The 114,780-nt window shown below is 69.3% G+C and carries 105 protein-coding genes, 1 tRNA gene and 1 riboswitch (1 of these 107 cut by a window edge); of the genes, 46 read left to right on the top strand and 60 right to left on the bottom strand.

The genetic code is table 11. From position 1 onward, the window contains the following. Positions 1-49: 49 nt before the first annotated feature. The 4 genes from BOX37_RS04960 to BOX37_RS04945 all read right to left on the bottom strand — a co-directional run bounded on the left by BOX37_RS04960 (position 50) and on the right by BOX37_RS04945 (position 3,822). Positions 50-1,207, bottom strand: a complete 1,158-nt coding sequence (locus BOX37_RS04960) for an acyl-CoA dehydrogenase (protein ID WP_071926598.1) — start codon at positions 1,205-1,207, stop codon at positions 50-52. Between the two features lie 169 nt (positions 1,208-1,376). Then, positions 1,377-2,036, bottom strand: coding sequence for a TetR family transcriptional regulator (locus tag BOX37_RS04955; RefSeq protein ID WP_071926597.1), 660 nt, complete (start codon positions 2,034-2,036; stop codon positions 1,377-1,379). Positions 2,037-2,056: 20 nt separating this feature from the next. After that, a complete protein-coding gene (gene purE, locus BOX37_RS04950; RefSeq protein WP_276207234.1) occupies positions 2,057-2,563 on the bottom strand; it encodes a 5-(carboxyamino)imidazole ribonucleotide mutase in 507 nt (168 codons plus the stop codon). Between the two features lie 32 nt (positions 2,564-2,595). Then, positions 2,596-3,822: a 5-(carboxyamino)imidazole ribonucleotide synthase gene (locus tag BOX37_RS04945; protein ID WP_071926596.1), complete on the bottom strand. Its 1,227-nt coding sequence runs from the start codon at positions 3,820-3,822 to the stop codon at positions 2,596-2,598. Between the two features lie 39 nt (positions 3,823-3,861). Between BOX37_RS04945 and BOX37_RS04940 the strand changes: the two genes are divergently transcribed. Beyond that, positions 3,862-4,407 carry a GtrA family protein gene (locus BOX37_RS04940; protein ID WP_071926595.1) on the top strand — a complete coding sequence of 182 codons (546 nt, stop codon included), beginning with the start codon at positions 3,862-3,864 and terminating at the stop codon, positions 4,405-4,407. Between the two features lies 1 nt (position 4,408). On the opposite strand, the gene BOX37_RS04935 is transcribed toward BOX37_RS04940, so the two are convergent. From BOX37_RS04935 to BOX37_RS04925, 3 genes are read right to left on the bottom strand one after another with little or no spacing between them, the layout of a single operon-like run. Further along, positions 4,409-5,716, bottom strand: coding sequence for a sensor histidine kinase (locus BOX37_RS04935; RefSeq protein ID WP_071926594.1), 1,308 nt, complete (start codon positions 5,714-5,716; stop codon positions 4,409-4,411). Between the two features lie 6 nt (positions 5,717-5,722). Beyond that, on the bottom strand, positions 5,723-6,421 hold the full coding sequence (locus tag BOX37_RS04930) for a response regulator transcription factor (RefSeq protein WP_071926593.1): 699 nt from the start codon (positions 6,419-6,421) through the stop codon (positions 5,723-5,725). 41 nt (positions 6,422-6,462) lie between these two features. Then, positions 6,463-6,996 (bottom strand): PH domain-containing protein, encoded by a 534-nt coding sequence (locus BOX37_RS04925; protein WP_071926592.1) that lies wholly within the window; start codon positions 6,994-6,996, stop codon positions 6,463-6,465. A 127-nt stretch (positions 6,997-7,123) separates the two neighbouring features. Here BOX37_RS04925 and BOX37_RS04920 point away from each other — a divergent pair, with 127 nt between their 5' ends. Beyond that, entirely contained in the window at positions 7,124-8,092 is a 969-nt protein-coding gene (locus BOX37_RS04920) for an acyl-ACP desaturase (RefSeq protein ID WP_071931197.1), read from the top strand. A gap of 59 nt (positions 8,093-8,151) precedes the next feature. Here the strand turns inward: BOX37_RS04920 and BOX37_RS04915 are convergent, their stop codons facing one another. Continuing rightward, complete coding sequence (locus BOX37_RS04915; RefSeq protein WP_071926591.1) at positions 8,152-8,949, bottom strand: biotin--[acetyl-CoA-carboxylase] ligase; 798 nt, start codon at positions 8,947-8,949, stop codon at positions 8,152-8,154. A 124-nt stretch (positions 8,950-9,073) separates the two neighbouring features. On the opposite strand from BOX37_RS04915, the gene BOX37_RS04910 reads away from it, so the two are divergent. From BOX37_RS04910 to BOX37_RS04900, 3 genes are all read left to right on the top strand, one after another. Continuing rightward, positions 9,074-10,714, top strand: coding sequence for an acyl-CoA carboxylase subunit beta (locus tag BOX37_RS04910; RefSeq protein WP_071926590.1), 1,641 nt, complete (start codon positions 9,074-9,076; stop codon positions 10,712-10,714). A gap of 163 nt (positions 10,715-10,877) precedes the next feature. Further along, on the top strand, positions 10,878-11,207 hold the full coding sequence (locus BOX37_RS04905; protein WP_071926589.1) for an acyl-CoA carboxylase epsilon subunit: 330 nt from the start codon (positions 10,878-10,880) through the stop codon (positions 11,205-11,207). A gap of 5 nt (positions 11,208-11,212) precedes the next feature. Continuing rightward, positions 11,213-11,848, top strand: a complete 636-nt coding sequence (locus tag BOX37_RS04900; RefSeq protein ID WP_071926588.1) for a Maf family protein — start codon at positions 11,213-11,215, stop codon at positions 11,846-11,848. On the opposite strand, the gene BOX37_RS04895 is transcribed toward BOX37_RS04900, so the two are convergent. Further along, positions 11,774-12,532, bottom strand: a complete 759-nt coding sequence (locus BOX37_RS04895) for a helix-turn-helix transcriptional regulator (RefSeq protein ID WP_071926587.1) — start codon at positions 12,530-12,532, stop codon at positions 11,774-11,776. The genes BOX37_RS04900 and BOX37_RS04895 overlap by 75 nt on opposite strands. Before the next feature lie 152 nt (positions 12,533-12,684). Here BOX37_RS04895 and BOX37_RS04890 point away from each other — a divergent pair, with 152 nt between their 5' ends. From BOX37_RS04890 to BOX37_RS04875, 4 genes are all read left to right on the top strand, one after another. Further along, a complete protein-coding gene (locus BOX37_RS04890) occupies positions 12,685-13,581 on the top strand; it encodes a sulfurtransferase (protein ID WP_071931196.1) in 897 nt (298 codons plus the stop codon). Between the two features lie 190 nt (positions 13,582-13,771). Then, entirely contained in the window at positions 13,772-15,574 is a 1,803-nt protein-coding gene (locus BOX37_RS04885; protein WP_071926586.1) for an acetyl/propionyl/methylcrotonyl-CoA carboxylase subunit alpha, read from the top strand. A 269-nt stretch (positions 15,575-15,843) separates the two neighbouring features. Beyond that, positions 15,844-16,812: a patatin-like phospholipase family protein gene (locus BOX37_RS04880; RefSeq protein WP_084760644.1), complete on the top strand. Its 969-nt coding sequence runs from the start codon at positions 15,844-15,846 to the stop codon at positions 16,810-16,812. A gap of 91 nt (positions 16,813-16,903) precedes the next feature. Then, on the top strand, positions 16,904-17,248 hold the full coding sequence (locus tag BOX37_RS04875; RefSeq protein ID WP_071926584.1) for a hypothetical protein: 345 nt from the start codon (positions 16,904-16,906) through the stop codon (positions 17,246-17,248). 166 nt (positions 17,249-17,414) lie between these two features. On the opposite strand, the gene lat is transcribed toward BOX37_RS04875, so the two are convergent. Both lat and BOX37_RS04865 read right to left on the bottom strand, forming a co-directional pair. Further along, on the bottom strand, positions 17,415-18,755 hold the full coding sequence (lat, locus tag BOX37_RS04870) for an L-lysine 6-transaminase (RefSeq protein ID WP_071926583.1): 1,341 nt from the start codon (positions 18,753-18,755) through the stop codon (positions 17,415-17,417). 65 nt (positions 18,756-18,820) lie between these two features. After that, positions 18,821-19,273 (bottom strand): Lrp/AsnC family transcriptional regulator, encoded by a 453-nt coding sequence (locus tag BOX37_RS04865; RefSeq protein ID WP_071926582.1) that lies wholly within the window; start codon positions 19,271-19,273, stop codon positions 18,821-18,823. A 115-nt stretch (positions 19,274-19,388) separates the two neighbouring features. On the opposite strand from BOX37_RS04865, the gene amaB reads away from it, so the two are divergent. Next, positions 19,389-20,918 (top strand): L-piperidine-6-carboxylate dehydrogenase, encoded by a 1,530-nt coding sequence (gene amaB, locus BOX37_RS04860; protein ID WP_071926581.1) that lies wholly within the window; start codon positions 19,389-19,391, stop codon positions 20,916-20,918. Positions 20,919-20,970: 52 nt separating this feature from the next. Then, a tRNA-Met gene (locus BOX37_RS04855) sits at positions 20,971-21,044 on the top strand. 53 nt (positions 21,045-21,097) lie between these two features. Here BOX37_RS04855 and BOX37_RS04850 read toward each other — a convergent pair. After that, positions 21,098-21,646, bottom strand: a complete 549-nt coding sequence (locus tag BOX37_RS04850) for a histidine phosphatase family protein (RefSeq protein WP_071926580.1) — start codon at positions 21,644-21,646, stop codon at positions 21,098-21,100. A gap of 105 nt (positions 21,647-21,751) precedes the next feature. Between BOX37_RS04850 and BOX37_RS36040 the strand changes: the two genes are divergently transcribed. Together BOX37_RS36040 and BOX37_RS04840 are read left to right on the top strand one after the other, a co-directional pair. Next, positions 21,752-27,013 carry an Lhr family ATP-dependent helicase gene (locus tag BOX37_RS36040; protein WP_084759423.1) on the top strand — a complete coding sequence of 1,754 codons (5,262 nt, stop codon included), beginning with the start codon at positions 21,752-21,754 and terminating at the stop codon, positions 27,011-27,013. Between the two features lie 4 nt (positions 27,014-27,017). Further along, positions 27,018-27,797: an Fpg/Nei family DNA glycosylase gene (locus BOX37_RS04840; RefSeq protein ID WP_071926579.1), complete on the top strand. Its 780-nt coding sequence runs from the start codon at positions 27,018-27,020 to the stop codon at positions 27,795-27,797. A gap of 270 nt (positions 27,798-28,067) precedes the next feature. Here the strand turns inward: BOX37_RS04840 and glpD (BOX37_RS04835) are convergent, their stop codons facing one another. Further along, positions 28,068-29,858: a glycerol-3-phosphate dehydrogenase gene (gene glpD, locus BOX37_RS04835; RefSeq protein ID WP_240505210.1), complete on the bottom strand. Its 1,791-nt coding sequence runs from the start codon at positions 29,856-29,858 to the stop codon at positions 28,068-28,070. Positions 29,859-30,049: 191 nt separating this feature from the next. On the opposite strand from glpD (BOX37_RS04835), the gene glpK (BOX37_RS04830) reads away from it, so the two are divergent. Together glpK (BOX37_RS04830) and BOX37_RS04825 are read left to right on the top strand one after the other, a co-directional pair. Next, positions 30,050-31,546, top strand: coding sequence for a glycerol kinase GlpK (glpK, locus tag BOX37_RS04830; protein ID WP_071926578.1), 1,497 nt, complete (start codon positions 30,050-30,052; stop codon positions 31,544-31,546). Further along, entirely contained in the window at positions 31,546-32,175 is a 630-nt protein-coding gene (locus BOX37_RS04825; protein WP_071926577.1) for a TetR/AcrR family transcriptional regulator, read from the top strand. The genes glpK (BOX37_RS04830) and BOX37_RS04825 overlap by 1 nt, the downstream gene beginning before the upstream one ends. Positions 32,176-32,334: 159 nt before the next feature. On the opposite strand, the gene BOX37_RS04815 is transcribed toward BOX37_RS04825, so the two are convergent. From BOX37_RS04815 to BOX37_RS04795, 5 genes are all read right to left on the bottom strand, one after another. Beyond that, the gene (locus BOX37_RS04815) at positions 32,335-32,526 is read right to left on the bottom strand and encodes a hypothetical protein (RefSeq protein WP_071926575.1); all 192 of its coding nucleotides are present in this window, start codon (positions 32,524-32,526) and stop codon (positions 32,335-32,337) included. Between the two features lie 356 nt (positions 32,527-32,882). Beyond that, positions 32,883-34,058: an aminotransferase-like domain-containing protein gene (locus tag BOX37_RS04810; protein WP_071931194.1), complete on the bottom strand. Its 1,176-nt coding sequence runs from the start codon at positions 34,056-34,058 to the stop codon at positions 32,883-32,885. A 91-nt stretch (positions 34,059-34,149) separates the two neighbouring features. Further along, positions 34,150-35,544 carry a DUF8176 domain-containing protein gene (locus BOX37_RS04805; protein ID WP_156910264.1) on the bottom strand — a complete coding sequence of 465 codons (1,395 nt, stop codon included), beginning with the start codon at positions 35,542-35,544 and terminating at the stop codon, positions 34,150-34,152. A 70-nt stretch (positions 35,545-35,614) separates the two neighbouring features. After that, entirely contained in the window at positions 35,615-36,643 is a 1,029-nt protein-coding gene (locus BOX37_RS04800) for a hypothetical protein (RefSeq protein WP_240505209.1), read from the bottom strand. Positions 36,644-36,932: 289 nt separating this feature from the next. Continuing rightward, positions 36,933-38,333 carry an NAD(P)H-quinone dehydrogenase gene (locus BOX37_RS04795; RefSeq protein ID WP_071926573.1) on the bottom strand — a complete coding sequence of 467 codons (1,401 nt, stop codon included), beginning with the start codon at positions 38,331-38,333 and terminating at the stop codon, positions 36,933-36,935. 210 nt (positions 38,334-38,543) lie between these two features. On the opposite strand from BOX37_RS04795, the gene BOX37_RS04790 reads away from it, so the two are divergent. Then, on the top strand, positions 38,544-39,008 hold the full coding sequence (locus BOX37_RS04790; RefSeq protein ID WP_071926572.1) for a gamma-glutamylcyclotransferase family protein: 465 nt from the start codon (positions 38,544-38,546) through the stop codon (positions 39,006-39,008). 476 nt (positions 39,009-39,484) lie between these two features. Here the strand turns inward: BOX37_RS04790 and BOX37_RS04785 are convergent, their stop codons facing one another. From BOX37_RS04785 to BOX37_RS04775, 3 genes are all read right to left on the bottom strand, one after another. Continuing rightward, a complete protein-coding gene (locus BOX37_RS04785; protein ID WP_071931192.1) occupies positions 39,485-40,648 on the bottom strand; it encodes a M20 family metallopeptidase in 1,164 nt (387 codons plus the stop codon). A 125-nt stretch (positions 40,649-40,773) separates the two neighbouring features. Continuing rightward, positions 40,774-41,976, bottom strand: a complete 1,203-nt coding sequence (locus BOX37_RS04780; RefSeq protein ID WP_071926571.1) for a M20 family metallopeptidase — start codon at positions 41,974-41,976, stop codon at positions 40,774-40,776. A 48-nt stretch (positions 41,977-42,024) separates the two neighbouring features. Further along, positions 42,025-42,726 (bottom strand): enoyl-CoA hydratase-related protein, encoded by a 702-nt coding sequence (locus BOX37_RS04775; protein WP_071926570.1) that lies wholly within the window; start codon positions 42,724-42,726, stop codon positions 42,025-42,027. Positions 42,727-42,876: 150 nt separating this feature from the next. Here BOX37_RS04775 and BOX37_RS04770 point away from each other — a divergent pair, with 150 nt between their 5' ends. Continuing rightward, positions 42,877-43,656: a purine-nucleoside phosphorylase gene (locus BOX37_RS04770; RefSeq protein WP_071926569.1), complete on the top strand. Its 780-nt coding sequence runs from the start codon at positions 42,877-42,879 to the stop codon at positions 43,654-43,656. Next, positions 43,657-45,162, top strand: coding sequence for a phospho-sugar mutase (locus BOX37_RS04765; RefSeq protein WP_071926568.1), 1,506 nt, complete (start codon positions 43,657-43,659; stop codon positions 45,160-45,162). 61 nt (positions 45,163-45,223) lie between these two features. Here the strand turns inward: BOX37_RS04765 and upp are convergent, their stop codons facing one another. Next, positions 45,224-45,847 carry a uracil phosphoribosyltransferase gene (gene upp / locus BOX37_RS04760; protein ID WP_071926567.1) on the bottom strand — a complete coding sequence of 208 codons (624 nt, stop codon included), beginning with the start codon at positions 45,845-45,847 and terminating at the stop codon, positions 45,224-45,226. Between the two features lie 142 nt (positions 45,848-45,989). Between upp and BOX37_RS04755 the strand changes: the two genes are divergently transcribed. From BOX37_RS04755 to BOX37_RS04735, 5 genes are read left to right on the top strand one after another with little or no spacing between them, the layout of a single operon-like run. Then, on the top strand, positions 45,990-46,319 hold the full coding sequence (locus BOX37_RS04755) for a hypothetical protein (protein WP_071926566.1): 330 nt from the start codon (positions 45,990-45,992) through the stop codon (positions 46,317-46,319). Further along, positions 46,316-47,446 (top strand): C40 family peptidase, encoded by a 1,131-nt coding sequence (locus BOX37_RS04750; protein ID WP_071926565.1) that lies wholly within the window; start codon positions 46,316-46,318, stop codon positions 47,444-47,446. The genes BOX37_RS04755 and BOX37_RS04750 overlap by 4 nt, the downstream gene beginning before the upstream one ends. Beyond that, positions 47,443-47,796: a hypothetical protein gene (locus BOX37_RS04745; protein ID WP_071926564.1), complete on the top strand. Its 354-nt coding sequence runs from the start codon at positions 47,443-47,445 to the stop codon at positions 47,794-47,796. Before BOX37_RS04750 ends, BOX37_RS04745 begins: the two co-directional genes overlap by 4 nt. Next, positions 47,793-48,146, top strand: a complete 354-nt coding sequence (locus BOX37_RS04740) for a YbaB/EbfC family nucleoid-associated protein (RefSeq protein ID WP_167659894.1) — start codon at positions 47,793-47,795, stop codon at positions 48,144-48,146. Before BOX37_RS04745 ends, BOX37_RS04740 begins: the two co-directional genes overlap by 4 nt. A 20-nt stretch (positions 48,147-48,166) precedes the next feature. Beyond that, positions 48,167-49,408 (top strand): primosomal protein, encoded by a 1,242-nt coding sequence (locus BOX37_RS04735; protein ID WP_071926562.1) that lies wholly within the window; start codon positions 48,167-48,169, stop codon positions 49,406-49,408. A 54-nt stretch (positions 49,409-49,462) separates the two neighbouring features. Here BOX37_RS04735 and BOX37_RS04730 read toward each other — a convergent pair whose 3' ends face one another. The 3 genes from BOX37_RS04730 to BOX37_RS04720 all read right to left on the bottom strand — a co-directional run bounded on the left by BOX37_RS04730 (position 49,463) and on the right by BOX37_RS04720 (position 52,547). Further along, entirely contained in the window at positions 49,463-50,560 is a 1,098-nt protein-coding gene (locus BOX37_RS04730; protein ID WP_071926561.1) for an adenosine deaminase, read from the bottom strand. A gap of 171 nt (positions 50,561-50,731) precedes the next feature. Then, a complete protein-coding gene (locus BOX37_RS04725; protein ID WP_084759421.1) occupies positions 50,732-52,114 on the bottom strand; it encodes a thymidine phosphorylase in 1,383 nt (460 codons plus the stop codon). A gap of 19 nt (positions 52,115-52,133) precedes the next feature. After that, positions 52,134-52,547: a cytidine deaminase gene (locus tag BOX37_RS04720; RefSeq protein WP_071931190.1), complete on the bottom strand. Its 414-nt coding sequence runs from the start codon at positions 52,545-52,547 to the stop codon at positions 52,134-52,136. Positions 52,548-52,838: 291 nt separating this feature from the next. On the opposite strand from BOX37_RS04720, the gene sdhC reads away from it, so the two are divergent. From sdhC to BOX37_RS04700, 4 genes are read left to right on the top strand one after another with little or no spacing between them, the layout of a single operon-like run. Continuing rightward, positions 52,839-53,243: a succinate dehydrogenase, cytochrome b556 subunit gene (gene sdhC / locus BOX37_RS04715; RefSeq protein WP_071926560.1), complete on the top strand. Its 405-nt coding sequence runs from the start codon at positions 52,839-52,841 to the stop codon at positions 53,241-53,243. A gap of 2 nt (positions 53,244-53,245) precedes the next feature. Continuing rightward, a complete protein-coding gene (locus tag BOX37_RS04710; protein WP_071926559.1) occupies positions 53,246-53,680 on the top strand; it encodes a succinate dehydrogenase hydrophobic membrane anchor subunit in 435 nt (144 codons plus the stop codon). 16 nt (positions 53,681-53,696) lie between these two features. After that, the gene (gene sdhA, locus BOX37_RS04705) at positions 53,697-55,496 is read left to right on the top strand and encodes a succinate dehydrogenase flavoprotein subunit (RefSeq protein WP_071926558.1); all 1,800 of its coding nucleotides are present in this window, start codon (positions 53,697-53,699) and stop codon (positions 55,494-55,496) included. Then, entirely contained in the window at positions 55,496-56,266 is a 771-nt protein-coding gene (locus BOX37_RS04700) for a succinate dehydrogenase iron-sulfur subunit (protein ID WP_071926557.1), read from the top strand. The genes sdhA and BOX37_RS04700 overlap by 1 nt, the downstream gene beginning before the upstream one ends. A 61-nt stretch (positions 56,267-56,327) precedes the next feature. On the opposite strand, the gene BOX37_RS04695 is transcribed toward BOX37_RS04700, so the two are convergent. Continuing rightward, positions 56,328-56,789, bottom strand: a complete 462-nt coding sequence (locus BOX37_RS04695; RefSeq protein WP_071926556.1) for an exonuclease/endonuclease/phosphatase family protein — start codon at positions 56,787-56,789, stop codon at positions 56,328-56,330. A gap of 371 nt (positions 56,790-57,160) precedes the next feature. Beyond that, a complete protein-coding gene (locus tag BOX37_RS04690; protein WP_084759420.1) occupies positions 57,161-58,165 on the bottom strand; it encodes a fructosamine kinase family protein in 1,005 nt (334 codons plus the stop codon). 170 nt (positions 58,166-58,335) lie between these two features. Here BOX37_RS04690 and BOX37_RS04685 point away from each other — a divergent pair, with 170 nt between their 5' ends. Continuing rightward, positions 58,336-59,580 (top strand): cytochrome P450, encoded by a 1,245-nt coding sequence (locus tag BOX37_RS04685; RefSeq protein ID WP_071931189.1) that lies wholly within the window; start codon positions 58,336-58,338, stop codon positions 59,578-59,580. Positions 59,581-59,590: 10 nt separating this feature from the next. After that, positions 59,591-60,328, top strand: a complete 738-nt coding sequence (locus BOX37_RS04680) for a TetR/AcrR family transcriptional regulator (RefSeq protein WP_071926554.1) — start codon at positions 59,591-59,593, stop codon at positions 60,326-60,328. Positions 60,329-60,348: 20 nt separating this feature from the next. Here BOX37_RS04680 and BOX37_RS04675 read toward each other — a convergent pair whose 3' ends face one another. The 3 genes from BOX37_RS04675 to BOX37_RS04665 form a co-directional block, all read right to left on the bottom strand. Continuing rightward, complete coding sequence (locus BOX37_RS04675) at positions 60,349-61,116, bottom strand: hypothetical protein (protein WP_071926553.1); 768 nt, start codon at positions 61,114-61,116, stop codon at positions 60,349-60,351. Positions 61,117-61,209: 93 nt separating this feature from the next. Further along, positions 61,210-61,878, bottom strand: coding sequence for a JAB domain-containing protein (locus BOX37_RS04670; RefSeq protein ID WP_071926552.1), 669 nt, complete (start codon positions 61,876-61,878; stop codon positions 61,210-61,212). Between the two features lie 121 nt (positions 61,879-61,999). After that, complete coding sequence (locus BOX37_RS04665; protein ID WP_240505208.1) at positions 62,000-62,245, bottom strand: type II toxin-antitoxin system VapB family antitoxin; 246 nt, start codon at positions 62,243-62,245, stop codon at positions 62,000-62,002. A 258-nt stretch (positions 62,246-62,503) separates the two neighbouring features. Between BOX37_RS04665 and BOX37_RS04660 the strand changes: the two genes are divergently transcribed. From BOX37_RS04660 to BOX37_RS04650, 3 genes are all read left to right on the top strand, one after another. Next, complete coding sequence (locus BOX37_RS04660) at positions 62,504-63,400, top strand: phenylalanine 4-monooxygenase (RefSeq protein ID WP_071926551.1); 897 nt, start codon at positions 62,504-62,506, stop codon at positions 63,398-63,400. 144 nt (positions 63,401-63,544) lie between these two features. Beyond that, positions 63,545-64,222 (top strand): ester cyclase, encoded by a 678-nt coding sequence (locus BOX37_RS04655; protein ID WP_240505207.1) that lies wholly within the window; start codon positions 63,545-63,547, stop codon positions 64,220-64,222. A 243-nt stretch (positions 64,223-64,465) separates the two neighbouring features. Continuing rightward, positions 64,466-65,767, top strand: coding sequence for a D-alanyl-D-alanine carboxypeptidase family protein (locus tag BOX37_RS04650; RefSeq protein WP_071926549.1), 1,302 nt, complete (start codon positions 64,466-64,468; stop codon positions 65,765-65,767). 1 nt (position 65,768) lies between these two features. Here BOX37_RS04650 and yhjD read toward each other — a convergent pair whose 3' ends face one another. The 3 genes from yhjD to BOX37_RS04635 form a co-directional block, all read right to left on the bottom strand. Beyond that, positions 65,769-66,788 carry an inner membrane protein YhjD gene (yhjD, locus tag BOX37_RS04645; protein ID WP_071926548.1) on the bottom strand — a complete coding sequence of 340 codons (1,020 nt, stop codon included), beginning with the start codon at positions 66,786-66,788 and terminating at the stop codon, positions 65,769-65,771. A gap of 42 nt (positions 66,789-66,830) precedes the next feature. Next, positions 66,831-67,862 (bottom strand): tryptophan--tRNA ligase, encoded by a 1,032-nt coding sequence (trpS, locus tag BOX37_RS04640; RefSeq protein ID WP_071926547.1) that lies wholly within the window; start codon positions 67,860-67,862, stop codon positions 66,831-66,833. 97 nt (positions 67,863-67,959) lie between these two features. Then, positions 67,960-68,907, bottom strand: a complete 948-nt coding sequence (locus tag BOX37_RS04635; RefSeq protein WP_071926546.1) for an oxygenase MpaB family protein — start codon at positions 68,905-68,907, stop codon at positions 67,960-67,962. 99 nt (positions 68,908-69,006) lie between these two features. On the opposite strand from BOX37_RS04635, the gene BOX37_RS04630 reads away from it, so the two are divergent. After that, a complete protein-coding gene (locus tag BOX37_RS04630) occupies positions 69,007-69,648 on the top strand; it encodes a TetR/AcrR family transcriptional regulator (RefSeq protein WP_071926545.1) in 642 nt (213 codons plus the stop codon). A gap of 6 nt (positions 69,649-69,654) precedes the next feature. Here the strand turns inward: BOX37_RS04630 and BOX37_RS04625 are convergent, their stop codons facing one another. From BOX37_RS04625 to BOX37_RS04605, 5 genes are all read right to left on the bottom strand, one after another. Beyond that, positions 69,655-69,978, bottom strand: coding sequence for a hypothetical protein (locus tag BOX37_RS04625; protein ID WP_071926544.1), 324 nt, complete (start codon positions 69,976-69,978; stop codon positions 69,655-69,657). Between the two features lie 82 nt (positions 69,979-70,060). Beyond that, the gene (locus BOX37_RS04620) at positions 70,061-71,905 is read right to left on the bottom strand and encodes a vWA domain-containing protein (protein ID WP_084760641.1); all 1,845 of its coding nucleotides are present in this window, start codon (positions 71,903-71,905) and stop codon (positions 70,061-70,063) included. Positions 71,906-72,025: 120 nt separating this feature from the next. Further along, positions 72,026-72,505 (bottom strand): barstar family protein, encoded by a 480-nt coding sequence (locus BOX37_RS04615; RefSeq protein ID WP_071926543.1) that lies wholly within the window; start codon positions 72,503-72,505, stop codon positions 72,026-72,028. Next, positions 72,505-72,999, bottom strand: coding sequence for a guanyl-specific ribonuclease (locus BOX37_RS04610; protein ID WP_071926542.1), 495 nt, complete (start codon positions 72,997-72,999; stop codon positions 72,505-72,507). Before BOX37_RS04610 ends, BOX37_RS04615 begins: the two co-directional genes overlap by 1 nt. After that, entirely contained in the window at positions 72,996-73,775 is a 780-nt protein-coding gene (locus tag BOX37_RS04605) for an exodeoxyribonuclease III (protein WP_071926541.1), read from the bottom strand. The genes BOX37_RS04610 and BOX37_RS04605 overlap by 4 nt, the downstream gene beginning before the upstream one ends. Before the next feature lie 68 nt (positions 73,776-73,843). Between BOX37_RS04605 and BOX37_RS04600 the strand changes: the two genes are divergently transcribed. Continuing rightward, positions 73,844-74,698 carry an alpha/beta fold hydrolase gene (locus BOX37_RS04600; RefSeq protein ID WP_071931187.1) on the top strand — a complete coding sequence of 285 codons (855 nt, stop codon included), beginning with the start codon at positions 73,844-73,846 and terminating at the stop codon, positions 74,696-74,698. Positions 74,699-74,728: 30 nt separating this feature from the next. On the opposite strand, the gene BOX37_RS04595 is transcribed toward BOX37_RS04600, so the two are convergent. From BOX37_RS04595 to glpK (BOX37_RS04580), 4 genes are all read right to left on the bottom strand, one after another. Next, entirely contained in the window at positions 74,729-75,961 is a 1,233-nt protein-coding gene (locus BOX37_RS04595) for an acyl-CoA dehydrogenase family protein (protein WP_071926540.1), read from the bottom strand. 160 nt (positions 75,962-76,121) lie between these two features. Further along, entirely contained in the window at positions 76,122-76,871 is a 750-nt protein-coding gene (locus BOX37_RS04590) for an SDR family oxidoreductase (protein WP_071926539.1), read from the bottom strand. A 125-nt stretch (positions 76,872-76,996) separates the two neighbouring features. Continuing rightward, on the bottom strand, positions 76,997-78,676 hold the full coding sequence (gene glpD, locus BOX37_RS04585; RefSeq protein ID WP_071926538.1) for a glycerol-3-phosphate dehydrogenase: 1,680 nt from the start codon (positions 78,674-78,676) through the stop codon (positions 76,997-76,999). A gap of 31 nt (positions 78,677-78,707) precedes the next feature. Next, positions 78,708-80,222, bottom strand: a complete 1,515-nt coding sequence (gene glpK, locus BOX37_RS04580; protein ID WP_071926537.1) for a glycerol kinase GlpK — start codon at positions 80,220-80,222, stop codon at positions 78,708-78,710. A gap of 144 nt (positions 80,223-80,366) precedes the next feature. Between glpK (BOX37_RS04580) and BOX37_RS04575 the strand changes: the two genes are divergently transcribed. Continuing rightward, positions 80,367-81,119, top strand: a complete 753-nt coding sequence (locus BOX37_RS04575) for an IclR family transcriptional regulator (protein WP_071926536.1) — start codon at positions 80,367-80,369, stop codon at positions 81,117-81,119. 136 nt (positions 81,120-81,255) lie between these two features. After that, a complete protein-coding gene (glpK, locus tag BOX37_RS04570) occupies positions 81,256-82,770 on the top strand; it encodes a glycerol kinase GlpK (RefSeq protein WP_071926535.1) in 1,515 nt (504 codons plus the stop codon). An 84-nt stretch (positions 82,771-82,854) separates the two neighbouring features. On the opposite strand, the gene BOX37_RS04565 is transcribed toward glpK (BOX37_RS04570), so the two are convergent. The 3 genes from BOX37_RS04565 to BOX37_RS04555 form a co-directional block, all read right to left on the bottom strand. Next, entirely contained in the window at positions 82,855-83,109 is a 255-nt protein-coding gene (locus tag BOX37_RS04565; protein WP_071926534.1) for a hypothetical protein, read from the bottom strand. 42 nt (positions 83,110-83,151) lie between these two features. Next, a complete protein-coding gene (locus BOX37_RS04560; protein ID WP_071926533.1) occupies positions 83,152-84,300 on the bottom strand; it encodes an MFS transporter in 1,149 nt (382 codons plus the stop codon). Between the two features lie 250 nt (positions 84,301-84,550). Further along, on the bottom strand, positions 84,551-85,783 hold the full coding sequence (locus tag BOX37_RS04555) for an NADP-dependent isocitrate dehydrogenase (protein WP_071926532.1): 1,233 nt from the start codon (positions 85,781-85,783) through the stop codon (positions 84,551-84,553). Between the two features lie 282 nt (positions 85,784-86,065). Next, a riboswitch (SAM riboswitch) is annotated at positions 86,066-86,176 on the top strand. A gap of 83 nt (positions 86,177-86,259) precedes the next feature. Here BOX37_RS04555 and BOX37_RS04550 point away from each other — a divergent pair. Both BOX37_RS04550 and metX read left to right on the top strand, forming a co-directional pair. Next, positions 86,260-87,576: a bifunctional o-acetylhomoserine/o-acetylserine sulfhydrylase gene (locus tag BOX37_RS04550; RefSeq protein ID WP_071926531.1), complete on the top strand. Its 1,317-nt coding sequence runs from the start codon at positions 86,260-86,262 to the stop codon at positions 87,574-87,576. Then, positions 87,573-88,721, top strand: a complete 1,149-nt coding sequence (gene metX / locus BOX37_RS04545) for a homoserine O-acetyltransferase MetX (protein WP_084759419.1) — start codon at positions 87,573-87,575, stop codon at positions 88,719-88,721. Before BOX37_RS04550 ends, metX begins: the two co-directional genes overlap by 4 nt. Before the next feature lies 1 nt (position 88,722). Here metX and BOX37_RS04540 read toward each other — a convergent pair whose 3' ends face one another. Continuing rightward, positions 88,723-89,367 (bottom strand): TetR/AcrR family transcriptional regulator, encoded by a 645-nt coding sequence (locus tag BOX37_RS04540; RefSeq protein ID WP_071926530.1) that lies wholly within the window; start codon positions 89,365-89,367, stop codon positions 88,723-88,725. Between the two features lie 140 nt (positions 89,368-89,507). On the opposite strand from BOX37_RS04540, the gene BOX37_RS04535 reads away from it, so the two are divergent. Next, complete coding sequence (locus BOX37_RS04535) at positions 89,508-90,464, top strand: oxygenase MpaB family protein (RefSeq protein ID WP_071926529.1); 957 nt, start codon at positions 89,508-89,510, stop codon at positions 90,462-90,464. Between the two features lie 66 nt (positions 90,465-90,530). On the opposite strand, the gene BOX37_RS04530 is transcribed toward BOX37_RS04535, so the two are convergent. After that, on the bottom strand, positions 90,531-90,857 hold the full coding sequence (locus BOX37_RS04530) for a DUF3017 domain-containing protein (RefSeq protein WP_476703561.1): 327 nt from the start codon (positions 90,855-90,857) through the stop codon (positions 90,531-90,533). A 64-nt stretch (positions 90,858-90,921) separates the two neighbouring features. Here BOX37_RS04530 and BOX37_RS04525 point away from each other — a divergent pair, with 64 nt between their 5' ends. Further along, complete coding sequence (locus BOX37_RS04525) at positions 90,922-91,386, top strand: tRNA (cytidine(34)-2'-O)-methyltransferase (protein WP_071926528.1); 465 nt, start codon at positions 90,922-90,924, stop codon at positions 91,384-91,386. A gap of 56 nt (positions 91,387-91,442) precedes the next feature. On the opposite strand, the gene BOX37_RS04520 is transcribed toward BOX37_RS04525, so the two are convergent. The 4 genes from BOX37_RS04520 to BOX37_RS04505 all read right to left on the bottom strand — a co-directional run bounded on the left by BOX37_RS04520 (position 91,443) and on the right by BOX37_RS04505 (position 96,904). Then, positions 91,443-91,664, bottom strand: a complete 222-nt coding sequence (locus BOX37_RS04520; RefSeq protein WP_071926527.1) for a DUF167 domain-containing protein — start codon at positions 91,662-91,664, stop codon at positions 91,443-91,445. Then, positions 91,630-92,619 carry a DUF4349 domain-containing protein gene (locus BOX37_RS04515; protein ID WP_084760639.1) on the bottom strand — a complete coding sequence of 330 codons (990 nt, stop codon included), beginning with the start codon at positions 92,617-92,619 and terminating at the stop codon, positions 91,630-91,632. The genes BOX37_RS04520 and BOX37_RS04515 overlap by 35 nt, the downstream gene beginning before the upstream one ends. 152 nt (positions 92,620-92,771) lie before the next feature. Further along, on the bottom strand, positions 92,772-96,392 hold the full coding sequence (locus BOX37_RS04510; RefSeq protein ID WP_071926526.1) for an error-prone DNA polymerase: 3,621 nt from the start codon (positions 96,390-96,392) through the stop codon (positions 92,772-92,774). Positions 96,393-96,448: 56 nt separating this feature from the next. Further along, a complete protein-coding gene (locus tag BOX37_RS04505; protein WP_071926525.1) occupies positions 96,449-96,904 on the bottom strand; it encodes a hypothetical protein in 456 nt (151 codons plus the stop codon). A 132-nt stretch (positions 96,905-97,036) separates the two neighbouring features. On the opposite strand from BOX37_RS04505, the gene BOX37_RS04500 reads away from it, so the two are divergent. Continuing rightward, positions 97,037-98,008 (top strand): SDR family NAD(P)-dependent oxidoreductase, encoded by a 972-nt coding sequence (locus tag BOX37_RS04500; protein ID WP_071926524.1) that lies wholly within the window; start codon positions 97,037-97,039, stop codon positions 98,006-98,008. A 179-nt stretch (positions 98,009-98,187) separates the two neighbouring features. On the opposite strand, the gene BOX37_RS04495 is transcribed toward BOX37_RS04500, so the two are convergent. The 3 genes from BOX37_RS04495 to BOX37_RS04485 form a co-directional block, all read right to left on the bottom strand. Beyond that, complete coding sequence (locus BOX37_RS04495) at positions 98,188-99,099, bottom strand: sucrase ferredoxin (protein ID WP_084760634.1); 912 nt, start codon at positions 99,097-99,099, stop codon at positions 98,188-98,190. A 127-nt stretch (positions 99,100-99,226) separates the two neighbouring features. Further along, positions 99,227-100,855: a DNA polymerase Y family protein gene (locus tag BOX37_RS04490; protein ID WP_084759418.1), complete on the bottom strand. Its 1,629-nt coding sequence runs from the start codon at positions 100,853-100,855 to the stop codon at positions 99,227-99,229. Positions 100,856-101,094: 239 nt separating this feature from the next. Further along, positions 101,095-101,835, bottom strand: coding sequence for a hypothetical protein (locus BOX37_RS04485; protein WP_071926522.1), 741 nt, complete (start codon positions 101,833-101,835; stop codon positions 101,095-101,097). Positions 101,836-102,047: 212 nt separating this feature from the next. Here BOX37_RS04485 and BOX37_RS04480 point away from each other — a divergent pair, with 212 nt between their 5' ends. Continuing rightward, positions 102,048-103,181 (top strand): serine/threonine-protein kinase, encoded by a 1,134-nt coding sequence (locus tag BOX37_RS04480; protein ID WP_071926521.1) that lies wholly within the window; start codon positions 102,048-102,050, stop codon positions 103,179-103,181. Between the two features lie 18 nt (positions 103,182-103,199). On the opposite strand, the gene BOX37_RS04475 is transcribed toward BOX37_RS04480, so the two are convergent. Both BOX37_RS04475 and BOX37_RS04470 read right to left on the bottom strand, forming a co-directional pair. Then, on the bottom strand, positions 103,200-103,841 hold the full coding sequence (locus BOX37_RS04475) for a response regulator (protein ID WP_420811580.1): 642 nt from the start codon (positions 103,839-103,841) through the stop codon (positions 103,200-103,202). A 107-nt stretch (positions 103,842-103,948) separates the two neighbouring features. Continuing rightward, positions 103,949-105,358, bottom strand: coding sequence for a PspC domain-containing protein (locus tag BOX37_RS04470; RefSeq protein WP_084760631.1), 1,410 nt, complete (start codon positions 105,356-105,358; stop codon positions 103,949-103,951). Positions 105,359-105,870: 512 nt separating this feature from the next. Here BOX37_RS04470 and BOX37_RS35720 point away from each other — a divergent pair. Next, a complete protein-coding gene (locus tag BOX37_RS35720; protein WP_276207233.1) occupies positions 105,871-107,649 on the top strand; it encodes a PspC domain-containing protein in 1,779 nt (592 codons plus the stop codon). After that, positions 107,642-107,854, top strand: a complete 213-nt coding sequence (locus BOX37_RS04460; RefSeq protein WP_071926518.1) for a hypothetical protein — start codon at positions 107,642-107,644, stop codon at positions 107,852-107,854. The genes BOX37_RS35720 and BOX37_RS04460 overlap by 8 nt, the downstream gene beginning before the upstream one ends. A gap of 359 nt (positions 107,855-108,213) precedes the next feature. Here the strand turns inward: BOX37_RS04460 and guaA are convergent, their stop codons facing one another. After that, on the bottom strand, positions 108,214-109,794 hold the full coding sequence (gene guaA, locus BOX37_RS04455; RefSeq protein ID WP_420811579.1) for a glutamine-hydrolyzing GMP synthase: 1,581 nt from the start codon (positions 109,792-109,794) through the stop codon (positions 108,214-108,216). A 127-nt stretch (positions 109,795-109,921) separates the two neighbouring features. Between guaA and BOX37_RS04450 the strand changes: the two genes are divergently transcribed. Then, positions 109,922-110,722 (top strand): alpha/beta fold hydrolase, encoded by an 801-nt coding sequence (locus BOX37_RS04450; protein WP_071931182.1) that lies wholly within the window; start codon positions 109,922-109,924, stop codon positions 110,720-110,722. Here BOX37_RS04450 and BOX37_RS04445 read toward each other — a convergent pair. Together BOX37_RS04445 and guaB are read right to left on the bottom strand one after the other, a co-directional pair. Further along, positions 110,719-111,945 (bottom strand): GuaB3 family IMP dehydrogenase-related protein, encoded by a 1,227-nt coding sequence (locus BOX37_RS04445; protein ID WP_071926516.1) that lies wholly within the window; start codon positions 111,943-111,945, stop codon positions 110,719-110,721. The two genes, BOX37_RS04450 and BOX37_RS04445, sit on opposite strands and share 4 nt — an antisense overlap. A 239-nt stretch (positions 111,946-112,184) precedes the next feature. Further along, positions 112,185-113,729, bottom strand: a complete 1,545-nt coding sequence (gene guaB / locus BOX37_RS04440; protein ID WP_276207232.1) for an IMP dehydrogenase — start codon at positions 113,727-113,729, stop codon at positions 112,185-112,187. A 218-nt stretch (positions 113,730-113,947) separates the two neighbouring features. Between guaB and BOX37_RS04435 the strand changes: the two genes are divergently transcribed. After that, positions 113,948-114,361: a DUF5319 domain-containing protein gene (locus tag BOX37_RS04435; protein WP_011207424.1), complete on the top strand. Its 414-nt coding sequence runs from the start codon at positions 113,948-113,950 to the stop codon at positions 114,359-114,361. Between the two features lie 142 nt (positions 114,362-114,503). Here the strand turns inward: BOX37_RS04435 and BOX37_RS04430 are convergent, their stop codons facing one another. After that, a protein-coding gene (locus BOX37_RS04430) for an anti-sigma-D factor RsdA (protein WP_084759417.1) crosses the window boundary here: on the bottom strand, positions 114,504-114,780 show its end. It continues 716 nt past the right edge of the window; only the last 277 of its 993 coding nucleotides appear in the window; the start codon falls outside the window, past its right edge; it ends in the stop codon at positions 114,504-114,506.

Raw genomic sequence — 114,780 nt, 5'->3', positions numbered from 1 at the left:
CCAAGGAAAACTGCCAGGGGCACAAGTGCTTTTCGCGTCAGCGAAGGACTCAGCGCAGGATCTGGCGGGCCATCACCAGTCGCTGGATCTGGTTGGTGCCCTCGTAGATCTGGGTGATCTTCGCGTCGCGCATCATGCGCTCGACCGGGAAGTCGGTGGTGTAGCCGGCGCCGCCGAAGAGCTGGACGGCGTTGGTGGTGACCTCCATGGCCACATCCGAGGCGAAGCACTTGGCGGCGGCGGAGATGAAGCCGAGGTTCTTCTCGCCGCGCTCGGCGCGGGCCGCGGAGGTGTAGACCATCAGGCGGGCGGCCTCGATCTTCATGGCCATGTCGGCCAGCATGAACTCGGTGTTCTGGAAGCTGGCGATGGTCTTGCCGAACTGCTTGCGATCCTTGGTGTAGGCGATCGCGGCGTCGAGTGCGCCCTGGGCCAGGCCCACGGCCTGCGCGCCGATGGTCGGGCGGGTGTGGTCGAGGGTCTGCAGCGCGGTCTTGAATCCGGTGCCCGGCTCGCCGACGATGCGGTCGCCGGGGATGCGGCAGTTCTCGAAGTACAACTCGGCGGTGGGCGAACCCTTGATGCCCAGCTTGTGTTCGAGCGGGCCGACCACAAAGCCCTCGTCGTCCTTGTGAACCAGGAAGGAGGAGATGCCGTTGGCACCCTTGTCGGCGTCGGTCACGGCCATCACGGTGTACCAGGAAGACTTGCCGCCGTTGGTGATCCAGCACTTGGAGCCGTTGAGGATCCAGTCGTCGCCGTCGGCCTTGGCACGGGTGCGCATCGCGGCGGCGTCGGATCCGGCCTCACGCTCGGACAGCGCGTAAGAGGCCATCTCGCCGTTGACGATGTCGGCCAGCACCTTGGTCTTGAGCTCCTCGGAGCCGTTGAGGATCAGGCCCATGGTGCCGAGCTTGTTGACCGCGGGGATCAGCGAGGAGGAACCGCAGACGCGGGCGACTTCCTCGATGACGATACAAGTCGCGACCGAGTCGGCGCCCTGACCGCCGTAGGCCTCCGGCACGTGCACGGCGTTGAAGCCCGCGGCGTTGAGCGCGGTCAGCGCCTCCTCGGGGAAGCGCGCGTTGCCGTCGACGTCCTTGGCGAAGGGAGCGATTTCCTTCTCGGCGAGGCCGCGGATGGCCCCACGCAGTTCGTCGTGGAAGTCCTCGAGCTTGAACAGGTCGAAATCGGGGTTTCCAGCCATCGGGGGCACTCTCCTGGTCGTGGTCGTGATCGCTGCGGTCTCACAGCGCGTCCTGCATCGGCACCCAGTGCCAATCCACCGAGGATTATACGCGCGGCACTCGGTAGCTACATGGGGATATACCGATGGCACTCAGTGTCACATATGGGCGCTGCGGCGCGCACGGCGCTCACAGGTTACCGAGCCGGGCGGAGAGGAGATCGGCCATCTCGCGCGGCGGCATGTCGCGCGGGAACACCGCGACCACCAGTTCGTCGGACTCGGCGCCGGCGCGCCTGCCGCGCGGAATCGCCGCCAGCTCGGCGCGCAGATCCGCCACCGTGGCCGCCGACTCCCCGCGCACCATCCGGCGCAGCAGATAGTTGTGCGTGGCGGTCACCGCGGCCGTGAACTGCACCCGCACCAGATCCGGCACCTCCGGCAGCCGCTCGCGCAGGAACTCGGTGAACAACCGCTCGTACCGGAACACCGTCACGATCTCGCGCTCGCGCAACGCGGGCACCCGCCGCACCACCTGATACCGCCGCGCGGCGATGTCGCGCCACTGGGTGAACCGCTCGAACACCCCGAGCACGGCCGCGCACACCGCGTCCCACGGATCCCCCTCGGCCCCCTCCAGAAACTCCTGGGCCGTCGCCAACTGGAACTCGTGATCGGCGAAGATCACGTCCTCCTTCGACCGGAACTGCCGAAAGAACGTCCGCCGCGAGACACCCGCCGCCGCCGCGATCTCGTCCACCGTCGTCGCCTCGTACCCCCGCTCGGCGAACAACCGCAACGCCTGATCCACCACCGTGAGCCGAAACTGCGCCGCATCATCGTGTGCCACAGCGACCACGGTAGTCAGCCTCAGCCCAGGAGCTTGGTGCGCAGGGCCTCGTCCTTGTCGAGCACCATTTGTTCGAGACCGGACTGGAAGTGCTCCATGCGGGTGCGCAGGAGGGGGTCGTGGGCGGCGAGGATGCGGACGGCGAGCAGGCCCGCGTTGCGGGCGCCGCCGATGGAGACGGTGGCGACGGGGACGCCGGCCGGCATCTGGACGATGGAGAGCAGGGAGTCCATGCCGTCGAGGTATTTCAGGGGGACGGGCACACCGATGACGGGCAGCGGGGTGGCGGAGGCGACCATGCCGGGGAGGTGGGCGGCGCCACCCGCGCCCGCGATGATGACCTTCAGGCCGCGGTCGGCGGCCTCGGTCGCGTAGTCGAGCATGCGCTGGGGGGTGCGATGAGCGGAGACGACGCCGACCTCGAAGCGGATGCCGAACTCGGCCAGGGCCTCGGCGGCGGCCTCCATCGTCGGCCAGTCGGAGTCGCTGCCCATGATCAGGCCGACCTGGGGACCGTTGCTAGTCACTGAAATTGTTCCTCTCGACAAAAAGGGGGTGGTTACGCGCCGCCGTGGGGGTCCCAGCCGTCGGTCCAGACCGCGTGCGACATCCAGTGCGCCGCCCGCTCGGCCTTCTCCCGGACCTGAGCGACATCGTTGCCCAGGATGTTGATGTGCCCGATCTTGCGGTCGGGGCGCTCGCCCTTGCCGTAGAGGTGAACCTTGGCCTCGGGCAGGCGGGCGTAGAGATGGTGCAGACGCTCGTCCATCGGCATCCCGGGGGCCTGCGCGGCGCCGAGGATGTTGGCCATCACCGTCACCGGCGCGAGGGGGGTGGTGTCGCCGAGCGGGTAGTCCAGCACCGCGCGCAGGTGCTGTTCGAACTGGCCGGTGCAGGCGCCGTCCATGCCCCAGTGCCCGGAGTTGTGCGGGCGCATGGCCAGCTCGTTGACCAGGATCTCGCCGTCGCGGGTTTCGAACAGCTCCACGGCCATCACCCCGACCACGCCGAGACCGGCGGCCAGCTCCAGCGCCATCGTCTCGGCCCGGGCGGCCAGGTCCTCGTCCAGATCGGGCGCGGGGGCGATCACCACGGCGCACTGACCGTTGCGCTGAACGGTCTCCACCACCGGCCAGGTCGCGGCCTGCCCGAACGGCGAGCGCGCGACCATCGCCGACAGCTCTCGCAACAAGTCGACCTTCGCCTCGGCCAGCAGCTGCACACCGTGCGCGAGCTGATCGGTGACCAGCCGGGAAGCCTCGTCCGCGTCGGCGGGCATCCACACCCCACGACCGTCGTAGCCGCCGCGCACCGCCTTGAGCACGAACGGCCAGCCGTGCTCGTCGCCGAAGGCGACCGCGTCGGCGGGCGCGGTGACCTCGACGAACGCGGGCACCGGCAGCCCCAGCCCGGACAGCTTCGTGCGCATGGCCAGCTTGTCCTGGGCGAAGATCAGCGCCTGCGGCGGCGGCGCCACATTGACGCCCTCGGCGACGAGCACCTCGAGGTGCTCGGTCGGCACGTGCTCGTGGTCGAAGGTCAGCGCGTGCGAGCCGAGGGCGGCCTTGCGCAGGGCGGACAGGTCGTCGTGGCTGCCGAACACGACATCGGGGGTCACCTGGGCGGCCGGGTCCTCGGGCCGCTCGGCGAGCACCCGCAGACGCTGGCCGAGGGCGACCGCGGCCTGGTGCGTCATGCGCGCGAGTTGGCCCCCACCGACCATGGTGACGGTGGGCATGGCAGACGAATCGAACGAACGTGCACTCACGTCGTGCAATGTTGTCATGTCGAATGCGAATCTTTGCTACCGGTACACTCAGAACTCGTGTCAATCGTCGACGACGTGGTCAGCGTCCTTCCTCCGCGCCTGCGCGATTCCGCGTACCGGCACAAAGAGCTGATCAAGTTCGCCATCGTCGGTGCCACGACGTTCGTGATCGACAGCGGCCTGTTCTACCTCCTGAAATGGACGATTCTGGCCGAGAAACCCGTCACCGCCAAGATCATTTCCGGTGTTGTCGCGGTGATCGCTTCCTACATTCTCAATCGCGAATGGTCGTTCAAGAACCGCGGCGGACGCGAGAAACATCACGAGGCGCTGCTGTTCTTCGGCGTGAGCGGGATCGGCGTCGCGCTGAGCAACATCCCGCTGTGGATCTCGAGCTATGTCTTCGACCTGCGCCAGCCGAACGTGAGCTTCCTCGTCGAGAACGTCGCCGACTTCGTCAGCGCGTTCGTGATCGGCAACGTGCTGCAGATGGTGTTCCGGTTCTGGGCGATGCGCCGCTGGGTGTTCCCCGACGAGATGAACCAGATCGTCGCCGAGTTCGAGGAACTGGTCGAGGAGGAGACCGAGCACCTCGGTCGCTGAGTCAGCGCGGCTCGGTGAGCGTCGCAGCGGGCGGCCGGTGCACGGTCGACCCGAGGAACACCGCGAACAGCGCGGGACGGCGCCGCTGCAGCTCCAAACGCCCGCCGTCGGCCTCGACCAGGGCGCGCGCCAGCGCGAGGCCGACACCGGTCGACCCGCCCGCGGAGAACCCGCGATCGAAGATGTGCGGCGCGAGCTCGTCGCGCACGCCCTCGCCCTCATCGGCCACCTCGACACAGATCAGCGGATGCCGCGAACTCATCGTCGGCACCGTCCGTACCGACACGATGCAGGTACCGCCCCCGTGCATGAGGGCGTTGTCGACCAGCACCGCGACGGCCTCGCGCAGGCGAGATCCGGTGATCGGCGCCTGCAGGGACTCGTCACCGATCAGGCGCAGTTCGCGGCCCGCCTCACGAAAGGGGTGGGTCCACTCGGCGACGACGCCGCGCAGCTCCGCCATCACCGGCACCGGGTCACGGTCGGCGGCATCGGAGTCGCGGGAGGCGCGCACGAGGTCGTCGATGGCGTCGGTGAGCCGGTCGACCTGCGCCATCGCCTCCTCGGCCTCGTGCACCACCTCCGGGTCGGCGTGGGTGGACAGCTCGTCCAGACGCAGCCGCACCGCGGTCAGCCTGCTGCGCAGCTGGTGGGAGACGTCCGCCACGAGCGCGTGCTCGCGCTGCAGGCGACCCGCGATCTCGACGGTCGCCGAGTCGAGCACATCGGAGACCCGGTCCAGTTCGGCGATGCCGTGCCTGCGCGGATCGGGGCGGAAATCACCCATCGCCAACCGGGCGGCGCGGGCCGCGACATCACGGAGCGGATCGGCGACCCGGCGCGCGGTCACCACCGCGACCGAGAACGCCGCACCCAGCGAGGCGAGTACGGCCAGCGCGACCGCGGCCACGGCCTGTTCCTGTCTGGCGTGCATCGGCGCGGCGGGCACCTCGAGCCGCAGCGAGCCCGAGGTCCCCATCGACAGCGATTCGACCAGTGGCTCGTCGAGATGCTCGACGCCGAGGTCGGTGCGCGCGGCATTGTCGGTCGGGGTCGGGTAGACGATCGTGAGCTTGCCGCCCTCGGGCACCAGCGCTCGGATGGCGCGCACGTCGAGGCCGTGGGGGACGGTGCCGTCGACGCTCTCCTGGGCGATCACCTCGGCGGCGACCTGCTCGAGGCGGGTCTGCAGATCGTTGCGGGTGATGTCCTCGACCCACAGCCAGGCGGTGTAGATCAGCGGCACGCCGAGCACCACCGTGGTGATGGTCAGCACGGTCAGGATCGAACGCAGGATGCGGCGCCGCACCGCCGGTCAGCCTCGACTCGAGGACGGTCCGTCGGTGTTCAACCGGAACCCGACCCCGCGCACGGTGACGATGCGACGCTCGGCCATCGGGCCCTCGTCACCGATCTTGCGACGCAACCAGGACATGTGCATGTCGAGGGTCTTGGAGCCGCGCAGGTCGGCGTCGCCCCACACCTCACGCAAGATGGTCTCGCGCGCGACCACCTGACCGGCCCGGTCGATGAGTACCTTGAGCAGCTCGTACTCCTTGTTGGCCAGGTTCACCTCGGTCCCGTTGACCAGCACCCGGCGTGCGGCCGGTTCGAGCCGGATACCGCCGACCTCCACCGCGTCGTCACCGATTCCGCTGCGCCGCAACAGCGCTCGCACCCGGGCCAGCAGTTCGGCGAGGCGGAACGGTTTGCCGACGTAGTCGTCGGCGCCCGCGTCGAGACCCACCACGAAGTCGACCTCGTCGGTGCGCGCGGTGAGCATCAGCACCGCCAGATCGGCGCCGCTGGCCCGCACCTGCCGACACACCTCCAGACCGTCCATGCCGGGCAGGCCCAGGTCGAGGATGAGCAGGTCGTGATCGCCTTCGAGCGCGCGGCGCAGCACCGCGGGGCCGAACCGTTCGACGGTGACGGTGTAACCCTCACGGCCCAGCGCACGCGACAAGGGTGCGGCGATCGCCTCGTCGTCTTCGGCCAGCAGTACTGCGGTCATCTGCACAGGTTAGGTCGTCGCGCCCGGCCGGGCCCGCCACCTCACCGATAGCCGCCGGTCCACGGCTGGTCACCGCGCCCGCGGTCGGCCTCGAAGACCTGGTGGTAGAGCAGCGAGTGCACCTGCTGCACCTGGGGGATGTCGTCGTATTCGAGCGGCTCCTCCGAGGACGAGCCGATGATCAGCGTGCCGGTACCCAGCATCCGGTCGACCACCCCGTGCCGGAACTGCACGCTGGAAATGCGGCTGAGCGGGATGTCGATCCCGGTGTGAGTGATCACGCCCTGGCGAACCAGCACGCGCCGCCCGGTAACGATGAAATGCGTCGACTTCCAGGCGATCACCGCCGCGATCACTCGCCAGCCGACCACACCGACCCAGACCAACCCGATGAGGAGCAGGAGCACCATGCGCACCTGATCTTCGGTGTTGCGCCAGGCCAGGCCACCGAGGAAACCGGCGATCGCGGTGGCGCCGATCAGCGTGACGATGGGCCAGAACAGCATCTTCCAATGCGGGTGGCGGTGCAGGATCAGCTGCTCGTCGGGCGCGAGGACATCCTCCGGGTAACCCATGACCGAACGATACCGCGCTGTGGCGCCGCATTTCTCGATGCCACGGCCGAGGCGATACTGTGGATTACACGCTAGCTGCCAGGTTTTGCCCATATCTGCTTGCTCGACACCGACAGTGGAGGCACGCGTGACCAAAGATCTGACTCAGCTCGAAATCCTCACGGCCCTCGAACCTGTGGCCGAACAGAATCTGAACCGGCACCTTTCCATCGCCAAGGACTGGAATCCGCACGACTACGTCCCCTGGGAGGAAGGCCGCAATTTCGCCGCCATGGGCGGAATCGATTGGGAGCCCGGACAATCCAGGCTCACCGAGGTCGCCAAGGCGGCGATGATCACCAATCTGCTCACCGAGGACAATCTGCCGTCCTATCACCGTGAGATCGCCGAGAACTTCTCCCAGGACGGCGCCTGGGGCACCTGGGTCGGTCGCTGGACCGCCGAGGAGAACCGGCACGGCATCGTGATCCGCGACTACCTCGTCGTCACCCGCGGGGTCGACCCGGTGGCCCTGGAAGAGGCGCGGATGGTCCACATGACCGCGGGCGCGCACGCACCGGCGAACTGGGGCGGGTTCCTGGTCAACGTCGCCTACGTGACCTTCCAGGAGCTCGCGACCCGGGTCAGTCACCGCAACACCGGGCGCGCGTGCGACGACGCCGTCGCCGACAAGATGCTGTCCCGCATCGCCACCGACGAGAACCTGCACATGATCTTCTACCGCAACCTGTGCGGTGCCGCGATCGACCTGGTCCCCGACCAGGCCATGCCCGCGATCACCAAGGTGCTCACCAACTTCCAGATGCCCGGCGCCGGGATGCCCAACTGGCGGCGCAACGGCGTGCTGATGGCCAAGCACGGCATCTACGACCTGCGCCAGCACCTCGACGAGGTGGTGCGCCCGGTCCTCAAGCAGTGGAACGTCTTCGAGCGCGACGACTTCGGCCCGCGCGCCGAGGCCGCGCGCGAGGAGCTCGCGCAGTTCATCGACAAGCTGGAGAAGGACGTGCTGCGGTTCGAGGAGCAACGCGACCGGCTGCTGGCCCGCGAACGCGTGGTCGCCGAACGCAACGGGGTCGGCGCGGCCGCGCGCTGATCTGTCGACCTGCCGCGGCCGGGCACGGCGGCCGCGGCAGGTGTGCGCGGGACCGCGGGTCAGTACTGCCCGCGCAGATGGGAGACGTCGCCCGCCGAGACCGCGGTGTCGCCGATGAGCAGCCGACCGGTGTCGTCGATCCCGGTCGCAACGCCGGTGACGACCTTGCCGCCCGGCAACTCCGCCCGCACGTCCAGCCCGATGGTGGCGCAGCGGTCGCGGTAGGCCGCCGCCAGTTCGTCACTCGCCCAGCCCGACCGCTCCCAGGCGGTGAAGCGGCGCGCGAACTCGGTGAGAATCGCGGCCGAGAGCGCGGTGCGATCGGTATCGGACGCACCGGCCACGGCCAGCGAAGTGGCATGCGGGACAGGGAGTTCCGCTTCGGCAAGGTCGACGTTCATGCCGATCCCGACGACCACTGCGGGCGCGATCCCGGTCGCGGCCACTTCGGCGAGAATGCCGGAGAGCTTGCGACCGTCGAGCAGAACATCGTTGGGCCACTTGAGCTCCGGGGCGAGCCCGGCCGTACCGCGCAACGCGTCGACGACCGCGACCCCGGTCAGCAGTGGCAACCAGCCCAGTGCCGCGGGGTCGATACCGGGCAGTCGCACCAGGATCGACAGCGAGATCTGCGCGCGCGGCGGACTCACCCACGCGCGGGCATGACGACCGCGTCCGCTCACCTGCTCCTCGGCCAGCAGTGCCTGCCGGTCGAGGACCGGGTCGACGGCCCGGGCAACCAGATCGGCATTGGTCGATCCGGTCGATTCGACGACGTCGATCCGGTCGTAGAACAACGGTGCCGGAGCGGCAAGGGAGCTGCGCAGACGCGGTACGTCGATCGGTGCCCTGTTCATTCCCGGCACGCTACCCGTCACCGACCGTGAACGATCATGACCACAACCACCTGCGGTTTCTCTACTGCCCGGTAAACCAGACTGCCGTAGTGCGACGACGTGTCACTCGTTACACTCGCAACCCATGACGAGTGTCCAGCAGCAGCCCGCCTCGGAATCGGCGGGCGCCCCCGATATCCACACCACCGCCGGGAAGCTGGCTGATCTGCGGAATCGGCTGGAAGAAGCGCAACACCCGATGGGTGAGGCCGCGGTCGACAAGGTGCACGCCAAGGGCAAGATGACCGCGCGTGAGCGCATCCTCGCTCTGGTCGACGAGGGCTCCTTCGTCGAGCTCGACGCCCTCGCCAAGCATCGCAGCGTGAATTTCGGCCTGGAGAACAACCGCCCGCTCGGTGACGGCGTCGTCACCGGCTACGGCACCATCGACGGCCGCGACGTGTGTCTGTTCTCCCAGGACGTCACCGTGTTCGGTGGTTCGCTGGGCGAGGTGTACGGCGAAAAGATCGTCAAGGTCATGGACCTGGCCATCAAGACCGGTCGTCCGCTGGTCGGCATCAACGAGGGCGCGGGCGCGCGCATCCAGGAGGGCGTGGTCTCCCTCGGCCTCTACGGCGAGATCTTCCACCGCAATGTGCAGGCCTCCGGCGTGATCCCGCAGATCTCGCTGATCATGGGCGCCGCGGCCGGTGGGCACGTGTACTCCCCCGCACTCACCGACTTCGTGGTGATGGTCGATCAGACCTCGCAGATGTTCGTCACCGGTCCGGACGTGATCAAGACCGTCACCGGCGAAGAGGTCACCATGGAGGACCTCGGCGGCGCGCACACCCACATGACCAAGTCCGGCGTGGCCCACTACGTGGCCTCCGGCGAGCAGGACGCCCTCGACTACGTCAAGGAACTGCTGGGCTACCTGCCCAGCAACAACCGCGCCGAGGCCCCGCGCCACGCGCCGAGCGACCCGATCGACGGCGCGATCGAGGACTCCCTCACCGACGAGGACATCGAGCTCGACACGATCATCCCGGACTCGCCGAACCAGCCCTACGACATGCACGAGGTCATCCGCCGGCTGCTCGACGACGACGAGTTCCTCGAGGTGCAGACCGAACGCGCGATGAACATCATCTGCGGCTTCGGCCGGGTCGACGGCCGCAGCGTCGGCATCGTCGCCAACCAGCCGACCCAGTTCGCCGGCTGCCTCGACATCGACGCCTCGGAGAAGGCCGCGCGCTTCGTGCGCACCTGCGACGCGTTCAACATCCCGATCATCACTCTGGTCGATGTGCCCGGCTTCCTGCCCGGCACCGGCCAGGAGTTCAACGGCATCATCCGCCGTGGCGCGAAGCTGCTCTATGCCTACGGCGAGGCCACTGTGGGCAAGATCACCATCATCACTCGCAAGGCCTACGGCGGCGCTTACGACGTGATGGGTTCCAAGCACATGGGCGCCGATGTGAACCTGGCGTGGCCGACCGCGCAGATCGCCGTGATGGGCGCTTCGGGCGCCGTCGGATTCGTCTATCGCAAGCAGCTCTCCGAGGCCGCCGCGAACGGCGCCGATGTCGACGCTCTGCGCCTCGAGCTGCAGAACGAGTACGAGGACACCCTCGTGAACCCCTACGTCGCCGCCGAGCGCGGTTACGTCGACGCGGTCATCCCGCCCTCGCACACCCGTGGCCAGATCGTGTCGGCGCTGCGACTGCTCGAACGCAAGATGGTGACGCTTCCGCCGAAGAAACACGGCAACATTCCGCTCTGAAAACGCGATATCCCGGATAGGCCGCGCACACTGGTTGCTTGGACGCAACTATTGATCGGCGCGTCCGGACCGGGAATGATCGCGGTTACCGCGCTGTGACATCGAAGCACCACGCTTCGGACCGGGGAAGATCTCCCGGACGAGGCAGGAAGGATCTGGCACTGTGACAACTGTGGCAGAAGAAGACGTGTTGACCGCCGCCGAGCTCGAGCTCGTCGTCGAACCACTCGTCGAAGAGGTCGAACTGTCGGTGAGCGCGGTGGCCGAGGAGCCGGTGGCACCCATCGGCGAGCCGTTGTTCCACGTCCTCAAGGGCGCACCCACCGATGAGGACATCGCTGCGCTGGCCGCCGTGCTGAGCGCGGCCGCTGCCGCGGCGCCCGCCGAGGGCACGCGCGGTCCGGTCGACGCCTGGGGCAAGCCGACGATGATGCACCGGGGCACCTCCCCGTTCTCGCCGTACGCGTACCCGCTGCTGTCGCACCTGCGCTGACGCGGGTGACGAGACTGGTACTGGCTTCGGCCTCCCCCGCCCGTCTCGGAGTTCTGCGCACGGCGGGCATCGATCCCGTCGTGCGCGTCTCCGGAGTGGACGAGGACGCGGTCGCGGCCGCGCTTGCCCCTGAGACCACCGCCGACGAGATCGTCGTCGCCCTGGCACGCGCCAAGGCGGTCGACGTCGCCGCGGTGATTCCCGAACTCGCCGCCGACTGTGTCGTCGTCGGCTGCGATTCGATGCTGCTCGTCGACGGGCAGCTGCAAGGCAAACCGCACACCCCCGAGGTCGCGCGCGAGCGCTGGGCAGGCATGGCCGGTCGCAGCGCGGATCTGCTCACCGGGCACTGTGTGCTGCGGCTGCGCGAGGGCGTGATCGTCGCCGAGTCGGCGCAGTGCAGCTCCACCACCGTGCATTTCGCGAAGCCGGGGCCCGACGAGCTCGACGCCTACATCGCCACCGGCGAACCGTTGCAGGTCGCGGGGGCGTTCACCCTCGATGGCCTCGGTGGCTGGTTCGTCGACCGGATCGATGGCGACCCGTCGAGCGTGATCGGCATCGGCCTACCGCTGCTGCGCAGGCTGCTCGAAGACGTCGGAGTCGGTGTCACACAGCTGTGGCGGGACGCGCGGGGCTGACGGCGCGATCACCCGCTGTTCCCCCGTCGTCGCCACGGATTCCTCCGCCGCCAAGGTCAGTTCCAGCCGAGCCGAACACAGCTCGGGCTCGACGAACGGGTGCAGGCGCACGTCGACGCGACCACGGGCCCCGTTGCGCTCGAGCACTTCCCGCATCAACCCCATGTGCACCCCGCACACCACCTCGGCGTGCGAGCGGGCCAGTTCCCGCAACGGGCAGGCGGTCAGGTTGATCTGCACGAGTTCGGGCGTCTCGCCGACCAGTTCCTTCTCCGGCGCGAACCCGAGTTCCGACATCAGCGACATGGTGATGTCGCGCGCGTCGGCCAGTGTCTCGACCGGCTGCGCGCCGATGTCCATCCTGGCGCCCCAGGCACGACCCGCCTCGACGGCGGCGGCGGAGCGGCTGATCGGGTCGGGGCCGAGCTGGTCGGCCAGCACCTGCGCGAGCTCCTGGTAGCCGACCGAACGCTGCACCGCGCGATAGCCGATGCGGGGGCGACCACGGCCGCGGGGCGGCTGCTGGAATTGGCGAACCAGCGATTCGCGGGTGAGGACATCGAGGTGGAATCGGACGGTGGTGACGTGCTGTCCGGTGATCCTGGCCAATTCCTGGGCATCGAGGGGCTCGGTGGCGCCACGTAGGATCGCGAGCAGTCGTCGTCGCGGCCAAGAATCGGACATAGCTCACCCCTCCTCTCCAGAGACTTTATCGGACGCACGTGCGCTTTATTCGTCCATTGTGTCGATTCGTGATGCGCCAACACACAAATACCATCGGCTGCGACCCAGACACCGCCGCACCCGCCCAACTCTCGCGTGAAGGACCACATACCGTGCCCGTTGCCCCGGATCCGCACCCCGCCTTCGGTTCCTACGCAGTCCCGCATCGATTGGTAACCACAGAATGGCTCTCCGCAAACATCGGCGTGCCGGGTTTGAAGATCATCGAGTCGAACGATGACATCCTGCTCTACGACATCGGCCATGTCCCCGGCGCGGTCAAGATCGACTGGCGTGGCGACCTGAGCGACCCGGTGACCCGGGACTACCTCGACGGCGCGCACTTCACCGAACTGATGCGCGCCAAAGGTATCCGTCGCGAGGACACCGTGGTGATCTACGGTGATCGCGGCAACGCCCAGGCCGCGCACACGGCCTGGATCTTCACCCTGTTCGGCCACGAGGACGTGCGCCTGCTCGACGGCGGCCGCGACGCCTGGATCTCCGAGGAACGCGACACCACCTTCGACCTGCCCTCTCCGACCCCGAGCGACTACCCCTCGGTCGAGCGCGACGACACGGTGGCGCGGGCGTTCCGCGAGCAGGTGCTCACCCGGCTCGGCGATCCGCTCGTCGACGTGCGCTCGGCCCAGGAGTACGCGGGCGACGACAAAGCCCTCGATCAGGACTACGCCACCCTGCGCGGTGGGCACGTGCCCACCGCGGTGAACATCCCCTGGACCCACGCCAACGCCGCCGACGGCCGTTTCCGGTCACGGGCCGAGCTGGACGCCGTCTACGGGGCACTGCCCGCCGAGGATCTCGTCGTCTACAGCCGGGTCGGCGAACGGTCCAGTCACACCTGGTTCGTCCTGACGTTTCTGCTCGGCCGCAGGTCGGTACGCAATTACGATGGATCCTGGATCGAATGGGGCAACTCGGTGCGGCTGCCGATCACACGCGGCACCGAACCGGGCAGCGCCACGGCCCCGCGCGGCCCGATCAATTGAAACGTGTTCACATCTCAGGGCGGCGCGTACTGTGACCTGCGACCTACTCGACAGTAGGGCTAGCCGAGTTCGAGCCGTGTTGGCACACTGCCTACACTCGCCCGAGATGAAAGTTGTCGATATCGGCACGGGGGCCTTCGACGGCGAACCGTTTCCGAAGCGACCATGAATATTGCACACAGGAGGCTCAGTGCCCAGCCATGCCAGCGCACGGATCACGAAGGTACTCGTAGCTAACCGCGGCGAGATCGCGGTCCGCGTGATCCGGGCTGCCAAGGACGCGGGGATCACCAGCGTCGCGGTGTACGCCGAGCCCGATGCCGACGCGCCCTTCGTGAAGCTCGCCGACGAGGCGTTCGCCCTCGGCGGTCAGACCTCGGCCGAGTCGTATCTCGTGTTCGACAAGATCCTCGACGCCGCCGCCAAGTCCGGCGCCGACGCCATCCACCCGGGTTACGGCTTCCTCTCCGAGAACGCCGACTTCGCCCAGGCGGTCATCGACGCCGGGCTGATCTGGATCGGTCCCTCGCCGCAGTCCATCCGCGACCTGGGCGACAAGGTCACCGCGCGCCACATCGCCGAGCGCGCCAACGCGCCGATGGCCGCCGGTACCAAGGACCCGGTCAAGAACGCCGACGAGGTCGTCGCGTTCGCCAAGGAGTACGGCGTCCCCGTCGCCATCAAGGCGGCCTTCGGTGGTGGTGGCCGCGGCATGAAGGTCGCCCACACCATCGAGGAGATCCCCGAGCTGTTCGAGTCGGCGACCCGTGAGGCCATCGCCGCCTTCGGTCGCGGCGAGTGCTTCGTGGAGCAGTACCTGGACAAGGCCCGCCACGTCGAGGCCCAGGTCATCGCCGACCAGCACGGCAACGTGGTCGTCGCCGGTACTCGTGACTGCTCGCTGCAGCGTCGCTTCCAGAAGCTGGTCGAAGAGGCGCCCGCGCCGTTCCTGTCCGATCAGGTGCGCGCCGCCATCCACGATTCCGCCAAGCGCATCTGCCGCGAGGCCGGCTACTACGGCGCCGGCACCGTGGAGTACCTGGTGCAGGGCGAGACCGTGTCCTTCCTCGAGGTGAACACCCGCCTGCAGGTGGAGCACCCGGTCACCGAGGAGACCGCGGGCATCGACCTGGTGCGTCAGCAGTTCGCCATCGCCAACGGCGAGGAACTGTCCATCAAGGAGGACCCCACCCCGCGTGGCCACTCCTTCGAGTTCCGGATCAACGGTGAGGACGCCGGTCGCGGCTTCCTGCCCGCCCCCGGCCCGGTCGCGGTCTACCGCGAGCCCACCGGCCCCGGCGTGCGCGTCGACTCCGGTGTCGTACAGGGCAGCGTCATCGGCGGCCAGTTCGACTCGATGCTGGCCAAGCTGATCGTCACCGGCGAGAACCGCGACCAGGCGCTGCAGCGTGCGCGCCGCGCGCTGGCCGAGTACGAGGTCGACGGCTTGGCCACGGTCATCCCGTTCCACCGCGCGATCGTCGAGGACCCGGCCTTCATCGGGGACGGCGAGAAGTTCGACGTCTACACCAAGTGGATCGAAACCGAGTGGAAGAACACCGTCGAGCCGTACACGGCCGGCGGCGTCGCCTCCGACGACGACGAGGAGGACCTGCCCCGGCAGAAGGTCGTCGTCGAGGTCGGTGGCCGTCGCGTCGAGGTGTCGCTGCCCGGTCAGTTCACCCTCGGTGGCGGTGCCGCCGGTTCGGCCGGCAACGGTGTGGTCCGCAAGAAGCCCAAGCCGCGCAAGCGGGGCGGCGCCGGTGCCGGAGCGGCCTCCGGCGACGCGGTCACCGCGCCGATGCAGGGCACCGTCGTGAAGGTGGCCGTGGAAGAGGGCCAGACCGTCGAGGCGGGTGACCTGATCGTGGTGCTGGAGGCCATGAAGATGGAGAACCCGGTCAACGCGCACAAGGCCGGTGTGGTCACCGGGCTGGCCGTCGAGGCTGGTGCCGCGATCACTCAGGGCACCGTGCTGGCGGAGATCAAGTAAGACGTACGCGGTTCAACGGGCGCCGGTCGAATCGACCGGCGCCCGTTGCCGTTCGGGTGATCGGCCAAGCGAATTCCCGCAGCGGGCGCCGGAGCTGTCGATCGACGCCGAGGGACAGCGACGTTGAGCAGCCGGTCAGGCCCTCCGGGCGCCCGGCCGTATCGGTGCCGTCGGCAGGCGGGAACAGCGTTCGCAGCGTGGGTTAACGGGCGGCGAAGATCACGCTCGGTCCGAGTGCGGTGCGCGAAGGCTGTCGTATCGTGGATCGGGTGACCAGTACAGCGCGCACCGAGCAGGATCCGCCCTCGTCGCCGGGCACGGTCTCGGTGGCCGAGGTCATCGAGGGTCGGCGCGTGGCGCGAGATCGCGTCGACGGCCATCGACTCGCGCTGGTGATCGAGGGCGGCGGCAGCCGTGGGGTCTACTCCAGCGGCATGGTGCAGGCGCTGGAGGAGCTCGGTCTGGCGAACGTCTTCGACGCGGTCTACGGGACCTCGGCGGGCGCGATCAACGGGGCCTGGCTACTGTGCGGGCGCGCGGCGACCGGGATGCGGTCCTGGACCGATCCGACGATCATGCGCCGGGTGGTCGACCCGGTCCGCATCCTGCGTGGGCGGCCGGTGTTCGATCTGAACTATCTCGTGCATCGGGTCTACGACGGCATCGAGCCGATGGACTTCCCGGCGATTCTGGCCAACCCCACCACCTTCCACCCGATCGCCACCGACATCCGCACCGGTCAATCGGTGGACCTTGGTCCGCACATCGTCGACAAACCCACCCTGATGACCGCCCTGCGCGCCTCCGCGGGGCTGCCCCTGCTCGCGGGTCCTCCGGTGTCGCTCGGTGGCGGCAGCTACTTCGACGGCGGCCTCACCGAGACCGTTCCCATCCGCACCGCCGTGCGCGCGGGCGCCACCCACGCCCTCGTCCTGCGCACCCGCCGCACCGACGAACTGCGCCCACCCGCACCCCTGATCCACCGTGTGGTCGGCGGCGGCTACATGCGCGCCATCGCCCCCGGCGCCTACCGCGCCTGGTCCCAGCGCCCCGGCCAGCAGGCCGTCGAAGACGCTTTCCTGGCCTCGCTGGGCGAGCAGGCCCTGCAGATCCACCCGCCGGCGCACGCCCCCGCCATCGACAGCGCCGCCCGCGACACCACCCTGCTCACCCAGGCACTGAACCTCGGGCGGGCCGCCGTCCACGCCCTCCTGGGCGATCGACCGCTCCCTGCCTGAACGACCACATCACTCGCCACCCCCACTCGCCACCCCCACTGGGCGCAGACCACGCCCAACTACCCGTGTGGCGTCCCACTATGCTCGCGCCGTGGAACCGATCGAGATCAACGCAGGATCCTGGTACCTGCGCGCACTGCGCGCCGACGAACGCATCGACGATCGCCCCGCGTTGGCCGATGGCGGCATCACCGATCCCGACTACGTCGCCACCCGCTCCGCGCAGTGGGCCGACGAATCGCACTTCTCCTGGGCGGTCTGTGTCCCGACCACGGCCGAGCTGGTCGCCGAGATCGGCGTGACGCCGGGCGCGGACGACACCGCGTCCGTCACCGGCTGGGCTCGTCCTGGTGCGGACGAGGCGCTGGCGGCCGGGCTCGCCTCGGTCCACCGGTTCGTCGCGGGCGCTCTCGGCTTGACCGTCGTCCCCGCCTGACCACCACCCCGCGCCCGCGAGCCCGCGGCCGCACCGTCGCCGGGTCGCTCGGCGGCTGGCGGTACCCGACGAGCTCGCGGCGCCGCGCAGCACGACCGGACCACCACGGCGAGAGCACCTCGTGGCCATCGCCGTGGTGGCGCAACTGCGCGGGTAGGCCGTTGTCCTACACCGGTTCGCGCATGAGCACCGCGTCCAACGCGTCCACCGCACGCACGAGTTCTTCCTCGGTGACGGTCAGCGGCGGCCGGAACCGGATACCCCGCTCCCCGGTCCCGAGCAACAGCACGTGCTGGCGTTCCCGCATCACCGTCACCACCCGGTCCCGCAGGTCCGGCGTGACCAGCGTGATCGCGCACATCAGCCCGCGACCGCGGACCTCGCTCACCGTGCCGGGATGCGCGGCGGCGAGCTGGCCGAGCTGATCGCGCAGGAACGCGCCCAGCGGCCCCGCCCGCTCGATCAGCCGATCCCGTTCCAGCACTTCCAGAATCCGCCGGGTCCGCACCATGTCGGTGAGATTGCCACCCCAGGTCGAGTTGAGCCGCGAGCTCACGTGGAAGACATTGTCGACCACCTCGTCGACGCGCCCACCGGCCATGATCCCGCAGACCTGGGTCTTCTTCCCGAAGGCGACCACATCGGGCGTCAACCCCAATTGCTGGTAGGCCCAGGTGGTTCCGGTCATGCCGACGCCGGTCTGCACCTCGTCGAGGACGAACAGCGCGTCGTTGTCGTGGCACAGCCGCTGCATGGCGCCGAGGAATTCCGGCCGCAGGTGCCGATCACCGCCTTCGCCCTGGATCGGTTCGGCGATGAAGCAGGCGATGTCGTGCGGATGGTCGGCGAAGGCTCGGGCCGCCTGGGCGATGGCGTGCGCTTCGAGGGCGGTGATGTCGGGGCCGGCGAAGGTGTGCGGGGTGTCGATGCGGGGCCAGTCGAATTTCGGGAAGCGAGCGGTCTTGATCGGATCGGTGTTGGTGAGCGACATCGTGTACCCGCTGCGGCCGTGGAAGGCGCCGGTGAGGTGCAGCACCTTGGTGCCCAGTTCCGGTGAGCGACCGCGCTCTTCGTTGTGCCTGCTCTTCCAGTCGAAGGCGACCTTGAGCGCGTTCTCGACCGCGAGCGCACCACCGTCGACGAAGAACAGGTGCGGTAACCGAGGATCGCCGAGGACGCGGGCGAAGGTGTCGACGAAGCGGGCCATCTCGACGGTGTAGATGTCGGAGTTGCTCGGCTTGTTCAGCGCGGCGGTGGCCAATTCGGCGAGGAAGCGTTTGTCACCGGCCAGCGCGGGATGGTTCATCCCGAGCGCGTTGGAGGCGAAGAAGCCGAACATGTCGAGATAGGCGGTGCCGTTGATCTCGTCGATGAGCGTGCGGCCATGGGACTTGTGCAGATCCAGCACAAGGTCGAAGCCGTCCGCGAGGATGTGCGAGGACAGGATTTCGTGGACCCGGTTGGCGGGGGTGACCGCCGCGCCGGGGCGCTCCAGTTCGATGGTCACGCCACCGAGGGTACGCAAATATTTACGGAACCTCTATGGATTCACGGATTAATTACGAAGAATCGTTACCTATCGTAGAATGTCTGCAGGATGATGGTGCTGCGCGTCCGCACGTTGGCGGTTGCCCTGATCTCCTGCAGCAGCTGTTCCAGGTGCCGGGGTGAGGCCACCCGCACCAGCAGGACGTAGCTCTCCTCGCCCGCGACCGAGTGGCAGGCCTCGATGCCGGGGATGTGCTGCAACAATGCGGGCGCGTCATCGGGCTGGGACGGGTCGAGAGGAGTGATCGCGACGAATGCCGACAGCAGGTGTCCGAGCGCTTCGGGATCCACGTGCGCCGCGTAGCCGCGGATCACCCCGCGCGCTTCGAGCCTGCGCACCCGCGACTGCACCGCCGAGACCGAGAGGCTGGCCTTCTCCGCCAGATTCGACAACGTGGCGCGACCATCGCTCATCAATTCCTTGATCAACAGGCGATCGATGTCGTCGAGCTGGGGCCGAGCCGGTGTATCCGCCATCAGCGAAGGCTAACCCAGCACGGGGGTCGCGCGGGCAAGACTTCTTTCTGTTCCCCCACCGAATTCGACCGAACTTTTCCGTGAGCCCTACCAACCAGCAGAAGGTGAACAGGCGATGACTCAGACCGTGACCGAGCACTTCTCCGAGCAGCTGTCGTTGCGCGCCAGGGCGTTGCTGCACGGCATGGGCGCCGAACTGCCCACGCCCGGCACCCTGCTCGCGCGCTCGCCCATCTCCGGCGGCATCCTGTTGCCGCTGACCATCGACACCCCGACGACCGTCGACGCCGCGATCGGCCGCGCGGCGGGCGCGTTTCCCGCCTGGCGCACGGTGCCCGCGCCGGTGCGGGCAGCCGTGGTGCGCAGACTGGCCGAGCTGCTGGTGGCCCATCAGGGCGCACTGGCCGAGCTGGTGACGCTGGAGGCGGGCAAGATCAGCGCCGAAGCGCTGGGCGAGGTGCAGGAGATGATCGACGTCTGCGAGTTCGCGATCGGCCTTTCGCGCCAGCTCTACGGCGCGACAATGCCTTCCGAGCGGCCCGGCCATCGGCTGATGGAGACCTGGCATCCGCTCGGGGTGGTCGGGGTGATCTCGGCGTTCAACTTCCCGGTCGCGGTGTGGGCGTGGAACACCGCGATCGCGCTGGTCTGCGGTGACACGGTGGTGTGGAAGCCCTCGGAGACCACCCCGCTGACCGCACTGGCCTGCCACACACTGCTGCGCCGCGCGGCGGTCGATGTCGGCGTGAATCCCGAAGTGCACCAGCTGGTTCAAGGCGACGCGACGGTCGGGCACGCCCTCGTCGACGATCCGCGCGTCGCCCTGCTCAGCGCGACCGGCTCGGTGCGGATGGGCGCGGCTGTCGCGCCCCGGGTGGCGGCGCGGTTCGGCCGGTGCCTGCTCGAACTGGGCGGCAACAACGCCGCGATCGTCGCGCCGAGCGCGGATCTGGACCTGGCGGTGCGTGGGATCGTCTTCGCGGCGGCGGGTACGGCCGGACAGCGCTGCACGAGTCTGCGCCGGTTGATCGTGCATCGGTCGATCGCCGATGAGGTGGTCGGGCGGATCGCCGCGGCCTACACCCAACTGCGCGTGGGCAATCCGCTCGAGGAGGGCGTGCTGGTCGGGCCGCTGATCGACGAGCGCGCCTACACCGCGATGCAGGAGGCGCTGGTGCGGGCCGGGCAGGAGGGCGGCGTGATCGTCTGCGGAGGTGAACGAGTCGACCTGATCGGGCCCGACGCCTACTACGCGCGGCCCGCGCTGGTCCGGATGCCCAAGCACACCGAGCTGGTGCGCGAGGAGACGTTCGCACCGATCCTCTACGTCCTGACCTACGACGATTTCGACACCGCCATAGCGCTCAACAACGATGTCCCCCAAGGTCTCTCGTCGTCGGTCTTCACCCTCGACCAGCGCGAAGCCGAGCGGTTCCTGTCCGCGGACGGCTCGGACTGCGGCATCGCCAATGTCAACATCGGCACCTCCGGCGCGGAGATCGGCGGGGCGTTCGGCGGCGAGAAGAACACCGGCGGCGGGCGGGAATCCGGGTCCGATTCCTGGAAGGCCTACATGCGCAGGGCCACCAACACGATCAATTACTCCACCGAGCTCCCCCTCGCCCAGGGGATCCATTTCGGCTGATCAGTGACCGATTTCGTCATCCACCCCGTGCCGTGTAGAGTGGTGTTTACGACGCGGGATGGAGCAGCTCGGTAGCTCGCTGGGCTCATAACCCAGAGGTCGCAGGTTCAAATCCTGTTCCCGCTACTACGGCGAAGGCCCCAGAGTTTCGACTCCGGGGCCTTCGCCGTTTTCCGTCGCTATCCGGCGCTCGTCCGCAACGTCCAGTGCCCTCGGTGATGCAGTCGGGTGATGCTCGCCGGGGCGATGTCGATGCGCCAGAACGACTTCGCCGGTGCGTCGAGCACGACCAGCACCGCCGCTCTGATCACGGCCGGATGCGTCACCGCGACCGTGTCGTGGCCGACCGAGGCGATCTCGGCCAGCCAGAACCGCACCCGGTCGACCAGGTCGGTCACCGATTCGCCGCCGTGCCCACGGAATTCGGGATCGGTGAGCCACGCGAACAGCTGATCCTGCGCCAGATCACCCATCTCGCCACCCCGCCACGCCCCCGCGTCGAGATCCCGCAACCGCGAGTCCGGCTCCCCCACCAACCCCAGCGCCTCCGCCGTCTCTCGCGCCCGCCGTTCCGGCCCGGTCCGCACCCGCGCCCCGGCCAGCGGCACACAGGCCCGCAGCGCCACCCGCCCGGACTCGTCCAGCGGTTCGTCAACAGGAAAACGCGCCTTACGTACCGCCTCGGTAAGGCCATGGCCGACGAGGTCGACTCTCAGCACCGTTTGCACGGGGACTCAGAGTAGCGCCGGTCACATTTTCCGCGACACCCACCACCGCCGGTGCAGGTCGGTGCGTCTGCGGGATTGTCGGTGGGGCGGTGCACACTGAGGAGCATGGATCGGTTCTCGCCCGCTACCGCGCAGTGGTTCGACGGTGCCTTCCCCGAGGCGACGGCGGCGCAGGTCGGGGCGTGGGAGGCGATCGCGGGCGGGGCGAACACGCTGGTGATCGCGCCGACGGGGTCGGGGAAGACCCTGTCGGCGTTTCTGTGGGCCATTGATCAGCTGGCGCAGCGGGGGCCTGCGGAGTCGGGGGAGGTACGGGGGACATCGGTGCTGTACGTGTCGCCGTTGAAAGCCTTGGCGGTGGATGTGGAGCGGAACCTGCGGGCGCCGCTGGTGGGGGTGACGCAGACGGCGAAGCGGTTGGGGCTCGAACCACCGGAGATCTCGGTGGGGGTGCGCTCGGGTGACACCCCGGCGGCGCAGCGACGGGCGATGCAGCGCACCCCACCCGATATTCTCATCACCACGCCCGAGTCGCTGTTCTTGCTGCTCACCTCGGCGGCCAGGGCGACGCTCGCGCAGGTGAACACCGTGATCGTGGACGAGGTGCACGCCATCGCGGGGACCAAGCGGGGCGCGCACCTGGCATTGTCGCTGGCCCGGCTGGATCAGCTCACCGAGCGGCCCGCGCAGCGGATCGGGCTGTCGGCAACGGTACGCCCGCCCGAGGCGGTCGGCCGGTTCCTGGTGGGGAACGCGCCGATCACGATCGTGCGACCACCCGCGCCGAAGACCTTCGACCTGTCGGTGCGGGTGCCGGTGGCCGATATGACCGACCCCGGCGATTCCGACCAGCCGGGTTCGATCTGGCCACATGTCGACGGGGCCATCGTCGACCTGGTGCTCGAGCATCGGTCCTCGATCGTGTTCGCGAACTCGCGACGGCTCGCCGAACGGCTGACCGCGCGGCTCAACGAGGCGTACGCGGTTCGGCTCGGCGAGCCGGTGGACACCGAGCACAGACCGCCCGCTCAGCTCGGACCGTCCACCGAGGTGATCCACGGCGCCGAACAGCTGCTGGCGCGGGCGCATCACGGGTCGGTCAGCAAGGAGCAGCGGGCGATCATCGAGGACGACCTCAAGACCGGGCGGCTGCGGTGCGTGGTGGCCACCAGCAGCCTCGAGCTGGGCATCGACATGGGCGCGGTCGACCTGGTGGTACAGGTGGAGGCGCCGCCGTCGGTGGCCAGTGGGTTGCAGCGGGTGGGCCGCGCCGGGCACCAGGTGGGTGAGATCTCGCGGGGGGTGCTGTTCCCCAAGCACCGCACCGATGTCATCCACTGCACCGTCGCCGCGCAACGCATGCTGAGCGGCCAGATCGAGCTGCTACAGATTCCGGCGCACCCACTCGACATCCTCGCCCAGCAGACCGTCGCCGCGTGCGCGCTGGAACCCCTCGACGTCGACGCCTGGTTCGACCTCGTCCGCTCGACCGGCAGCTACGCCAACCTCCCCCGCTCGGCCTACGAGTCGGTGCTCGACCTTCTGGCCGGGCGCTATCCGTCCGACGAGTTCGCCGAACTGCGCCCGCGCGTGGTGTGGGACCGCGACGCGGGCACCCTCACCGGCCGCCCCGGTGCCCAACGCCTCGCGGTCACCTCCGGCGGCGCCATCCCCGACCGCGGCATGTTCGCGGTGTTCATGGTGGGCGACAAGGGTTCGCGGGTGGGCGAACTCGACGAGGAGATGGTCTACGAATCCCGCGTCGGCGATGTGTTCGCCCTCGGGGCCACCAGCTGGCGCATCGAAGAGATCACCTTCGACCGCGTCCTGGTCACCCCCGCCTTCGGTCTGCCTGGCCGCCTCCCGTTCTGGCACGGCGACGGCCTCGGCCGCCCCGCCGAACTCGGCGGTGCCCTGGGCGAATTCGTCCGCACGGCCGGACAGGTGTCAGCCGATGACATGACCCGGATCGTGGCGGGCATGGGCTCCAACGGCACCACCACCGACGCGGACCCACCCGCCACCGGTACGAGTCCTGCTGGGACCGCCGCCGCGCTGGGGCCGGGCACGACTGCCCACGAGGTGAAGTCGGGTGCGACCGCCGCCCGGTTGGGCGGTGCGGTCGGCGCCTCTGTCGGTGCGAAGTCACGGGGCGGCGGTGCCGCGAAGGCGATGTCCGGGGAGCTGAGCAAGTCGGGTGTTCGGCTGGACCAGCTGGTGCGCACGGCCGGTCTGGATCAGAACGCGACCGCGAATCTGGTGGGGTTGCTGGAAGAGCAGCGCACGGCGACCGGGCAGTTGCCGACCGACCGGACGCTGGTGGTCGAGCGGTTCCGCGACGAGCTCGGCGACTGGCGACTGGTTCTGCACTCGCCGTATGGCACTCCGGTACACGCGCCGTGGGCGCTGGCGGTGGGGGCTCGGTTGCAGGAGCGGTTCGGGGTGGATGCCGCGCCCACCGCGTCCGATGACGGGATCGTGGTGCGGCTACCCGACACCACCGATGAACCGCCCGGCGCGGAACTGTTCGCCTTCGAGCCCGACGAGATCGATGACATCGTCACCGAGCAGGTGGGTGGTTCGGCGCTGTTCGCCTCGCGGTTCCGCGAGTGCGCGGCCCGCGCGCTGCTGCTGCCCCGCCGCGACCCCGGCAAGCGGGCTCCCCTGTGGCAGCAACGGCAGCGCTCGGCCCAATTGCTCGATGTGGCACGCAAGTTCCCGCAGTTCCCGATTCTGCTGGAGACGGTGCGCGAATGCCTGCGCGATGTGTACGACCTGCCCTCCCTGCGTGACCTGCTCACCAAGGTCGCCCGCCGCGAGGTGCGGATGATCGAGGTCGAGACCGCGAGCCCCTCCCCCTTCGCCAACGCCCTGCTGTTCTCCTACATCGGCCAGTTCCTCTACGACGGCGACAGCCCCCTCGCCGAACGCCGGGCCGCCGCACTGGCTCTGGACTCCAGTCTGCTCGCCGAGCTCCTCGGCCGCGTCGAACTCCGCGAGCTTCTCGACCCCGAGGTCATCGCCCTCATCGAACGCGAACTCCAGCGCCTCACCCCCGAGCGCCACGCCCGCGACGCCGAGGGTCTGGCCGACCTGCTCCGCCTGCTCGGCCCGCTGACCCCCGTCGAGGCAGCTACCCGCTGCGTACCGGGAGGTGCCGCAAGTACCGGGTCCGATCGTTTTCCTGGCGCGGCCGACAGTTCCGGTGCCGGCGTCTCGCGAAGCCCCAGCACGGCTGACGGCACACGTGAGGGCGCTGCTGCCGGATTCGAGGCGGCCGAGGAGGTCACCGGTGCCGCGGACACTCCATCGTCCAGCGGCGCGGCCAGTGCCGAGGAGATCCTCGCGCGCTCCGACGCGCCGACGTGGTTTGCCGAGTTGCGGGATTCGCGGCGGGCGTTGGAGGTGTCGTTCGCCGGGCGAACATGGTGGGTGGCGGTCGAGGATGCGGCGCGGTTACGGGATGCGCTCGGAGTGCCGCTGCCGATCGGGGTGCCCGCGGCGTTCATCGAACCGGTGCCTGATCCGCTCGGTGATCTCGTCGGCCGGTATGCCCGCACACACGCGCCGTTCACGACCGCCGAGGTGGCCGCCCGGTTCGGGCTCGGCACGGCCGTCGCGGTGACGGCGCTCCATCGCCTGCTGGCCGAGAAGCGGGTGGTGGAAGGCGAATTCACGCCCGGTGCGGCGGGCGCCGAGTGGTGCGACGCCCAGGTACTGCGTCGTCTGCGCCGCCGCTCGCTGGCCGCGGCCCGGCACGAGGTGGAACCGGTGTCCACCGCCGCGTTCGGCCGGTTCCTGCCCTCCTGGCAGCACGTGGGTTCGGGTGAGCTGCGCGGGGTCGACGGCGTCGCCACCGTGGTGGAACAGCTTGCGGGCGTGCCGATCCCGGCCTCGGCCTGGGAGTCGCTGATCCTGCCCACCCGGGTCCGCGACTACTCCCCCGCGATGCTCGACGAACTGATGGCGACCGGTGAGGTGATCTGGTCCGGCCACGGCGCCATCACCGCCCGCGACGGCTGGATCGCCCTGCACCTGGCCGACCAGGCCCCCTTCACTCTGCCCCCGCCCGACGACATCGACCCCACCGACACTCAACTGGGCCTGCTCGCAGCCCTCGGCGCCGATTTCGACCCCTGGCCCCCGACCACCGAACAGCACCCTCCGATCAACCTCGACGGACCAGACACCGGACCACCACCCACCGCCGCGAACGAGCACACCGAAGGCAGGTCGCGAAACTCCGCTCGCGTCCGACCAACCGACAGCACCACAAACTCCGGTCCGAACAACGCGATCCCGGACAGCACCGGGCCGGGCGGCACCGGTGTGCGCAGCGCGTCGACGGCGGCGACCCGAGCGGACCCCGGGGATGGCGATTCCGGCCGCGGCAGGCTCGTTCCGGAGCGCGGGCCGGACGATTCGCGGCGGCTCCCCACCACTGTGCGTGGCGGGGGCGCGTACTTCTTCCGCCAGCTCGCCGATGCCACCGGGCTGCTCGACGACAAGGCGGTGAGTGCGGCTCTGTGGCAACTGGTGTGGGCGGGCTACGTCTCCGGTGACACCTTCGCGCCGGTGCGCGCCCTGCTGTCGGGCACCGCGCGCAGCACCACCGCACACCGCACACCGCGCCGGGCACCTCGGGGGCGCGCGTACCTGCCCCGACCGTCGATGCCCACCAGGACGGGTCCACCGAATGTCACCGGACGCTGGTCGATCCTTCCAGAACGAGTGCAGGACAATACTGTTCGCGCGCACGCCACTGCCGACCAGCTCATCGAGCGGTACGGGATCCTGACGAGGGGCTCGGTCCAGAACGAAGGCGTGCCCGGCGGTTTCGCGTTGATGTACCGGGTCCTCACCGAATTCGAGGACCGGGGCCGGTGCAGGCGCGGCTACTTCGTCGACACGCTCGGCGGCGCTCAGTTCTCCACCACCGACACCGTCGACCGGTTGCGTTCCTTCGACACCGACCGGGACGGTTCGCGCGTGGGCGTCGCACTCGCCCTCGCCTCCTGCGATCCGGCCAACCCCTACGGCGCGGCACTGCCCTGGCCCAAGGGCGACGCCGAGGGCGGACATCGGCCGGGACGCAAAGCGGGTGCGCTGGTGGTCATGGTCGGTGGCGAGCTGGTGCTCTACCTCGAGCGCGGCGGCAAGACCCTGCTGAGCTTCACCGAGGACCCCGGGCTGCGCCGCCTCGCCGCCGACGCACTCGCCGGACTGGTGCGCGATCGCCGAGTCGACTCGCTGGTGATCGACAAGATCAACGGCGAAACCGTGCACGGCAACGCCTTCGTCGACTACCTGGTCGAAGCGGGCTTCGCGGTGACCCCGCGCGGCCTGCGGCTACGCAGGCAGGTGTAGCCGCATGCCCGAGGGCGACACCGTCTTCCGCACCGCCGAACGGCTACGCACAGCACTGGCCGGAAAGACCCTGACACGCAGCGACTTCCGAGTCCCCCGCTACGCCACCGTCGATCTGGTGGGTGATCTGATCACCGAGGTCGGCAGCTACGGCAAGCACCTGTTCATCCGCACCGACCAGGTGAGCATCCACACGCACCTGAAGATGGAGGGCCAGTGGCGGGTGTTCCACTGCGGCCAACGCTGGACCAAACCGCCGGTCACCGCGCGCCTGGTACTGGCCAACGACGAGGTCGAGGCGGTCGGCTTCGCCCTCGGCAAGGTCCAGGTGCTGCGGCTCGCCGAGGAGCACACCGTCATCGACCACCTCGGCCCCGACCTGCTCGGCCCGAACTGGGATGCCGCCGAGGCGCTGCGCCTGCTCACCGAGTACCCGCGCCGCCCGATCGGCCTCGCCCTGCTCGACCAGCGCAATCTCGCGGGCATCGGCAACATCTACCGCAGCGAGATCTGCTTCCTGCGCCGCGTCCACCCCGCGACTCCGGTCGGCGACATCGACGACCTGCCCGCGCTCGTCGACGAATCCCACCGCGTCCTCGGCAAGGCCGCACACGAGCCGCCGTGGCGACCGATGGTCTACGGTCGCACCCGCCGCCCGTGTCCACGCTGCGGAACCGCGATCGTCTCCCGGCTCCTCGGCGAGGACGACCCCGCCGATCGCATCACTCAACGCGAACGCGGCATCTACTTCTGCCCCCGCTGCCAACCACCCCCCACCCATTGACCGCTGCCCCTTGCCGCTGCCCTGCCGACCGCACGAGCCCGCCAGGCCGCGCGGGGCCGGACTCAGCACCCGCGGACCACGCTGTTGGACGATTGATCACCAGGCACTCAGGTAAGTAGCGGCCGAGAAGCGAACGCCACCAGAGCCTGGTGATCAACCGTCCAGGTCGTTACCCGGGCGACTCGAGGGGGCAACCGGGGACTCGTTGGCTTCCCCACCTCCACTACGTGGAAGGCACGCGGGCGCGCCCAGTACCTGGACCGGGGCGAGTCAGCGATCCTGGGGTACCGGCTCGAGCAGTTGCGGGCGCGGTTCCGGTGCGGCGGCTCGTAGCGCGTCGGCCGACTTGTCGTCGGGCTCGGCCTGCGATTCGATCTCCGCGCGCACTCGTGCCTGATACAGCGACACCTCGCGATCGATGTCCTCGGCGTCCCAACCGAGCACAGGCGCGACGAGATTGGCGACCTGCTCGGCGCAGTTGGCGCCGCGATCGGAGTATTCGATCGAGATGCGGGTGCGCCGGGCCAGGATGTCGTCGAGGTGCAGGGCCCCCTCGGCGGCGGCCGCGTACACCGCTTCGACTTGCAGATACGCCGGTGCGTCGGTGATCGGTCGCAGCAGTTCGGGTTTGCCCGCGGCCATGGCGAGCACCTCGTCGACGACGGAGCCGTAGCGGTCGAGGAGGTGGGTCATCCGATAGGGGTGCAAGCCGTAGTGTTCGGCCAGCTGCACGGTCTGGTTCACCAGGGCGAAGTAGCCGTCGGCGCCCAGCAGCGCGACCTTCTCGGTGATCGAGGGCGAGACGCGGGCCGGAATGTCCTGTGCGGCTTCGTCCATCGCGTCGGCGGCCATCACCCGGTAGGTGGTGTACTTGCCGCCCGCGATGCTCACCAGGCCCGGTGCGACCCTGGCGACCGCGTGTTCGCGCGAGAGCTTGGAGGTCTCGTCGCTCTCCCCGGCCAGCAGCGGACGCAGACCCGCGTAGACGCCGTCGATGTCGGCGTGGGTGAGCGGGGTGACCAGCACCTCGTTGACCCGGTCGAGCAGGTAGTCGATGTCGGCCTTGGTCGCGGCGGGATGGGCCAGGTCGAGATTCCAGTCGGTGTCGGTGGTGCCGATGATCCAGTGCGCGCCCCACGGGATGACGAACAGCACCGAGGTCGCGGTGCGCAGGATGATGGCCGCGTCGCTGACGATCCGGTCACGCGGCACCACGATGTGCACGCCCTTGGACGCGCGCACATGGAATCGGCCGCGTTGATTCGACAGGCCCTGGACCTCGTCGGTCCAGACCCCGGTCGCGTTGATCACCACATTCGCGCGGGCCTCGCCGGTGCGCCCATCCTCGGTGTCGCGCAGCTTCACCCCGACCACTCGGTCGGCTTCGCGCAGCAGCCCGACGACCTGGGTGGAGGTGCGGATGACCGCGCCGTAGTGCGCGGCGGTGCGGGCGACCGTCATCGTGTGGCGGGCGTCGTCGACGACGGTGTCGTAGTAGGTGACCCCGCCGATCAGCGAGTCCCTGCGCAGACCCGGGGCCAGCCGCATCGCGCCGTGGCGAGTCAGATGATGCTGTCCTGGAACGGATTTCGCGCCGCCCATGCTGTCATAGAGGGTGAGGCCCGCGGCGACATACGGACGCTCCCAGACGCGGTGGGTGAGTGGGTAGAGAAAGCGCAGCGGCTTGACCAGGTGCGGGGCCAGCGTCGACAGGGCCAGCTCACGTTCCTTCAACGCCTCCCGGACCAGCCCGAACTCGAGCTGTTCGAGGTAGCGCAGGCCACCGTGGAACATCTTCGACGACCGGCTCGACGTGCCGGAGGCCAGATCGCGGGCCTCGACCAGGGCGACCGAGAGGCCGCGCGTCGCCGCGTCCAGCGCGATCCCGGCGCCGACCACGCCGCCGCCGATGACCAGCACGTCGAACTGGTCCTTGCCGAGGCGTTCCCACGCGGTACGGCGATGCTCTGGCCCGAGCTGACCCGGGCCGAACCGGTCGCGTTTCCCGCCCGCGACCAACTCACCAGGGTTGAGGAAGGGAAACTCCGGTGTCTGCGACATGCTCGACTCCTCGCCGCCGACCGAGGTTCGGCCGGTCCCGGTCGACAGTGGGGCAACACCGGAGCACATCCCCGGCGCCGTCTACAGGCTAAACGTAGTGCGTGCTCCGCGCGCGGGACGTGCGCGGCGGGGCGGGCGCCCGAAATTCGACAGCGGCCCGGCGCGGAGCCGTCCTTGGGTAACCTGCATCAATGCGTCGCTATGTGGCCGCCATCGATCAGGGCACGACTTCGAGTCGGTGCATCGTCTTCGATCGGCAAGGTCGGATCGTCGGGACCGCGCAACGGGAGCATCGGCAGATCCTGCCCAAGCCGGGCTGGGTCGAGCACGATCCGCTGGAGGTGTGGCGCAACACCGAGTGGGCGCTCGGGGCGGCGCTCGGCACCAGCGGGTGCTCCGCCGGGGATCTGGCGGCGATCGGGATCACCAATCAGCGCGAGACCACCGTGGTCTGGGATCGGGCCACCGGGCAGCCGGTGCACAACGCCATCGTCTGGCAGGACACCCGCACCGATCAGCTGTGCGGCGAACTGGCCGGCGAGCAGGGTCCGCAGCGCTACGCCGATCGCACCGGGCTGCCGCTGTCGACCTATTTCGCGGGGCCGAAGCTGCGGTGGATCCTCGACAATGTCGACGGCGTCCGCGCGCGAGCCGAGGCAGGCGAGTTGTGTTTCGGCACCATGGACAGCTGGGTGCTGTGGAAGCTGACCGGTGAGCACCTCACCGACGTCACCAACGCCTCCCGCACCCTGCTGATGGATCTGCGTACCCTGCAATGGGATTCGCGGATCTGCGCCGAGTTCGACATCCCGATGTCACTGCTCCCGCAGATCCGCAGCTCCTCGGAGGTGTATGCCGAGATCACCCAGGGCCCGTTCGCGGGCGCGCCGGTGGCGGGCATCCTCGGTGACCAGCAGGCCGCCACCTTCGGCCAGGCCTGCCTGCTGCCCGGTGAGGCCAAGAACACCTACGGCACCGGCAATTTCATGCTCCTCAACACCGGGACGACTCCGGTGTTCAGCAAACACGGGCTGCTCACCACCGCCTGTTATCAGCTCGGCGAAGCACCGGCGGTCTACGCGCTGGAGGGCTCGATCGCCGTGACCGGCTCGCTGGTGCAGTGGCTGCGCGACAACCTCGGCATCATCGCCTCGGCCGAGGAGGTGGAGCCGCTGGCCCGCAGCGTCGACGACAGCGGCGGCGCGTACTTCGTGCCCGCCTTCTCCGGTCTGTTCGCCCCGCGGTGGCGTCCCGACGCGCGCGGTGTCATCGCCGGACTCACCCGCTTCGTCACCAAAGCCCACCTGGCCCGCGCCGCACTCGAGTCGACCGCCTTCCAGACCAGAGAGGTGGTCGACGCCATGCGCGCCGACGCCGCCGCCCAACAGCTGGACCTGGAACTGACCACCCTCAAGGTCGACGGCGGCATGACCGGCAACGACCTGCTCATGCAGTTCCAGTCCGACATCCTCGATGTTCCCGTCGTGCGTCCGGTGGTGCGCGAGACCACCGCACTCGGCGCGGCCTACGCCGCGGGCCTGGCCGTCGGCTACTGGTCGGGCACCGACGAGATCCGCGACAACTGGTCCGCCGATCACACCTGGACACCGTCGATGTCGGAAGCCGAACGCGAACAACGCTTCACCGAATGGAACAAGGCCGTCGAACGCACGTACAACTGGGCCTGATGGACGACCGGCCGCGTAAGTCACCCCGCCAGCAACGCTCCCGCGAGACCGTGGACACGCTGCTCGAGGCCGCCGCGCAGGTCTTCTCCCGCGAGGGTGTGTCCGCGACGACCAACCGCATCGCCGAACGCGCCGGGATGTCGATCGGCACGCTGTACCAGTACTTTCCGAACAAGACCGCCATGCTGCGGGCGCTGGCCGAACGGCATGTGATCGACGCCGGGCAACGGCTGGGTGAGGTGTTCGCCCGGTTGCGCGCCGACGAGCCGCCTTTCGACGAGAGCATGCACGCGATCCTGGCGGTGGTCGCCGATCTGCACCGCGATCGGCCCGCGCTGCACGCCCTGCTGCACCGGGTCGCGCTGCGGCTGCCCGAAGAGCTCGCGATGATGCAGGCGTTCGAGGACCATCTGGTCGGCGAGATCGAGTACCACCTGCGGCGCTGCGGTCGTGGCGGGTCGGACCCCCTCCTCATGGCCCGCACCGTGGTTCACGCGGTCGACGCACAGGTCCACCGCGTCCTCACCCGCCACTCCGTGCGCGCCGAGGAGTTGACGGCACTGGCCAAGGCCCTGATCCCGGCCGAGTCCGGACCAGTACCTCCCGCAGCGTCTCCGCGAGCTGAGTGACGCCGGGTTCCTCGAGTGGGAAATGCCCGCAGCCTTCGAGCAGCACGGCCCGGGTCGGCGCGCTCACGCGGTCGAGGAATCGCAGGCTCAGTTCCGGCGGTGCCTTCGGCGCCAACACCCATCGCGACGGCGAATGGCGCGCAGCAATCGAACGCGCGCTCAGTGACTTCCCAGATCGATGGTCACGATCTTGACGACAGGGTGCGCGTCACCCCGGCCGCCTTCCGTCGTGTCGTTGCGGTACTGGTAGTCAATACGTCCCGCACCACTGATCTCGTAGTGGATGGTGCGCGAATATCCTGCCCATTTGGGGCCGTGGTGCTTACCACGCAGCACAGTCGACGATCCCACATCGGGTGGTCTTCCTGGATTCGAAGACACATGCCCCCAGAACTGTTGGGCCGATGTCATTCCCACCCGGTCTGCCAACTCGTTCCACGTGTCGAGGTATTGCCGGTGCACCAGCACCCCGTACGCGTGTTCGTCGGCGGGCCGACCGCCCGATGAGCGAGCCGCGACAAAGGGCCGATAGGCACCGGGCGCGGGGTCAGGCGGCGCCGCTCGACTGCGGCGCATCCACCTCGACGAACTCCGATGCCGCTACCGCACCGATGTGCACCGCACGACGTGCCGAATCACGCATGACCGCGGCGGTGGTCACCCAGGCGTGCAGTGCTTCCCGCAGCGAGGCCGACGAGCGCTTGGCCTCAGCGGCTGATCGAGGCCAATCGAGTGATCGCTTCGGTCAGGGTGGCCTCGTCGGAGGTGGTGAAGCACAGGCGCATGGAGGTGCGGTAGGCGTTGGAGACGGCGAAGACGGCGCCGGGGACGTAGGCGACTCCCGCTTCGAGGGCGGCGGGGAGGAGGGTTGTGGTGTCGGTGTCGTCGGTGAAATCGGCCCAGACGAACATTCCGCCGGTGGCGTCGGTGCAGTGGACGCGGGTGCCGAAGGTCGTGCGGACGGCTTCGACGAGGGATTTGGCACGGGCGCCGTAAGCGGTGCGGACGGTGTCGATGTGGGTGGTGAGCCAGTCCGTGTCGGCGAGGAGGTCGGCGGCGATGCGGTGGGTGAGAGCGGAGCCGCAGAGGTCGGCGCCCTGTTTGAGTAGTTCGACGGCGCGACAGACTCGGCCGGGGGCGACCAGCCAACCGACGCGGAGAGTGGGAGCGAGGGTCTTGGAGACGCTGGACAGGCGGATGACCTGGGGTGAGTAACTCGCGACGGGAGCGGGGGCGGGCCGGTCGAACCAGAGTTCGCCGTAGGGGTCGTCCTCGATCACCCAGAAGCCGTGCGCCTCGGCCAGTTCGGTCAAGCGGCGACGACGCTCGGGGGCCAGGGTGACGCCGCCGGGGTTGTGGAAGTTGGAGACGGTGTGCACGACGGCGGGGCGCTCCCCCGCGGCCAGCAGGTCCGCCAGGACGTCGACACGCAGGCCGTCACCGTCGAGGGGCACCGCGACGATCCGGGCGCCGGCGGCCCGGAACACTTGCAGCGCACCGACATACGCGGGATCTTCCACGATCACCAGCGCACCGGGATCGAGCAACACCTCGGCCAGCAGCGACAGCGCCTGCTGGGAGCCGTGGGTGACGAACACTTCCTCGACCGGCACCGAGCGCCCGATGCGGGTGGACTCACGCTCGGCGATCACCGCGCGCAGGGCGGGCAGGCCGGGCGACTCGGTGTACTGCAGTACCGCCGGATCACCCAGCGCGGTCTGCGCGGCGACCGCGATCCGCTCGCGCGGCATCAGCGCCGCGTCGGGCAGGCCACCCGCGAGGCTGATGATGTCGGCGCGCGCGGTGAGTGTGAGCAGGTCCCTGATCGCGGAGCTCTGCAAGCCGTCGAGCTTGCCTGCCAGTGCAGGAACGATCGGGGACATGGGGACCTCCGGGAACGCCAGGGACATGCGATGCTCCACGATCGCACATCCCTGACCAGAATATGAAATTCTAATCCCAAATAATGAGACGCTACCGCGCGGCGATGGTCCTGATCTGCCACTTTCCATCGGTGTTGGCGGTGATGATCTCCTGCTTGTAGACGATCGCGGTGCCGTCGGGATGCCATTCCCGCAACTCCACGTCGTAGCGCCCCTCGCTGGTCTCACGCATCTTCACGCAGTGCGTGGCGCCGACCGGAATCTGCTCGTCGATCGCGGCCTGGATCGTCTCGGCAGGTGAGATGTCGCCATCGGGCGCCGCGAACTCGCGCACCTTCTCACCGGACCGGTCGACATAGAAGGCGTACTGGAAGCCCAGGATCGCCTTCGCACCCGAGGAGGTGTCGCCGGGGCCATTGCCCACGGTGACGGCCTGCTCGGCCACCTCCTGGCAATCGGTGGCCGACACCGCCGACGGGATCGGTGCGGCGGTCACGCCGGGATCCCCGCCGCCCCGCTTGACCAGACCGATGGTCAGCACCAGCACCACCACGAGCAATACCGCCGCCGCGGCACCGCCGATGATCCAGCGCATCCGCTTGTCGGGTTCCTTCGCCGCGCTCGGCGTCGGCGGGGGTGTCTTGGGCGCGAGCCTGCGCGCGATCGGGTCGTCGGCCCAGGACAGGCCCGGCTCGGCGGGCGGCTTCGGCACCGCACCGCCTTCGTCGGGACTGTTCCACCAAGCCTTGTCCTCCGCGAAGCGGGGCTCCCCGGCGAGTGGGGCGCGCACGGTCTCGGGTGCCTCCGGAGCGCGTCGGGAGTCCGGCGGCGCGAGGTCCACGGGCGCTTCGGCGCGCGGGCCGGGACGATCGCGGCGGATCACCTCGGTGCGGTCGGCGCCGGAGCTCACCGGAACGGAGTCGCCGAAGGGTGAGTCACCGAAGACAGAGGCGCCACCGCGCGGTACCTGGTCGCCGCCGATCCGGACGGTGGCGTCGGCCGGTGGGGCGGTGGGTGCGCCGAACGGCGAGCTGTCAGGCGGAGCGGTGGGTGCGCCGAAAGGCGAAGCGTCACGCCCTGGAGGTGAGGCGGCCAGGGCGTCGCCGAAGACGGAGGTCGGCGCGGAACGCCGATCCGCGGGCAACCGAGGCGGCACCGGACCACGTGGCGGCGTCGAGCCGACGGGCGGATCTGATGGCGGAGTGACAGGGGCATGCCCGACGACCGGCGCACCGAACGGTCCCGGCTCCGGGGCACCGGGCGCACCAGGGGCCGACGCACCGAACGGACCGGGCGCGGCGGACGGCGGACCGGCCGGGCGCCAGCCCATCTCCGGTAGCGCGCCCGGCGGCGGGGGCGGCGGTGTGGCGGCCAGCGGCGCGCCGAAGCCTTCGTCGTCGAGCGGCGGCCCGAAATCGCCTACAGGAGGACCGAATTCCGCGGCGGGTCGGTCGCCACGCTCGTTCTCGTCACCCTCGGTGCCCAAGTCCAATCCTTTCCCCAGGACACACGTGTGGGGCGGTCGCATCCGACCGCCCCACACGACAAACTGCGTGTCAGTACTGGAGCGAGCCACCCCACTGGGTGGTGACACCCGCAACGTTCACCGTCTGAAGCAGCTCCCCCGGCACGGGCAGTGTAGCCTGCGCGGCGGCCTCGAGCGCGGCCGTACCGCCGGGCTGCGCCTTGATCCAGTTCTCGACAGCCGCCTTGGCCAAATTGGCCTGGGTGGTATCGAGCACGGTGACCGTGGTGTTGTCCTCGCGGCCGTCACCACCGTTGAAAGTGGTGACCTGGATCGAGTTCTCGGTGATGTACTCGACCGAGACGCCCGCGTCACCGGAGCCCTGCGGCGTGCGGTACCCGATGGTGCCGACGTAGCCGGAGGCGTTGTTGTAGTGATGGGTGTTGGCGAGCACGCCGGGCACCAGACCGCCCGCGTCGACCGTGACGCCGACTTCCTGGCGCGGGCCTTCCATCTCGACGACCGGCGCGGCGGGCGCGTCGACCAGGCGCGGGGCCTGCCACGACGGCTCCTGCATCAGGGTGCTCGGACCCTCGGTCTCGGCTTCCTCGCCGGTGACGCCCTGATCGGACGGCACGGTCGGCTGCGTCGGCAGCGCCTGCGACGGCTGGCCGCCGGGCGTGGTGGTGCCCTCTTCACCGGGAACTTCTTCACCGGGAACGGTCTCCGCCTCGGCGGCGCCCTCTTCGTCCGTCGCGGCGGCGGGCTTGTCCTGAGCGGACTGGCCCGGCACCGGCAGCGGCGCGATACGGGGAGTGGTGACACCCGGCTGGCTCGGCGTCGGCCGGGCCGGCGTGCCCTCCGGCTGACCCGGCGCGGGGCTGGTGACACCCGGCTGCGCCGGGGTCGGCTTGGTCTGACCCGGCTTGTTCTCGCCCGGCTTCACGTTCTCCGGAGTCTCGGGACCTTCGGTCTCCTGAGACGGCGTTCCGGTTCCCGGCTGCGCAGGCGCCGGGGTGGCGGGTGTGGTCGGCTGGTCGCTGGGGACCGCGCCGGCCGGAGCCGCAAGTAGGGTTGCCACGGCCGCCGCGGCGGCCAGGGGCAACGATGTGCTCGCCATCGCTCGCTGCGCCCGACTCGGCTTACGATGCTTCACTTTCGCTTGATCCCTTTCCCGGAGGGAATCCCCCATACTCCACCACGCGATCACAATCTGATCGCGCCTCGGCGGTGAGTCAACCACATGAGCGCGAGACAGGCAATGCAGCACTAGGTTTCGGCGTCGCCCGTTGCCGCCTGCGCAAACACCCGCTGTGATCGATGCCGGGGATCAACGACCACTGCTGGCGAACAGGACAATTCGAAACCTCGAATGCCGGTGATACGCCTCACATTCGGTGCGTCGTAGCTCAGTCCAGGTCGTCGTGACGCATCAGCAAACGGCCGGCTTCGGTGACCGATCCGGTCAGCGACGGGTACACCGAGAAGGTCTGCGCCAGATCGGTGACGGTGAGGTTGTTCTGCACCGCGAGCGCGATCGGCAGGATCAGCTCCGAGGCGATCGGCGCGACCACGACGCCGCCGATGACCACCCCGGTCGCCGGGCGGCAGAAGATCTTGACGAAGCCGCGGCGCAGGCCCGACATCTTCGCGCGCGGATTGGTGTTCAGCGGCAGCATCACCGTGCGCGCTGGGACCTCACCGTCGTCGATCGCGGTCTGACTCACGCCGACCGTCGCGATCTCGGGCCGGGTGAACACCGCCGAGGCCACCGTCTTCAAGCGGATGGGGCTCACACCCTCGCCCAGCGCGTGGTACATCGCGATCCGGCCCTGCATGGCGGCCACCGAGGCCAGCGGCAGCAGCCCGGTGCAGTCGCCTGCAGCGTAGATGCCGGGTACCGAGGTGCGCGAGACCCGGTCGACGCGCAGGTAGCCGCCACGATCGAGGTCGATGCCGACCCGGTCGAGGCCGAGCTGATCAGTGTTCGGCGTGGAGCCGACGGTCATCAGGGCGTGCGAACCGGTCACCGTGCGTCCGTCGGACAGCTTCACCACGACGCCGTCGGCGGTGCGCTCCACCGCGTCGGCGCGCGCGTGCTTGACCAGTTCCACGCCGCGTTCGGCGAGGGCGTCCTCGAGCACGAGCGCCGCGTCGGCGTCCTCGCCCGGCAGCACGCGGTCGCGGCTGGAGACCAGCTTCACCCGCACCCCCATCTCGGTGTAGGCGGAGACGAACTCGGCGCCGGTGACGCCGGAACCGACGACCACCAGCGTTTCGGGCAGTTCGTGCAGGTCGTAGAGCTGACGCCAGTTCAGGATGCGCTCGCCGTCGGGTTCGGCGCCGGGCAGCACACGCGGGCTGGCGCCGGTGGCGATGAGCACCACCTCGGCCTCGAACTCCTCGCTGCTGCCGTCGGCCTGCCTCGCGCGCACCCGGTGCGCCAAACCGGTGGCGGGACCGACCAATTCGCCCCGGCCGGCCAGCAGTTGCACGCCCGCGGCCTGCAGCTTGGCGCGGATGTCGGAGGACTGGGCCAGCGCCAGCGCCTTCACCCGCCCGTTGACCTCGGGCAGGTGCACCTGCGCCTGGCTGGCGTCGAGGGTGATGCCCAGGTCGCGGGCGCGGCGCAGATCGGTACGCAGACCGGTGGAGGCGATGAAGGTCTTCGACGGAACGCAATCCCACAGCACACAGGCGCCACCGATGCCGTCGGCGTCTACCAGGGTTACCGAGGCCCCGTGCTGGGCGGCCACCAAGGCCGCCTCGTATCCGGCCGGTCCACCACCGATGATCGCAATCCGTGCCACCAGTCACGCTCCTGTTGCTCGCCTGATCGGACCTGCCCCTTGTGGGGGCTGCCCGTGCTGTCGACCCATCATTTCAGGTGCGTTGTGACAGTGACGGGTCGGCTCGGTGAACACCGCCGGGCGTGTTCGACGCCCTCACCGAATGTGACGGTGAGCCGATCTGGGTGGGAGACAGGAATTCCGCCGCTGTTATTGGCTACAGTTCCTCAGGTGCCGATCTATGCCGCCTACGGGTCCAACATGGACTCGACGCAGATGCTGGAACGCTGCCCGCATTCGCCCATGTCCGGGACCGGGTGGCTGGAAGGTTGGCGCCTGACCTTCGCCGGTGACGACATCGGCTGGGAAGGGCCGTTGGCCACCGTCGTCGAGGATCCGGGTTCCCGGGTGTTCGTCGTCCTCTACGACGTCTCCCCCGAGGACGAGGAGCGCCTCGACCGCTGGGAGGGCTCGGACTTCGGCATCCACAAGAAGATCCGACTCCGTGTCACCGGCACCCAGGGCGAGTCCCGCCTGGCCTGGCTCTACGTCCTCGACGCCTACGAAGGCGGCCTCCCCTCGGCCCGCTACATCGGCGTCATCGCCGACGCGGCCGAAAAAGCAGGCGCCCCCGAGGAATACGTCCACTCCCTGCGCACCCGTAACAGCAAGAACGTAGGCCCCGGCTCAGCGTGAACCGCCCCCACCCCCCAACTGAGTCGGCACCTCCGGCTCTCCCCGCCATACGGCACCCCTGAAGTCCGCGACCTGCCGCACCTCGGCCACAAGGCCCTGAAGTCCGCGACCTGCCGCACTCCCAGCCACACCGCACCACCCGAGTCCGCGACCTGCCGCACTCCCAGCCACACCGCACCACCCGAGTCCGCGACCTGCCGCACTCCCAGCCACACCGCACCACCCGAGTCCGCCATGACCGCACTCCCAGCCCCGCACCCGCGACCCCGAGGAGCGGCGGCCGACGAAGTCGGCCGGTCGCGGCCGGGTCGCCGGTCAGCGCTCGAAGCGCATGCGCCGCAGGCGCGAGTCTCGAGCGCTGACCGGCGGCCCCCAGGGGCCGCGACTCGAGCGCGCCAGCGCTCCAACAAACACAGCCCGTGTCACCACAACCCCAGGTCAGCCAACTACCGCACTATCCGCCCCACACAAAACACCTAAGCCTGCAGGATGATGTTGGCGAGAGTCCGGACCCCCACCGCCAACGCCCGCTCGTCGATGTCGAACGTCGGCTGATGCAGGTCCAACTGCTCCCCGGTTCCCGGCCACACACCCAACCGCGCCATGGCGCCGGGCGCCTCCTCCAAATACCAGGAGAAGTCCTCCCCGCCCCCGGACTGCGGCGTGTCGGCGAGCGCGTCGGGCCCCAGCGCCCGCACCGCGTTCTCGACCATCAGCGCCGAGGCCGGATCGTTGACCACCGGCGGCACTCCCCGCTTGTAGTTGAGCTGGTAGCGCACCCCGGTCGGCGCGAGCAGCCCGTCGATGATCTCGCGAACCAGCGGTTCCAGCAGCAGCCAGGTCGCGTGATCGCCGGTGCGGACGGTGCCGGTGAGCATGCCGGTCTGCGGAATCGCATTGGGCGCCTTACCCGCGCTCACCGCGCCCCACACCATCACGGTGCTGGTTCGCGGGTCGACCCGACGGCTCAGCAGCCCGGGCAGCCCGGTGATGACGGCGCCGATCGCGTAGACCAGATCGCTGGTCAGATGCGGACGTGAGGTGTGCCCGCCGGGTGAGTCGAACACCAGCTCGACCGTGTCGGCGGCCGAGGTGATCGCACCCGTGCGCACGCCGACCTTGCCGACTTCGAGCCGGGGATCGCAGTGCAGCGCGAAGATCCGGTCGACACCGTCCATCGCGCCCGCGGCGACGGCGTCGATCGCACCGCCCGGCATCACTTCCTCGGCGGGCTGGAACACCAGCCGCACCCCGACCGGCAACGTGTCCTCGGCCTCGGCCAGCGCCAACGCGGTGCCGAGCAGCACCGTGGTGTGCGCGTCGTGGCCGCAGGCGTGCGAGACGCCGGGCACGGTCGAGGCGAAGCTCAGGCCGGTGAACTCCTGCATCGGCAACGCGTCCATATCGGCGCGCAGCGCGATCCGGGGCCGGTCGGCGGGGCCGAAATCGCACAGCAGCCCGGTGCCGCTGGGCAGCACCTGCCAGCTCAGCCCGGCCTTGGTCAGCCAGCCGGAGACGAACTCGGTGGTGGCGAACTCCGCGCGGGAGAGCTCGGGGTTGGCGTGGATGTGCCGACGCCACTGCACCAGGTCGGCGGTGTGTTCGGCCAGCCACGACTCGACGATCTCCGAGCCGGACATCCTGGCGCTTTCGGTGGCCGGCAGGGTCGGACACGCCGCGTTCTCACGCATCATCGAGTGGGCGCCGACGCCCCTCGACAGCGCCTCGGCGCCTGTGCGCGCGGTGTCCGAATGGCCGGAAATGCTCACCGAATGTCCTCCTGTCGTTGGAGCAACCGTTGCAACAACCTGTCCCTGTGTACTTCATCGCGCGCCGTCGCGACAGCGGTACGCGACAGTGCGAGGGCGCCGTCGAGCACCGCCCGATCAGCCGAGGTGTTCACCGCGGCGGTCGCGAACTCGGGCTGATGAGTCACCGCGCCACCGGCATCGATACCGATCACCGGGTGGATGCCGGGGATGACGTTGGTGACGTTGCCCATGTCGGTGCTCCCGAGCGGACGCAGCACCTCGAGCTCGGGCGCGATCGGCGTCCGGCCCAGCCCGGTGAGCTGCGCGCGGTAGAGCGCCGAGAGAACCGGATCGGGGGTGAGCTCGGTATAGGTGGGCGCGAGCGTCCGTATGTCGTGAGTGCAGCCGGTTGCCAGGGCGCCCGCTTCGAAACACGCCTTCGCTCGGCGCATCAGGTCGTCGAGGGAGGTGGAATCGGCAGCGCGGAGGTAGTACAGCAACTCCGCGCGTCCGGGCACGATGTTGGGGGCTACGCCACCGTCGGACACTATACCGTGCAGTTGTTGACCGGGGCGCAGGTGCTGGCGCAGCAATCCGAGGGCAACCTGGGTCAGCGTCACCGCGTCGCCCGCGTTGCGGCCCAGTTCGGGTGCGGCGCTGGCGTGCGCTTCACGACCGTGGAAGGTGATCGCCAGATCGGCCAGGGCCAGTGACCGCGCGCCGACGATGTCGACGGGGCCGGGGTGCACCATCATCGCCATCGCGATGTCGTCGAAGGCACCCGCTTCCAGCATGAGGATCTTGCCGCCGCCGCTCTCCTCGGCCGGAGTGCCGAGCACGACGACGGTCAGGCCGAGCGGATCGGCCACCTCGGCCAGGCCGAGCGCGGCGCCGACGGCCGAGGCGGCGATGATGTTGTGCCCGCAGGCGTGCCCGATCTCGGGGAGCGCGTCGTATTCGGCACAGATGCCGACGGTCAGCGGGCCGCTGCCGTAGACGGCGCGAAACGCGGTCGGCAGGCCCGCGACGCCGGTGGTGACGGCGAAACCACGTCCGACCAGCGGTTCGAGGACCTTGGCCACGCTGCGCGTCTCGGCGAAGGCGAGCTCGGGTTCGGCGTGGATCGCGTGTGAGAGACCGATCAGTTCGGCCGAGGCCGCGAGGATCGCGGCATCGGACGCGGTGGCCGAGAGTTCGCCGGTGCGCGAGGGTGCCATACCCTCCAGTCTCGCATCAGTGACGGACCGGGGCGCACCGGCGAGTGCTCAGTTGCCGAACGGCAGGTTCTCCGGGGTGACCGGGGTGGCCAGCGCGGCGAGGGTCTCGGCGTGCAGGGCGGTCTTGATGATCGGGGCGATCGGCTTGCGCAAGCTGGTCAGCGCGGCCGCGCGCGCGATCGCGGCGGGCAGCACCTCCTCGGCATCGGCCTTGGCGGTCACGATGCCGGCGGCGATGGCCTCGTCGGCACCGAAACGGTGGCCGGTGGTCATGGCCTGCACGCACACCGGGTTGGCGAGACGCCCCTTGAGCAGGCCGTTCATCCCGACGGTGAAGGGCATGCCGAGGTGCACCTCGGGCAGCGACCAGAAGCCGCGGTCACCGCGCATCACGCTGAAGTCGTGCGAGAGGGCCAGCATCGCGCCCGCACCGAACGCGTGACCGTTGATCGCGGCGACGGTCGGCAGGGGGAAGGTCAGCAAGCGGGTGTAGAGGGTGTGCACGCGGTCCAGGTAGCCGTGAATCTTGTCCAGGTTGCCGAACACCCAGTCGGTGTCGAGACCGTTGCTGTAGAATTTGCCGGTCGCGACGGTCACCAGCGCGGCCGCGCCCTCGGACGCCTCGACCTTGTCGAGCTCGGCGTGGAAAGCATCGATCCAGTCCGGCGAAAAACGGTTCTCGTTGTCGGTCTGGCCCTCGTTTCCGAGGTACAGCACGAACACGTCACCGGAGCGCTCCAAATACGGCATGCAGGGAAGAATAAACCGCAGCTGGGCATGTACTTACTCGCGGGTAGTCCGGGCCGAGGCTGCTCGCCTGTCCAGCCCCGCACCCCGACCTCGAGGAGGGGCGGCCCCTGGGAGCCGCGAACTAGCGGCGCCCGCCGCTAGTATCACAGCATGCTTGCCGAACAGGCCGCTCAGGCGATCGCCGAACGTACGGGAGTGCCGCGTCACCGCGTGGCCGTGGTGCTGGGATCGGGGTGGCAGGAGGCAGCAGCCGAGATCGGGGCGCCGCGTGCCTCGATCGCCATGCCGGAGTTACCCGGGTTCGGCCGACCCAGTGCGCAGGGGCACGGCGGCATGGTGCATTCGCTCACCGTGAACGACAACAACGTGCTGCTGCTGATGGGCCGTCAGCATCTCTACGAGGGCTACACCCCCCAGCAGGTCGTGCACCCGGTGACCGCCGCGATCGCCGCGGGCGCCGAGATCGTCCTGCTCACCAATGCCGCGGGTGGGATCAGGCCCGGCCTGCAAGTGGGTGAGCCGGTGCTGATCGCCGATCACCTCAATCTCACCGCGCGGACCCCGCTCGAAGGGGCGCGGTTCGTCGATCTGGTCGATGCCTGGGACCCGGAGTTGCGGGCGCTGGCCAGGGAGATCGATCCGAGCCTGAGCGACGGCGTCTACGCCGGACTCACCGGTCCGCAGTACGAGACGCCCGCCGAGATCCGCATGCTGGCCACGATCGGTGCCGATCTGGTCGGCATGTCGACGGTCCTGGAGGCGATCGAGGCGCGTTCGCGTGGCGCGAAGGTGCTCGGGATCTCGCTGGTCACCAATCTGGCCGCGGGTGTCACCGGTGCGCATCTGTCGCACGCGGAGGTGCTCGCCGAGGGGCAGGCGGCCGCGCCCCGGCTGGGCAAGCTGCTGCGCGGGATTCTGGAGCGCGTGTAGATGCTGCGCTTCGGGACCGCGGGCCTGCGCGGACCGCTGCGCGATGGCCCGGACGGGATGAACGTGACCACGGTGTCGCGGGCCACGGCCGGGGTGGCCGCCTGGCTGCGGGAACGGTGTCTGGGCGGCGGCGCGGTGGTCGTCGGACGCGATGCCCGGCACGGGTCGGCCGAGTTCGCGACCACCACGGCCGAGATCTTCGCGGCGGCGGGCTTCCCGGTGACGCTGCTGCCCGAGCCGGTGCCGACGCCGGTGGTGGCCTTCGCGGTGCGCGAGCTGGGCGCGGTGGCCGGCGTGCAGATCACCGCCTCGCACAATCCGCCCGCCGACAACGGGTACAAGGTGTATCTCGACGGTGGGGCACAGCTCATCGCGCCCGCCGACACCGAGATCGAGAAGTGCATCGAGGTCGTGGCCGAACCTGTTGCCAGGGAGCCGGTTTCGACCTCCGGTGCGGAGCTGGTCGATCGGTATCTCGCGCGGGTCGCCGACCTGCCCGCGCTGCTGGGCGGGCCCGGTGCGCGGGCCGAGGTGCGGATCGCGCTGACTCCCCTGCACGGGGTCGGCGGCGAACTCGCGGTGCGGGCACTGGCCGCGGCCGGGTTCACCGATGTGCACGTCGTCGACGAGCAGTTCGCGCCCGATCCCGACTTCCCCACCGTCGCCTTCCCCAACCCCGAGGAACCCGGCGCCGCCGACCTGCTGCTCGCCCTGGCCGAGCGGGTCGACGCCGATGTGGCGATCGCGCTCGACCCCGATGCCGACCGCTGCGCCCTCGGTGTGCTGGGACCGCAGGGCTGGCGGATGCTGCGCGGCGACGAGACCGGCGTGCTGCTGGCCGACTACGTCCTGCGCACCGCCCCCGCCGAGCCCCTGGTCGCCACCACCATCGTCTCCTCACGCCTGCTCGCGAAGCTGGCGGCCGCGCGCTCGGCCCGCTACGCGGAAACCCTGACCGGCTTCAAATGGCTGGCCAGAGCGGGTGACGGGCTCGTGTACGCCTACGAGGAGGCGATCGGCCACTGTGTGGACCCGGCGAAGGTGCGTGACAAGGACGGCATCTCGGCAGCTGTGTCGGCCGCCGATCTCGTCGCCCTGTTGAAGGCGCAGGACACCTGCCTGGTCGACGAATTGGACTCCTACGCTGTCGAATTCGGTCTGCACGCGGGCGACCAGGTCTCCCTGCGCCTGCCCGACCACGCCGCGGCAGGCGCCCTCGCCGCCGTCCTGCGCGCCGACCCACCCAGCGAAATAGCCGGTACCCCGGTGAAATTCACCGACCAAGCGCAGGTCCGCGGCCCACTGCGCACCGACGCCCTCATCTTCGACGCCGACGACTTCCGCATCGTCGTGCGCCCCTCGGGCACCGAGCCGAAACTCAAGTGCTACCTCGAAGTCTTCGCTCCGGTGGCAACGACGGCCGACCTGCCGACAGCCAGAGCCGCTGCGTCGGAACGCCTCACCGAACTAGGAACGTACTGCCGGTCGCTCGCCGCGACCGGCTAGGGCCTGCGTCGGCGCCGGCGAGAAGTGCGCCGCGCCGGCTTGCGGTGGTCCCGCGTCCGATTCAGCGCGGGCCGAACTGGCGGTCGCCCGCGTCGCCGAGGCCGGGGACGATGTAGGCGTTCTCGTTGAGTTCCTCATCGACCGCGGCGGTGATCAGGCGGACCGGGAGGCCCGAGTCGGCCAGGGCGGCAACGCCTTCAGGGGCGGAGACGACGCAGACGGCGGTGATGTCGGTGGCGCGTCGGGCGGCGAGGAGTTCGAGGGTGTAGAGCATCGAACCGCCGGTGGCCAGCATGGGATCGAGGACGAACACCGGCAGGCCGGTGAGGTCCTCGGGCAGCGATTCCAGATAGGGCACGGGCTCGTGGGTCTGTTCGTCGCGGGCGATGCCGACGAAGCCGACGCGGGCCTGCGGCACGAGATCGGCGGCCGCGTACACCATGCCGAGGCCGGCCCGCAGCACCGGAACGAGCAGCGGCGGCGCGGCCAGGCGCACCCCCTCGGTGACGGCGACCGGTGTGTCGATGGGCGCACGCACCACCGGCGCGTCGCGCAGCGCCTCGTAGATGAGGATGCCGGTGAGGTCGCGCAGAGCATTGCGGAAGGTGGCGTTGTCGGAGCGGGCGTCCCGCATGGTGCTCAGCAGCGTCGCGGCGAGCGGATGGTCGACAGTGTCGGTGCGCATGAAAAAACGATAAAGTCGCCAGGCGGTTCCGGTGCGACTGCTGGGGAAATTTCGCGGTCGAGGGAACCGAACGCGGCGCCGGTGCGTCGAAGCTATTGAATGACGTACTCTGCCCGGGAACTCGAGGATTGGGGGAAGTTCGATGGTAAAGATGTCGGCCGATGCCGAGGGCATCGTCGCCTATAGCGGAACTGCCGAGGTCATGGCCACCGACCTGGCCACCGCGGCGGCTGGTGCGGTGGCTTCCGACCCCACCCTGCTCGGCCCGATCATGGGCCTGATCGGCGGTGATTTCGTGGCCGCCTACTCCGCCGCGCACTTCGGCCACGTGGCGGCCATCGGTCAGCTGTCGGCCGTCATGGCGAGCATGGGCACGGCCACGGCCGGCGCCGCCGCCACGCTCGTCGACACCGATCTGAACAACGCCGCCGCGCTCGGGTCGACGGCCGGCGAACTCGGTGCGGGCGCATGATCGACCTCAGCGGCATCGCCCAACCGCTCTACGACCTGCTGTCGAGCTTCGGTAGCGGAGTGGTCGGCGCCGGCGGCGCCTCCGACGGGCTGCGGTCGACCTCCACCAATCTCGACCAGATCTACGAGCTCGGGCGCAGCGGCATCAACGCCGTGAACACCGCGTGGGACGGTGTCGCCGTCGACGCGGCCACCTCCAAAGCACTGCGCGTACAGACCTCCTCGGCCACCCTGTCCGACAACGGCAACGAGATGGCGACCGTGGTCGACCAGGCCGCGGCCTACGTCGAGACCGGGCAGAAGGAACTCGACGGGATCGTCAACTCGTTCCTGACCAATGTATCCGCACTGGCACCCACCCTCGGCACGCCGGTCGGCCTCACCGCCGTCGTGAGCTCGGCGATCGACCACATCGGCCAGGGCCTCGGCGTCGTCGGCCGGGTGCAGGACGAACTGAGCACCCAGACCGCGGCGATCCAGGGGCTCACCCCGGCACCGTCGAGCACACCGTTGGCCGGCACCGCCGGCGGCGCGACCAACGCCGCGTCCACGCTCGGTTCCAACCTGCTGTCCACGGTCGCGAGCACCGGTAGCTCGATGCTCGGCGCCATGTCGTCGTCGGCCTCCTCGGCGCTGACCAGTTCCGGCTCCCCGGCGGCCACCGGCGGAACCGCCCCCGGCAACGGAGCGCCCTCGACCGAATCCGGCTCCTCGGCCGGGTCGAGCGGCACCGGTGTCAAGATCACCCTGCCCGACGGCAGCGTCGTCGAGGCGCCGAACGAAGAGGCCGCGACCGCGGTCCGCTCGGCCATCAGCGCCGTCGGCACACCGTACGTCTGGGGCGGCAACACCCCGGGTTCCGGCATCGACTGCAGTGGCCTCACCAAGTACGCCTACGGCGAGGCCGGGGTCGAACTGCCCCGGCTCGCGCAGGAACAGCACATCGGAAACCCTCAGGTCTCACCCGGTGATCTGATGCCGGGCGATCTGGCCGTGTGGGACGGCCACGTCGCCATGGTGGTCGGCAACGGGCAGCTCGTCGAGGCGGGCGATCCCGTCTCGATCAGTTCCATCCGAACGGAGAACAGTGGCATGGAGTTCTACGGCTTCTACAGGCCTACCTCATGACCGGCACGCCGATCCCCGAGGTTCCCAATGTGGAGTCCGCGGTCAGCACCAACCGGTCGGGCACGATCTCGGTCCGCGCGACCAGTATGGGTCTGCCGATCGCGATCAAGTTCGAGCGCAGTGAGTACCAGTACGGCGCCCAGGCGCTCGCCGACGAGATCCTGCGCCTGACCCGGCGCTCGACCATCGCCGCGGCCGCCCGGCTGCGCGAGGTCTACAGCGAGCAGGCCCAGATCCCCGACGAACTGCTGGACAAGATGAACCTGCCCACTCGGCGCCAGGCCGTCGAGGAGCTCGATCGCATCGACGACGCCGACACCGGTCAGACGAGTTGGATGAGGCCACTGTGAGTGCGGAAATGGACGCCCTGGTCAAGGGCGTGACCGACAAACTCGAGGCGCTGGAGGCGGCGCTGTACGGGTTGAAGCAGGTCAACGGGCGATTCACCACCGAGGACGGCCTGGTCACCGCCGAGGTGAACAGCGACGGCGCGCTGGTCGCGCTGACCCTCGATGAAGGCATCACCGCACTCGCTCCGCCCGAGGCCGCGCAGCTGATCCTGCACGCCTGCAAGCAGGCCACCGAGGGCGCCGGGACAGAGCGTTCCAACATCATTGCGACACTGAACGAATCACTCACCGGCTCGAGCGCGGTACCGGCCGATCGGTTAGCACCCGGGCCGGATAGTGCGCGGCGCTGAAGCTCGATAGGCTTCGCGTCATGGCTTCTGGAGACATCGTCCCGATCGAGCTCGGTCTGACCGATGGCGATCTCGTCACCCTGTGGGCACCGCGCTGGCGCGACGGTGACGACGAGTGGGAGGCGTTCCTCGGTCACGAGGACGACCTCTACGGATTCGAGTCCGTTGCGGAGCTGGCGGCGTTCATCCGCACCAACTCCGACAACGACCTCGTCGACCACCCGTCCTGGGCGGTCATCGCCGGTCTGTCGGCCGCCGAGCTGGAGCCGGAGGAGAACTTCAGCTTCGATCTGGTCGCGGTGCCGGAGCTGGCCGCGGGCGATCCCGAGGCCGAGGTCATCGGCGAGCTCGAGGACACCCTGGCGATGGTGCGCAACATCGGCGAGGTGTGCGAACTCGACGTGGTGACCAAGTTCTTCGGGTCCAACCCGGTGCTCGGCGCGCTGGCCAGCGGGGTGAGCACGTTTGCCGGGCGCGACGGTGAGGAGCTCTGGGACCAGGTCGGGGCGGCCATCATCAAGGGCTGGGACGACGTCCTCGACGCGATCGACAGTGTGGTCAGCACCCCCGAGGTGGACGCGGCCGCGGTCGCCGTCGCCGAGGCCGAGCTGCTGGCCGCCGAGGAGAACGTGGTCGACGCCGACGATGTCGCCGAGGAGGACGAGGAGTTCGAGAACGTCGACCTCACCGCCGAGGACGACGAAGACGAGGACGAGTCGTTCTGGCACGGCGTCGGCATCGACCCGGTCAAGATCGTCACCTCCGACGGCGAGCAGTACACCCTGCGCTGCTACCTCGACGACGAGCCGATCTTCCTCGGCAACGGCCGGACCATCACGGTGTTCGCCTCCGAGCGCGCGCTGGCCCGCTACCTGGCCGACGATCACGAACACGAGCTGGCCAGGGTTTCCACCTTCGCCGAGGTGCAGACCGCCGCGGTCGACGGTTCGCTCGAGGTCGAGGTGACCGACGAGAACGTCTACGTGCTCACCGGCCTGGTCGAGGATCTGGCCGAGGGCCCCGAGGCGGTCGACGTCGAACAGCTCGACCTCGCCGTAGAACTGTTCAGCGACGCCGCCGACTACGCCGACGACGACAGCGTGGAACAGGCGCTGGCCCCGTCGAATCCGCTCGGCTGGTACGTCTCCTACCTGCTCAATCCCGACCCGAACCGGATGGCACCCAACCCGCCGTTCGCGACCGAGGCCCAGCAGTTCCGCGACCTGCAGCGCGTCTTCGAGGCGCGCTTGGTCGCCGAGTGAGCTGACGACCCGGACAGCGGGGGTGGCACCCATCCAGGTGCCACCCCCGCTGTCTCAGCCGAGCAGGACGGCGTAACCCGGCTTGATGACCTCGTCGATGATCTTCAGCCGGTCCGGGAACGGGATGAACGCCGACTTCATGGCGTTGATGGTGAACCGCTCCAGATCACTCCAGCCGTAGCCGAAGGTATCGACCAGCTTGCGCATCTCCTCGCTCATGGAGGTGTCGCTCATCAGCCGGTTGTCGGTGTTCACGGTGACCCGGAAACGCAAGCGGGCCAGCAGGTCGAACGGGTGCTTGTCCAGCGAGGGCACCGCGCCGGTCTGCACATTCGACGACGGACACAGCTCCAGCGGCACCCGCATGTCGCGCACATAGTTGGCGACCAGGCCCAGCTGGGCCTCCTCGATGGCGCCCGGGACGCTGATGTCGTCGGTGATGCGCACCCCGTGCCCGAGCCGATCACAGCCGCAGAACGCCAGCGCCTCGTGGATCGAGGGCAGCCCGAACGCCTCGCCCGCGTGAATCGTGAAGTGCGCGTGGTTGGCCCGCAGATACTCGAAGGCGTCGAGGTGACGGGTGGGCGGGAACCCGGCCTCGGCCCCCGCGATGTCGAACCCGCCGACCCCGCTGTCGCGGAACCGCACCGTCAGCTCGGCGATCTCGCGAGAGCGCGCCGCGTGCCGCATGGCGGTGAGCAAGCAGGTCACCCGGATGACGTTGCCCTTTTCGGCGGCCAGCGCCTCACCTTCCCGGAACCCCGCGAGGGTGTGCTCGACGACCTCGTCGAGCGTCAGCCCCTTCTCGAGATGCTGTTCCGGGGCGAAGCGGACCTCCGCGTAGACCACACCGTCCTCGGCGAGGTCGATCGCGCACTCACGAGCCACCCGGCGCAAACCCTCCGGAGTCTGCATCACCGCGACGGTGTGGGCGAAGGTCTCCAGATACCGCTCCAGCGATCCGCTGTCGGCGGCGTCCCGGAACCACGCCCCCAAACTCTCGGCGTCGCGCGCGGGTAGTTGGTCATAACCGCAGTCAGCGGCCAGCTCGAGCACCGTCGCCGGCCGCAGACCACCATCGAGGTGATCATGCAGCAAAGCCTTCGGTGCTTGTCGGATCGAAGCAAGGTCGAGGGGCATCGGTCCAGTCATGTTCAAACGGTAGCTGGCAGCTGGCCGCCCCGCGCCCCCTAGCCAGACAAAGTGCCGTGACCGACGCATCGGCTCCCGACTGCGCGGCCCCGAGTCCGCCACCACCCCAGCTCCCAGCCCCCGTGTCACCAAAACCCAAGTCAGCCACTACCGCACTCACCGAACAACCCGCTACCCGATCCGCCCGAGTATCAGCTCGCCCGGCTCACTCGCAGGCGCCGACTCGATCACCACAGCACCATCGAGTGCGGCGACCGCGCCGGCGAACGCATCCGGCGTATCGGTGTGCAACGTCAGCAACGGCTGCCCCGCCACCACCGAATCCCCCGGCTTGGCGTGCATCTCGATCCCGGCCCCCGCCTGCACCTTCTCCCCCTGTCGCGCCCGACCCGCACCGAGCCGCCAAGCAGCGACGCCAACCCCCATCGCGTCGAGCCGAGTCAGCACACCGGTCGATTCCGCCTTCACGACCTCGGTATGCCGAGCCACCGGCAGCGCGGCATCCGGATCACCGCCCTGCGCCTGGATCATCGACCGCCAGTGATCCATGGCCCGCCCGTCGGAGAGCACGTCGGCGGGATCGATGTTCAGCCCGGCCTGGGCGACCATCTCCCGGGCGAGGGTCAGCGTCAGTTCGACCACATCGGCCGGTCCCCCACCGGCCAGCACCTCCACCGATTCGGCGACCTCGAGTGCATTGCCCGCGGTCCGCCCCAGCGGGGTATCCATTGCGGTGAGCAGGGCGACCGTGCGTACCCCGGCGTCGCGGCCGAGTTCGACCATCACGGTCGCGAGTTCGCGGGCGCCGTCGAGGGTCTCGAGGAAGGCCCCGGAGCCGACCTTCACGTCCAGGACCAGCGCCGCCGTCCCCTCGGCGATCTTCTTGCTCATGATCGAGCTCGCGATCAACGGAATGGACTCGACGGTGCCGGTCACATCGCGCAGTGCGTAGAGCCGTTTGTCGGCGGGTGCGAGGTCGGCGCCGGCCGCGCACACCACCGCGCCGGTCGCCGGGTCGGACAGGATCTCGCGCATCCGCGCCACGGTGACATCGGCCTGCCAGCCGGGGATGGACTCGAGCTTGTCCAGCGTGCCGCCGGTGTGCCCGAGCCCGCGCCCCGACAGCTGCGGCACGGCCGCCCCGCAGGCCGCGACGAGCGGGGCCAGCGGCAGGGTGATCTTGTCGCCCACGCCGCCGGTCGAATGTTTGTCGACGGTGGGCCGGGGCAGGTCGGTGAAGTCCATCCGGCTGCCGGAGGCGATCATCGCCGCCGTCCACCGCGCGGTCTCGCGCCGGGTCATCCCCCGCCACACGATCGCCATGGCCAGCGCCGACATCTGCTCGTCGGCCACGATTCCCCGGGTGAATCCGTCCACCACCCAGTCGATCTGCGCGTCCGACAGCTCCCCGCCGTCGCGCTTGGCAGTGATGATCGATACCGCGCTGTGGCCGCCGCCCCGCGAACTCTGGCCGGACTCGCGCGCGGGCGGACTCGCGTCGGCGGCAGGCGGCAGGTGGGTGGAGCGGTCGTTCGTCCCCGACGAGTTACCCATGTGCCCACTAAATCAGTGGTTACCCGCCTTCGCCAGCGCGACCGGCCGCCAGGTCGTCGGGTCCGAAGGCGTACGGGAGCAGCTCGCTCAGCGGCTTCGGGCCCTCGGGATGGTCGATGAGCAGTTCGCCCCCGCCGTGTTCGTACAGCAGCTGGCGGCAACGCCCGCACGGCATCAGGATTTCGCCCCGAGAATCGGTCACCGAGACCGCAATGAGACGCCCGCCACCCGAAGTGAATAAGTTACCGACGAGTACGCATTCGGCACACAGAGTTACCCCGAGTGAGACATTCTCCACATTGCAACCGCTCACAATTCGCCCATCCGCACTGAGAGCAGCTGCGCCGACCGGGAACCGCGAGTACGGGGCGTACGCAAGTCCCATAGCGTGAATGGCCTTGTCACGCAAGGTATTCCAGTCGATCTCGGACATGGCGAACCTCCACACATTGATGCCGAATACGCCTCGATGAAGACCTGCGCACCAGTATCCGACATCGAGAAAGGTAAACCTAACTCGCCGGATTTGCACGCAACGCGCGGCACGCCGAATTAGTTCCGCGAAACAGAGAGGATTAGAGTTCACCGCAGATCGGTTCAGGTTCCCGGCGGCGGGCAGCGCTCAGCGCAACACAGCGCAGCCACCTGGGCAATTGCCTCTCCACGCACGCTGGCGTCGGGTCTGTGACCGGGTCCATCAACGACGTTGGAGGCACCGCACTCTATGACCACGATAGAAGCTCCGGCTCCGGCCCAGCCGAAGCGGAAGACGCTGTACCGCGGCGACCCGGGCATGTGGTCCTGGGCGCTGCACCGGATCACCGGTGTCACGATCTTCTTCTTCCTCTTCGTGCACGTGCTGGACACGGCACTGGTTCGGGTCAACCCGAACACCTATGACGAGGCCATCGAGCTCTACAAGACCCCGCTGGTCGCGCTCATGGAGATGGGCCTCGTCGTCTGCGTGCTCTTCCACGCCCTCAACGGCGTCCGCGTGATCCTGGTCGATTTCTGGTCGCAAGGGCCGCGCTACCAGAAGCAGATGCTCTGGGTCGTGCTGACCATCTGGGTCCTGGTCTCCGCCGCAGGCGTCGGCCGCCAGTTCTTCTACCTGCTGACGGAGCACTGATCATGAGCGCACCCATCATCGGAAAGTCCTACGACCGCCCGGCCAGCCTGGACCTGCCCCGCTCCCCGCGCGCCCGGTCGAACAACAACTTCGAGAAGTACGCGTGGCTGTTCATGCGCTTCTCCGGTGTGCTGCTGATCTTCCTCGTGCTCGGTCACCTGTTCATCATGCTGATGATCGACGGCGGCGTGAAGCGCCTGAACTTCGCGTTCGTGGCGGGCCGCTGGGCCAGCCCGTTCTGGCAGATCTGGGACCTGACGATGCTGTGGCTGGCCCAGCTGCACGGCGGCAACGGCCTGCGCACCGTCATCGATGACTACTCCCGCAACGACTCCACGCGGTTCTGGCTCAAGACCATCCTGGTCGTCTCGATGATCCTGGTCATGGGCGTTGGCACGTACGTCATCTTCACCTTCGACCCCAACATCACAGGTTAGGAACAGGCCACCTCGCATGAGTGAGCGAAGCGAACGAATCAGCGGTTCGGGTGAATCTCGCCCAGTCCAGGAGCATCGCTACGACGTGGTCATCGTCGGCGCCGGTGGCGCGGGCATGCGCGCGGCGATCGAGGCCGGTCCGCGCACCCGCACCGCGGTCCTGACCAAGCTGTACCCGACCCGCAGCCACACCGGCGCGGCCCAAGGCGGCATGTGCGCCGCACTGGCCAACGTCGAAGAAGACAACTGGGAATGGCACACCTTCGACACCGTCAAGGGTGGTGACTACCTGGTCGACCAGGACGCCGCGGAGATCATGGCCAAGGAGGCCATCGACGCGGTGATGGACCTGGAGAAGATGGGCCTGCCGTTCAACCGCACGCCCGAGGGCAAGATCGACCAGCGTCGTTTCGGTGGCCACACCCGCGATCACGGCAAGGCGCCGGTGCGTCGCGCGTGTTATGCCGCCGACCGCACCGGTCACATGATCCTGCAGACCCTCTACCAGAACTGCGTCAAGCACGACGTCGAGTTCTACAACGAGTTCTACGTGCTCGACCTGGTGATGGCCGATTCCGACAGAGGACCGACGGCGACTGGTGTTGTTGCCTACGAGCTCTCGACCGGTGAGATCCACGTCTTCCACGCGAAGTCGATCGTGTTCGCCACCGGCGGCTCGGGCCGCATGTACAAGACCACCTCGAACGCGCACACGCTGACCGGCGACGGCATGGCGATCGTGTTCCGCAAGGGCCTGCCGCTCGAGGACATGGAGTTCCACCAGTTCCACCCGACAGGCCTCGCGGGCCTGGGCATTCTCATCTCCGAGGCGGTCCGCGGTGAGGGTGGCATCCTGCGCAACGCCTCCGGTGAGCGCTTCATGGAGCGCTACGCCCCCACCATCAAGGACCTCGCGCCGCGCGACATCGTCGCCCGCTCGATGGTGCTCGAGGTGCTCGAGGGCCGGGGCGCCGGACCGAACAAGGACTACGTCTACATCGACGTGACCCACCTCGGCGAGGACGTGCTCGAGGAGAAGCTGCCCGACATCACCGAGTTCGCGCGCACCTACCTGGGCGTGGACCCGGTCAAGGAGCTCGTGCCGGTCATGCCGACCTGCCACTACGTGATGGGCGGCATCCCCACCCGCATCCGTGGCGAGGTACTGCGCAACAACACCGACGTGGTCCCCGGCCTCTACGCCGCCGGCGAGTGCGCGTGCGTGTCCGTGCACGGCGCCAACCGCCTCGGCACCAACTCGCTGCTCGACATCAACGTGTTCGGCCGTCGCGCCGGTATCGCCGCCGCCGAATACGCGCTGCGCACCGAGTTCGTCGAGATGCCGGAGAACCCGGCGCAGATGGTGCAGGACTGGCTGACGCTGATCCTGTCCGACCACGGCGACGAGCGGGTGGCCGACATCCGCACCGAACTGCAGTACACGATGGACATGAACGCCGCCGTGTTCCGCACCGAGGACACCCTCAAGCAAGCCCTCACCGACATCCACGTGCTCAAGGAGCGCTACACCCGGATCACCGTGCAGGACAAGGGCAAGCGCTACAACAGCGACCTGCTCGAGGCCGTCGAGCTGGGCTTCCTGCTCGAGCTGGCCGAGGTCACCGTCGTCGGCGCGCTCAACCGGAAGGAATCGCGCGGCGGCCACGCCCGCGACGACTACCCGGATCGCGACGACGTGAACTTCATGCGGCACACGATGGCTTACAAGGTCGGTTCGGAACTCACCTCCGATATCCGGCTCGACTTCAAGCCGGTGGTGCAGACCCGCTACGAGCCGATGGAGCGTAAGTACTGATGACTGCTGTAGCCGAACCCATCACCCAGAAGCCCGCGCCCGTCCCCGAGGGCTCGGTCATGGTCACCGTGAAGGTGGCCCGGTTCAGCACCGAGAACGACAAGGGCGCGTACTGGGATTCGTTCCAGGTGCCGGTCCTGCCGACCGACCGCTTCCTCAACGTGCTGATCTACATCAAGTCCTATCTGGACGGCACCCTCACCTTCCGGCGCTCCTGCGCCCACGGTGTGTGCGGTTCGGACGCGATGCGGATCAACGGTGTGAACCGGCTGGCCTGCAAGGTGCTGATGAAGGACTTGCTGCCCAAGGGCGACAAGACCCTCACCATGTCGGTGGAGCCGATCCGCGGCCTGCCCGTGGAGAAGGACCTCATCGTCGACATGGAGCCGTTCTTCGACGCCTTCCGTGCCGTGAAGCCGTACCTGATGACCTCGGGTAACGAGCCGACCCGCGAGCGCATCCAGAGCCAGGCCGACCGCGCCCGCTTCGACGACACCACCAAGTGCATCCTGTGCGCCTGCTGCACCACCTCCTGCCCCGTGTACTGGAGCGACGGCAGCTACTTCGGCCCGGCCGCGATCGTGAACGCGCACCGCTTCATCTTCGACAGCCGTGACGAGGGCGCCCGCGAGCGCCTCGACATCCTCAACGACGTCGAGGGCGTGTGGCGCTGCCGCACCACCTTCAACTGCACCGACGCGTGCCCCCGCGGCATCGAGGTCACCAAGGCCATCCAGGAAGTCAAGCGGGCCCTGCTCTTCACCCGCTGATCTGCCCTCGGTCCGCGAAGGCCGCCCGCATCGAAAGATGCGGGCGGCCTTCGGCGTTGGATCAGCCCGCGTAGCCGAAGACCGGGTAGTGGTCGCTGTAGTCGGTGTCGGTGTAGGTGGTGCCGCCCGCGGTGACGCTCCAGGCCGGGCTCTTCACCCGACGGGTTTCGTTGACGTAGCCATTGGGGACCGGGTGGCCGTTGATCGGCAGAACGTAGTCGAGGTGCTCGGCGGCGTATTCCGGGCCGTACTGGTCGAGGCAGACGGAGTTGTCGCGGCAGTCCCAGGAGTGCGGATGGCCGGTGTGCCGCGGCGTGACGGCATCGAGTTCGCTGAGCATGGCCGGGTATTCGGCGCTGGATTCGATCACGTACATGTCCCCCGCCACGTACACCGGCTCGGTGGCGGGAATCCGCTCGGCGGCGAGGAACGCCGTGATCTGGGCCCGCTGTTTCGCCCGCACCTGACCTGGCTGACCCGAGCGGCAGCCGTCGTCCTCGGACTGCATGTGGGTGCCGATCACTGTGGAACAGCTCCTGCAACACGACCACATCCTGGTCGGCCAGCAGATTCTGCTGGGCGATCAGATCCGCACGCTGCTCCTGTCCCCAGTTCGGGTAGAGCGTCTTGGGCATCAGGAAGACGTTGTAGGACGCGATCTTCGGCGACGCGGGCGCGGGTGCGGCCCCGGCGGGGACGACGGGAAGCAAGACGGCCGCACCACAGAGGACAGCGAGTGCCCTTCGTTTGAACATGGGGGATCTTGGTCACACGTCCACTTCATTGGCCGCCACTCGGTCACCCCTACATCAAATCGTTACAGTTTACGTAAAGATGTAACCTTGCCTCCGATAGGTCGATGAATCGAACCTCGTTGCCCCTCGAGCCGAACAGCTAGCGATAGCGGTCGGCCGCCGCCAAGACGGCCCTCCGGTAGCCGCGGCCGAAAAGGACGGCGTGAACCAGGAGTAGCGGGAGGGTGTGCAAGGGGATGCGGGACTCCCAGCCCGGGGCGAGGGCGTGAATCTCGCCGTAGGCGGCGATGATTCGGGAGAAGTGGGGAGCGGCGCCGAAGAGGGTGAGGGTGGCGAGGTCGGTTTCGCGGTGGCCGCCATGGGCCGCGGGGTCGATGAGATAGGGGGTGTCGGCCCAGCCCCAGATGACGTTGCCGGGCCAGAGGTCACCATGGATACGAGCGGGAGGTTCGGTCGGCGCCTCGATGTGGATGGATTCGACGAGGGCGGCGTCGGCGGGATCGAGGGCGCCCGCGTCCACGGCGAGTCGCAGGTACGGGAGGATGCGGCGTTCGCGGTACCAGGTCGGCCAGTCGTCGCCGGGGGTGTTGTCCAGCGGTAACCCGGCGAGAAATCCCGCGGCCGGCGGACCCGAACTCTGCGAGGTGGTCGCAGTCGGCGACTCGCCTTGACTCGGCGACATGGCATGACCCGACGGCCCGGCCCGGCCCGACGACACGGCTGCGCTGGGCGGCACCGTGGCACCGAACTGGGACGCGCCGGCCCGGTGCGTCGCGGCGAGCTCGCGGCCGAAGCGCTCGGCGGCGGCGCGGGTCGGTTCGGCGTGCTCGATCCACTCCATCAGCAGCAGGTCCTCGGTGACCGCGTACACCTCCGGCACCGCGACCCCACCGGCCGAGCGCAGCCACCGCAGACCGTCGGCTTCCCCGGCGAAGAGACCGGGCGGCGCGGCGGCGACCTCGGTCGTCGGCGCCGCGGACAATCCACCCGGCCAGGTCTTGAGGAACAGCTGCGTGCCGTCGTCGAGACCGATCCGCTCGGCCACGCTGATCGAGCCGCCCGAGACCGGCGTGGTGCGCAGCCGCTGATGGGCGAGGAAGGTCGGCAGCAGGTGCGGGTTGGCGCGTAAGAACGGCAGGTCCACGCTGCCATCTTGCCCAGCCGTGCGTCCGACGGCTCCCATTCCGGCCACACCTGTTTGTTAACAGGTATTACTAAACACTGTTCATAAAACGGTTCGGCATGCTTTCATGGTCTCGGAACGTGTTCTACATCACGCGGGCAACACCGCGTGACGAACCGGAGGAGAGACCCGTGATCAGCCCGAACATCCCGGCAGGATTCGATTTCACCGACCCGGATCTGCTGGCGGAACGCCTGCCCGTCGAGGAGTTCGCCGAGCTGCGCAAGACCGCGCCGGTCTGGTGGTGCGCCCAGCCGGATCGCGCCAGCGGATTCGACGACGGCGGCTACTGGGTGGTCTCGAAACTGGCCGACATCAAGGAGATCTCGAAGAACCCCGAAGACTTCTCCTCGCACGAGAACACCGCGATCATCCGATTCAACGAGGAAACCACCCGCGAGCAGATCGACATGCTCGGCAACATGCTGATGCTGAACCTGGATCCGCCGCAACACACCAAGATTCGGCGCATCGTGTCGAAGGGGTTCACCCCGCGCGCGGTGGAGAACCTGCGCGCGGCGCTGACCGAGCGCGCCGAGCGCATCGTGCACGAGGCCAAGAAGTCCGGGCGCGGTGACTTCGTCGAACAGGTGGCCGTCGAACTGCCGCTGCAGGCGATCGCCGAACTGCTCGGGGTGCCGCAAGAGGACCGCAGGAAGATCTTCGACTGGACCAATCAGATGATCTCCTACGACGATCCGGAGTTCGAGGGAAATCACCACACCGCCACCGCCGAGGTGATGGGCTATGCCTGGAACATGGCCGAGCAACGGCGCGGCTGTCCAGCCGCCGACATCGTCACCCAACTGGTCAACGCCGATGTCGACGGCGAGCACCTCGGCTCGGACGAGTTCGCGTTCTTCGTCATCCTGCTCGCGGTCGCGGGCAACGAGACCACCCGCAACTCGATCACCCACGGCATGAAGGCCTTCGTCGACAACCCCGAGCAGTGGGAGCTCTACAAGGAACAGCGCCCGCGCACCGCGCCGGACGAGATCGTGCGCTGGGCGACGCCGGTGACCGCGTTCCAGCGCACCGCCACCCGCGACCTCGAACTCGGCGGTCAGCAGATCAGGAAGGGGCAGCGGATCGGGCTGTTCTACAGCTCGGCCAATTTCGACGAGACCGCCTTCACCGATCCGTTCCGGTTCGACGTGCTGCGCAACCCGAACCCGCACGTCGGCTTCGGCGGCACCGGCACCCACTACTGCGTGGGCGCCAATCTGGCCCGCCTCGAGATCGACCTGATGTTCAACGCCATCGCCGACGCGATGCCCAATCTGCGCCAGGTCGCCGAGCCGGTCCGGCTGCGCACCGGGTGGCTGAACGGCATCAAACGCTGGGAAGTCGAATACGCTCGAGCCCGCGGCGAATGAGGAGGGCTGGGTGACGGAGCCACAGCGGGCACGGGGGCGGGCGCCGGTGGTGTCCGACGCCGATATTCGGCGCGTCGCGCGGGCGCTGCTGTCCGCGCACGGCCCCGACGCGGTGACCCTGCGTGCCATCGCCCGCGAACTCGGCGTCACCGCCCCCGCCCTCTACCGTCACTACGCCTCCCACGACGACCTGCTGGAACGGCTGCGCGTGGAGTTCTGCGCCGATCTGGCCGCCTTCCTCGCCGCGCAGCTCGACCAGCTCCCCGACGACGGCGCGGTCCAGTTCCTGGCCATCTGCCGGGGTTTCCGCCGCTGGGCGCTGGCCAACCCCCGAGAATTCACCCTGGTCTTCGCCTCCCCCACCGCCAGTCAGCGCCCGATGATCGGCCGCTTCGACGAACCCTTCGGCCGCATCTTCCTCGCCGCCGCGGGCCGCCTGCTCGCCGGTTTCGACATCGCCACCCCACCCGGCGACACCATCCCCGCCGCCCTGCGCGCGGACCTCATCCGCTTCCAGACCGACCTGCTCGCCATGCTCTCCGACTCCGGCCAGAAGTTCCCCGCCGAGAAACTCGACCTCAGCGTCACCTACCTCATGGTCCAGACCTGGGCCCGCCTCTTCGGCCACGTCACCCTCGAAGTCTTCGGCAACTACCCCATCCCCCTGGCCGACCCGGAGATCATGTTCGACGCCATGCTCGCCGACCTCGCCCGCACCGCGGGCTTCGACCACCACCCCGACGCCTGAGGATCGTCAGGAACTCGAGCTCAGGGCCGGGGGCCGCGCGGCGGAACGCGGGGATCGATCCCAGGGGGCGGTGGCGGGTAGGGGTACGGCTGGTGCGATGCGACCGGAGAGCTGTGCGGCCGCATCGAGGGCGGCGCCGACGGCCAGTGTGGTGGCGGTAGGGTCACCGACGGCGGTGCGGCGTGGACTTCTCGGTGTCGTCGGCGGGACCTGATGTCGTCGATCACGCTGTAGCCGAAGGCCAGTCCAGCACCGGTCAGCAGAACGCCGAACATGAGGCCAAAGGTACTCAGCAGGCGGTTACGTCCCTGGATCTTCGCGGCGGTTTCGCTGATGGCCAGGCCGTACCTTCCCGTGGTCGGGCACGTGGCCGCCGATTCCATCACCACACCCTGACAGGTCGGCAGCACACTCGACATCAGCGCCTCGAAGCCCCCGGCGAGTGCGAGCGCACCGAGCGCCACCCCGATCACCGCGATCGCGATGTCGCCCACCGTCGGCCGCTCAGGGATCTCCGGCGCGGTGTCCTCCTCGGCCACGATCCGTCGCAAGACGCGTGCCGAGACTGCCACGACAGCCACACAGCAGATGGCGACAGACACGGCAAGCAACAGCAACATGCGCGCGTACGCGGTGACCTGGTCACGCTGTGCTGCTGACAGTGGATAGCTTCCGCTCGCACAATTGTCCGACCCGATGATTCGGTGACAGGACAGGTCCGGGTCGACGAGGAGCGCCGCCGCATAGCCCGTGACACCGAGGCCGACGAGGAAGAGTCCTGTGCCCATCAGGCAGATCAGAAACGTGCCGAAACCTCGTGTAGCCGATAACAAGATCGATTTCCCTTCCCCCGTCTGGACCCGACTGTATTCTGCCCCGGCCTAGGTGAGTGGTGGGGCGGTGGACCAGGTTTCGCCTGCGATGACGAGGTGGTCGAGGTAGCGGAGGCCGACGGTGTGGGCGGCTTGGTGGAGCAGGGTGCTGGCTCGGCGGTCGTCGGGGCTGGGTTCGGGGTCACCGGAAGGGTGGTTGTGGGCGACGGCGAAGGCTCGGCCGTCGTGGCGCAGGACGGTGTTGAGGATCTCGCGGACGGGGACCGCGACGTGGTCGATCGCGCCCTCGGCGACGAAGGCCCGGTGGCGCAGGCGGTTCTGGGTGTCGCAGATCAGCACGAGCAGCCGTTCCACGCGGGCGCCGGCGAACAGGGGCACCGCGACACGGGCGATGTCGGCGGGCGCGGTGAGCCGCGGCACCGATTCGGTGGTGCGCGAGCGGGTGCCGAGGTGGAAGGCAGCGATCACCGTGGCGGCCTTGGCCGGTCCGATACCCGCCCTGCGGGCCAGCTCCTCCGGGCGCGCGGCGGCCAGGTCGGCGAGACCGCCGTACTCGCCGAGCAGCGCGGCGGCCAGTTCCAGCGCGGACTGCCCGCGCGTGCCCTGCCCGAGCAGCAGTGCGAGCAGTTCGGCATCGGCCAGCGCGTGCGGACCGAGCATGAGCAGCCGCTCGCGTGGGCGCTGAGCGAGTGGCAGATTGGCGATCGGGACCGACATCGTTCCCCCTGCGGATCGGTGAACGTCGATCATCGCAGCGGGCACCGACAGATCCGGCGGTGTGGCATCGGCCCGCGGTCCCGGCGTACCCCGCGCCGCCGGGACCGGCCGAGCTACCGAGCTACCGCTCGGCCACCGCGTCGGCGGTGACGACCGAATCCGGGTCAGCGGGACTGTCTTCGCGCGCAGGCCGCTCGCGACTGAAGACCGAATCCGCCATCAACCGTTCGAGGTTGCGTAGCTGGCGTTCGTGCACCACGATGCGGCGAAGCGCCTCGTTGATCGTCGCGTTGCTGTCGGTGGTGCCCATGATGTCGGCAGCAGCGGCCAGCAGGTGCTGATCGAGATCTATCCGCAGGGTTCGCACACGTCCTCCTTCGTACGGACGCAATCTTGCGTCATGGGCGTTGCGCGCGGGCGCCGATTCACCGCGTCGTTACCGAACCCAGGCGTTCGCAAGTCCGCACAGCGGCCGGCCGGGTGGGCGAGGGCGAACGGCTGGCACGCGGGTGGAAATCGCTGGTGACCGTCGGAATCATGGGCCTGCCCGCACCCGAACTGTGCAGTTTGCGCAGTTGTGCGCGTCGTTGTTGTCGCGACGATCCAGCGGTGCTTGCCTGGAGACATGTTCACCGAGGCACAGTTGTATTCGCCGGTGACGCGCGAGCGTGACGGCGATGTCACCGTTCACCTGAGCGATGATCATCCCGGCGTGCACGACGAGAACTATCGAGCCCGCCGCAACGCCATCGCCGCGCTGGCACTCGACTACACACCCGGCGCACCCGCTCCGCACATCGACTACACCGACGACGAAGAGCGGGTGTGGCGGATCGCCTCGGCCGAACTGGCCCGCAAGCACCAGACCTACGCCTGTCGCGAGGTACGCGAGGCGGCCGCCGAACTCGCCCTGCCGCGCGATCACATCCCGCAACTCGACGAGGTGTCGGCGCTGCTCGCCCCGCTCACCGGGTTCACCTACGTGCCGGCCGCCGGACTCGTCGGGCTCCGCGAGTTCTTCGGTTCCTTCGCCGAGCGCACCTTCCACTCCACCCAGTACATCCGCCACCACTCCGCCCCGCTCTACACCCCCGAGCCCGACGCGATCCACGAGATCATCGGCCACGCGAACCAGATCGCGAGCCCGCGCTTCGCCGCGCTCTACGCGACGGTCGGCGCCGCGGTGGCCCGATTGACCACCGATACCGCGCTGAAATTCCTGGCCGACGTGTTCTGGTTCTCCCTCGAATTCGGTGTGGTCCGTGAGGACGACGAGATCCGTTGCTATGGCGCCGGATTGCTCTCCTCCTACGGCGAGATCGATGAATTCCGGCACGCCCGGCTACGCCCGCTCGATGTTGCCGCGATGGGCACGATCACCTACGACATCACCCGCTACCAGCCCGTGTTGTTCTGCGCGGATTCGGTGGATCAGCTCGTCGACGTGCTCGGCGAATTCTTCGCGACCATGGATGACGAGACACCGGACCGGTTTGCCAGGGATTCGGTGACGCGTCCGTAAATCGTTGCCACAGAGCACAGTTCACCATTCGGAAGCTTCTCACTTGGTGAGATCCGGCACGCGCGAAGCGGTATCCAACTGTTACTTTCGACCGGTTCTACGAGCTTTACGAAGGGGTCGGGTAGACCGAAGATGACTGTGGACGTGACGGATACGCAAGCCGAGAACCCGGAGCCGGAAGCCCCGCTGTGGTTGCGGGGCAGGGAGGCCGTGATCGCGGCGGCGGCGCCGTCGGAATGGCGGGGCAACGTTCCCGACTACGAACTGAGCCACGAGGTGATTCCGCGCGAGCGCAGCGTCGAGCACGCGCCCGGGTCGCTGGAGGCGATCGTCGAGGATCTGGTGAAGGTCTTCGAAATGGAGGTCTCGCACAAGGGAGACCCGGCCACCTGGCTGTCGGTGGTGGCCGAGCAGTACCGCGGCCGGGTCAACGGCGGGGTGTGGCAGGACGCCGAGGAGTTCGCCCGGATCGGCAGCTACAACATCCTGATCGGCGACAATCCGTACTACGAGTCGGCGAACGAGACCTTCGAGTCCTCGCACCACATCTTCCACACCGCCTTCCCCGGCGGCTTCTTCTGGGAGGTGCTCGAGGTGCTCTCGGGTCCGCCGACCGTCAGCTTCCGCTGGCGGCACTGGGGCAGGTACGAGGGCGAGTACAAGGGCCACCAGCCCACCGGTGAGCAGATCGAGATGTACGGCGTCACCATCGCCCGGGTCAGCGAGGATCTGCGCATCGTCGAGCTCGAGCACTTCTACGACAACAATCAGCTGCTCGGTCCGCTGGCGCACGGCTGCCCGGTGCAGCACACGGCGAAGTAGTGGTCAGGGCGGGCCGTCGCAGAACGACAGGCCCGCCCGCGGCGAGACAAGCGCGTGGCCGACCTTGTCGGCATCGACCGGGCGGTCGCTGCCTCATCCGGCCTGTGGCGATTCCGCCGGCGAGACCGGGAGCGGGTCGGCAGCAGCGAGTTCGTCGATGCTGCACCCATTGCCGCGCTGCGGTATTCGCATCTGATCGACCACCAGGGCCGGTAGGGCGGCCGTTCGCTAACCTCATGGGCGATGAAGATCCGCGATCTCGGCGTGCGCGCCGCCTGCTTGCTCGGTGCCACTCTCACCGTCGCCGCCCTCACCGTCGCTCCCGCCACCGCCGTTCCCGCCCCGGACACCGACAGCGGATCGAGCACGACGACCACGCCGCCGTTCACCACACCGAACACCGAGGACTGCGCGCAGCGCACGCAACCGCCCGCCCCGATCGACACCTCGGAGGTGCCACTGCCGGGCGAGCCGACCCCCACCGCGCTGCCGGTACCGTCACCGCCCATCGGCGGTCAGCGCCTCGGCGAATGCGGCGTCGTGCTGACCGACGGCGCGCCACCGCTACCCGCCGACATCTCGGCCACCGCGTGGCTGGTCGCCGACCTCGACACCGGCCGCGTCCTCGCCGCCAAGGACCCACACGGGCGCTACCGGCCCGCCAGCACCATCAAAGTCGCCCTCGCCATCGTCGCGCTGCGCAGCCTGGACCTCGACGAGGTGGTCATCGGCACCCAGGCCGACGCCGACGTCGAAGGCACCAGGGTCGGGATCGGCCCCGGCGGGCGCTACACCAACCGCCAGCTCCTGGAAGCGCTGATCATGGCCTCGGGCAACGACGCCGCGCACGCCGTCGCCACCCAGCTCGGTGGCGACAAGGCGGCCGTGGCGAAGATGAACGAGGTGGCGAAGACATTGCGCGCCATGGATACTCGCGCCGCCACCCCCTCCGGCCTCGACGGCCCCGGCATGAGCACCTCCGCCTACGACCTGTCGGTACTGTTCCGCGAGGCGATGACCATCCCACTGTTCGCCGAGCTGCTCCACACCGAACAGGTCGACTTCCCCGGCCACCCGGCCGATCCGAAGATCCCCGGCGACACCGATCGCCCCGGCTATCCGATCGCCAACGACAACCAGCTGCTCTACAACTACGAGGGCGCGATCGGCGGCAAGACCGGCTTCACCGACGACGCCCGCCAGACCTTCGTCGCCGCCGCCGAGCGCGACGGACATCGCCTGGTCGTCACCCTGCTCAAGGCCGATGTGCGCCCGATCCGGCCGTGGGAGCAGGCCGCCCGGCTGCTGGACTACGGCTTTGCCCTCGACCCCGACGCCCGGATCGGCAAGCTGCCCGAAACCGGCGGTGCGGCAGTACAACCCAGCGTGCCGCTGGCCTCGCCGCCGCCACGCGCCGATGGCACACAGGCCGCGACCGAGCAGCAGCCGCACCACGGCGCGCGGGTGGCCACGCTGATCGGCGCACCGGTGCTCGTGGTGGTGTTGTTGCTGCTCGGCAGGCGGATCGCGCGGCGCGGCCGGTGAGTCAGCGGCGCTTGCCGACCAGCAGCAGCGCCAGCGCCGCGACCGCGCCGGCGCCGAAGTAGGCGGCGCCCGCCCCGGTCGACATGCCGTGCTCGACCACCCGCGGCTGGATGATCACCGGGTTCGGCGGCGCGATGTCGACACGTTCGTTGTCGGAGGAGGTCGCCGCCCACGCGGTGGCGAACAGCAGGATCCGGTAGGTGATGTAGGTGAATACCAGCAGACCGATGATCGAGCCGAAGGCGGCCCCGGCCGGGCTCGACAGCACCGTCTGCAGGTAGATCGCGGCGACGAACTTGAAGATCTCGAACGCGATCGCCGCCAGCGCCGCCGCACGCACCGCGCTGCGCAGCGAGACCGGCTCGCGCGGCAATCGCGCGATCATCCAGGCGAACACCGCCCACGAGGCGAGCAGCCCGAGCACGATCGAGACCAGCGAGAGCACCAGCGACGCGCCGGGCAGGTCGTCGACGCCGATCGCCTCGAGCAGGCGCTTGCTGATTCCGCTGGTCGCCACCGCCGACAGTCCGAGCGAGACGACGAAGGCCGCGCCGAGCCCGAGCAACGCCCCCAGATCCGAGAGCTTGCTGCGCCACCACGGCTTCTCGGAACTCGGACTCTCCCACTGCTCGGTGAGCGCGGCCCGCAGGTTCGCCATCCAGCCGAGGCCGGTCCACAGGCCGACCAGCAGACCGATCAGGCCGACCGTGCCGCGCGAGTCGACGGCCTGGTCGATCAGGGTGTTGATCTGCTCGCCGAAGGAACTGGGAATGTTCTCCTGGACCTTCTCCTGCAGCTCGGTGAGCAGCTGCGGTTGTCCGGCCAGCACGAATCCGGCCACCGAGAAGGCCACCATCAGCAGCGGAAACAGCGACAGCACAGTGAAATAGGTGGCACCGGCGGCGAAGAAGTCGCCGCGCTGGCGCTGGAACCGGCCGCCTGCCCTGACCAGATGATCCAGCCAGGGCCTGCGCCCGATCTGCCGCTCGACAGCAGCGGAGATGTTGTCGACGATCTGCATGACACGCGCCCCTTCAGCTGAAAGCCCCAGGCGCGCACCGGGTCAGCGAGCCAGGAAGCCCACCCGGTCGTACACCTGAGCCAGTGTGTTGCCGGCGATCTCGCGTGCTCGCTCGGACCCTGCGGCCAGAATCCGGTCCAGCTCGGCGGGATCCGAGAGGTATTCCTGGACCTGCTTCTGCACGGGGGTCACGAATTCGACCAGCGCGTCGGCCACCTCGGCCTTGAGATCACCGTAACCCTTGCCCGCGAAATTCTCCTCCAACGTGACGATGGGGGTCGCGGTGAGCGAACTCAGGATCACCAGCAGGTTGCTGACGCCTGCCTTGTGCTCGGGGTCGTAGCGGATCTCGCGCTCGGTGTCGGTGACCGCCGAGCGCACCTTCTTCGCGGTGATCTTCGGGTCGTCGAGCAGGTTGATCAGGCCCGCGTCGCTCGAGGCGGACTTGCTCATCTTCGCGGTCGGGTCCTGCAGGTCGTAGATCTTGGCGGTGCCCTTGACAATGTGCGGCTCGGGCACCACGAAGGTCTTCTTGAACCGGGTGTTGAAGCGCTGGGCCAGGTTTCGGGTCAGCTCGAGATGCTGGCGCTGGTCCTCGCCGACCGGTACCTGGTGTGGGCGGTAGAGCAGGATGTCGGCGGCCATCAGCACCGGGTAGGTGAACAGGCCGACGGTCGCGTTCTCGGCGCCCTGCTTGACGGACTTGTCCTTGAACTGGGTCATCCGGCCGGCCTCACCGAAACCGGTGATGCAGCTCAGGACCCAGGCCAGTTCGGCGTGCTCGGGCACCTGGCTCTGCACGAACAGCGTGGACTTGGCCGGGTCGATGCCGAGCGCGAGCAGCTGGGCGGCGGCGGCCTTGGTGCGCGCGCGCAGCGCCTTGGGGTCCTGGCTGACGGTGATCGCGTGCATGTCGGGAATGAAATACAGCGCGTCGTACTCGTCCTGCATCCTCACCCAGTACTGCAGCGCACCCAGATAGTTGCCGAGGTGGAAGGAGTCGCTGGTGGGCTGGATGCCCGACAGCACCCGCTGCTTACGTTCGGCCGTCGCGGCCGGGGCAGGACTGGACATACCCCGATCTTTCCATGCGCATCAAACCGCCTTTTTCTGGCGGTGCTCCCGAGGGCCCCGCGTGGTGACGCCGCGCTACCGCCTCCGGGCCCACCGGTCACACCGCGAGATTTCGCTGCACCCAGTTGCGCGGATCGACACCGGGCATACTCGGCTTTCCCGTCCTGACCATGTGCTGCTCACGGCGCGCGAGCAGCTGGTAGGACGGGGTGCTCGGCCCGGCCAACGTGCCCGCGAGCACTCGGGGCGCCAGCGGCGGTGCGCGGTGCGCGGTGCGGATGCCGGTGCTCAGCGTGCGGTAGGCGAGCTCGTCGGTGATCCCCCACGCCATCCCGTACAGCTGCCGGATCCGTGGCGGCAGACTGCCCTGCACCAGCAGATACAGTGCCGTGCCGACCTGTTCGGCGGGCGGCGCCAAGCGGTAGGCCCGGCGCTGCCCGGCCAGATAGGAGCCGACCAGCCGGGCCTCGTCGGTGAGAAACAGTTCGCCCGAACTCAGGTAGTCGTCGAAGTACCGGCGGAAGGCCGGGTAGTCGGCGGGCGCGGCCTCACGCGGCATACCGAACAGTTCGCCCCAGCGCACGTAGTCCTGGTAGAGGTCCTCGCGTTCGGTAGGGGTGAGTTCGCGGACCAGCGTGTCGTGCATGACCTCGGCCGAGTCGAAGGTGAAGGCCATGGTCATGAACATCAGCTGCGGATCGTGGGCCGCGTAGGCGGTACCCGCCGGATGATGCGGACCCGCGTCCTCGGGCAGCGTTCCCACGACCTGGCTGTGCTTGCGACGGGTGAAGGCGAGCGCCCGGTCGGCCTCGGCTTTGCTGCCGAGGAACACCGCTTCGAACAGGGCGCCGGTGGTGGCGAGGCGGGTGTAGGGCGTGTCGCGATGGCTGGTGTGTTCGGCCGTGCCGACGTAGAGCAGCGGGTGCACCGCACCGACGACCAGTGCTCGCAGGCCATAGGTGACACCGACCGCGCGCTTGCTCATCACCCGTCGAATCATCGACTGGTCGGCGAAGTAGCCGGGTTCGCCGTGTTGTACCGCCATGTCGCGCCTCCTCGTCGAGTACATCTGGCAATAGAATCCACCAGATTTGATAATCTGGCAAGAGCCCATACCAGAAATTCGGCGAGCGGAGGGCGCAGAATGGGAGCCGTGGCAGCACAGCGGACATATGGCGGAGTCTCGGCCCAGCAACGACAGGCCCAGCGGCGTACCGCGCTGCTCGACGCCGCACTCGACATCGTCGCCGAAGATGGGCAGGCCAAGCTGACCGTCGCCGGGCTGTGCTCGCGCGCCGGGCTCAACGAGCGCTACTACTACGAGAATTTCCCCAGCCGCGATGCCGTGCTCGAGGCGCTGCTCGACCGCATCGCCGAGGAGCTGGCGACCGCCATCGCCATCGCGCTGGCCTCGTCCCCCGCCGAGAGCCGCGCCCAGGCCCATGCCGCGATCAGCGCCGGGATCGCGGTACTCACCGACGATCCGCGCAAGGCCCGCGCCGCGCTCGTGGCCAGCGTCGCCACCCCCGAACTGCGGGCCCGCACGGCCCGCACGGTCAGCGCCTTCGCCCGCCTGGTCGCGGCCGAGGGCACCGACTTCTACGGCGGCATCGTCGCCCCGGACACCGTGGTCGACTTCCGCGCGAACTATCTGATCGGTGGTCTGGTCCAGACCCTCACCGCCTGGCTGGCAGGCGACCTCCCGCTGACGCGCGCGGAACTGATCGACCAGACCACCGATGTGTTCGTCCTGCTGGGCGACGACCTCGCCGCCCGATACCGCTGATCGGCCTCAGAACGGACCGCACAACCCGGTGCACGGCTCCGAGGACCCGTTGGCCAACCAGCCGATCAGCCGGAGGATTTCCCAGCCCAGCTGAGCGCCGGAGCCGGTGTCCACGATCGGGCGCGCCGTGTTGTCGACCGTGGCCCCGAAACCAGTGGTCCCCGACGGCGCCTCGGCCATCCGCACCGGATTCGCCTGCTGGGCAATGGTCAGCGGCGCCCGGTCCGCGTTCGCCGCCGCCATCCCGGTCGTCGCCAGCATGATCGCGGAGAAAACGCCCGCGCTCGCCAGTACTCGCCTCATCATCATCTCCTCACCGGCGACCGCCATCGGCCGCACCGACGATGACGCTATCGCCCGCCCACACCGGACGGGAGACACCAATTCCGTTGGCACCGCGTCATCCGGGTGGTCAGCGGTGGCGCCGATGGCCTCGCTTGCGCAGCACCACGATCGCGGCCGTACCGCCGACGGCGAAGACGAAGGCGGCGATCGCGAGGGCGGTGACGAGCACCGTGCTGTCGCCCGCTGGCTCGGCAGACGTCGTCGCGTCGGTTCGGCCCTCGTCGGCGGGCTCGGGGGCGGTCGCGCGGAAGGTGGGGCCCGGCTCGGGGGTACCGGTCACGGCGAGGTCGAGTTCGACGGGCACGGGGCCCGCGACGGCGTCGTCCCTGGCGGGAGCCAACTTCACGGCGATGTAGTACCACCCGGCCATGGCGACCGCGGCGACATCGGGGGCGGAGGATTCGCGGTTGCGATAGCGCACCTCCGGAGTGACCAAGGCGGGCTCGTTCGTCGGCAGGGCCGTTGCCGTTCCCGTGTAGACGCCGAACTCGCGGTCGAGTTCCTTGCGGTAGGGGGTGTAGAGGGTGGTGTCGATCGAGGAGACGTGCTCGATGCCGCGACCCGGCGTCTCGAGGTAGCGCACCCGGTAGGCCAGGCCCTGCCCCCAGTCCACCTTCACCTTGTAGAAGACGAATTCGCCGCGCTGCAGGGTGTCGGTGTAGCTGCCGGAGCCGCCGAGTTCGGTCGCCACATTGAGCGAGCCGCCGCCGGTCACCGGGGTGCTCGGTCCGCTCGGCTCGACGAAGGCGACCGGTGCGGGGTCCGCGGCCGGACCTGGGTCGGTGACGCCCGGTTCGATGGCGACATTGAGTTCCAGCGGCAACGATTCGGGCGCGCCGTCGGCGACGCTGGACCACTCCAGCGTGAAGTAGTACCGGCCGCCGCCCTTGCACCCGTCGGTGTCGCTCGCCTCGGTCGCGCCCTTCCACTCCTTGGCGACCGTGAGCGCGACACCATCGGTGGATCGGGTGGCCTGCTCGAATTCGAAGGCGTTGCAGTCCCTGCCCTCGGCACCGAAGACTCGCTGTTGGAGGACGTTGTTGGACCGGGGGTTGTTCTCGCCGCGCGGGAAGGAGACGGTTCCGGCGAAGTACGCCGTCGCCCCCTCGGGAATATCGACCGCGTAGTGGCGCCGCTGCTGTTGCCCGATGGTGTCGAGGTACTGCCCGGCCGCCAGCACGGGAGCGTCCTGGTAGCTCGCGGTGCCCTCGACGCGATCGCCTTCCGAGGCGTAGTCGCGCAGGGCCGCCTTGCTCACCCGGGGCAGCACCTGTTCGAGCGCCGTGCCGTCGGCGGCGTCGGTGTAGGTGCCACCGGTGGTCTCGGCGATGCAGGTCAGCTGGACGCGCGAGGGATCGTCGACGCCGAAACCGATGGCGTGCACCACGATCTCGGCGCCGTTGCCACCGAGTTCGCGGGCGACCTCGCACGGATCGGGCGGCGCGCAGGTGTCGAGGCCGTCGGAGACCAGCACGATCGAGCGTGGGCCCTCGGTGGGGAGTTCGGCCGCGGCGGTGCGCAACGCGGTGCCGATCGGGGTGTAGCCGCGCGGGACGATCCCGTCGACGGCGGTGGTCAGCGCGGGGCGGTCGATGGTCTCCGGCGCACGCAGCACCGACACGTCACGACAGCCCGCGGCCTGTTCCGCGTCGGTGGAGCCGGTGCCGGTGCCGTACACCGACAGGCCAACCTGGGCCTGCTCCGGGGCGGTGTCGACGAAAGCGCGCACCGCCGACTTCGCCGCGTCCATCTTGGTGCCACCGCCGGGGTCGGGAGCCAGCATCGAGCCGGAGGCGTCGAGCACCAGCATGGTCGGCGCGTAAGGGCTGGTCTCGGGTGCTGCTTGCGCGGGGGCAGGCGCGGCCAGCAGACCGAGCACCCCCACCAGTCCGATGATCTTCGCGAAACGCATCACGCCGGCCGAACTCCCGTCCCGGCCCGCCGCGTCTCGACGGGCCCGGAACCGACCCTAGGGCCTGTTTCGCGGTCCTGCCCGGGAACGTCTGGCGGGCACGCTGTCCAACGGGCCGAATCAGGCGGACAGGGCGATCGCGGCGAAGTCGTCCGGGTCGCCCTGCAGGACTACCCGGAAGGCGACCTCGCGCCGACCCCAGTAGGCGGCGGCGTCGCGCACGGCGGCCTCGAACCAGGCACGTTCGGTGGGCTGTTCGGCCAGCAGCTCGGCCGCGGCGCGCACCACCGCGACATAGCCCGGGGCGTCGCCGACGACGTCGTCGAGATCGCGCAGGGCCTCGTCGAAGGCGTCCTTGTTGGCGCCGAAGTAGTACGGGAACTGGAAGGCGGCGGCGAACTCGTCGAACAGCTCCGCGACGGTGCGCATCTTGGGTCCGCGCAGTTCACGCACTTGGTAGTCGGCGGGCGCGTCGTAGCGGACGCCGCTGAACTGCGCGGCGTCGACCGGCAGCGCGCCGAGCACCGGCGGCCGACCGGCGACCGGCGCCTCGGCGGTGGGACGAGCAAGGAACTGCGACAGCGTCATTCGCGTCGTCATCAGCGCATCCTCGTGAAGGTGTCGTAGTGGTCGCCGGTGTACCAGGCGCTGCCATCACTGCCGGTGACGATCCGTTCGGCATCGCGAGAACGATTGCGCTGCTTGGGATTGACGTCCCATTCCTGGTAGGTCACCGGATTGCCCGCCGAATCCTTCGCGGGCAGATTCGATTCGCGATTCATGAACCGGTCGCCGCCCTTGGTGCCCGGCGCGTCGGCCGAATCCGGCCACCGGCCCGCATCGATCTCGACGAGCGTGGTGTAGGCCCGGTCGGGCACGCCACTGACCTTCGTGACCGGCGCCGCCGACACACTCGCGGCAGGCGGACCGGGTTTCGGCGCGCTGTCGGTGGTGGTCTCGACAACCACCCGCGTGGTGGTCGCGGCCGTGGTGGTGTCGCTGTCGCCGCGCCCGCCGACGAGGCTGAGCCCGAGCGCGAGCACGATCAGAACGAGCCCGCCGAGCAGACCGAGCGTCTTGCGCGAGAGATTCATCGGTACTGCACCGTGACCGGAGCGTGGTCGGACCAGCGCTGATCGTAGGCCTCGGCCCGCTCGACCACCGCCTGCTTGGCGCGCCCGGTCAGCTCACCGAGCGCGAGCTGATAATCGATGCGCCATCCGGAGTCGTTGTCGAAGGCGCGGCCACGGTAGGACCACCAGCTGTAGGGGCCCGCGACGTCGGGGTGCAGGGCGCGCACCACGTCCACGTAGCCCGCGGCGAGCAGATCGGCGATCCAGGCTCGCTCCTCGGGCAGGAATCCCGCCGACTTCTGGTTGCCCTTCCAGTTCTTGAGGTCCGCTTCGGCGGGCGCGATGTTCCAGTCGCCGCTCACCACGAACTGCCCGGTGCGCGACTTCAGGTAGGCGCCGAGTTCGGCCATGAACCGGTACTTCTCGTCCTGTTTGGGTGTGTTCGCCTCACCGGAGTGCACGTACACGCTGGCCACGGTGACGTCATCGAAGTCGGCCTCGAGGTAGCGCCCCGACGCGGCGAATTCCGCGCTGCCGAACCCGATGCGCACCGCGTCGGGCGCGCGCCGCGACAGGATGGCGACCCCGGCGCGGCCCTTCGATTCCGGCTCGGCGTGGGAGAGCACCCATCCGGCGTCGAGTGCCGGAGCCAGTGCCGCCGCGGTCTGCGCGTCGGTCGCCCTGGTCTCCTGTAGGCAGACGATGTCGGCTTCGGTCGCGGCCAGCCACGACACCATGCCCTTGGTCGCCGCGGCGCGCACGCCGTTGACGTTGACGGTTGAGAGGATGATCGGCACCGTACGACCGTACAATGCAGGCAGGAATGCTCCCCCGGACACCGCCGTCCAGGAAGGGGTGAATGACGATGACGTCACGCACCGCCAAGTCCGCTGCCCCGCCCGCGCCCGTCGCGGCGCTGCACACCGGGTCCGGTGACCCGGTACTGCTGTTGCACGGGTTCATGTTGTCGCCACACTGTTGGGAGCAGGTCGCGCACCGGATGGCGGCACACTGCGAGGTGTACGCCCCCGCTTTCGCCGGGCACTGGGGCGGGCCCAAGGTCGAGGGCTGGTCTCTGGATGTGTACGCCCTGGCCGATCAGATCGAGGATCAGCTCGACGAGCTGGGCTGGCGCACCTGTCACATCGCCGGGAACTCACTCGGCGGGTGGGTCGGGCTGGAATTGGCCCGACGCGGTCGGGCTCGCACCCTCACCACGGTCGCCGCGGCGGGCGGGTGGGCCTCACCGTCGCTGAGCCAGATCAGGGTCGGGGTGAAGTTCGCGTCGATGATCCCGTTCGTCGAGATCGGCAAGCGGCTCGGCGGCTTGGCGGTCAACAATCTGCTGGTCCAGCAGGTGGCCGCGTTCCTGCTGGCCAAGAACACCGGGGCCGTCGCACGCCGCGACCTGGCGACCGTCATCACGGCTGTCCTGCACTGCGAGGCGATGCTCCCGTTGATTCTCGGCAGCCTGCGCGCCCCCGGTATGGACGATCTCGGCGAGCTGACCACGCCGGTGCGGATGCTGCTCGCCGAGTACGACCGAATCATCCCCAACCGCGTCTACGCCACCCGCTACCTGCGCGAACTCCCCGAATCGGCGGACCGGATCCTGATCCACGGCGTCGGGCACGTGCCGATGCTGGAGGCACCCGACCGCATCGCCACACTCATCGCCGAACACATCTACGCCAGCCGCGGGCACCTGCGCGCGGTCTGAGGGCCCGGCACGACGGCCGGGCCCTCGTCACTACTTGTCCAGCAGACCCTTGGCGATGTGGGTCACCTGGATCTCGTTGCTGCCCGCGTAGATCATCAGCGACTTGGCGTCGCGGGCCAGCTGCTCGACCCGGTACTCGCTCATGTACCCGTTGCCGCCGAACAACTGCACCGCCTCCATCGCCACCTCGGTGGCCGCCTCCGAGCAGTACAGCTTCATCGCCGAGGCTTCGGCCAGGCTCGGCGGCTTGCCCGCGCGCCCGCGTTCGAGCACGTTGAACACCATGTTCTGCACATTGATTCGCGCGATCTCCATCTTGGCCAGCTTGAGCTGGACCAGCTGGAAGCGTCCGATCTCCTGACCCCACAGCGTGCGGTTGCGCGCGTAATCGACGCAGAGCCGGTGACATTCGTCGATCACGCCCAGCGCCATGAACCCGACGCCGATCCGCTCGGCGGTGAAACTCGCTCTGGCGCTGTCGCGTCCGTCACCGCCGCGATGGTCCTCGGTCTCGCCGAGCAGTCGATCCTTGCCGAGGCGGACATTGTCGAAGAACAGCTCGCCGGTGGGCGAGGAGTGCAGGCCCATCTTCTTGAACGGCTTGCCCTGGGTGAGGCCCTCCATGCCCTTGTCCAGCACGAAGGTGAGCACCTTGCGGTCGCGCTTGTCGGCGCCGTCACCCTCGTCGAGCTTGGCGTAGACGATCATCACGTCGGCGTTCGGGCCGTTGGTGATGAAGGTTTTCTGCCCGTTGAGGATGTAGTCCTCGCCGTCGCGTTCCACCCGGGTCTTCATGCCGCCGAACGCGTCCGAGCCCGAGTCCGGTTCGGTGATCGCCCACGAGGCCACCTTGCGCAGGGTGACGATGTCGGCGAGCCAGCGCTGCTTCTGGGCCAGGGTGCCCCGCGACATGATCGTGGTCGCCCCGAGCCCGATACTCACGCCCAGCGCCGACACCAAACCCATACAGACACCGGACAATTCGCTGATCAGCACCGCCATCATCGACTGCTGATCCCCGAACGGACTCCCCGGCTTCTTCTCCCCGTCCTCCCCCGGCCCGGCCGCCTCCTTGGCCAGCATCTTCGCGACCGCGTCCTCCCCCATCGCGTCGATCCCGAATTGCGCGAACAGCTTCCGCAGAATCGGATACGGCAGCATCTCCCCACTGTCGAGCGCATCCAGATTCGGCCTGACCTCCTTGTCGATGAACGCCCGCACAGCATCGCGGATCATCAAGTCGGTCTCTGACCATTCGAACATCGTCGTTCTCCTGCTCTCCCGGCCGCCCGGCGCGACCATCGCGCGCACCGTGCGTCCCGCCGGCCTCGTCGTATTGACATCGTGCCAGTTAGTGCCCGGCAAGGTGGCCGGTTCGACTCACTACCTTCAGCAGCAGGCTGCCGGAACCGCGGCGGCGCGGTCAGAGCAGTTTGCGGGCAAGGGGGGTGGGGAGGACGCGGAGGGCGTAGCCGAGCGGGAGCCAGGGCCAGGTGGGGACGTAGGCCTTGGGGCGGCGCTTCTCGATGGCGGCGACCATGGCGCGGACGCCGGTTTCGGTGTCGACCATGAGTTTGGGCTCGTGTTTGATGCGGTCGTTCATTTCCGAGCGGATGTAGCCGGGGTAGATCACCGAGACATCCACTCCGGGGATGGCTTCCGCGCGCAAACCCTCGGCCAGTGCCGCGACGCCCGCTTTGGTGGCGGCGTAGGTGGTGAGGGTTTTCGGCATGCCGCGCAGGGCCGAGATCGAGGAGATCATCACCAGGTGGCCGTGGCCCTGGGCGCGGAAGATGGTCATGGCCGCCTCGGTCTGGGTGAGCGCGGCGAGGAAGTTGACCGTCGCGGTCTGACGGTTGGCGTCGTGGCGGCCGGTGCCCAGCGGGGCGCCCTTGCCGAGGCCGGCGTTCACCACGACCCGGTCGATCGTGCCGAATTCGCGCGCGAACTCGTCGAAGACGGTGAACACCGCCGCGTCCTCGACGACATCGAGCTGCTTCACCGAGATGGTTCGCTCGGGATGCGCGCCGAGGATCTCCGTGCGCAACTCGTCGAGGCGATCCGTGCGCCGCGCACACAACCCCAGGTCGTAGCCCAGCGCCGCGAACTGCCGCGCCATCTCCGCACCGAGCCCGGAACTGGCCCCGGTGATCACCACGGTCCCCCGACTCACGACAACACACCCGACGTCGGCCGCAGCGGCCCGATCAGCGATTCCATGCACCCACGCTAGCCACCGCGGCGCCACCGCGGTACTGGATCGCGACGACGCTCCCCGCAGGGCGCCGCCACGCCCGCTCAGCGCACCGCGACCAGACGGGCGGTGTTGGCCGTGGTGTCGTCGCCTGCCTGGTTGGCGGCGAGTTCGGCGTGGACGCGGTCGAAGTAACGGTTGATCTCGGATTCGGTGGTCTCGGGGTCCCAGCCGAGCAGCGGGGCGACCAGGCGGGCGATTTCGGGGGCGGCGGTGAGGCCGCGGTCGGGGACCTCGATGGAGATGCGGGTGCGGCGGGTGAGGATGTCGTCGAGGTGCAGGGCGCCCTCGTGGGTGACGGCGTAGACGATCTCGGCGGCGAGATAGTCGGGTGCGCCCGGAATCGGTTGACGCAGCGCGGGATCGGCGTCGATCGACGCGAACAGGTCGGTGACCAGGGACCCATAGCGGCCGAGCAGGTGCTCGACCACGTCGACCGGGAGCCGGGCCTCGGCGGCGAGCGGGGCGAGGTCGGCCCGCAACTCGTGATAACCGGCGGCGCCGACGAGGGGCAGCTCGGCGGTGGTCGAGGGTCCGATGGCGCCGCCGAGACGTTCGGCGACGGCATCGACGACGTCGGCCGCCATCACCCGGTAAGTCGTGTACTTGCCGCCCGCGATCACGAACAGGCCGGGCGCGGGCTCGGCGACGGCGTGCTCACGGGAGAGCTTGGCCGTCTCCTTGGACGCGCCGGTCATCAGCGGACGCAGCCCGGCATAGGTACCGACGATGTCAGCCCTGGTCAGCGGCTTGCGCAGCAGGGCGTTGACGTGGTCGAGGATGTACTGGACGTCGGCGGCGGTGGCCGTCGGGTGGTTCTTGTCCAGTGACCATTCGGTGTCGGTGGTGCCGATGATCCAGTGCTCGGCCCACGGGATCACGAACAGCACCGACTTCTCGGTGCGCGTGATGAGGCCGGTGCGCAGGTCGAGCCGGTCGCGCGGGACCAGGATGTGCACGCCCTTGGACATGCGCACGTGGAACGGGAAGTCGACGCCGGTCAGCTTGATCATGTCGTCGGTCCACACCCCGGTCGCGCTGATCACACTGCGCGCCCGGATCGTCTGGGCCACCCCGGTTTCCCGGTCGAGCACGCGAGCCCCGACAACCCGATCGCCCTCGCGTTCCAGGCCGATCACCGAGGTACGGGTGAGCACGGTGGCGCCGTGCTCGGCGGCGGTCCTGGCGATCATCATGGTGTGGCGGGCATCGTCGACCTGGGCGTCGTAGTAGCGGATCGCGCCGGTCATCGCGTCCTCGCGCAGGGCGGGCGCCAATTCCAGTGCGCCGGTGCGGGACAGGTGCTTGTGCATGGGCACCGCGCGGGCGCCACCGAGGGTGTCGTAGAGGGCGATGCCGGCGCCGATGTAGGCCCGTTCCCAGACCCGGTGCCGCAGCGGGAACAGGAACGGCACCGGTCGAACCAGGTGCGGGGCCAGCGTATCGAGCAGCAGCCCACGCTCTTTGAGCGCCTCACGCACCAGCGCGAAGTCCAGCTGCTCGAGGTAGCGCAGACCGCCGTGGATGAGCTTGGACGAACGGCTCGAGGTGCCCGCCGCGAAATCGCGCGCTTCGACCAGGGTGACCGACAGTCCGCGCGCGGCGGCGTCGAGCGCGGCACCGGCGCCGGTCACCCCGCCACCGATCACCAGCACGTCGATCTCGTGGTCGCCGAGCGCCGCGATCGCCTCGGCGCGGTAGGTGGAGTCCAGGTGGACGGTCACGACATTCTCCTTCGAAAAGTTTTGGCGGTGCTCAGATTTCGGCCCAGTCGAGGGTGCGCGAGACGGCTTTGAGCCAGCGGCGATAGCCGTTCTCGCGCTGGGAATCGGTCCAGGTGGGATACCAGCGAACGTCCTCGGCCCAGTTGGCCACCAATTCGTCGGTGCCGCGCCAGAATCCGACGGCCAGTCCGGCGGCGTAGGCGGCGCCGAGCGCGGTGGTCTCCGGGACGACCGGTCGCGAGACCGGCACACCGAGCAGGTCGGCCTGGATCTGCATGGCGAGCTGGTTGACGGTGACGCCGCCGTCCACCCGCAGCGTCGCCAGACGCACCCCGGCATCGCGCTGCATGGCCTCGACCACATCCCGGGTCTGATAGGCGATGGATTCCAGTGTCGCCCTGGCCAAGTGGGCGTTGTTGCTGTAGCGCGAGAGGCCGACGACGGCACCGCGCGCATCAGGTCGCCAGTACGGTGCGAACAGGCCGGAGAAGGCGGGCACGAAATACACCCCGCCCGAGTCCTCGACCTGTCCGGCGAGGTCTTCGATCTGGGCCGCGCCCGCGATGATGCCGAGCTGATCGCGCAGCCACTGCACGGCCGAGCCGGTCACCGCGATCGAGCCTTCCAGGGCGTAGGCGGGTTTGTCGTCACCGAACTGGTAGGCGACGGTGGTGAGCAGGCCGTGCGTCGAGCGCACGATCTCGGTGCCGGTGTTGAGCATGAGGAAATTGCCGGTGCCGTAGGTGTTCTTGGCCTCGCCCGGCTGGAAACACACCTGGCCGACGCCCGCGGCCTGCTGGTCACCGAGTACACCCGCGATGCGGACCGCACCCTTGAACGGGCCGTCGGGATTGGTGGTGCCGAAGCCCGCCGGGTTCGACGACGACACGATGGTCGGCAGCATGACGCGCGGGATGCCGAACAGGGCGAGCAGTTCGTCGTCCCAGTTCAGCGTCTCGAGATCCATCAGCATGGTGCGCGAGGCATTGGTCGGATCGGTGACGTGCACGCCGCCGCGGACACCGCCGGTGAGGTTCCAGATCAGCCAGCTGTCCATGGTGCCGAACAGGGCGTCGCCGCGCTCGGCGTCGGCTCGCACGCCCGTGACGTTGTCGAGGATCCACCGCAACTTGCCGCCGGAGAAATACGGCGCGGGCGGCAATCCGGTTCTGGCGCGCACGAATTCGCTGTGACCGGCGGCTTCGAGGTCGGCGATGACGCGGTCGGTGCGGGTGTCCTGCCAGACGATGGCATTGCCGTAGGGGCGGCCGGTGCGGCGATTCCACACCACGGTGGTCTCGCGCTGGTTGGTGACGCCGACGGCGGCCAGGTCGGCGGCGCTCAGCTCGGCCACCGCGAGCGTGGTCTTGACGACGGTGCGGGTGCGTTCCCAGATCTCGTCCGGATTGTGTTCGACCCAGCCCGCCCTCGGCATGATCTGCTCGTGTTCGAGCTGGTGCCGGGCGATGACGGTGCCCGCGTGGTCGAAGACCATGAAGCGTGTCGAGGTGGTGCCCTGATCGATCGCACCCACGTACCGGCTCATCGTGTCCTTCCCTGGACTCACCGTCGAGTCCGTCGCTCGGGCGCGGTGGCGGCCGGGCCCCGAACGCCACGCTAGGAACGGCCCGCGCGCGCCGCCACCGCCACCGTTCGACAATGCCGAACGATCGGCTGATAGGTTCGGGGTGTGCCTGGCGCGATCCAGTCGATCGAACGAGCCGCAGCCGTGCTGCGCCTGCTCGCGCGCGCCCCCGGACCGCTGGCCGTCGGTGAGATCGCGGCCACCCTCGACCTGGCCAAACCCACCGCGCACGGGATTGTGCGCACGCTGGTCGGCGTCGGGTTCGTCGCCCAGGACGCGGCCTCGGGCCGGTATCTGCTCGGTCCCGCGCTCGGTGAACTGGGAACAGACCGGCTCGACGTCAACGAGTTGCGTGCCCGGGCGATCCACCGGGCCGATGCCCTCGCGGCGCGCAGTGGGGAATCGGTGCGGATCGCGGTGGCGCGAAACTCGACGGTGACGGTCATCCATCACGTCTTCCGGCCCGACAACAGTGCGCAAGCGCTGGCGCTCGGCGAAGTACTGCCCGCCCATGCGACCGCGCTGGGCAAGGTCCTGCTGGCCTACGACAGCGCCACCGAACCCGGACCCCTGACGGCCTTCACCCGTCGCACCCTCACGGATCGGGGAGAACTCGACCGTGCCATCGCCGAGGTGCGCCACACCGGCTGGGCAGGCGAGATCGATGAGTCCCGGCCCGGCGAGTCAGGGATCGCCGCGCCCATCCGAACCCGGGGCGGTCTGGTGGTCGCCGCCATCGGCATCTCGGGGCCCACAGAGCGCCTGTGCGACAGTCGATTACAACTCCGCCCGGTTACCATCGCCCAGGTCCGAGCCGCCGCCCAAGCCATCCACCGCGATCTGCGAGAGCCACGATGAAGTCCACAGCACCAGCGACCACCACCGTGTCGTCGACTTCTGGCGAGCGCGGCACAGCAGCCGCGCTCGGGACCATCGGCGTGACATCGCCCGGCGCAACGGCTGAGCCGAGGACGGACGACAGGAGCAGGGGCCAATGACGCAGCGATACGTACTCGCGATCGATCAGGGGACCACGTCGAGCCGGTGCATGGTGTTCGACCGGCACGCCCGCCTGGTGGGGATGGCGCAGCGGACGCATCGTCAGCACTACCCCAGGTCCGGATGGGTGGAGCAGGACGCGGTCGAGATCTGGCGGACGGTGGAGCGGATCGTGCCCGCGGCACTGCGGGACGCGGGGGTCGCCGTCGAGCAGGTGGCGGCGATCGGGATCGCGAATCAGCGTGAGACGACGGTGGTCTGGGACCGGAAGACCGGGGTGCCGGTGCGGTTGGCGATCGTCTGGCAGGACGTGCGCACCGAGGAGCTGGTCGAGCGGCTGCGGGAACTGCCTGGCGCACAACGCATCAGAGAGCTGACCGGGCTGCCGCTGGCGACCTACTTCGCCGCGCCCCGACTGCGCTGGCTGCTCGACTCCGTCGACGGGCTGCGCGAGCGTGCCGAACGGGGCGAGGTGCTGTTCGGAACGATGGAGTCCTGGCTGATCTGGAACCTCACCGGCGGCGAGCACGTCACCGATGTGACCAATGCCGGGCGTACCCTGCTGATGAACCTGACGACCCGCCGGTGGGACGAGGAACTGTTGCGGTTCTTCGACATTCCCCGCGCGGTGCTCCCCCGCATCGAATCCTCGACCGGCGATTTCGGCACGGCGCGCACGGTGGCGCCCGGCGTGCGCATCGGCGCCGCGCTCGGCGATCAACACGCCGCGCTGTTCGGCCAGACCTGTTTCGCGCCGGGCGAGACCGAATGCACCTACGGCACCGGCGGATTCCTGATGATGAACACCGGCACCGAGCTGGTCCGCTCCGAACACGGCCTGCTCACCACCATCGGGTATCAGGTCGGCCCGGAACCGGTGTACGCGCTGGAAGGCCCGATCGCCGTCACCGGTTCGCTGGTGCAGTGGCTGCGCGACATCGTCGGCCTGATCGCGACAGCGCCCGAAATCGAAACTCTCGCAAACACTGTCGACGACAACGGCGGCTGCTACCTGGTCCCCGCCTTCTCCGGGCTCTACGCCCCGCACTGGCGCAGCGATGCCCGTGGCCTGCTCATCGGCCTGACCTCCTACGTCACCAAGGGCCACCTGGCCCGCGCGGTCCTCGAGGCGACCGCCTGGCAGACCCGCGACGTGGTCGAGGCGATGAACGCCGACGCGGGCCTGCGAGCGACCTCCCTGCGCGTAGCAGGCGGCATGGCGACCAACAACCTGCTCATGCAGATCATCGCCGACGTCCTCGACATCCCCGTCACCCGTCCCTTGGTCACCGAAACGGTCTCCCTCGGCGCCGCCTACGCCGCGGGCCTCGCGGTCGGCTACTGGCCGGATCTTCAAGGACTGCGGCGCAATTGGCGGGTGGCCGCCCAATGGCGCCCCTGCCCCGCCCGCACTGTGCGCGACGCGGAGTACGAGCAGTGGCAACGCGCAGTACAGCTCAGCGTCGGCTGGGTCCGTCCGGCGGCCGGCAGCCCACCGAAACCGGACTGACCACTCGACAGTTCCACCACGGCCGCCCGCGCCGCCGAGATCAGCCGAAGAGCTCGTTCGCGGACGTTGCGGTGACGGCCTGCTTCAGCCATTCGTCGAGTACATTTTTACATGTTCGTCGTCGGTTTTCATCAGGCCGGACAGGAACGCCGCCAAGACTTCGTCCATGTGCGGTCCTGCGCCGTGCGCCATGGCCGAGAGTACAGCGCGTTCGGGGCAGCGCCTGGCCTCGCCGGGGTCGGTAACCAGGGGAAAGCGGTCGGGGCCGAGCACCTGCGGCTGGATTGCCGACCCGAAAGTGTCGAGTTCGAGCAAAGCTTCGTGGAGGTAGCTCGGCATGCGCCGCAAGGTACGGCTTCATCGAAGAGACTTTCGAATCAGCTATGGCGTGTTGCGTGACTCGCGGTGCTGGAGCCAGACGGTCACGGTGAACAGCAGGACGCCTGCCACGGCGAGCATGGCGCCGATCATGGCCGGTGCGGTGTAGCCCAGCCCCGCCGCGATGACCAGGCCGCCGAGCCACGCCCCCACGGCGTTGGCGAGGTTGAGGGCGGCGTGGTTGAGGGCGGCGGCGAGAGTTTGGGCGTCGGCGGCGACGTCCATCAGGCGGGTTTGCAGGCCGGGGGCGAGGGCGGCGCCGGACGCGCCGACCAGAAAGGCGCCGATCCCGGCGGTGATCGGGTGGTGGGCGGCGAGGACGAAGCCGGCCAGGATCACCACCATGGCGATCATGGCGACGAAGATCGACCGGTCGACGCCGCGGTCGGCGAGGATGCCGCCGCCGATGTTGCCCACGATCATGCCGAGGCCGAACAGCGCGAGCACGATCGGGACCGCGCCGATGGCCATGCCGGCCACGTCGGTCATGGTGGTGGCGATGTAGGTGTAGACGGCGAACATGCCGCCGAAGCCGATCGCGCCGACAGCCAGGGTGAGCAGCACCTGCGGGCGGCGCAGCGCCCCCAGCTCGGTCATCGGGTCGCTGATCTTCATGCCCGTCAGATCGGGCACGTAGCGCCACAGCGCGGCCACGGTCGCCACCCCGATCACCGCGACGACCACATAGGCGTTGCGCCACCCGAGATGCTGACCCAACCAGGTCGCCCCCGGCACCCCGAGCACGTTCGCCACACTCAACCCGAGCATCACCGCCGCCACCGCCTTGGCCCGCTGCCCCACAGGCGCGAGCGTCGCGGCGGCCAGCGAGGCGACACCGAAGTACGCGCCGTGCGGCAGACCGGACACGAACCGCGCCGCGACAAGCGTCGGGAAGGTCGGCGCGAGCACGGTCGCGGCATTGCCGATGGTGAACGCCGCCATCAACGCGATCAGCAGCTTCTTTCGCGACACCCGCGCGCACAGCGCGGCGATCAACGGCGCGCCGACCACCACCCCGAGCGCGTAGGCCGACACCGCGTGCCCGGCCGAGGGCTCGGAGATGTCGAAGGCCCTGGCGATATCGGGCAGCAAACCCATGGTCACGAATTCGGTGGTACCGATTCCGAACCCACCGAGTGCCAGCGCCAGCATCGCCGGGACATGCCAACTGGTCCGTGGCGTCTCGACGACGGCGAGGGAAGAAGTCACGCCTCCATGCAACGACCCCGGTTACCCGATTGCTACCCGGGAAGACCGTGAGCTACCCCACCCGGCAGTGGAAAAGCCCGGTGAGTTACCCACCGATCTCGCAAGAACATGGGTAACTCACCGGGTGCGGGCCAACCCCACTACGCGGCCGAAGCTTGCCGCCCGCCCAGGTCCCCCCGCACCTGAATCCGGCCTAAATACGCGGAGAGGCGGACAGCGTGCGGGCCAGGTTGGCGTCCAGGGCGCCGAGGAATTCCTCGGTGCTCAGGTATCCCTGATCTCCGCCGACGAGCAGCGCCAGATCCTTGGTCATCTGCCCACCCTCGACGGTCTTGATGACGACGTCTTCGAGCGCCTGCGCGAAGCCGATCACCTCGGGGGTGTTGTCCAGCTTGCCGCGGTGTTCGAGGCCGCGGGTCCAGGCGAAGATCGACGCGATCGGGTTGGTCGAGGTCGGCTTGCCCTGCTGGTGCTGACGGAAGTGCCGGGTGACGGTGCCGTGCGCGGCCTCGGCCTCGCAGGTGCGACCGTCCGGGGTGAGCAGCACCGAGGTCATCAGGCCGAGCGAGCCGAAGCCCTGGGCCACGGTGTCGGACTGCACGTCGCCGTCGTAGTTCTTACAGGCCCAGACGTAGCCGCCCTCCCACTTCATGGAGGAGGCGACCATGTCGTCGATCAGACGGTGCTCGTAGGTCAGGCCCGCCGCGTCGAACTCGGCCTTGAACTCGGCGTCGAAGACTTCCTGGAAGGTGTCCTTGAACATGCCGTCGTAGGCCTTGAGGATGGTGTTCTTCGTGGAGAGATACACCGGGTAGTTCTGCTGCAGGCCGTAGTTGAACGAGGCCCGCGCGAAGTCCACGATCGACTTCTTGAAGTTGTACATACCCATGACGACGCCGCCGTCGGCGGGCATCTTCACGACCTCGTGCACGATCGGCTCGCTGCCGTCCTCGGGCGTGAAGGTCAGCGTGACGGTACCCGCCTCGTAAACCTTGAAATCGGTGGCGCGGTACTGGTCGCCGAAGGCGTGACGGCCGATGATGATCGGCTTGGTCCAGCCGGGCACCAGGCGGGGCACGTTGGAGATGATGATCGGCGCGCGGAAGATGGTGCCACCCAGAATGTTTCGGATGGTGCCGTTGGGCGAGCGCCACATCTTCTTGAGGCCGAACTCCTTCACCCGGTCTTCGTCGGGGGTGATGGTGGCGCATTTGACGCCGACGCCGTGCTTCTTGATGGCGTTCGCGGCGTCAACTGTGACCTGGTCGTCTGTCTTGTCGCGATACTCGATGCCGAGGTCGTAGTACTCGAGGTTCACGTCGAGATACGGATGGATCAGCTTGTCCTTGATGAACTGCCAGATGATCCGGGTCATCTCGTCGCCGTCGAGTTCTACGACGGTACCTTCAACCTTGATCTTGGACATGGATCTTCGTGTCCTCCTAGGATGGTGCCCTCATTGCACGGCCAGGCGAACACGCTTGTGAGCGGACCCCAGCTGTTCCAACAGACAACGTATATGCCCCGCGTTGTCTGCGGGACGTGTGGTGCAAACAAGACAAGCGTACTGCTGCCAGTGACCTCACCGCGATGGGAGGGCCCGCTGTGCGGGACTGCGGCGGCGACACACCGCGCCGACCAGTGATCTTCTCGACGAAATCGGGAGAAATTTCCGCGCGGGCGAGATGTCCGGTTAACATGACGGCAAGGTCATGAGTACCAGCGTCAAGCCCCGGCTCGCTGGTCGGCAACCCTCCAGCTGCGGTGGGGTGCTCCGGGTGATGACCGGGCCCTCGAAGGTCGAGGGCAAGCGCGCATTCGTAGGAGGCCACCATGTGTTGTTGCCCGTCGATCCGACCCAGCTGACGAGATACCCGGCGAACAACCCCCTGGAGCATCACCATGTCCAACTCCACCCTGCCCGAGAACTGGTCGTTCGAGACCAAGCAGGTCCACGCGGGCCAAGCCCCCGACGCCGCGACCAACGCGCGGGCCCTGCCGATCTACCAGACCACCTCCTACACCTTCCGTGACACCGACCACGCCGCCGCGCTGTTCGGTCTCGCCGAGCCGGGCAACATCTACACCCGGATCATGAACCCCACCCAGGACGCGGTGGAGCAGCGCGTGGCCGCGCTGGAAGGCGGCGTCGCGGCACTGCTGCTGGCCTCCGGTCAGGCCGCCGAGACCTACGCGATCCTGAACCTGGCGAGCGCGGGCGACCACATCGTGTCCAGCCCGCACCTCTACGGCGGCACCTACAACCTGTTCCACTACTCGCTGCCCAAGCTCGGCATCGAGGTCTCCTTCGTCGAAGACCCCGACGACCTCGCCCAGTGGGAAGCCGCGATCCGGCCCAACACCAAGGCCCTCTACGGCGAGACCATCGCCAACCCGAGCAGCGCGGTCTTCGACATCCCCGGCATCGCCGGTGTCGCGCACGCGGCGGGCCTGCCGCTGATCGTCGACAACACCGTCGCGACCCCGTACCTGATCCAGCCGCTGGCCCACGGCGCCGACATCGTCGTGCACTCGGCCACCAAGTACCTGGGCGGCCACGGCGCCGCGGTGGCCGGGGTGATCGTCGACGGCGGCACCTTCGACTGGACCGTGCGCGACGCCGACGGCAAGTCCCGCTATCCCGGCTTCACCGAGCCCGACCCGAGCTACCACGGCGCGGTCTTCGCCGACCTGGGCGCGCCCGCCTTCGCGCTCAAGGCTCGCGTACAGCTGCTGCGCGACCTCGGCGCGGCGGTGTCGCCGTTCAACGCCTTCCTCATCGCGCAGGGCATCGAGACGCTGAGCCTGCGCGTCGAGCGGCACGTGGCCAATGCCGAGGTGGTCGCGAAGTTCGTCGCCGAGCAGCCCGGCGTCGAGACGGTGCACTACGCGGGCCTCGAGTCCTCGCCCTGGCACGCGCGGGCCAAGGAACTGGCGCCGAAGGGCGCGGGTGCGATCGTGGCCTTCGAGCTGGCCGGTGGCGTCGACGCGGGCAAGAAGTTCGTGGACGCGCTCAGCCTGCACAGCCATGTCGCTAACATCGGGGATGTGCGTTCTCTCGTGATTCACCCGGCGTCGACCACGCATTCGCAGTTGACACCGGAGGAGCAGCTGGCCGCGGGCGTCAAGCCCGGCCTGGTCCGGCTCGCCGTGGGCATCGAGGGTATCGACGACATCCTGGCCGATCTGCGGGCCGGTTTCGCGGCGGCGACCACGTGACTGTGAGCACCGAATCGCCGATCGCCCGTCCCGGCACCGGAGTGGCTCTGCTGCCACCGCCGGACGGGCGTCTCGGCGTGGTCGCCATCGGGGAGGTTGCGCTGGAGAACGGCGCCGTCGTCCCCGATGTGCGGCTGGCGGTGCAACGCTGGGGTGAGCTCTCGCCCACCCTGGACAACGTGGTGCTCGTCGAACACGCGCTCACCGGTGACTCGCACGTCATCACCAGTGCCGACAATGCCCAGCCCGGCTGGTGGGAGGGCATGGTAGGCCCCGGCGCGCCGATCGACACCGACGAATGGTGTGTGATCGCCACCAACGTGCTCGGCGGCTGCAAGGGCAGCACCGGGCCGTCCACGCTCGCGCCCGACGGCAAGCCGTGGGGCGCGCGTTTTCCCGAGTTGACCATCCGTGATCAGGTGACCGCCGAGGCTCAGCTGCTCGACGTGCTCGGCATCGAGCGCCTGGCCTCGGTGGTCGGTGGCTCGATGGGCGGCATGCGGGTGCTCGAGTGGATGATCGACAAGCCCGAGCGGGTCTCGGCGGCGCTGGTGCTCGCTGTCGGCGCGCGGGCCACCGCCGATCAGATCGGCACCCAGACCACCCAGATGGCCGTCATCACGGCCGACCCGGACTGGCAGGGCGGCGACTATCACGGCACCGGCCGCGCGCCGACGACCGGCATGGGCCTGGCCCGCCGCATCGCGCACCTGACCTACCGCACCGAGGGCGAACTCGACCACCGCTTCACCAATCGCCCCCAGGGCGACGAGGACCCGTGGCAGGGTGGCCGCTACGCGGTGCAGAGCTACCTGGAGCACCAGGCCGAGAAGCTGGTCCAGCGCTTCGACCCGGCCACCTATGTGCTGCTCAGCGAGGCCATGAACCGCCACGACATCGGTCGCGGTCGCGGTGGTGTCGCCGCCGCGCTCGCCTCGACGCGGGTGCCGTGCGTGGTGGGCGGTGTCGACTCCGATCGCCTCTATCCCCTGCACACCCAGGCCGAGCTGGCCGAGGGGCTGCCGGGCTGCGCCGGACTCGAGATCGTGCACTCGCGCGACGGACACGACGGCTTCCTCACCGAGGCCGCCGCGGTGGCCAAGCTGCTCACCGAGACCATGCGCTTGGCGCGGGAGAACCGCTGAGTCAACGCTTGGTGGTCCCGGCCAGCAAGGTGACGATCGAGCGCACGTAGTCCTGGAGACGTTCGCGCGGATATTCCGCCGGCTCGCTGACCGCCAGTCGCCCGAGCATCTCGGCGACGGTGAGTGTCGAGTTCGCCAGCAGCGCCGCGTCCATGGCCGACCAGCGCGGCAGCATCGCGATACCCACGCGGACAAGGGATTCCGCGCGCTCGAGAATGTCGGCGCGGGAATTGCGCAGGGCGGCACGGTATTCGTCGGGCGCGCTCGCCGGGGTGGCGAGGATGAGCCGCCAGCGCGTCGGATTCGCCAGTGCCACACCGACGAACGCCTCGACCGTGGCCAGGGCGGCTTCGATCGGATCGCTGCCGATCAGGTTCTCCGGCAGGGTGTCGGCGATCTGGGCGAGGCCGCGTTCGCTCTCGCGTTCCAGCAGGGCCTCGACCAGTTCGGCGCGGGTCTTGAACACCGTGTACAGCACGGGTTTTCCGACGCCGGCCTCCTGCGCGACGGCTTCCATGCTCAGCTCGTGCAGCTCCAACCGGCCGAGCACGGCGAACGCGGCATCGAGCAGCTGGGCGCGGCGCTCGTGCGGCGGCAGGCGCGGGGCGTAGCGACGGCGCGGTCGTTGCTCCTGCGTTGCGGTCACCCGCTCACCTCCCGTATCCGACCGAGGCCCGGTCCGGTGCCCAAATCCTACACAACCGTTGTATTCATTTCGATCAATTGCTACGGTTGCGTTGTATTCACCTGCGAGGTTCGCCTCAGCACTGCAAAGGAGCACGTGCCATGGCCTTCGACCCGGCTACCCTGCGTCGCGACGACTACGGCTTCTTCGGACCGGATTCCCCCAGCTGGAAGGTGTGGGCGTCACCGACCGCGCTGATCGGGTTCCAGCGCGCGGTCACCCTCGAACACTTCGACCCGTTCCTGACCGCCGCCGTCGCCGATTCGGAGGGGATCTACGACAACCCGCGCACGCGCCTGGACCACACGCTGTCGTACTTCCTGCTGGTCGCTCTCGGCGACGGGCGCACCGCCATCCAGGCCTCCGAACACCTGATGACGGTGCACGCCTCGATGACGGGCATCGAACCGATCAGCGGCAAGCGCTACAGCGCCAACAATCCCGACTCGCAGCTGTGGATCCACGTCACCGGCTGGCACTCGGTGCTCAAGGCGTACGAGATGTACGGGCCGGGGCCGCTGAGCGCCGCGGAGGAGGACCGGTACTGGGCCGAATGCGTGATCGCGGCCGAGCTGCAGACCTGCAAGCCCGCCGACGTGCCGCGTTCGCGCGCGGAGGTGCGCGCGTACTTCGAGCGGGTCCGGCCCCAGCTGTGCTCCTCCGAGCGCGCGGTGCGCGGCATGCACTATCTGCTGTGGACGCCGCCCAGCAAGGGCCTGCCGTTCGCGCTCGGCAGCCGGTTGCTCTCGTTGGCGACCATCCCGACCCTGCCGATCTGGATGCGCGAACTCGGCCGCTTCGACCTGCCCCGGATCCTCGGCCCGGCCGTGCGCCTGCCTGCCACCGCGATCGCCTGGCTCAGCACGCGCCGCGACAACTTCGCCCTGATCAAGGCAGCGCCCTACATCGCCCCGATGACCGGCCAGATCCTCGCCGCGCACACACGATCAGGCGAGCCGACCACTCCCCGCACGATCACCCCCGCGCAAGCCCGCGAGCGCTACGGCAGCAAGGGCCACTGCAGCCTCTGGGACCACAAGATCCCCGAAACCGCGTAGCCCACCCGCCGCGACCCGGACAGTCGATCACCAGGCTCTGGTGGCGTTCGCTCTCGACGACCGGGCTCAGTTGACGCCGAGAGTGTTGATGGTGGCGGCCAGGAAGACGATGGCGCTGCCCAGCGCGGTGAGCGCGGCGACGTCGAAGGGCTTGCTCCGGACAGCGAGCAGGCCCACCTGCACGGTCGGCAGGCACAACCGGAAGGCGGCGGCCACCAGGGCGGCGCTGCCGAAGATCAGCGCGCCGCGACGCCACCGATCCCACGCGACGAACACGATCGCGACCACGATCAGCGCGCTCACCACAGTCATCGGCAGGTGACTGCGCAGGTACTGCTCCCCCGCGCTCAACCGTGCGACCCGGTGCTTGCCGGTGGTCTCCGCCTTGTTCACGGGCCCGATTGTTCCAGATGCCGCCTGCGGGCGGGCGCACAGCCACATGGGAGAGTGATCCGCTGTGCTGCATCTGATCTTTCACAATCCCGTGATACCCCCGAACACCGGCAACGCGATCCGCCTCGCCGCCGGTACCGGCTGTGCGCTGCATCTGATCGAGCCGCTGGGCTTCGACCTGTCCGAGTCCAAGCTCCGCCGCGCCGGTCTGGACTATCACGACCTCGCCGTGGTGAGGGTGCATCCCGACCTGGCGACCGCCTGGACCGTGATCGAACCCGGCCGGGTCTTCGCCTTCACCACCCAGGCCGGCACCCGCTACACCGACATCGCCTACCGCGACGGAGACGCCCTCCTGTTCGGCACCGAACCCACCGGGTTACCCGAGCAGGTGCTCGCCGACCCGGCGATCACCGACCAGGTCCGCATCCCGATGCTCCCCGGTCGGCGCTCGATGAACCTGTCGAACGCGGCCGCGGTGACGGTCTACGAGGCATGGCGGCAGCTGGGATTTCCCGGGGCGGTGTGACCAGCCTCGGCCCGGTCGCCGTGGATCACGCCCGACGACGATCAGCTCGCCGGCGCTCAGATGTCGACCTCGAAGCGTTTGAAGCGGGAGGTCGCGCCCGCGGACAGGCGCACCGCGGACCTCGAGACGCCGAAGTGGGTGGCGAGTAGTTCGATGGCGGCCTTGTTGGCCTTGCCCTCGACGGCGGGGGCGCGGACGTAGAGGGTGAGGGTGCCGTCGTCGGCGACTTCGACGAGGGGGCCTTTACGGCTGTTCGGCTTGATCGTCGCCCGCACCATCGGCACTGTCCGCTCCCTTCGGATCCTCGCCCACCGAGTGCTTTCCTTCCGCACCGGTGTCCGGCTTCGTCGCGAGTGCGGTAGGCGCGGAGACCGCCGCACCCGTCTTGCGACCGCGACCACGCACCAACCGCACCAGCGCCCACAACACGGCACCGATCACCGCGAGGAAGCCCAGCCACGGCACCGCCTTGCCGGCGAACACGACCGCGTCCTTCAGCCAGTCGACCAGCGAGTGCCAGCCGGAGACGATGCCGTCCCAGAAGTTGTCGGGGTCGCCGGGGGCGCGATCCTCGTCGGCGGTGAGGGTGATGGTCAGGGTCGACAGGGCGACCTGGTCGTCGAGGGAACGCTTCTGCGCGGTGAGGCTGTCGAGTTCACCCTGCCTGCTCGCCAGCGCCTCCTCGGCGGCGATCAGGTCGGCGGTGTTGGCCGCGCCCGCCATGAGCGCGCGCAACCGGTCGACCGAGGACTGCAGCGCCCGGATGCGGGCGTCGAGGTCCTGCCACTGCATGGTGACGTCGTCGCGGTTGGTGCTGACCCGGGTGACGGTGCCGACCCCGCCGAGCCCGGTGACGAAGGCGTCGGTCTTGTCCGCGGGCACTCGCACACTGAGCACCGCCCGCGCGGTGCGCTTGTCGGTGCCCGGCTGTTCGGTACGGCTGTCGATCCGGCCGTCCACGGCGTTCACCTGGTCGGTGACGGTCGCGGCGGCGGCGATCGGGTCCTCGGCGGACACGTCGATCGAGCCGGTGATCACCTCTTTGCGATCCGAGTTCGCCGGTGCCGGACTGTCTTTCGGCGGTGCCCCCTCCCGGAATCCGGGCGCCTCCGCGGCGACGGGCGGGGACATCGTCGGCACGGACGCCCCGGTGTTCTCGCTGTCGACACCACCACACCCGGCCACGAACAGCAGTCCGAGCAACCCGATCATCACCACGGCAAGCTTGCGCATGATCGCAGCGTAGTGCGCACCACCGCTTTCGTCAGCGAGGTAGGCGTGGGCGGCGGCCGGATTCGGCGCGGCGCGGCCTCGCCTCGTGCGTTCTGACTCGCCCCTGCGCAAGGCCGGAACGGGCGGTCGACACCCGGCGGGCGAGCGCGGAGTCAGCGGAAATCGCGGGAGCGGGCGACGATGCGCAGGTCGAGGTGTTCGAGATGGTCGGCGAGCACGCTGGCCGCGCCCTCGGCGTTCTGGACGCGGCCGCGGATGATGAGGGCGGTCGCGCTCTGCGCCAGGCGGCGGTACCGGGTCCACAGGCCGACCGAGCAGACCACATTGACCATGCCGGTCTCGTCTTCCAGATTGAGGAAGGTGACCCCGGCGGCGGTGGCGGGGCGCTGGCGGTGGGTGACGGCACCGGCGACCAGGATGCGGGCGCCGTCCTCGACGAGCAGCAGGTCGGCGGCGGGGACGACGCCGAGCGAATTCAGGTACGCGCGCAGGAATTCGGTGGGATAGCTGTCGGGTGAGATGCCGGTGGCCCAGACGTCGGCGGCGGCGAGTTCGAGTGCGGTCATGCCGGGCAGGGACGGCGCGGCGACGGCGGGACCGGTGCCGGGCAGCAGGTTCGAGCGCTCCCGCGCCGCCGCCCCCGCCGCCCACAGTGCCGCCCGCCGGGCAAGGGCCGGGTCGGGCGTGCGGCGTGCTGGTCCGTCCCGCACCGCGGCGCCGCCGGGTCGGCCGAGGCGAGGTTCGGTACCGCCGGATTCGGGGATGTGGGGCTCGTCTTCCGCAATCAAGGTGTTCAACGCGCCGGCGGTGGCCAGGGATTCGGTCTGGGCGACGGTGAGTTCCACGCGGCCGGTGAGGTCGAGCAGGGAGGCGAAGGGGCCGTGTTCGACGCGGGCGGTGACGATGCGGTCGGCGAGGTCGGTGCCGATGTGGCGCACGCCGGACAGGCCGAGGCGGATCTCGGTGCCCGCGTTCTCCAGGGTGGGTTCGGCGCGGCTGGCGTTGATGTCGGGGGCGTGCACCCGCACCCCGTGGCGGCGGGCGTCGGCGACCAGCGACTGCGGGGAGTAGAAGCCCATCGGCTGGGCACGCAGCAGGCCCGCGCAGAAGGCGGCCGGGTGGTGCAGCTTGAACCAGGCCGAGTAGAAGACGAGCGAGGCGAAGCTCTGCGAATGGCTTTCCGGAAAGCCGAAATTGGCGAAGGCGTAGAGCTTCTCGTAGATGCGGTCGGCGACCTCGTCGGTGATGCCGTGCAGGTCATACATGCCCTGATAGAGCCGGTCCTTGAGCCGCCGCATCTTCTCCGGCGAGCGTTTGGAACCCATGGCGCGACGCAGCTGGTCGGCTTCGGCGGGGGTGAAACCGGCGACGTCGATGGCCATCTGCATCAGCTGCTCCTGGAACAGCGGGACACCGTAGGTGCGCTCCAAAGTCTTCGCCAGCACCGGATGGTCGTAGGTGACCGGCTCCTTGCCGTTGCGCCTGCGGATGTACGGGTGCACCGAGCCACCCTGAATGGGCCCCGGCCGGATCAGCGCCACCTCCACCACGAGGTCATAGAATTCGCGCGGCTTCAATCGGGGCAGCGTCGCCATCTGCGCTCGCGACTCCACCTGGAACACCCCGATCGAGTCGGCGCGCGAGAGCATCTCGTAGACACCGGCTTCGGTGAGATCGAGCGCGTGTAGTTCGATCTGCTCGCCCTTGTGCTCGGCCACCAGGTCGATCATGTAGTGCAGGGCGGAGAGCATGCCGAGGCCGAGCAGGTCGAACTTCACCAAACCCACTGCGGCGCAATCGTCCTTGTCCCACTGCAGCACGCTGCGCCCGGCCATCCGCGCCCATTCCACCGGGCACACGTCGGCGATCGGGCGATCACAGATCACCATGCCGCCGGAGTGGATCCCCAGATGCCTTGGCAGGCCGTCGAGTTCACCGGCGAGTTCGAGCACCGCGGGCGGGATGTCGGTGCCCGTCTCGGCGGCCACTCCCGACCAGCGACTCACCTGCTTGCTCCACGCGTCCTGCTGACCCGGCGAAAAGCCCAGCGCGCGTGCGGCATCGCGCACCGAGGACTTGCCGCGATAGGTGATCACGTTCGCCACCTGGGCGGCATAGTCGCGGCCGTACTTGGCGTAGACGTGCTGGATCGCCTCCTCGCGCCGGTCGGACTCGATGTCGACGTCGATGTCGGGCGGGCCGTCACGATCGACCGAGAGGAACCGTTCGAACAGCAACTTGTTGCCCACCGGGTCCACATTCGTGATGCCGATGGCGTAGCAGACCGCGGAGTTGGCGGCCGAGCCCCGGCCCTGGCACAGGATGTCGTTGCCCTTGCAGAACTCGACGATGTCGTGCACCACCAGGAAATAGCCGGGGAAGGTCAACTTCTCGATCACCGCGAGCTCGTGCTCGATCTGCCGGTACGCCTGCGGGTTCCGCTCCGGCGGGCCGTAACGCTTCGCGGCGCCGCGCATCGTGAGCTCACGCAGCCACGAGTTCTCGTCGTGACCGTCGGGCACCTCGAACGGGGGCAGTTCGGGCGCGATCAGGCGCAGGTCGAAAGCGCACGCCCGAGCCAGCTCCGCCGCAGTGCGCACCGCGTGCGGGTGCTCGGCGAACAGCCGCGCCATCTCCGCGCCCGAGCGCAGATGCGCGCCACCGGTGGACGGCAGCCAGCCCGCCATCTCGTCGAGACTGCTCCGCGCCCGGATCGCGGCCAGTGCCATCGCACGGCGGCGCTGGGCCGGCGCGGCGAAGTGCGCACCGGTGGTGGCCAGTACCGGGATGCCGAGGCGATCGGCCACGGCGATCAGGTAGGCATTGCGTTCGTCGTCGGTGGCGATGCCGTGATGGGTGAGTTCGACGCTCACGCGGTCGGCGCCGAAGCGTTCGACCAGGTCACGCAGGGCCGCTTCGGCTTTGGTCAGCCGGGTGTCGCCGTCGCGCAGGTCCTGTTCGAGCGCGGCGCGCAGGTGGCCTTTCCGGCAGCCGGTGAGAATGTGCCAGTGCCCACCCGCGGCCGCGGCGAGGGTGTCGAGGTCATAGCGCAGGACGCCCTTCTCCCCCGCCGCCATGTGCGCCGCCGCCATCTCCCGTGAGAGTCGCCGGTACCCCTCCTGGCCCCGTGCCAGCACCAGCAGGTGCGGGCCGGCTGGATCAGGAAACCCATTGCGCGGCAGTGAATCCGGTGCAAACATATGCCCGCGCGCGGGCTCCTCACCCAGCGCGGCGCTCACACGCCCACTCCCGGCGGCGGAGTCATCGCCCGACCTGCGCGTGGAGGCACCGAGCGGCTCGGTGTTCGGCGTCGCGCGGACACCGCCCCGAGGAACAGAACGGCGCCGGACCGCATCCCCACGGCCCGGCGCCGCCTCCGCATCGGTGCCCAGTGACAGTTCGGCACCGAAAACCGTTGGCATTCCATATTCCCTGGCCGCCTCGGCGAACCGGACGGTCCCGTAGAACCCGTTGTGATCGGTGAGCGCGAGCGCCTCGAGGCCGAGGCGTACCGCCTCCTCCACCAACTCCTCCGGCTGGCTCGCACCGTCGAGGAAACTGTAGGCCGAGTGGGCATGCAATTCCGCGTAAGACACGGTCGGCTCGGCGGGGCGGTCGAGCGAGCCCGCCTGGTACGCACCTCGTTTGCGCGACCAGGCCGGGCTGTCGCCACCGTCGCCGGGGTGCATCTGTTCGGCGGGGCGGCGGCTCGGCTTGCCCGAGAGCACCCGTTCCAGTTCCGACCAGGTCGGGGGACCGTTGCTCCAGCCCACGCGCCGGCTCCTCTCACGACCCCCGCATCACATCCACCTTCCCCCGCGCCAGACACTCAATTCGCGGGCAACCGCTCCATCGATCGCAGCTCCAGCGCCGCCTCGACATGGCCAAGACCCGAGCGGATCACCGCGCCGTAGGCATCGTTGGCGAGCACGTCCAGGTGCCCGCGCGCGATGACGAGCTGCATCCGCGCCATCTCGAAATCGCCGACGCGGCGGTGACTGTCGGCCAGGTTCAGATACAGCGAGGGCAGGAATCCGCGCAGTCCCTCGTCCAGCGGAATGCCGGGCCCGAACACCGCGGCCAGCGCCCGCTGGTCCCACCGCAACGCATCCTCCGGCTGGTCCTGCACATCCGCCAGATGGTGCGCGATCACGCAGCGATGCAACGGGTCGCCGCCTTCCCCTATGTCGTCCCAGAGCTTGGTGAGCGCTCTGCGCGCCGCTTCCGGGTCGAATCCGCCGAGCCGCACCGCGGCATAGATGTCCGCCATCCGATCGTCCGCCATGGGCCCAGTATCGCACATACGTTCGAATGTTGGCGAGAGGGGTTCGAACATATTTTCGAGTTTTTCGAAGGGTCTGGTTCCCGAACTTACTTTGGAGTAAGTTCATAGGGAACGAGCTGCAAAGGAGCAGTGATGTCTCAGGTTTCTCCAGGTTCTCCCACTGAACAAGGCCGTGGCGGGCGGCGGCGACGCGATCTGACCGGCAGGCATGTCGTGATCACCGGCGCGTCGTCCGGGATCGGGCGGGCCGCCGCGCTCGCGGTCGCCGACAAGGGCGCCTCGGTCTTCCTCCTCGCCCGCCGCGGTGACGAGCTGGCCGCGGTGGTCACCGAGATCCTCGACGCCGGCGGTGACGCCCACGGCTACCAGTGCGATGTCACCGATTCCGAATCCGTCGATTCGACCGTCAAGACCATCCTCGACCAGCACGGCCATGTCGACATGCTGGTCAACAACGCGGGCCGGTCCATCCGCCGCGCCATCCATCGCTCCACCGACCGCCTGCACGACTACGAGCGCACCATGGCGGTCAACTACTTCGGCGCGCTGCGGATGACCCTGGCATTGCTGCCGCAGATGCGCGAGCGTGGCTTCGGCCACATCGTCAACATCTCCTCCGCGGGCGTGCAGGTCGCCACCCCGCGCTTCTCCGCCTACCTCGCCAGCAAAGCGGCACTGGACAAGTTCACCGAGGTCGCCGCGGTCGAAACCCTCGCCGACGGCGTCACTTTCACCACGATCCACATGCCGCTCGTGCGCACTCCCATGATCACGCCCAGCGGCGACCAGGGGCCCTCCGAATCCCCGGAGTGGGCGGCGGGCACCATCGTGCGCGCCCTCACCGAACGCCCCAAGCGTATCGACGTCCCCCTCGGCACGATCGCCGAATACGGCGGCATCATCACCCCCAAACTCCGCGACCGCATCCTGCATCGCTACTACCGCGCCCTCCCCGACTCCCCCGCCGCCAAAGGTGAAACACCCGAACCCGTCCCGGAATCGGCCACCCCCCACGCCGATCGTCCCACCACCTCGACCGCCCGCAAACTCACCGGCACCGCCCTCCGCCGCGCCGCCCGCTGGGTCCCCGGCACCCACTGGTGAACCTGGGCGTTTGATCACCAGGCACTGGTTGGCGTCATTTCTCGGCCGATGCTCACCTGAGCGCCTGATGATCGACTGTCCAGCATCGCGTCGTGACGATCCGGCCCGCGTACGCCACTGGATCCGTCGACGAAAGGGGATTCGGCAGTCCATCACGCACGCTGGCCGGACGACCGGCGTCAGATCGTGGCGGGATGCTCAGCAGGTGACAGGTGTGGAAGTTGTTGTACGGCGGCCGGTTCCAGGTAGGTTGCGGGTTTCGGGGCGCCACCACAGCTGGCCTGCCTCGGGACGGCGGCAACGGTGCGGGCGGTGACGCGCCAGCGGCGGCCATCGCGGTGGGCGACGAGGGCGGTGCCCGCGACTGTCGGGTCGGATCCCGGGGTGGTGCCCGCTGGAGTCGGGTCGTCGTCGGGGTGGACGGTGAGGTCGTCGAGCGGGGTGGGTGGAAGTTGTTCGCGCACTGCCACTTCGGCCAGTTGGGCAATGGGGTCGTAGCAGCCGCGGCCGCGCAGGCCGGTCAGCGAGACCTGGCCTGACTCGGCGGCCGCGAGGGCGGCGTGGGCGGCGGGGATGTCGAGGCGACCGTAGGTGAGGCCCGAGGGGAGCAGGACGACGGCGGGTGCGAGGCGGTGGCCGCCGGTGTGGGAGGCCTCCCAGACCCGGCCGGGGTTCTCGGTGGCGAGGGCGGCGGCGATCGGGCGGCCCAGGCGCGCGCAGCACTGGTCGCGTTTGCCGTGAGCGCAGACCAGGACCACCGGACCGTCCACGGGCGCACCGATTCCCGGTGCCGGGCCGTCGACGAGACGCAGGTCGATGTCGAACAGTTCGCGCAGGTCGGTGATCTCGAACCGCTCGCACCAGGAACCCTGGGGGCGCGAGGCGGCCAGCAGGACCGTGCGGGTGCCGGTGAACTCGTTGCGGCCGGGGCGCCGGATCAGCGTCGGGCGGACATGCGCGGCGGTGCTGCGGGCGGCCAGTTCGGCGGTGATCTCCGGGCCGAGCACCTCGTCACCGAGCACGTCGCGCCCCCAGGCGCCGGGGTGCTCGACGCACAGCCAGCCGGTGACGTGGGCCGCGGTACCGAGCATCGGAAGGTCGGCAGAGGCCGCGGTACACGACAGACCGTCGAAGGGGGTCACAGGTGTCTCCTTACGCGGCGACTCGAAACCCGAGAGTCCGATAGGCGTCCATTTCACTTTAGAGCCGGGACCGGGGCTACTCGTAGACGCCCTCCGCGTGCCAGGTGTGGTCGTCGAAGACGAGTAGCACTGCGCGGATCTCGGTGGGTTCGGCGTCGAGTTGGACTTGGGCGCGGATCGCGACAGTGGGGTGGTCGGCGGTGGACCACCAGCGTTCGGTGACCGGCCACGGGCCTGCCCAGCCGAGTAGCGCCCACTGCTTGCTGCCCCAGTGCAGGCGAGCGGGGTCGGCGGTGAACAGGCCGCGGTCGGTGACCAGAACGTCGGTACCGTCGGCGGCGGTCAGGCACACGGTGGGGCGGTGCAGGAGCAGCAGGGTGGGGGCCGGTTCGGGGAGGCGACCGGGCCAGGGCTGGGCCGGGTCGGCGGCAGGGGCTAGTTCGTCGCCGAGGGCGATCATGGTGACGCGTTCGGCGGGGCCGCGACCGCCGCTGAGCACACCAATGCGGACCGCCTCGCCGCCGAGCAGGCCCTGCACCCGGACCAGGACCCGGCGGGCGCGTTCGGCCTCCTCGCCCTCACCGCCCCACAGCCCGAGCTGCAGGGCGTCCGCGGCGACCACCTCGACCGGTTCCAAGCGCAGCGCGATGATCGGCGCGGTGGGGCGGTCGCGGTGGGTGAGCCAGCCGTCGAGTTGCCAGCGGACGCGGTCGGCGGTGTCGGGTGCGGTGAGCGGGCGGGCACAGCGCCAGATCCTGGTGAGCTCCTCGCCCGCCTCGGTGCGGGCCGAGATCGCGAGCCGGGTGCAGGCCACCCCCACCGCCGACAGGACCGCGTGCAGCCGGGTGGACAGCTGCCTGCCCGCGAAGGCGGCCGCGTCGACCCGGTCGATGGGCGGATCGCAGTCCAGGTCCACGGTCAGTTCCGGGGCGGGTGGCCGCGCCGACGGCGGACGTTCCGGCAGGGCGCGGGCGATGCGGTGCGCGCGCACGGCGTCGGCGCCGAACCGGGAAGCCACCTCGGCGGGTGACAGGCGTGCGAAATCCCCGATGCGGCGTAACCCCAAGCGGTGCAACAGGTCGACCAGGTCGGCGCGTTCCGGAGCGGCCAGACTCGGTTCGACCGCGAGCTCCGACACCGGTAGCGGCGCGAGGTAGCGCGTCCCCTCCCCCAGTGGCACGATCGCCCCGCCCCTGGCCGCGAGCACCGCCGTCGACAGGACGTCGGCGATCCCGATCTGCGCCTCGGCCCCCGCCACGGCGACCGCGTCGATCAACTGCTCCGCCGCGGCCTCTTCCGAGCCGAAATACCGTGCCGCGCCGCGTGCCCCGAGCACGATGAGCCCCGGCCGCAACACCTCGACTCCCGGCACCGTCGCGTCGACCGCACCGGCCACCGACTCGAACAGGCGCGCGTCCCGATCCGGATCCTCCTGGGCGACCAGCAGTTCCGGACAGCACCCCTGCGCCTCCCGACGTCGCATCCCGCGGCGCACCCCCGCACCCCGCGCGACCGCCGAACACACCACCACCCGATTCCCCCGCAACACCGCCACCGGCCGATCCGCACCCACCCCGGCCACCGCCGCCGCCGCGACCGCCGCCCAGTCCGGGCACCACACCGCCAACACCCGATCACCGTGCGCCACAACGACACCGCCCGACACGCGACGCCGCAGCCCGATCCGCCACCACGGCCGCCCCATCGCCGGACCGGGCCCGCCGCACCGTGAGCACCTGCGTCAGGACACCGAGCCGGACACGCGTTGCGCCTCGACGACGAGTCACCGCCGAAGACCTGGACGAGCGATGGAAGCAGGGGAAACCGTTGGCTGGAAAGGCGTTCCCCAGAGCGTGCGAGCGCAGGGCAAGCGGTGATCGCCCGGCAGGCACCGGGGAGGCGGCAGGTCGCATCACCTCCATCGACCCAGGCCGAACGCGGCGGTCACGAGACCGCCTCGTGTAGTGCGGGCACTTCGGCGACGCGGACGGTTTCGCGGGTCTGCCATTCGGTGCGACCGGGCCGGGCGCACAGGTCGATGTGACCGTGGCGGGGTGGGCCCGCCTTGGCGCTGACGCGCACATCGAGGCAGACCGAGCGCAGGCGGCCGCGCCCGGGGCCGAGGCCGCGGTAGCCGGTGACGCGGGAGTCCAGGCGCAGCGACGGGTTGGTCCATTCGCCGCCGGCGACGACCAGGGTGGCGCCGCGATTGCGGGCCCGGGCGGCCAGGACACGGCAGCGGGCGGGCGGCACGGCGAGCCCGCCGAGACCGAGGACCACCAGGTCGAGGCCGTCGAGCAGGACCGCGGCGACCTCGGCGGGATCGGGCCCTGGGTCGGCGATCACCGCCAGCCGGGACAGTTGGGCACCCATTTCGGCGGCAGCCAGCAAACCGAGCCGGGGCAGGCCGATGACCGCGGCGTGGCCGCCGTGCGCGGTCACCTCGGCGAGCAGACCGGTCAACAGCGAATGCGCGCCGGAGTAGGCGATCACCGCGCCCTTGGGCAGCCCACCATCGGGCAGCAGATCGACCAGCGGCGCGGGCACCGGCAGCATGTCGCGCCGAAATCGCTGTTCACGGGGTATTCGACCGGACGCGGACTCACCGCGCCCCGGTATCGCGGCCATTCGCCTGCGCAGCTCGTCGAGCGTGCCCTGATCGGGCGACAACGCATCCGAACCCATCAAAACCACCTACTTCCACGATGGACCCGCGAGCGGCGAACCGCCCCACGCCGGAACAGTCAGCACCGTTCCAGCTATCGATCGTATTCGAATATACGTTCGAACGCGACCAGGGTGACACCCACCCCCACCTCGTGTCCACGGCGGGACGCCTTATACCCGGACACGGGGATACCCGCCAGTCAGCGGCATGTTCGACTACCCTCGCACCCGTGACCGAACGTGCCCGTCCCCATATCGGCCCCGACTACCTGGTCGCGGGCCGCTACCGCCTGCAGTCGAAACTGGGCGGCGGTGGCATGGGCGCGGTCTGGCTCGCGACCGACCGGCTGCTGAACCGGGAAGTCGCGATCAAGCAGGTGCTGTCCACCGCGGGGCTGAGCGAGGCCGAGGCCGAGGCGCTGCGCAGCAGCATCGTGCACGAGGGCCGGGTGGCCGCCAAGCTGTCGCACGAGCACGCCATCGCCGTCTACGACGTGGTGATCGAGGCGGGCGAGCCCTGGCTGATCATGGAGTACTTACCCTCGCGCAGCGTGGCCAGAGCCCTCGCGCTGGTCGACACGCTGCCCGCGGTCGAGGTCGCGCAGATCGGCGCCCAGGTGGCCGACGCGCTGGCCGCCGCGCACGCCGCGGGCATCGTGCACCGCGACATCAAGCCGGGCAACATCCTCGTCACCGACCGCGGCCCCGAGGTGGGCAAGGCCAAGCTCAGTGACTTCGGCATCTCGCGCGGCGCGGGCGACACCCACGGCGAGGACCCGGAAGGCACGATCACCGGCACCGCCGCCTACCTGCCGCCCGAGGTCGCGCGCGGCGCGCAGCCCACCGAGGCCAGCGACGTGTTCTCCCTCGGCGCCACCCTGTACACCGCGCTGGAGGGCCAGCCGCCGTTCGGATTCGACGACGGCGAGAACGATGTCGTCACCCGGGCCGCGATGGGCCGGATCATCCCGCCCAGCCGCAGCGGCATCCTCACCCAGCCGCTGCTGCACATGCTCGAGCCCGCGCCCCAACGTCGGCCGACCATGGCCGAGGCGCGCGACGAGATCCTCACCGCCGCTTTCGGACCGGGCACCGGCGCCTACATCCTCGGCATGCCCCTGCGCACCGAGGACGGAACCATCCCCGCCTGGGCTGCCCGTAACTCCGCCAGCGGCCTGCGCAGCCCGCATTCCGCGCCGCTGCCGCGCCCACAGCGCACCGCACCGATGGTCACCCCGGCCGCCGCGGCCCCCCGCTCTGGCAGCTTCCTGGACGACCTGCCCAACGGCGCGCCCCTGGCCATCGGCGCGGGTGTGCTGATCGGCCTGGTCATCCTGATCGCGATCATCATCGCGGTCATGTGAACCGACTCGTCTCGGTGCTCAGTCGATTCGGCGGTTGTGTGCCCAGCGGGTGAGCGCGTTGCGGTTGGACTGCTGGGTCTTGCGCAGCACGTTGGACGCGTGGGTTTCCACCGTCTTCACCGAGATGAACAGTGATTCGGCGATCTCGCGATAGGTGTACCCACGCGCGAGCAGGCGAAGGACTTCCAGTTCGCGCGGGGTGAGCGAGTCCAGTTCCGGGTCGAGTGGGGGTTCGGGGACCGGGGAGCGGCCGGTGAACGAATCGAGGACGAAACCGGCGAGGCGAGGGCTGAACACCGCGTCGCCGCCCGCCACCCGGCGGATGCCGTCGGCCAGTTCGGCGCCGGAGATGGTCTTGGTGACGTACCCGCGCGCACCCGCCCTGATCACCGCGATCACGTCCTCGGCGGCGTCGGACACGCTCAGCGCCAAGCACACCGGGCCCGCCGCGATCCGCGACAGCACCGCGACCCCGCCGCCGTCTGGCATGTGCACATCGAGCAGCACCACATCGGGCCGCGCGGCATCGATGCCGGCCACGGCCTCGGCCACCGCGCCCGCCTCACCGACGACCTCCATATCGGTCTCCCGGCTCAGCTCCGCCCGCACCCCTGACCGGAACACCGCGTGATCGTCGACCAGAAACACCCGAACACTCACTGACAACTCTCCTCATCCAACCCGCGCGATCGACTCGCTGTCATCGGTACCACAGTGCGGTGTCCAGGCGTGGACATCGGCGCGACTCCGTGCCGGCCGGCACACTCTCAGCGATTCCCCGCTTCGGAGCGCTCCTGCGAGTCGACGTCGGACGCGTCTCGCTCGGCGGGGGTCTCCTGCTCGGCGGGGGTCTCCTGCTCGACGGGGGTCTCCTGCTCGACGGGGGTCTCCTGCTCGACGGGGGTCTCCTGCTCGACGGGGGCGTCGGCGACGACGCCGGAATCGGTGCGCGGCATCACGATGCGAACCTCGGTGCCTCGGCCGACGGTGGAGTCGATCTCGGCGGTGCCGCCGCGACGTTCGATTCGGGCGCGAATCGATTTCGCCAGACCACGGCGGTCCTCGGGGACGGCCGAGACGTCGAAGCCGGCGCCACGGTCGCGAACGAAGATGCTCACCTGGTGGGCTTCGGCCTCGGCGAACAGGTCGATCTCGGGAACGCCGGCGTGCTTGGCCGCGTTGACCAGCGCTTCGCGGCTGGCGCCGAGCAGCGCGGTGAAGTGTTCCTTGGGCAGGCCGTCACCGGTGTCGCCGGGGTCCATCGCGACATCGCCGACGGTGACCGGGGTGACCTTCACGCCGTGCTGGTCCTCCACCTCGCCCGCGATCGTGCGCAGCGCGGCGGCCAGGCTCGAATGGGCGGGGGCGGTGTCGTCGAAGAGCCACTTGCGCAGTTCGCGTTCCTGGCTGCGGGCCAGGCGCAGGACTTCCTGCGGGTCCTCGGCCTGGCGCTGGATCAGCGCGAGGGTCTGCAGCACCGAATCGTGCAGGTGCGAGGCGATCTCCTCGCGTTCCTCGTTGCGGATGCGGGCGCCGCGTTCGGCGTTGAGGGCGCGGACCATGCGCAGCCACAGCGGGACCGTCAGCAGACCGGCGCCGATCAGGGTGACCGCGACGGCGATCAGGGCCGAACCGAGCGAGCTGAGATCGATCCTGGCCAGCACCACCACACCGAGCCCGAACACGATCAGCGTCGCCCCGGCCACGATGCGCGACCAGGTGACCACCGAGGGTCGCGCGGGCAGCCCGAACAGGGCGCGTGGACCCGGCGCGGCGACGTCGTACTCCCGCCACACCAGCGCCGCGCCGACCGCGATCACCACGATCGGGGCGATCACGTTCGCGGCGGTCCCCTGGAACAGCCACCCCACCGTGACCGTGAGACCGAGCCCGAGCAGGGCGAGGCCGATCGCCTGCCTGCGCTCGTCACCGGTGGGCTTGACCGCGTCACCGCCGCCGGGGGTGAAGATCCACAGCAGACCGTAAGCCACCAGGCCCGCACCGACCAGCGCGGACAGCAGCACGAAGGCCATCCGCACCTTGAACACGTCGACGCCGAGATGATCGGCCAATCCGCCCGCGACACCGCCGACCACGCGGCCACCGGTCCGGCGAACCATCCGCGGGGTCTCGGGCAGTGGCGGCCCGACCGGCTCGGGACCGGGCGCCGGCATCATCCCCGGCCGATACCCGCGCGGCACCCCGTAACCCCTCGGCGCACTGACACCCGGATACCCCGGAAACTGCCCGTATCCCGGCATGGGCGGGTGGAACTGCTGGCCCGCGACCATCGGCTGCGGCGGCCCGTAGAAGGCCTGTCCGGCACCGAACGCGGCCCCCGCGACGAGCCGCTGCGCCCGATTCCGCACCCGCCGGTTTCCCCCGAACCGCGGGTCCACCGCGGCCCCGGGGCCACCGTTTACGGCGAAGGGCGGGACAGGACCGCGCTGCGGCGCCGCGGCGCGGTACGCACCGCGATGGCCCGCGGGAGCGGCGTTGTTCCCTGGGGCGACGCCGGGCCCGTAGGGGGTGGTTGGCCCCTGGGCGGCGGTGCTGGCGGGAGCAGACGGATCCATCCTTCGATACTGGCACGCATCACCCGGGGCGGGCATCGGGAACATCCCTGAGATCGAATTATCAGGGTTACCCCCGATGTGCGAAGGGGCTGGTCCGGCCCACCATGGAAGGCATGAGCAGCAGAACGAGCTTTGCCGACCAGGTTCAGCAGATGTGGCACACGCGGCCGGTCCGGCTGCCGCGGCAGGGACCGATCGCCGGTGTCGCGGCGGGGTTCGGGCTGCGGTACGGCATCGATCCGGTGTTGGTGCGGGTGGCGTTCGTGGTGTCGACGATCTTCGGTGGCGCGGGCATCGTGCTCTACCTGCTGGCCTGGCTGGTGCTGAGCTCGGCGGGCGACGAGGCGTCGGCGGCCGAGGCGCTGACCGGCAACGGACGCAGCTCGCAGTCGCAGACCAAGACGATCGTGCTGATCGTGGCCCTGGCCATCGCGGTCTCGACCATGGGCCCGATCGGGATGGGGCTCGGTGGGTCGGGCGTGATCAGCATGGGCCTGATGCTCGGCGGCTGGTGGATGCTCTACCTGCGTCATCCCGAGCTGCCCGTGGGCTTCGACGCCTACCGCCACCACTCCGTCGGCGCCACCGGATACCCCGGCGCGGGCTACCCGACCGGGGCTCCCGTCAGCGGCTACTCCTACACCCCTGAGCCGCCGACCGGCATGTACACCCCGTACACCAAGCTCCCCGACGCCTACGTACCCGATCCGGCGACGACCGCGCCTCCGCGCGCGCAGAACCGCGCGGACGCAGCGGAATCCACTCCCCTGCTGCGGGTGGATGCCGCGGAGACGGTCATCCTGCACAAGGATGTCGACGACACCGGCGCCACCGCGGTGATTCCGGCTACCGAGCCGCCGACCACGTCGGAGAGCACGGCTGACACCAACTCGGCCGCGACTGAATCGCGTTCTCCAGCGCCAGGATCGACCGATATCCCGGATCCGGCCACCGGCTCGCACGAGCCCATCGTGGCGGAAGCTGTCCTGAACACCACCGACGCGGCAGCAGCGGATTCGGCGACCTCGAAGTCCGACGACAGTCGCTCGGTGGATGATTCGACCGCCTCGACCGACGAACCCGTTGTCGACCTCGGCAAGCCCGACGCGGAATCGTCGTCCCAGACCCCGACCACCGCGACGCCCACCGCCGACACCGCGGCCCTGCGCAAGGAATTCCCCACTCCCACACCGGGATTTCCCCGCACCCGCGCCCAGGTCCCGCACGGCTGGGATCCCCTCGCCGTCGCTCCGCTGGCCTGGGAGCTCCCCGAGGCCGCACCCCAGTACGCCCCGGTCGTCGCACCGCCGCCGAAACGGCCACGCTCCCGGCTCACTCCGGTGACCATCGGGTTGGCGATCCTGGCCGCCGCGGTGGCCGGTGCGGTGGCCGCCTCCGGCGCCGAGTGGATGACCCCCGCGCGAATCGGCGCCTTCGCGTTGGCCGTGATCGGACTCGGTCTCATCGCGGGCGCGTTCCTGCGACGCGGGTACGGGCTGCTGGTGCTCACCGCCCCGCTGGCCGGATTCGTCCTGCTGGCGTCGCTGATCGGGCCGATCGACTTCGAGCGCAACGCCATGGGCGAACGCACGTGGGCACCGGCTTCGATCGCCGAGCTGCAGCCGAGCTACTCGATGAGCATGGGCTCGGCCACCCTGGACCTGCGGGAGATGCAGCTCACCGAGCCCCGCGCCGTCCAGCTGTCGGTGAACATGGGCGAAGCCATTGTCCTACTACCGGAAGGAATGCGGGTGAACACAACCTGTGATGTCAGGACGGGCGACGCCACGAATTGTCAGGAAGGGCTGACCGGGCCCGACACCCCCGACGCACCGGTCCTCGACCTGCGGGTCGTGGTGCGCATGGGCGCCGTGGAGGTGACCCGTGGCTGAGCACGACAGCGTCGAGACCCGGCGCCGACCCGCCTTCTCACTCCTGCTCACCGGCATCCTCGCCCTGGCGCTGAGCGCGTGGGCCCTGCTGGGCGCGCCCACTCCCGACAGCGGCGGCATCCTGCCGATCGGCTGGTTCGTGGTGATCACCGCGGTCGTCATCGGTCTGGTGCTCACCCTCTCCCCCGGCCGCAAACGACACTGACCGAAGGACAACCGAACACCGAACTCGGCTATGGCCCGTCACTGTGACGGGCCATAGCCGGTGAAGGGGACAACGACAATGGACAAGCCGACAGCACCCGAATGCCCACCCACCGGCGGCCTTTCGCTGGGCCGACTACTCCTGGCGCACGTCAACCACGCCCCACACAGCTCCGCCATGACCGCCCCACCCAGCCCCGCACCCGCGACCCCGAGGAGCGGCGGCCGCGAAGCGGCCGGTCGCGGCCGGGTCGCCGGTTAGGCGCCGCGGCGTACGCGACGAAGGAGCAAGCCGCGGTGCCTAACCGGCGGCCCCTCGGGGCCGCGACTCGAGCGCGCCAGCGCTCCAACCAACACAGCTCATTCCCACTCGATGGTGCCCGGCGGCTTGCTCGTCACGTCGAGGACCACGCGGTTGACCTCGGCCACCTCGTTGGTGATCCGGGTGGAGATGCGTTCGAGCACGTCGTAGGGCAGGCGGGTCCAGTCGGCGGTCATCGCGTCCTCGCTGGAGACCGGGCGCAGCACGATCGGGTGACCGTAGGTGCGGCCGTCGCCCTGGACGCCGACCGAGCGCACGTCGGCGAGCAGCACGACCGGGCACTGCCAGATCTGCTTGTCGAGTCCGGCGGCGGTGAGTTCCTCGCGGGCGATGGCGTCGGCCTGGCGCAGCAGGTCGAGCCGGTCGGCGGTCACCTCACCGACGATGCGGATGGCGAGGCCGGGGCCCGGGAAGGGCTGGCGCGCAACCAGTTCCTCGGGCAGGCCCAGTTCGCGACCGACCGCGCGGACCTCGTCCTTGAACAGCAGGCGCAGTGGTTCGACCAGGTCGAACTCGAGATCGTCGGGCAGGCCGCCGACATTGTGGTGACTCTTGATGTTGGCGGTGCCGGTACCGCCGCCGGACTCGACGACGTCCGGGTAGAGGGTGCCCTGCACCAGGAACTCGACCTTCGGGGCAACGCCCGCGGCCTCGCCCTCCTCGAGCACGATGCCGGCGACCGCGTCCTCGAAGGAACGGATGAACTCGCGACCGATGATCTTGCGCTTCTCCTCGGGATCGGAGACGCCCTTCAGCTCACCGAGGAACTTGTCCACCGCGTCGACGGTCACCAGCTTGGCACCGGTCGCGGCGACGAAGTCCTGCTGGACCTGTTCGCGCTCGCCCGCCCGCAGCAGACCGTGGTCGACGAACACACAGGTGAGCCGGTCACCGATCGCGCGCTGCACCAGGGCGGCCGCGACCGCGGAGTCGACGCCACCGGAGAGCCCGCAGATGGCGTGGCCGTCGCCGATCTGGGCGCGCACGTCCTCGATCAGCGCCTCGGCGATATTGGCCGGGGTCCACTGCGCGGGAATGCCCGCCAGCTCGTGCAGGAAGCGGCTGAGCACCTGCTGACCGTGCGGGGAGTGCAGCACCTCGGGGTGGTACTGGACACCGGCCAGGCGACGCGCGCGATCCTCGAACGCGGCGACCGGGGCGCCCGCGGTGGTGCCGGTGACCTCGAAGCCCGCGGGAGCGTCGGTCACGGCGTCGCCGTGGCTCATCCACACCGGCTGGATCGTGGGCAGTCCGCCGTGCAGCACGCCGCCATCGATGTTGAGTTCGGTGCGGCCGTATTCGCGGGTGCCGGTGTGCGACACGGTGCCGCCGAGGGCCTGCGCCATGGCCTGGAAGCCGTAGCAGATGCCGAACACCGGGATGTCGAGGTCGAACAGTCGCGCGTCGAGCTGCGGGGCACCCTCGGCGTACACGCTGGACGGGCCGCCGGACAGGATCACGGCCAGGGGCTGCTTGTCGGCGATTTCCTCCACCGTCATGGTGTGCGGAATGACCTCGGAGAACACTCTGGCCTCGCGCACCCGCCGGGCGATCAGCTGGGCGTACTGCGCGCCGAAGTCGACGACGAGGACCGGTCTCTGAGTTTCTGCCACCGGCACAGTTTAGTGACGACGCCGCCGCGGTGAGCAGCGGGCGCCCCTGCCACGCTGACGCGCCGTAGTGACCACCCACGACGCGCCCGGATTCCTTGCGCGTCGCGCGGTGGGGCTGGTTATCCTCGTGCACGTGCCATTCGCCCGCGCGATCGACGCCGACATCTACTACGAGGACAGCGGTGGCACAGGGCCGGTGGTGTCGCTCGCCCACGAATTCTTCATGGACCACACCATGTTCGCCTCCCAGCAGGCCGTGCTCTCCCCCGAGTTCCGGATCGTGGCGTGGGACGCGCGCGGACACGGCCGCACCAGGGATCAGCGGTTGCCGTTCACCTATTGGACCGCCGCGCGCGACGCGCTGACCGTCCTCGACAGCATCGGCGCCGAACGCGCCATCGTCGGCGGGACCGCGCAAGGGGGATTCACCGCGCTGCGCACCGCGCTGGTCGCGCCCGAACGCGTCGCCGCGCTGATCTTGATCAGCACCGAGGCGCACGGGCCGACCCACGAGCAGTCCAAGGCCACCCAACGCTTCCTCGACGAGTGGCACGACCGCGGCTCCCGTGCCGAAGCCGCCGGCCGACTGGCCGACTGGCTGATCGGTGACGACCACCGCTACCGCGACATCTGGACCCGTCGCTGGGTCGGCGACGCGCACAACGGCCTCGACGCCGCCGTGGGCTGCCTGCTCGGCCGCGACTCGGTCCTCGACCGGCTGCGCGAGATCACCTGCCCCGCGCTGATCATCCACGCCACCCACAGCGGCATCGCGGGTGCCCGCGCGCGCACGCTGGCCGACGGGCTCACCGCCTCGACCTATCTCGAGATCGACGGCGCCCGGCTCGCGGTCACCATGACCCACTCCGAGCCGGTCAACACCGCGATCGCGCGGTTCCTGCGCGAGCGGGTGTCACTGGCACACGTGCGTTAGCGGACGGTCAGCCCGACCTTCTGGAACTCCTTGAGGTCGGAGTAGCCCGCCTTGGCCATCGACCGGCGCAGGCCGCCGACCAGGTTCAGTGAACCGAACGGGTCGTCGGAGGGGCCGTAGAGCACCCGCTCGAGGTTCGGGCGGGTGACCGCGCCGCCGGCGCCGTCGAGCCAGGACTCGTCGACCGGCAGGAACGAACCGCGCGGCACCGAGGGGTGCGCGGCGGCCGAGGGCCAGTACCACCCGCGGCCGGGCGCTTCGGCCGAAACCGACAGCGGCACACCGAGCATCACCGCGTCGGCGCCACAGGCGATGGCCTTGGCCAGCTGGCCCGAGGTGGCCACGTCACCGTCGGCGATCACGTGCACGTAGCGGCCGCCGGTCTCGTCGAGGTAGTCGCGGCGCGCGGCGGCGGCGTCGGCGATCGCGGTGGCCATCGGCACGCCAATGCCCAGCACCTCGCCGGTGGTGGTGGCGCCCGGGTAGGAGCCGTAGCCGACGATGACGCCCGCCGCGCCGGTGCGCATCAGGTGCAGCGCGGTGCGGTGATCGCTCACGCCGCCGGCGACGACCGGCACGTCCAGCTCGGCGATGAAGGTCTTCAGGTTCAACGGCTCGGCGGCGGGAGCGACGGGCCCGGAGGAGGCAGCGCGCGTAACCACGGAGGGTCCCGCGGACGCTGCGCTGACACTGCCACCGACATGCTCGGCGGAGATGATGGTGCCCTGCACCACCAGCAGGTCGACCCCGGCCTGCACGAGGGCGGGGGTCAGCGCCCGCGCGTTCTGCGGGCTCACCCGGACGGCGGTGGTCACGCCCGCGGCGCGCACCTGGGCGACCGCGGTGGCGAGCAGGTCGGGCTGCATGGGCGCGGCGTGCAGTTCCTGCAGCAGCGCGATGGCTCGTTCGTAACCCCCCTTGTCGACCAGATCGATCAGCTGGTCGACCTTGGCCTGCACATCGGCGTGCCGCGCCCACAGACCCTCACCGTTGATCACCCCGAGGCCACCGAGGCGACCCAGCTCGATCGCGAACTCCGGGGAGACGAGCGCGTCGGTGGGATGCGCGAGAACCGGGACCTCGAACCGGTAGGCGTCGAGCTGCCAGGCCAGCGAGACCTGCTTCGACGAGCGGGTCCGCCGCGAGGGGACGATGTCGACATCGTCGAGCTCGTAGGTCCGACGAGCGACCCGCCCCATACCGATTTCCACCATGTCACGCACAGTTACGCTCTGCTTTCTGAGCGCTGGCGCGCTCGAGTTCGCGGCCCCGAGGGGCCACCGGCCACTGCGTGGCCGCCGCTCCTCGAGGTCGCGGGTACGGGGGGACGTTGGCTTGGAAGCTCACCTCGGCGGTCAGCCTTCGCTGTTGTCTCGGGGACCGCAAGCACGGGCAGGTGCGAGTCGTCCGCGTGTTCGTGCGCCGGAGGTCGCCCTCCGGCGCACAAACGCGTCTATTGTACTCAGCCGCGTCCGGTGTAGTTCGGGGCCTCGACCGTCATGGTGATGTCGTGCGGGTGGCTCTCCTTGAGACCCGCCGCGGTGATCTGCACGAACTGCGCGCCCTGGAGGTGCTCGATGTTCTGCGAGCCCGTGTAGCCCATGGCCGCGCGCAGGCCGCCGACCAGCTGGTGGATCACCTGGTTGACCGGGCCGCGGAACGGGACACGGCCCTCGATGCCCTCGGGGACGAGCTTGTCCTCGGCGAGCACGTCGTCCTGGAAGTAGCGGTCCTTGGAGTAGGACTTGGCCTGGCCGCGACCCTGCATGGCACCCAGCGAGCCCATGCCGCGGTAGCTCTTGAACTGCTTGCCGTTGACCAGGATCAGTTCACCGGGGGCCTCCGCGGTGCCGGCGAGCAGCGATCCGAGCATCACGGTGGAGGCCCCGGCGGCGATGGCCTTGGCGACGTCACCGGAGTACTGCACGCCACCGTCGGCGATCACCGGCACCCCGGCGGCCTTGCACGCGGCGACGGCCTCGAGGATCGCGGTGATCTGCGGCGCGCCGACACCGGCGACCACGCGGGTGGTGCAGATGGAGCCGGGACCGACACCCACCTTGACAGCGTCCACGCCCGCCTCGACGAGCGCCGCGGCGCCCGCGCGCGTCGCGACATTGCCGCCGACGATCTGGATACGGTCGCCCACCTCGGCCTTGACCTTGGCGACCATCTGCAGCACCTGCGACTGATGCCCGTGCGCGGTGTCGACGATCAGCACATCGACCCCGGCGTCGGCCAGCGTCATCGCCCGCGACCAGGAATCCTCGCCGACACCGATCGCGGCGCCGACCAGCAGGCGGCCGTCGCGGTCCTTGGTGGCGTTGGGGTACTGATCGGTCTTGACGAAGTCCTTGACCGTGATCAGGCCGCGCAGTCGGCCGTTGCCGTCCACGATCGGCAGCTTCTCGATCTTGTGGCGGCGCAGCAGGCCGAGCGCGGCCTCGGCGGTGACGCCCTCCTGCGCGGTGATCAGCGGCGCCTTGGTCATCACCTCGTCGACGCGGCGGTCCTGGTCGACCTCGAAGCGCATGTCACGGTTGGTGATGATGCCCACCAGCGAACCGGTCTCGTCCACCACGGGCAGACCCGAGATGCGGAACCGGGCGCACATCGCGTCGACCTCGGCGAGGGTGTCGGTGGGACGACAGGTGACCGGGTCGGTCACCATGCCCGCCTCCGAGCGCTTCACCGTCTCCACCTGGGCGGCCTGATCGGCGCCCGACAGATTGCGGTGCAGCACACCCATGCCGCCCGCACGCGCCATGGCGATGGCCATGCGCGCCTCGGTGACGGTGTCCATGGCCGAACTCACCAGCGGCGTGCGCAGGGTGATCTCCCTGGTGAGCCTGCTGGAGGTCTCGACGGAGCTGGGGATCAGATCCGAGGCGGCGGGCAGCAACAGCACGTCGTCGAACGTGAGGCCGAGCATGGCGATCTTGGCCGGATCGTCGCCACCCGTAGGAGGGCGCACCGCGATTCGTTCGCCCGACACGGGATTACTCATTCGGATCGACCCCTCCTGGTCGTCGGTAGCAACCGACGCCGGAAGATGCAGCGCGACGGTGCTGAGCGGAAAAGTTGGATGGTCGGTGAGAACACGCTCGCCGACGCCTGCATTCCATGGTATCCGGCGCCGATGTGGGCCTGTGAAGTGAGCCCTTCGGCAAAACTTGCCCAGTGCATCGCTGGCGCAGACCACCTAGTACTGCGTACCGTGGGGATGTGCGTGACCATCTACCACCTGGCCTGCCGCCGGATCCCTTCGCCGGAGACCCCTCCGACCCGTCTGCCGCGCTCGATGCGATCGAGCCCGGTGAGCCGCTGGATCCTCATGAGCGCCTCGCGGTCGAGGAAGATCTCGCCGACCTCGCCGTCTACGAAGCCCTGCTGGCCCATCGCGGGATCCGCGGGCTCGTCGTCAGCTGTGAGGACTGTCGGCAAGATCACTACCACGACTGGGACATGCTACGAGCGAACCTGCTCCAGCTACTCGTCGACGGCACCGTCCGTCCCCACGAGCCCGCCTACGATCCGACGCCCGAGGCGTACGTCACCTGGGACTACTGCCGCGGCTATGCGGACGCCTCGATGAACGAGGCGTTCCACGGCGACGGATTCGACGGCTTCGACAGCTGAGTCCACCGGCTCGGCGCGCTCCACCCGCCACGTCACGCATGCGCGGGTGAGCTCGCACGGCCGAAACACCAGCACCGCCCAACAACAACGACGAAGGCCCCGAACCGGATCCGGTTCGGGGCCTTCGTCGTTGTTCGGAAGTTCAGGGAGTCGGCACGCCAGGGGCGGGCAGGATCGTCAGCGTCGGCGGTGCGGGGAGAGTCGGGGGCACCGACGGCGGCAACTGCTGTGAGGTCGGCACCACCGTCGGCACCGTGATGACCGGCGGCGGCTCGACGATGGTCGTCGGCGCCGTCGGCTTCACGGTGATCGGCGGTGTCGTCGGTGCGGGGGTGACCGGCGGCCCGGTCGGTTCCTCGGTCGGCGGCACGACCGGCGAGGTCTCCGGGCCCGGCGACTGCATGATCACCGGCGGTTCC

This window comes from Nocardia mangyaensis (assembly GCF_001886715.1).
Classification (GTDB): Bacteria; Actinomycetota; Actinomycetes; order Mycobacteriales; family Mycobacteriaceae; genus Nocardia; species Nocardia mangyaensis.
This window is presented reverse-complemented; position numbering and strand designations above follow the sequence as displayed.

Coding starts and splice junctions, on each gene's coding strand:
- BOX37_RS04960 (WP_071926598.1), bottom strand. CDS start 1,207: ATGGCTGGAAACCCCGATTTCGACCTGTTCAAGCTCGAGGACTTCCAC.
- BOX37_RS04630 (WP_071926545.1), top strand. CDS start 69,007: ATGGGAGCCGTGGCAGCACAGCGGACATATGGCGGAGTCTCGGCCCAG.
- BOX37_RS04750 (WP_071926565.1), top strand. CDS start 46,316: ATGATCGACCTCAGCGGCATCGCCCAACCGCTCTACGACCTGCTGTCG.
- BOX37_RS04730 (WP_071926561.1), bottom strand. CDS start 50,560: ATGACTGGACCGATGCCCCTCGACCTTGCTTCGATCCGACAAGCACCG.
- yhjD (WP_071926548.1), bottom strand. CDS start 66,788: ATGCAGATCGTCGACAACATCTCCGCTGCTGTCGAGCGGCAGATCGGG.
- BOX37_RS04550 (WP_071926531.1), top strand. CDS start 86,260: ATGTCCAACTCCACCCTGCCCGAGAACTGGTCGTTCGAGACCAAGCAG.
- BOX37_RS04560 (WP_071926533.1), bottom strand. CDS start 84,300: ATGCTGGCGCTGGCACTCGGTGGGTTCGGAATCGGTACCACCGAATTC.
- BOX37_RS04660 (WP_071926551.1), top strand. CDS start 62,504: ATGTTCACCGAGGCACAGTTGTATTCGCCGGTGACGCGCGAGCGTGAC.
- BOX37_RS04600 (WP_071931187.1), top strand. CDS start 73,844: ATGACGTCACGCACCGCCAAGTCCGCTGCCCCGCCCGCGCCCGTCGCG.
- BOX37_RS04710 (WP_071926559.1), top strand. CDS start 53,246: ATGAGCGCACCCATCATCGGAAAGTCCTACGACCGCCCGGCCAGCCTG.
- BOX37_RS04765 (WP_071926568.1), top strand. CDS start 43,657: ATGCTGCGCTTCGGGACCGCGGGCCTGCGCGGACCGCTGCGCGATGGC.
- BOX37_RS04595 (WP_071926540.1), bottom strand. CDS start 75,961: ATGTTCGAATGGTCAGAGACCGACTTGATGATCCGCGATGCTGTGCGG.
- BOX37_RS04635 (WP_071926546.1), bottom strand. CDS start 68,907: ATGGCGGTACAACACGGCGAACCCGGCTACTTCGCCGACCAGTCGATG.
- BOX37_RS04800 (WP_240505209.1), bottom strand. CDS start 36,643: ATGGCGAGCACATCGTTGCCCCTGGCCGCCGCGGCGGCCGTGGCAACC.
- BOX37_RS04470 (WP_084760631.1), bottom strand. CDS start 105,358: ATGATGCCGGCGCCCGGTCCCGAGCCGGTCGGGCCGCCACTGCCCGAG.
- BOX37_RS04840 (WP_071926579.1), top strand. CDS start 27,018: ATGCCCGAGGGCGACACCGTCTTCCGCACCGCCGAACGGCTACGCACA.
- BOX37_RS04675 (WP_071926553.1), bottom strand. CDS start 61,116: ATGGGCACAGGACTCTTCCTCGTCGGCCTCGGTGTCACGGGCTATGCG.
- BOX37_RS04490 (WP_084759418.1), bottom strand. CDS start 100,855: ATGGGGCGGCCGTGGTGGCGGATCGGGCTGCGGCGTCGCGTGTCGGGC.
- sdhC (WP_071926560.1), top strand. CDS start 52,839: ATGACCACGATAGAAGCTCCGGCTCCGGCCCAGCCGAAGCGGAAGACG.
- BOX37_RS04720 (WP_071931190.1), bottom strand. CDS start 52,547: ATGTCCGAGATCGACTGGAATACCTTGCGTGACAAGGCCATTCACGCT.
- BOX37_RS36040 (WP_084759423.1), top strand. CDS start 21,752: ATGGATCGGTTCTCGCCCGCTACCGCGCAGTGGTTCGACGGTGCCTTC.
- BOX37_RS04700 (WP_071926557.1), top strand. CDS start 55,496: ATGACTGCTGTAGCCGAACCCATCACCCAGAAGCCCGCGCCCGTCCCC.
- BOX37_RS04785 (WP_071931192.1), bottom strand. CDS start 40,648: ATGTCCGGCTCGGAGATCGTCGAGTCGTGGCTGGCCGAACACACCGCC.
- BOX37_RS04485 (WP_071926522.1), bottom strand. CDS start 101,835: ATGGGTTCGGATGCGTTGTCGCCCGATCAGGGCACGCTCGACGAGCTG.
- BOX37_RS04810 (WP_071931194.1), bottom strand. CDS start 34,058: ATGTCCCCGATCGTTCCTGCACTGGCAGGCAAGCTCGACGGCTTGCAG.
- BOX37_RS04825 (WP_071926577.1), top strand. CDS start 31,546: ATGGACGACCGGCCGCGTAAGTCACCCCGCCAGCAACGCTCCCGCGAG.
- BOX37_RS04505 (WP_071926525.1), bottom strand. CDS start 96,904: ATGGCGGACGATCGGATGGCGGACATCTATGCCGCGGTGCGGCTCGGC.
- BOX37_RS04945 (WP_071926596.1), bottom strand. CDS start 3,822: ATGACAACATTGCACGACGTGAGTGCACGTTCGTTCGATTCGTCTGCC.
- BOX37_RS04620 (WP_084760641.1), bottom strand. CDS start 71,905: ATGCGTTTCGCGAAGATCATCGGACTGGTGGGGGTGCTCGGTCTGCTG.
- BOX37_RS04865 (WP_071926582.1), bottom strand. CDS start 19,273: ATGGCGGATACACCGGCTCGGCCCCAGCTCGACGACATCGATCGCCTG.
- BOX37_RS04625 (WP_071926544.1), bottom strand. CDS start 69,978: ATGGCGGTCGCCGGTGAGGAGATGATGATGAGGCGAGTACTGGCGAGC.
- BOX37_RS04725 (WP_084759421.1), bottom strand. CDS start 52,114: ATGGGTAACTCGTCGGGGACGAACGACCGCTCCACCCACCTGCCGCCT.
- BOX37_RS04775 (WP_071926570.1), bottom strand. CDS start 42,726: ATGCCGTATTTGGAGCGCTCCGGTGACGTGTTCGTGCTGTACCTCGGA.
- glpK (WP_071926537.1), bottom strand. CDS start 80,222: ATGAGCCGGTACGTGGGTGCGATCGATCAGGGCACCACCTCGACACGC.
- BOX37_RS04500 (WP_071926524.1), top strand. CDS start 97,037: ATGTCTCAGGTTTCTCCAGGTTCTCCCACTGAACAAGGCCGTGGCGGG.
- BOX37_RS04780 (WP_071926571.1), bottom strand. CDS start 41,976: ATGGCACCCTCGCGCACCGGCGAACTCTCGGCCACCGCGTCCGATGCC.
- BOX37_RS04535 (WP_071926529.1), top strand. CDS start 89,508: ATGGCCTTCGACCCGGCTACCCTGCGTCGCGACGACTACGGCTTCTTC.
- glpK (WP_071926578.1), top strand. CDS start 30,050: ATGCGTCGCTATGTGGCCGCCATCGATCAGGGCACGACTTCGAGTCGG.
- BOX37_RS04925 (WP_071926592.1), bottom strand. CDS start 6,996: ATGGGTTACCCGGAGGATGTCCTCGCGCCCGACGAGCAGCTGATCCTG.
- BOX37_RS04745 (WP_071926564.1), top strand. CDS start 47,443: ATGACCGGCACGCCGATCCCCGAGGTTCCCAATGTGGAGTCCGCGGTC.
- BOX37_RS35720 (WP_276207233.1), top strand. CDS start 105,871: ATGAGCAGCAGAACGAGCTTTGCCGACCAGGTTCAGCAGATGTGGCAC.
- BOX37_RS04735 (WP_071926562.1), top strand. CDS start 48,167: ATGGCTTCTGGAGACATCGTCCCGATCGAGCTCGGTCTGACCGATGGC.
- BOX37_RS04770 (WP_071926569.1), top strand. CDS start 42,877: ATGCTTGCCGAACAGGCCGCTCAGGCGATCGCCGAACGTACGGGAGTG.
- sdhA (WP_071926558.1), top strand. CDS start 53,697: ATGAGTGAGCGAAGCGAACGAATCAGCGGTTCGGGTGAATCTCGCCCA.
- BOX37_RS04895 (WP_071926587.1), bottom strand. CDS start 12,532: ATGTCCGATTCTTGGCCGCGACGACGACTGCTCGCGATCCTACGTGGC.
- BOX37_RS04755 (WP_071926566.1), top strand. CDS start 45,990: ATGGTAAAGATGTCGGCCGATGCCGAGGGCATCGTCGCCTATAGCGGA.
- BOX37_RS04520 (WP_071926527.1), bottom strand. CDS start 91,664: ATGGTGCGGGCGACGATCAAGCCGAACAGCCGTAAAGGCCCCCTCGTC.
- BOX37_RS04650 (WP_071926549.1), top strand. CDS start 64,466: ATGAAGATCCGCGATCTCGGCGTGCGCGCCGCCTGCTTGCTCGGTGCC.
- glpD (WP_240505210.1), bottom strand. CDS start 29,858: ATGTCGCAGACACCGGAGTTTCCCTTCCTCAACCCTGGTGAGTTGGTC.
- guaB (WP_276207232.1), bottom strand. CDS start 113,729: ATGAGTAATCCCGTGTCGGGCGAACGAATCGCGGTGCGCCCTCCTACG.
- BOX37_RS04915 (WP_071926591.1), bottom strand. CDS start 8,949: ATGAACAGGGCACCGATCGACGTACCGCGTCTGCGCAGCTCCCTTGCC.
- BOX37_RS04930 (WP_071926593.1), bottom strand. CDS start 6,421: ATGACCGCAGTACTGCTGGCCGAAGACGACGAGGCGATCGCCGCACCC.
- BOX37_RS04515 (WP_084760639.1), bottom strand. CDS start 92,619: ATGCGCAAGCTTGCCGTGGTGATGATCGGGTTGCTCGGACTGCTGTTC.
- BOX37_RS04910 (WP_071926590.1), top strand. CDS start 9,074: ATGACGAGTGTCCAGCAGCAGCCCGCCTCGGAATCGGCGGGCGCCCCC.
- BOX37_RS04615 (WP_071926543.1), bottom strand. CDS start 72,505: ATGACGACGCGAATGACGCTGTCGCAGTTCCTTGCTCGTCCCACCGCC.
- upp (WP_071926567.1), bottom strand. CDS start 45,847: ATGCGCACCGACACTGTCGACCATCCGCTCGCCGCGACGCTGCTGAGC.
- BOX37_RS04555 (WP_071926532.1), bottom strand. CDS start 85,783: ATGTCCAAGATCAAGGTTGAAGGTACCGTCGTAGAACTCGACGGCGAC.
- BOX37_RS04670 (WP_071926552.1), bottom strand. CDS start 61,878: ATGTCGGTCCCGATCGCCAATCTGCCACTCGCTCAGCGCCCACGCGAG.
- trpS (WP_071926547.1), bottom strand. CDS start 67,862: ATGTCCAGTCCTGCCCCGGCCGCGACGGCCGAACGTAAGCAGCGGGTG.
- BOX37_RS04565 (WP_071926534.1), bottom strand. CDS start 83,109: ATGCCGAGCTACCTCCACGAAGCTTTGCTCGAACTCGACACTTTCGGG.
- glpK (WP_071926535.1), top strand. CDS start 81,256: ATGACGCAGCGATACGTACTCGCGATCGATCAGGGGACCACGTCGAGC.
- amaB (WP_071926581.1), top strand. CDS start 19,389: ATGACTCAGACCGTGACCGAGCACTTCTCCGAGCAGCTGTCGTTGCGC.
- BOX37_RS04495 (WP_084760634.1), bottom strand. CDS start 99,099: ATGCTCGGTACCGCGGCCCACGTCACCGGCTGGCTGTGCGTCGAGCAC.
- BOX37_RS04610 (WP_071926542.1), bottom strand. CDS start 72,999: ATGAATCTCTCGCGCAAGACGCTCGGTCTGCTCGGCGGGCTCGTTCTG.